This window comes from Limosilactobacillus reuteri (assembly GCF_002254085.1).
In the GTDB taxonomy this organism is placed as follows: domain Bacteria; phylum Bacillota; class Bacilli; order Lactobacillales; family Lactobacillaceae; genus Limosilactobacillus; species Limosilactobacillus reuteri_K.
In genome coordinates, this window is record NZ_NGPY01000077.1 from 1 (window position 1) to 96361 (window position 96361).

General features: G+C 38.5%; 88 protein-coding genes, 1 tRNA gene and 3 pseudogenes. 69 read left to right on the forward strand and 23 right to left on the reverse strand.

What is annotated here, in order from left to right; all coding sequences use genetic code 11:
- Positions 1-265 (reverse strand): annotated as a pseudogene (locus tag CBG10_RS09540) (IS30 family transposase); the annotation flags it as partial.
- Positions 266-491: 226 nt separating this feature from the next.
- Here CBG10_RS09540 and CBG10_RS09545 point away from each other — a divergent pair.
- The 15 genes from CBG10_RS09545 (at position 492) to CBG10_RS09615 (ending at position 11529) form a co-directional block, all read left to right on the forward strand.
- Positions 492-887: a hypothetical protein gene (locus CBG10_RS09545; protein WP_094512446.1), complete on the forward strand. Its 396-nt coding sequence runs from the start codon at positions 492-494 to the stop codon at positions 885-887.
- Positions 888-1168: 281 nt separating this feature from the next.
- Positions 1169-2347, forward strand: coding sequence for an ammonium transporter (locus tag CBG10_RS09550; protein WP_050778841.1), 1179 nt, complete (start codon positions 1169-1171; stop codon positions 2345-2347).
- Between the two features lie 41 nt (positions 2348-2388).
- The gene (locus CBG10_RS09555) at positions 2389-2907 is read left to right on the forward strand and encodes an AmiS/UreI family transporter (RefSeq protein WP_035154111.1); all 519 of its coding nucleotides are present in this window, start codon (positions 2389-2391) and stop codon (positions 2905-2907) included.
- Positions 2908-2937: 30 nt separating this feature from the next.
- Positions 2938-3240 carry an urease subunit gamma gene (locus tag CBG10_RS09560; RefSeq protein ID WP_094501138.1) on the forward strand — a complete coding sequence of 101 codons (303 nt, stop codon included), beginning with the start codon at positions 2938-2940 and terminating at the stop codon, positions 3238-3240.
- 30 nt (positions 3241-3270) lie between these two features.
- Entirely contained in the window at positions 3271-3645 is a 375-nt protein-coding gene (locus CBG10_RS09565; RefSeq protein ID WP_035154118.1) for an urease subunit beta, read from the forward strand.
- 15 nt (positions 3646-3660) lie between these two features.
- Complete coding sequence (gene ureC, locus CBG10_RS09570; RefSeq protein WP_094501140.1) at positions 3661-5382, forward strand: urease subunit alpha; 1722 nt, start codon at positions 3661-3663, stop codon at positions 5380-5382.
- An 83-nt stretch (positions 5383-5465) separates the two neighbouring features.
- A complete protein-coding gene (locus CBG10_RS09575; RefSeq protein WP_035154122.1) occupies positions 5466-5915 on the forward strand; it encodes an urease accessory protein UreE in 450 nt (149 codons plus the stop codon).
- Positions 5916-5927: 12 nt separating this feature from the next.
- The gene (locus CBG10_RS09580) at positions 5928-6638 is read left to right on the forward strand and encodes an urease accessory protein UreF (protein WP_094501142.1); all 711 of its coding nucleotides are present in this window, start codon (positions 5928-5930) and stop codon (positions 6636-6638) included.
- A gap of 26 nt (positions 6639-6664) precedes the next feature.
- Complete coding sequence (gene ureG / locus CBG10_RS09585) at positions 6665-7291, forward strand: urease accessory protein UreG (RefSeq protein ID WP_094504805.1); 627 nt, start codon at positions 6665-6667, stop codon at positions 7289-7291.
- Positions 7281-8135, forward strand: a complete 855-nt coding sequence (locus CBG10_RS09590; RefSeq protein ID WP_094512448.1) for an urease accessory protein UreD — start codon at positions 7281-7283, stop codon at positions 8133-8135. The genes ureG and CBG10_RS09590 overlap by 11 nt, the downstream gene beginning before the upstream one ends.
- A gap of 15 nt (positions 8136-8150) precedes the next feature.
- A complete protein-coding gene (locus CBG10_RS09595; RefSeq protein ID WP_094512449.1) occupies positions 8151-8531 on the forward strand; it encodes a fluoride efflux transporter FluC in 381 nt (126 codons plus the stop codon).
- Positions 8532-8546: 15 nt separating this feature from the next.
- Positions 8547-8957, forward strand: coding sequence for a fluoride efflux transporter CrcB (gene crcB / locus CBG10_RS09600; protein WP_094512451.1), 411 nt, complete (start codon positions 8547-8549; stop codon positions 8955-8957).
- A 19-nt stretch (positions 8958-8976) separates the two neighbouring features.
- Positions 8977-9990 (forward strand): cobalt transporter CbiM, encoded by a 1014-nt coding sequence (cbiM, locus tag CBG10_RS09605; protein WP_094512452.1) that lies wholly within the window; start codon positions 8977-8979, stop codon positions 9988-9990.
- Positions 9959-10807 carry an energy-coupling factor transporter transmembrane component T gene (locus tag CBG10_RS09610; RefSeq protein WP_094512453.1) on the forward strand — a complete coding sequence of 283 codons (849 nt, stop codon included), beginning with the start codon at positions 9959-9961 and terminating at the stop codon, positions 10805-10807. Before cbiM ends, CBG10_RS09610 begins: the two co-directional genes overlap by 32 nt.
- Positions 10804-11529: an energy-coupling factor ABC transporter ATP-binding protein gene (locus CBG10_RS09615; protein WP_094512455.1), complete on the forward strand. Its 726-nt coding sequence runs from the start codon at positions 10804-10806 to the stop codon at positions 11527-11529. Before CBG10_RS09610 ends, CBG10_RS09615 begins: the two co-directional genes overlap by 4 nt.
- Positions 11530-11601: 72 nt before the next feature.
- On the opposite strand, the gene CBG10_RS09620 is transcribed toward CBG10_RS09615, so the two are convergent.
- Positions 11602-12312, reverse strand: a complete 711-nt coding sequence (locus CBG10_RS09620; protein ID WP_094507876.1) for a winged helix-turn-helix domain-containing protein — start codon at positions 12310-12312, stop codon at positions 11602-11604.
- Between the two features lie 125 nt (positions 12313-12437).
- Between CBG10_RS09620 and CBG10_RS09625 the strand changes: the two genes are divergently transcribed.
- From CBG10_RS09625 to CBG10_RS09660, 8 genes are all read left to right on the forward strand, one after another.
- On the forward strand, positions 12438-13310 hold the full coding sequence (locus CBG10_RS09625; RefSeq protein ID WP_225361541.1) for a phosphate ABC transporter substrate-binding protein: 873 nt from the start codon (positions 12438-12440) through the stop codon (positions 13308-13310).
- Positions 13311-13314: 4 nt separating this feature from the next.
- Positions 13315-14214, forward strand: coding sequence for a phosphate ABC transporter permease subunit PstC (gene pstC / locus CBG10_RS09630; RefSeq protein WP_094507880.1), 900 nt, complete (start codon positions 13315-13317; stop codon positions 14212-14214).
- A complete protein-coding gene (gene pstA, locus CBG10_RS09635; protein WP_019251418.1) occupies positions 14214-15095 on the forward strand; it encodes a phosphate ABC transporter permease PstA in 882 nt (293 codons plus the stop codon). Before pstC ends, pstA begins: the two co-directional genes overlap by 1 nt.
- 10 nt (positions 15096-15105) lie before the next feature.
- The gene (gene pstB / locus CBG10_RS09640) at positions 15106-15861 is read left to right on the forward strand and encodes a phosphate ABC transporter ATP-binding protein PstB (protein ID WP_094512458.1); all 756 of its coding nucleotides are present in this window, start codon (positions 15106-15108) and stop codon (positions 15859-15861) included.
- A 10-nt stretch (positions 15862-15871) separates the two neighbouring features.
- Positions 15872-16576: a phosphate signaling complex protein PhoU gene (phoU, locus tag CBG10_RS09645; RefSeq protein WP_029507793.1), complete on the forward strand. Its 705-nt coding sequence runs from the start codon at positions 15872-15874 to the stop codon at positions 16574-16576.
- A 1183-nt stretch (positions 16577-17759) separates the two neighbouring features.
- Positions 17760-18623, forward strand: a complete 864-nt coding sequence (locus CBG10_RS09650) for a hypothetical protein (RefSeq protein ID WP_094512459.1) — start codon at positions 17760-17762, stop codon at positions 18621-18623.
- 142 nt (positions 18624-18765) lie between these two features.
- Positions 18766-20073 (forward strand): glycosyltransferase family 2 protein, encoded by a 1308-nt coding sequence (locus CBG10_RS09655; RefSeq protein ID WP_094502602.1) that lies wholly within the window; start codon positions 18766-18768, stop codon positions 20071-20073.
- Between the two features lie 14 nt (positions 20074-20087).
- Positions 20088-21230, forward strand: a complete 1143-nt coding sequence (locus CBG10_RS09660; RefSeq protein WP_094512460.1) for a glycosyl hydrolase family 8 — start codon at positions 20088-20090, stop codon at positions 21228-21230.
- Here CBG10_RS09660 and CBG10_RS09665 read toward each other — a convergent pair.
- On the reverse strand, positions 21227-21988 hold the full coding sequence (locus tag CBG10_RS09665) for an NADPH-dependent oxidoreductase (protein ID WP_003664708.1): 762 nt from the start codon (positions 21986-21988) through the stop codon (positions 21227-21229). The genes CBG10_RS09660 and CBG10_RS09665 overlap by 4 nt on opposite strands.
- 77 nt (positions 21989-22065) lie before the next feature.
- Complete coding sequence (locus CBG10_RS09670; RefSeq protein WP_094512462.1) at positions 22066-23838, reverse strand: oleate hydratase; 1773 nt, start codon at positions 23836-23838, stop codon at positions 22066-22068.
- Between the two features lie 154 nt (positions 23839-23992).
- Between CBG10_RS09670 and CBG10_RS09675 the strand changes: the two genes are divergently transcribed.
- Genes CBG10_RS09675 through CBG10_RS09685 form a run of 3 tightly spaced genes read left to right on the forward strand, consistent with a single transcriptional unit; the run spans position 23993 to position 26561 of the window.
- Positions 23993-25336 carry a TrkH family potassium uptake protein gene (locus tag CBG10_RS09675; RefSeq protein WP_094502605.1) on the forward strand — a complete coding sequence of 448 codons (1344 nt, stop codon included), beginning with the start codon at positions 23993-23995 and terminating at the stop codon, positions 25334-25336.
- The gene (locus CBG10_RS09680) at positions 25329-25997 is read left to right on the forward strand and encodes a potassium channel family protein (protein WP_019252430.1); all 669 of its coding nucleotides are present in this window, start codon (positions 25329-25331) and stop codon (positions 25995-25997) included. The genes CBG10_RS09675 and CBG10_RS09680 overlap by 8 nt, the downstream gene beginning before the upstream one ends.
- Before the next feature lie 18 nt (positions 25998-26015).
- Positions 26016-26561, forward strand: coding sequence for a class I SAM-dependent methyltransferase (locus CBG10_RS09685; RefSeq protein WP_094512463.1), 546 nt, complete (start codon positions 26016-26018; stop codon positions 26559-26561).
- Positions 26562-26828: 267 nt separating this feature from the next.
- Here the strand turns inward: CBG10_RS09685 and CBG10_RS09690 are convergent, their stop codons facing one another.
- Together CBG10_RS09690 and hemH are read right to left on the reverse strand one after the other, a co-directional pair.
- Complete coding sequence (locus CBG10_RS09690) at positions 26829-28133, reverse strand: Nramp family divalent metal transporter (RefSeq protein WP_094512464.1); 1305 nt, start codon at positions 28131-28133, stop codon at positions 26829-26831.
- A 2-nt stretch (positions 28134-28135) separates the two neighbouring features.
- Complete coding sequence (gene hemH / locus CBG10_RS09695; protein ID WP_003664689.1) at positions 28136-29068, reverse strand: ferrochelatase; 933 nt, start codon at positions 29066-29068, stop codon at positions 28136-28138.
- 458 nt (positions 29069-29526) lie between these two features.
- On the opposite strand from hemH, the gene CBG10_RS09700 reads away from it, so the two are divergent.
- Positions 29527-30441, forward strand: a complete 915-nt coding sequence (locus tag CBG10_RS09700) for a PLP-dependent cysteine synthase family protein (RefSeq protein WP_094512466.1) — start codon at positions 29527-29529, stop codon at positions 30439-30441.
- Between the two features lie 192 nt (positions 30442-30633).
- Positions 30634-31170, forward strand: a pseudogene (locus CBG10_RS09705) (flavodoxin family protein).
- 56 nt (positions 31171-31226) lie between these two features.
- Here the strand turns inward: CBG10_RS09705 and CBG10_RS09710 are convergent.
- The gene (locus CBG10_RS09710; protein ID WP_094502610.1) at positions 31227-32255 is read right to left on the reverse strand and encodes a YeiH family protein; all 1029 of its coding nucleotides are present in this window, start codon (positions 32253-32255) and stop codon (positions 31227-31229) included.
- Positions 32256-32455: 200 nt separating this feature from the next.
- Here CBG10_RS09710 and CBG10_RS09715 point away from each other — a divergent pair, with 200 nt between their 5' ends.
- Positions 32456-33625 (forward strand): RNA-guided endonuclease InsQ/TnpB family protein, encoded by a 1170-nt coding sequence (locus CBG10_RS09715; RefSeq protein ID WP_094508470.1) that lies wholly within the window; start codon positions 32456-32458, stop codon positions 33623-33625.
- A gap of 252 nt (positions 33626-33877) precedes the next feature.
- On the forward strand, positions 33878-34594 hold the full coding sequence (locus tag CBG10_RS09720; protein WP_094512467.1) for an alpha/beta hydrolase: 717 nt from the start codon (positions 33878-33880) through the stop codon (positions 34592-34594).
- A gap of 57 nt (positions 34595-34651) precedes the next feature.
- On the opposite strand, the gene CBG10_RS11620 is transcribed toward CBG10_RS09720, so the two are convergent.
- The 4 genes from CBG10_RS11620 to CBG10_RS09730 all read right to left on the reverse strand — a co-directional run bounded on the left by CBG10_RS11620 (position 34652) and on the right by CBG10_RS09730 (position 37336).
- Positions 34652-35338 (reverse strand): ATP-binding cassette domain-containing protein, encoded by a 687-nt coding sequence (locus tag CBG10_RS11620; protein ID WP_225361500.1) that lies wholly within the window; start codon positions 35336-35338, stop codon positions 34652-34654.
- A gap of 99 nt (positions 35339-35437) precedes the next feature.
- Entirely contained in the window at positions 35438-35746 is a 309-nt protein-coding gene (locus CBG10_RS11625) for a hypothetical protein (RefSeq protein WP_225360045.1), read from the reverse strand.
- Positions 35747-35879: 133 nt separating this feature from the next.
- A complete protein-coding gene (locus CBG10_RS11630; RefSeq protein ID WP_225359497.1) occupies positions 35880-36125 on the reverse strand; it encodes an ATP-binding cassette domain-containing protein in 246 nt (81 codons plus the stop codon).
- 266 nt (positions 36126-36391) lie between these two features.
- The gene (locus tag CBG10_RS09730; protein ID WP_094512468.1) at positions 36392-37336 is read right to left on the reverse strand and encodes a Dyp-type peroxidase; all 945 of its coding nucleotides are present in this window, start codon (positions 37334-37336) and stop codon (positions 36392-36394) included.
- Between the two features lie 136 nt (positions 37337-37472).
- Between CBG10_RS09730 and CBG10_RS09735 the strand changes: the two genes are divergently transcribed.
- The 9 genes from CBG10_RS09735 to gtfA all read left to right on the forward strand — a co-directional run bounded on the left by CBG10_RS09735 (position 37473) and on the right by gtfA (position 48949).
- A complete protein-coding gene (locus CBG10_RS09735) occupies positions 37473-38990 on the forward strand; it encodes a YfcC family protein (protein ID WP_094512470.1) in 1518 nt (505 codons plus the stop codon).
- Between the two features lie 12 nt (positions 38991-39002).
- A complete protein-coding gene (locus CBG10_RS09740) occupies positions 39003-40337 on the forward strand; it encodes a dipeptidase (protein WP_094512471.1) in 1335 nt (444 codons plus the stop codon).
- Positions 40338-40478: 141 nt separating this feature from the next.
- Positions 40479-41258, forward strand: coding sequence for a class I SAM-dependent methyltransferase (locus CBG10_RS09745; protein ID WP_094512473.1), 780 nt, complete (start codon positions 40479-40481; stop codon positions 41256-41258).
- Positions 41259-41261: 3 nt separating this feature from the next.
- On the forward strand, positions 41262-42842 hold the full coding sequence (gene nikA / locus CBG10_RS09750) for a nickel ABC transporter substrate-binding protein (RefSeq protein ID WP_094504395.1): 1581 nt from the start codon (positions 41262-41264) through the stop codon (positions 42840-42842).
- Between the two features lie 20 nt (positions 42843-42862).
- Positions 42863-43780: an ABC transporter permease gene (locus CBG10_RS09755; protein WP_035153741.1), complete on the forward strand. Its 918-nt coding sequence runs from the start codon at positions 42863-42865 to the stop codon at positions 43778-43780.
- A 3-nt stretch (positions 43781-43783) separates the two neighbouring features.
- Positions 43784-44593, forward strand: coding sequence for an ABC transporter permease (locus CBG10_RS09760; RefSeq protein ID WP_019252418.1), 810 nt, complete (start codon positions 43784-43786; stop codon positions 44591-44593).
- Complete coding sequence (locus tag CBG10_RS09765; protein ID WP_094512474.1) at positions 44577-45923, forward strand: ABC transporter ATP-binding protein; 1347 nt, start codon at positions 44577-44579, stop codon at positions 45921-45923. Before CBG10_RS09760 ends, CBG10_RS09765 begins: the two co-directional genes overlap by 17 nt.
- 330 nt (positions 45924-46253) lie before the next feature.
- Positions 46254-47471 carry an MFS transporter gene (locus CBG10_RS09770; RefSeq protein WP_094512476.1) on the forward strand — a complete coding sequence of 406 codons (1218 nt, stop codon included), beginning with the start codon at positions 46254-46256 and terminating at the stop codon, positions 47469-47471.
- A gap of 20 nt (positions 47472-47491) precedes the next feature.
- Entirely contained in the window at positions 47492-48949 is a 1458-nt protein-coding gene (gtfA, locus tag CBG10_RS09775) for a sucrose phosphorylase (RefSeq protein ID WP_003668877.1), read from the forward strand.
- A gap of 150 nt (positions 48950-49099) precedes the next feature.
- Here gtfA and CBG10_RS09780 read toward each other — a convergent pair whose 3' ends face one another.
- Positions 49100-49897, reverse strand: coding sequence for a serine hydrolase (locus CBG10_RS09780; protein ID WP_094512477.1), 798 nt, complete (start codon positions 49895-49897; stop codon positions 49100-49102).
- Positions 49898-50090: 193 nt separating this feature from the next.
- Between CBG10_RS09780 and CBG10_RS09785 the strand changes: the two genes are divergently transcribed.
- The 3 genes from CBG10_RS09785 to ltrA all read left to right on the forward strand — a co-directional run bounded on the left by CBG10_RS09785 (position 50091) and on the right by ltrA (position 53838).
- On the forward strand, positions 50091-51335 hold the full coding sequence (locus CBG10_RS09785; protein WP_094512478.1) for a D-alanyl-D-alanine carboxypeptidase family protein: 1245 nt from the start codon (positions 50091-50093) through the stop codon (positions 51333-51335).
- A 176-nt stretch (positions 51336-51511) separates the two neighbouring features.
- On the forward strand, positions 51512-51952 hold the full coding sequence (locus CBG10_RS09790) for a hypothetical protein (RefSeq protein ID WP_019252659.1): 441 nt from the start codon (positions 51512-51514) through the stop codon (positions 51950-51952).
- A gap of 503 nt (positions 51953-52455) precedes the next feature.
- Entirely contained in the window at positions 52456-53838 is a 1383-nt protein-coding gene (gene ltrA, locus CBG10_RS09795; protein ID WP_094512479.1) for a group II intron reverse transcriptase/maturase, read from the forward strand.
- 100 nt (positions 53839-53938) lie between these two features.
- Here ltrA and CBG10_RS09800 read toward each other — a convergent pair whose 3' ends face one another.
- Positions 53939-54976, reverse strand: a complete 1038-nt coding sequence (locus CBG10_RS09800) for an aldose epimerase family protein (RefSeq protein WP_094509727.1) — start codon at positions 54974-54976, stop codon at positions 53939-53941.
- A 117-nt stretch (positions 54977-55093) separates the two neighbouring features.
- On the opposite strand from CBG10_RS09800, the gene CBG10_RS09805 reads away from it, so the two are divergent.
- The 3 genes from CBG10_RS09805 (at position 55094) to CBG10_RS09815 (ending at position 59149) form a co-directional block, all read left to right on the forward strand.
- The gene (locus CBG10_RS09805) at positions 55094-55309 is read left to right on the forward strand and encodes a hypothetical protein (protein ID WP_094509729.1); all 216 of its coding nucleotides are present in this window, start codon (positions 55094-55096) and stop codon (positions 55307-55309) included.
- A 372-nt stretch (positions 55310-55681) separates the two neighbouring features.
- Positions 55682-58537 carry a KxYKxGKxW signal peptide domain-containing protein gene (locus CBG10_RS09810; RefSeq protein WP_094512481.1) on the forward strand — a complete coding sequence of 952 codons (2856 nt, stop codon included), beginning with the start codon at positions 55682-55684 and terminating at the stop codon, positions 58535-58537.
- Between the two features lie 126 nt (positions 58538-58663).
- Entirely contained in the window at positions 58664-59149 is a 486-nt protein-coding gene (locus tag CBG10_RS09815) for a hypothetical protein (RefSeq protein WP_094509747.1), read from the forward strand.
- Positions 59150-59200: 51 nt separating this feature from the next.
- Here the strand turns inward: CBG10_RS09815 and CBG10_RS09820 are convergent, their stop codons facing one another.
- A complete protein-coding gene (locus tag CBG10_RS09820) occupies positions 59201-60598 on the reverse strand; it encodes a DUF2252 domain-containing protein (RefSeq protein WP_094512482.1) in 1398 nt (465 codons plus the stop codon).
- Between the two features lie 143 nt (positions 60599-60741).
- Between CBG10_RS09820 and CBG10_RS09825 the strand changes: the two genes are divergently transcribed.
- From CBG10_RS09825 to CBG10_RS09835, 3 genes and pseudogenes are all read left to right on the forward strand, one after another.
- Positions 60742-62280 (forward strand): IS1096 element passenger TnpR family protein, encoded by a 1539-nt coding sequence (locus CBG10_RS09825; protein ID WP_094512483.1) that lies wholly within the window; start codon positions 60742-60744, stop codon positions 62278-62280.
- Positions 62281-62328: 48 nt separating this feature from the next.
- Positions 62329-63380 (forward strand): annotated as a pseudogene (locus CBG10_RS09830) (zinc-dependent alcohol dehydrogenase family protein).
- A gap of 72 nt (positions 63381-63452) precedes the next feature.
- Positions 63453-64046: a peptidylprolyl isomerase gene (locus CBG10_RS09835; RefSeq protein WP_003664646.1), complete on the forward strand. Its 594-nt coding sequence runs from the start codon at positions 63453-63455 to the stop codon at positions 64044-64046.
- Positions 64047-64242: 196 nt separating this feature from the next.
- Here the strand turns inward: CBG10_RS09835 and CBG10_RS09840 are convergent, their stop codons facing one another.
- Complete coding sequence (locus CBG10_RS09840) at positions 64243-65124, reverse strand: LysR family transcriptional regulator (RefSeq protein ID WP_094512484.1); 882 nt, start codon at positions 65122-65124, stop codon at positions 64243-64245.
- 136 nt (positions 65125-65260) lie between these two features.
- Between CBG10_RS09840 and CBG10_RS09845 the strand changes: the two genes are divergently transcribed.
- The 10 genes from CBG10_RS09845 (at position 65261) to CBG10_RS09890 (ending at position 77976) form a co-directional block, all read left to right on the forward strand.
- On the forward strand, positions 65261-66889 hold the full coding sequence (locus CBG10_RS09845; RefSeq protein WP_094512486.1) for a malolactic enzyme: 1629 nt from the start codon (positions 65261-65263) through the stop codon (positions 66887-66889).
- A gap of 294 nt (positions 66890-67183) precedes the next feature.
- Positions 67184-68572 (forward strand): class II fumarate hydratase, encoded by a 1389-nt coding sequence (locus CBG10_RS09850; RefSeq protein ID WP_094502630.1) that lies wholly within the window; start codon positions 67184-67186, stop codon positions 68570-68572.
- 120 nt (positions 68573-68692) lie between these two features.
- Positions 68693-70087, forward strand: a complete 1395-nt coding sequence (locus CBG10_RS09855; RefSeq protein ID WP_094512487.1) for a flavocytochrome c — start codon at positions 68693-68695, stop codon at positions 70085-70087.
- A 72-nt stretch (positions 70088-70159) separates the two neighbouring features.
- On the forward strand, positions 70160-71581 hold the full coding sequence (locus CBG10_RS09860; RefSeq protein WP_094512489.1) for an anion permease: 1422 nt from the start codon (positions 70160-70162) through the stop codon (positions 71579-71581).
- Positions 71582-71746: 165 nt separating this feature from the next.
- Complete coding sequence (locus tag CBG10_RS09865) at positions 71747-72634, forward strand: LysR family transcriptional regulator (protein WP_094512490.1); 888 nt, start codon at positions 71747-71749, stop codon at positions 72632-72634.
- Between the two features lie 55 nt (positions 72635-72689).
- Entirely contained in the window at positions 72690-74057 is a 1368-nt protein-coding gene (locus CBG10_RS09870; protein ID WP_094512491.1) for a threonine/serine exporter family protein, read from the forward strand.
- A 12-nt stretch (positions 74058-74069) separates the two neighbouring features.
- Complete coding sequence (locus tag CBG10_RS09875; RefSeq protein ID WP_094504780.1) at positions 74070-74723, forward strand: uracil-DNA glycosylase; 654 nt, start codon at positions 74070-74072, stop codon at positions 74721-74723.
- A 76-nt stretch (positions 74724-74799) separates the two neighbouring features.
- Positions 74800-76359, forward strand: a complete 1560-nt coding sequence (locus CBG10_RS09880; RefSeq protein WP_094512493.1) for an MFS transporter — start codon at positions 74800-74802, stop codon at positions 76357-76359.
- A 48-nt stretch (positions 76360-76407) separates the two neighbouring features.
- Positions 76408-77391 (forward strand): alpha/beta hydrolase fold domain-containing protein, encoded by a 984-nt coding sequence (locus CBG10_RS09885; protein WP_094512494.1) that lies wholly within the window; start codon positions 76408-76410, stop codon positions 77389-77391.
- Positions 77392-77403: 12 nt separating this feature from the next.
- On the forward strand, positions 77404-77976 hold the full coding sequence (locus CBG10_RS09890) for a DJ-1 family glyoxalase III (protein ID WP_094509765.1): 573 nt from the start codon (positions 77404-77406) through the stop codon (positions 77974-77976).
- Between the two features lie 61 nt (positions 77977-78037).
- Here the strand turns inward: CBG10_RS09890 and mprF are convergent, their stop codons facing one another.
- Entirely contained in the window at positions 78038-80623 is a 2586-nt protein-coding gene (mprF, locus tag CBG10_RS09895) for a bifunctional lysylphosphatidylglycerol flippase/synthetase MprF (RefSeq protein ID WP_094502639.1), read from the reverse strand.
- 154 nt (positions 80624-80777) lie between these two features.
- Here mprF and CBG10_RS09900 point away from each other — a divergent pair.
- Positions 80778-80852 (forward strand) — tRNA-Asp (locus CBG10_RS09900).
- Positions 80853-80929: 77 nt separating this feature from the next.
- A complete protein-coding gene (locus CBG10_RS09905) occupies positions 80930-81802 on the forward strand; it encodes an RluA family pseudouridine synthase (protein WP_094512496.1) in 873 nt (290 codons plus the stop codon).
- Between the two features lie 206 nt (positions 81803-82008).
- Here the strand turns inward: CBG10_RS09905 and CBG10_RS09910 are convergent, their stop codons facing one another.
- Positions 82009-82737 (reverse strand): DUF4811 domain-containing protein, encoded by a 729-nt coding sequence (locus CBG10_RS09910; protein WP_094512497.1) that lies wholly within the window; start codon positions 82735-82737, stop codon positions 82009-82011.
- Positions 82737-84245: an MDR family MFS transporter gene (locus CBG10_RS09915; protein WP_094512498.1), complete on the reverse strand. Its 1509-nt coding sequence runs from the start codon at positions 84243-84245 to the stop codon at positions 82737-82739. Before CBG10_RS09915 ends, CBG10_RS09910 begins: the two co-directional genes overlap by 1 nt.
- 132 nt (positions 84246-84377) lie before the next feature.
- On the opposite strand from CBG10_RS09915, the gene CBG10_RS09920 reads away from it, so the two are divergent.
- The 4 genes from CBG10_RS09920 (at position 84378) to CBG10_RS09935 (ending at position 88729) form a co-directional block, all read left to right on the forward strand.
- Positions 84378-84824, forward strand: a complete 447-nt coding sequence (locus tag CBG10_RS09920; protein WP_003664629.1) for a MerR family transcriptional regulator — start codon at positions 84378-84380, stop codon at positions 84822-84824.
- Positions 84825-84902: 78 nt separating this feature from the next.
- Positions 84903-85250 carry a hypothetical protein gene (locus CBG10_RS09925; protein ID WP_094502642.1) on the forward strand — a complete coding sequence of 116 codons (348 nt, stop codon included), beginning with the start codon at positions 84903-84905 and terminating at the stop codon, positions 85248-85250.
- A 287-nt stretch (positions 85251-85537) separates the two neighbouring features.
- Entirely contained in the window at positions 85538-87394 is a 1857-nt protein-coding gene (rnjA, locus tag CBG10_RS09930) for a ribonuclease J1 (protein WP_094502643.1), read from the forward strand.
- Positions 87395-87541: 147 nt separating this feature from the next.
- Entirely contained in the window at positions 87542-88729 is a 1188-nt protein-coding gene (locus CBG10_RS09935; protein WP_094512499.1) for a CPBP family intramembrane glutamic endopeptidase, read from the forward strand.
- A gap of 47 nt (positions 88730-88776) precedes the next feature.
- On the opposite strand, the gene CBG10_RS09940 is transcribed toward CBG10_RS09935, so the two are convergent.
- Genes CBG10_RS09940 through CBG10_RS09955 form a run of 4 tightly spaced genes read right to left on the reverse strand, consistent with a single transcriptional unit; the run spans position 88777 to position 91664 of the window.
- Positions 88777-89430, reverse strand: a complete 654-nt coding sequence (locus tag CBG10_RS09940) for an amino acid ABC transporter permease (protein ID WP_003664620.1) — start codon at positions 89428-89430, stop codon at positions 88777-88779.
- Positions 89431-89442: 12 nt separating this feature from the next.
- Complete coding sequence (locus CBG10_RS09945; protein ID WP_094502646.1) at positions 89443-90081, reverse strand: amino acid ABC transporter permease; 639 nt, start codon at positions 90079-90081, stop codon at positions 89443-89445.
- Positions 90081-90911 carry a transporter substrate-binding domain-containing protein gene (locus CBG10_RS09950; RefSeq protein ID WP_094509775.1) on the reverse strand — a complete coding sequence of 277 codons (831 nt, stop codon included), beginning with the start codon at positions 90909-90911 and terminating at the stop codon, positions 90081-90083. Before CBG10_RS09950 ends, CBG10_RS09945 begins: the two co-directional genes overlap by 1 nt.
- A gap of 12 nt (positions 90912-90923) precedes the next feature.
- Positions 90924-91664: an amino acid ABC transporter ATP-binding protein gene (locus CBG10_RS09955; RefSeq protein WP_003664614.1), complete on the reverse strand. Its 741-nt coding sequence runs from the start codon at positions 91662-91664 to the stop codon at positions 90924-90926.
- A 280-nt stretch (positions 91665-91944) separates the two neighbouring features.
- Here CBG10_RS09955 and CBG10_RS09960 point away from each other — a divergent pair, with 280 nt between their 5' ends.
- The 3 genes from CBG10_RS09960 to CBG10_RS09970 all read left to right on the forward strand — a co-directional run bounded on the left by CBG10_RS09960 (position 91945) and on the right by CBG10_RS09970 (position 94015).
- Entirely contained in the window at positions 91945-92421 is a 477-nt protein-coding gene (locus CBG10_RS09960; protein WP_094512500.1) for a universal stress protein, read from the forward strand.
- 203 nt (positions 92422-92624) lie between these two features.
- Positions 92625-93308 carry a VIT1/CCC1 transporter family protein gene (locus tag CBG10_RS09965; RefSeq protein ID WP_003664611.1) on the forward strand — a complete coding sequence of 228 codons (684 nt, stop codon included), beginning with the start codon at positions 92625-92627 and terminating at the stop codon, positions 93306-93308.
- A 14-nt stretch (positions 93309-93322) separates the two neighbouring features.
- The gene (locus CBG10_RS09970; RefSeq protein WP_003674919.1) at positions 93323-94015 is read left to right on the forward strand and encodes a VIT1/CCC1 transporter family protein; all 693 of its coding nucleotides are present in this window, start codon (positions 93323-93325) and stop codon (positions 94013-94015) included.
- Positions 94016-94078: 63 nt separating this feature from the next.
- Here the strand turns inward: CBG10_RS09970 and CBG10_RS09975 are convergent, their stop codons facing one another.
- The gene (locus CBG10_RS09975) at positions 94079-94999 is read right to left on the reverse strand and encodes a cation diffusion facilitator family transporter (protein WP_003664608.1); all 921 of its coding nucleotides are present in this window, start codon (positions 94997-94999) and stop codon (positions 94079-94081) included.
- Positions 95000-95181: 182 nt separating this feature from the next.
- Here CBG10_RS09975 and CBG10_RS09980 point away from each other — a divergent pair, with 182 nt between their 5' ends.
- Together CBG10_RS09980 and CBG10_RS09985 are read left to right on the forward strand one after the other, a co-directional pair.
- Positions 95182-95856 carry a metal-dependent transcriptional regulator gene (locus CBG10_RS09980; RefSeq protein WP_003664606.1) on the forward strand — a complete coding sequence of 225 codons (675 nt, stop codon included), beginning with the start codon at positions 95182-95184 and terminating at the stop codon, positions 95854-95856.
- Positions 95857-96002: 146 nt separating this feature from the next.
- The gene (locus CBG10_RS09985) at positions 96003-96203 is read left to right on the forward strand and encodes a cold-shock protein (protein WP_003664604.1); all 201 of its coding nucleotides are present in this window, start codon (positions 96003-96005) and stop codon (positions 96201-96203) included.
- Positions 96204-96361: the final 158 nt, after the last annotated feature.

Below are 96361 nucleotides of genomic sequence, written 5' to 3' on the forward strand. Positions count from 1 at the left end.
TCCAACCTGCCTTGATTTGCGCATGGATATAGTTAACTTCGATAGTTGGCAGTTGGGTCTGCTTCCGACCACAACGACGCTTATGTCGCTGATAAGTCTGAAGATATTGGTCGATGGTTTTACCGTCGTTGAGGAAACGATAAACACGATAGATGGTTTCTTGACTACGCTGAAGTAATTTAGCAGCCCGATAAGCTTTAATACCTTGATACCAAAAATCAGCTATGAGAGTTAATTCACGTGTGGTAAGATGTTTATAGGTCATTTGTGATTGCCTTTCTTTTGATTAGGGATATTCAAAAGTCTATCACAAATGGCTTTTTATTTTTTCTAACTTAATTTTACAAACGACGTCCTTAAAATTGACTTTTATTTTTATTATGTTTATTAAACTTATAGAGTGATAAATAAATATTAGTTATTCTTTGAACATGCTTTTTTACCATGTTATAATATGATAAATATATAAATTCTTGTATGAGGTGAAACAAATGATGAATCTGAACACTGACCGAGGTATTACCTATTCATTAAGTATTTTACAGGAAGTTGATTATCCAGAAGTGCTTTTTTGGCTTAGCATAAAGTCGTTAAATTTCGTTGATTTACACGAACTATTAGCAAATATTTCTAATGATCGATTGATAACGATAATAGACGATTTGCAAGAAAAGTATTTGATTAGTCCGATTAAACAAGCTGGATGTTTTGTGTTGACAAAAGTTGGCCAAGAATTAGCTCATTTAATTACTTCTCTAGGAGTATGGGGTCGACAACAGATGAATGAAAACAGAGGAATAGATAGTGTTCAAGTTGTAATGCCAGATTCATTGATGGACCAAAAAGAACTTTTGAAGTACCGTAGTATCGTAAAACAATATATTTAACTTCCTTGCAGTAATAAAATAATCATAACTTAAGTAAAAAACTTCTAAAGAATTTTTCCTTTAGAAGTTTTTTACTATATCAATAATTTTGCGAAAATAATTCGTATTTCTTGTAATAATTTATATAAATAGTATTATAGTAGTATCATAAGGTTGAATATTAATGAAAATGATTTAAACAACGCTTTTAAGCTAATTGTGGATTAAAAAGTTTCATTAATAAATTTTTATTGCTGAGAGGAGGAAACGATTTGCATATTAATAGCGGTGATACGGCCTTTATGATGCTTTGTACGGCAATGGTCTGTTTAATGACACCTGGACTTGCTTTTTTCTATGGTGGATTGGCTCGTAAACGAAGTGTCTTATACATTATGATGCAATCATTTATTTCGATGGGAATTGTTACCTTGATTTGGGTTTATGGAGGCTTTGGTCTTGCATTTGGAAAGGATGAGGGTGGCGTAATCGGTCGTATTTCAGATTACTTTGCTCTTGCACATGTGGGATTAGTACCAAATGCTGTCCACGCGGCATCAATTCCATTCGCGTTATTTTTCTTATTCCAATTGATGTTCTGTGTTATAACTGTGCCATTGATTAGTGGTGCATTTGCGGAACGCCTGAATATGAAGGGATATATTCTGTTATTAATTTTCTGGACATACCTTGTTTATATTCCTGTTTGTCACTGGGTATGGGGCAACGGGTTCTTAGCAAAATGGGGATTCGTTGACTTTGCTGGAGGCACTGTTATTCACACCACGGCCGGATTTGCTGCATTAGCAAGTATTATTGTCCTTGGTAAACGGAAATTAAAGCACGCTGGTATGAAGCCAAGTAACTTAATGGCTGCTGCGATTGGAACTGGTCTTCTTTGGTTTGGTTGGTTCGGTTTCAATTCTGGCGGTGCATTGCGAGCTGGTGCTTTATCAACGAAGGCTTTTACTAACACGGCGATTGGTTTAGCTAGTGGGATGATTGTTTGGATCCTCTATGCAAAATTTGTTCGGGGAAAAGTTGATTTTATTGATGTTTTAACCGGGTCAGTTGCTGGTTTAGCTACAATTACTCCTTGTGCTGGTTATATTAACCCTGCGGCAGCTGTCTTAGTTGGTTTAGCAGCCGGAATCATTTGTAATGTTGCTGTCAGTCTTCAAGAAAAGATTGGCTGGGATGATGCACTTGGTGTTTGGGGAGTTCACGGTATCGGTGGATTTACTGGCACAATTTTGATTGGAATTCTAGCTGATCGAACTGTTAATGGAATTGGGGCAAGCGGTCATCAATTCTTAATTCAAGCTGGCGGCGTTATTCTAGTTGCAGCTTACTCGTTTGCAATTACTTTTATCTTACTTAAGATCTTAGGAGCAATTACTAACATTCGTCCTTCCGATAAGATCATTCAAGAAGGACTTGATCAAACATTGCTAAATGAAACAACGTATGACATTGATTAATAGTTTGCTGAATCGTCTCAATGAAAGGAGGCGAAAATGAATTGTTAGGTTGTATATTGCTTTATGTTGGTATGGTATTGATGAGTAACGGATTCTATACCGTAGAGAACATAAAGGATAAATCGATTGTGGTTATGAACTTCTTTACTGGTGGACTTAGCTTAATTCTTAACATCGTTGCTTTATCGTGGGGAATTATAAATGATAAGCCAGCAAGTTGGTTCTATGCCAGTGCCACTGGGTTGCTATTCGCGTTTACTTATCTTTATGTGGCGTTTAATACTCTCTGTAACTTCGACCAACGCTTGTATGGTTGGTATAGTTTGTTCGTTGCAATTAACTCGATTCCTGCCGGGATCCTCTGTTTCCAAAACTTCGGTGGTAATTGGATCTACGGTATCATCTGGTGGGCCTGGGGAATTCTCTGGTTAACAGGATTCCTAACCAACAATCTAAAAATGAATCTTGGAAAGTTTCCAGGATATTTAGGAATTATTGAAGGAATTTGTACAGCATGGATTCCAGGATTCTTAATGCTCCTGAACTACTGGCCTAACTAACTTAATTTAGGTAGAAAGGAAGGATAGATAATGAGGCTCACAAAGCGTGAACAAGAAAAAATGATGATTGGCTTAGCCGGAATGATCGCAGAAAAGCGTAAGGATCGTGGCTTAAAGCTAAACCAGCCAGAAGCAGTTGCCCTAATTACCAGTCGCCTGTTAGAAGGTGCTCGTGATGGCAAGACTGTTGGTGAGTTAATGAATGAAGGTGCAACTTGGCTAACTAAGGATGATGTTATGGAAGGAATTCCGGAAATGATTCCAATGATTCAAGTTGAAGCAACATTCCCTGATGGTACCAAGCTAATCACTGTTACAGACCCAATTCGCTAATTTTTAGCATCTAAAGAAGGAGGAAACAAAATGGTTCCTGGAGAATATAAGTTACAACCAGACAAAGTACCATACAATGTTGGTTACGATGATATCTCACTCAAAGTAAAAAACGTTGGTGACCGTCCTGTCCAAGTTGGTTCAGAATACCACTTTTACGAAGCAAATGAGCAAGGTCTACAATTTGATCGTAGTCAGGCATGGGGTAAGCACCTTGATATACCAGCCGGAACTGCCATTCGTCTAGAAGCTGGTGAAGAGCGGACCGTTAAACTCATTGACTTCGGTGGAAAACGTCGAGTATTCGGCTTTAACAATAAAGTTAATGGTTGGCTTGATGTTGATAAGAAGGCTGACACATACAATGGGTATCCGCTTGAGAAGAGTTATCCTGAAGAAAAGTAAAGAGGAGGTAAAGTTATGAGTTTTGATATGGATCACGAGCAGTTTGCCTCATTTTACGGACCAACTACTGGCGATAGCGTACGACTAGGCGACACTGATCTGTTTGCCAAAATTGAAAAAGACCTAACAGTTCATGGTCAAGAAAGTCTTTTTGGTGGTGGAAAAGTCCTTCGTGATGGTATGGGTGTTAGTGCTACTGAAACACGTGCCGAAAATCCAATGGTTGCAGATACGATTATTTCTGATGCAATTATTATTGATTGGACTGGTATTTACAAAGCTGATATTGGTATTCGTGACGGTAAGATCTTAGCCATTGGTAAGGGTGGTAACCCAGACGTCATGGATAATGTTGATTTCATCGTTGGTGCAAGTACTGAAGCCATCTCTGGTGAAGGGATGATTGTTACTGCTGGTGGGATTGACTTACACGTTCACTACATTACACCATCAATTGCCCAGGCCGCTTTAGATAACGGTATTACAACCTTATTTGGTGGTGGTACCGGTCCAGCTAATGGTACTCGTTCCGCTACTTGTAACCCTGGAGCATGGTACACTCACCGGATGCTTCAAGCGGTTGATAACGCTCCTATTAACTATGGTTTGATGGCTAAGGGTTCTGGATCACGGCCAGAACTGATCGGTGAACAAATCGAAGCTGGATGTGCTGCCATTAAGACCCACGAAGACTGGGGTGCTACTGCGGCCGGAATTGAAAATTCAATTGCTGCGGCTAATAAGTATGATGTTCAATACGCTGTCCACACTGACTCGCTAAACGAAGGTGGATTCGTCGAAAACACTATCAATGCCTTTAACGGTAATACAGTTCACACATTCCATACTGAAGGTGCCGGTGGTGGACACGCTCCTGACATTATGGTTGTTGCTGGTCAGGATAATGTTTTGCCATCATCAACAACCCCAACTAACCCATATTGTAAGAACACCCTTGATGAATTGTTCTACATGACAATGGTTTGCCACAACCTTAATCCTAAGATTCCTGACGACGTTGCCTTTGCTGAATCACGTATTCGGAAACAGACTGAAGCTGCCGAAGACGTGCTCCAAGATATGGGGGCTCTCAGCATGATGACTTCTGATGCGCAAGCCATGGGACGTGTAGGTGAAGTTGCTATGCGTTGTTGGCAATTAGCAAGTAAGATGAAGAAGGTTCGTGGACCACTAGACGGTGATTCGAAGTACGATGACAACAACCGGATTAAGCGTTACGTTGCTAAATACACAATTAATCCAGCTATCTGTAATGGTATTTCAGATTATGTTGGTTCAATTGAAGTTGGTAAGTATGCTGATTTGAACATTTGGGATCCGAAGTACTTTGGAACTAAGCCAGATATGGTTATCAAGAACGGAATGATCACATACGGTATTGCTGGTGACCCAAGTTCAAGTCTTCCAACACCTGAACCGGTTCTTGAACGGTTCCTTTACGGTGCAGAAGGTCGCGCTGTTAACCATACATGTGTAACTTATGTATCCCAATATGCATATGATCACGGTATCAAGGAACAACTTGGTTTGAACAAGACTATTCTACCTGTTCACAATACACGGAGTCTTACTAAGGCCAACATGAAGCTTAATAACTATACTCCGAAGACAATTGAGATTGATCCACAAACTTATGACGTTAAGATTGATGGTAAGCTTATCACTTGTGATGCTGCACCAACATTACCATTAACTCAACGCTACTACCTATATTAATCTAGTTTAGATTTATCCAGGGGATTGGGAGCTGTGCCCCAATCCCCTTTTATAACAAATATATAAAAAGAGGTTTTATACTTATGGTTTTAACAGAAGTTTATCGTAATGTAGATGATATTCCTAATATTGGTAGTTATCACATTGAAACTGCAATGGTTAAAAGTGATGATTTAATGAAAAATATTTTGCGGGTAAAGACAGATCATGGTAACGAGTACGGTATTCGTCTCGACAATGAAGACCAAATTTTAGAGAATGGGTCTGCCTTTAAGCTTGGAGATAAGCAGTTGCTTGTATTGAGCGTAATTGCGGATGAAATGATTGAGATAACGCCACGTGATATTAATGAAATGGGGCTTGTTGCTCACTTTCTTGGTAATTTACATAAGCCAGTACAAATTAAAGATGGTAAAATCTCGCTTCTCTTAGATAAGGTTGTTATTAAAATGCTTGATAAGCATGATATCAATTATGAATTAAAGAAAGTTCAACTAGACCAACCACTAGAGTACCTCGATTTAACAAAGTAAGTAGGGATAAAGATGGAAAAGGAATTAACAAAGAAACTCAATTATCTTGAGGTTTTCCAAATTTGTGATTCTACCTTCCCAATCGGTACATTTAATCACTCATTCGGAATGGAAAATTATTTGCGAACTAATGTGATTAAAAAAGCTCCTGAATTTCGAATTTGGCTTGAGAACTATTATCGTTCGCAATTTAGGTTTGGTGAAGGACTTCTCGTTAAATTGTGTTATGAGGCAATTGATAAGCATGATTTTGACAAGCTGATTGAATATGATGATCAAATTACGAAATCAACTTTAGCTACTGAAACACGGAACGGAACAAAGCTGATCGCTCACCAAATGATTATTTTAATTGATAAAATTTACGGTGATAAGGTTCCGCACCTAAAAGAATATGCTAAGGCAATTGAAGATGGTAAGGCATACGGAAACCCAGCCATTGTATTCTCAATGTTTGCTCATTATAAAGGTGTTCCATTGATGGATGCTTTCTTGATGTATGGGTATAGTGTTGCCTCTACCCTGGTATTAAATGCGGTTCGGGCAGTGCCACTTGGTCAACGTGAAGGACAGGTTATCTTAAATGATCTAATCAAGCTTTTGAAGCCGTTATATAAACGCGTGATGAAACTTGATGCCACTTATCTTGGTGCTAATGCTCCTGGCCTTGAAATGGCACAGATTAATCACGAAACACAAGAATCACGATTGTTCATGTCTTAATTATTTTGGAAGGGAAGTTAAAATTTATGAAACGTGCAGTACGAATTGGTGTTGGTGGTCCTGTTGGGTCAGGAAAAACGCAATTAATCGAACGGCTTACTCGGCGAATCCATAATGATTATAATGTCGCGGTAATTACTAATGATATTTACACTAAATGGGATGCCGAATATATGGCTAAGAATTCTGTTCTTGATGAAGACCGGATTATTGGGGTTGAAACAGGTGGTTGTCCTCACACTGCTATTCGTGAAGATGCTTCAATGAACATGGCTGCTGTAGAAGAACTAGAGCAACGATTTAATAATGACCTTGACCTGATCTTTATTGAAAGTGGTGGAGATAACTTAGCGGCAACTTTCAGTCCAGAATTAGTTGACTTTTCGATCTACATTATTGATGTCGCTGAAGGTGAAAAGATTCCACGGAAAGCTGGACAAGGAATGATCAAGTCTGACCTCTTTATTATTAATAAGACAGATTTGGCTAAGTACGTTGGTGCTGACCTTGATCGGATGAAGAAGGATTCAGAAAAATTCCGGAATGATGGCAACTTCCTTTTCACTAATTTAAAGAAGGATATTGGTCTTGATGGAGTTGTTGACTGGTTGAAGAAAGATGTATTACTTGAGGACTTGGAAGATGAAAAGTAAAGATTATGATGGCATGATCGACCTCGCATTTACCCATAAGAAGGGGCGCGACTTTGCTAAGCGGACTTTTCGAAAGGGAAATTCATGGTTATCATTTTGCCAACCCAATAAAGATAATATTCCATATTACTTTCTCATAACAACTGGGGGAGGATATGTTGAAGGCGAGAAATATCATCACCAAATTACATTAGATGATAACAGCCATGCTATTGTAACTACCCAATCTCCAACTTATGTTTATAAGTGTGAACATCATCAAACGACAACGCAAGAGGATGAATTTCATCTTGGCAAGAATGCAATCTTAGAATTTTACCAAGATGAAACGATTCCATATAAGGATGCTTGTTATCGTCAAAAGACAACAATCGATATGGAAAAGGGCGCTAAGCTTATTTTGACGGATGGCCTTTCAAAAGGATGGTCGCCAGATGGAGCACCTTTCCAATATGATGAAGTAGGTTTACAAACAAAAATTAACTACGACGGACAGCTGGTTTATAACGACTATTTATTGGTAGATCCAGAATCAGATCCAATGCAGGAAATCGGTTATTTTGAAGGCAAACTAAATTTCAATTCGGTTGTTATTATTGATGAAAACATTACGCAAAAGACGGTTGAAGAATTGCGGAAATACTTGGAACAGTTTGACGTTAATATTCACTATGGTATTTCTCTGCTTGAAAAAGATGGAATGGTGCTGCGGTTATTAAGTGATAGTGCTTTTGAAAATCACAAGTTAATGTGGCGCTTTATCAGTTACTATCGAGAAAAGATTCTTCACTTCTCTGAACTTAATTTACGGAAGAGTGAACACCTTGAACGAGAACAAGCTTAAAGTAGGTATATAAGAATGAATATTATTATTACAGATTTACTTGCAGCTGGAGTTGGTGCATTTTTTGGTGGTGGGTTACGGAGTCTACTATCAGATGTATTAAACATTGACTATGACCATTACCGTTGGGGAACCATTATGGCAAATCTAATTGGTTCGTTATTGATTGGTGTCTTTGCCGGAATGGTCACTAGTGATGAGCTGCGAAATACAATGAATGTTTTGCTAGCAACTGGCTTTTGTGGTGGATTAACTACTTTTTCTACATTTTCACTAGAAACTTTGAAATACTTCAAAAGTGGTAAAAAGCTTTTAGCCTGGACATATTGGGTAGGAAGCGTAATTGCCTGTATTTCCTGTGTTTACTTAGGATTATGGTTTCACTCGTGGTTGTAGAAAGGAGTTAATAAGATGAGCAATGGTTTGAAATTACTAGTAATTGGCTGTGGTTGCTTTTTCGGTGGTGTTCTCCGTTATGCTTGTGAATTGACTTCAGATTTGTGGATCAATCCACCATTTGCTGATCCGTTAGCAGTCTTAATTGTCAATGCTGTCGGTTGTTTCATTATTGGATTATTTACCGGCTGGGCACTGAAAAAGATTGTCCCTAAGGACTGGCACACGATCATCACGACAGGTTTTTGTGGTGGTTTAACAACGTTTTCATCCTTTGCCCAGGGAATAACGGTATTGTTTATGGGCGGTCATATCTGGGTTGGAATTTTCTATATTCTAGCTGATATGATTTTAGGATTATTTGCTGTTTATGCTGGTCTTTTCCTAGTAATGGGAAAGAATTATGGCGAGGAGCTGTTGAAATAGATTAAAAGGAGTGGGATTAGTGCATATTCCAGATAATTATTTGAGTCCAGCAACTTGTGCAGTGATGTTTGCGGTCGCTGCGCCAGTAGTTGCAGTCTCAGCAAAAAAAGTAAAAGTGCAGTTAAAAGAACATCGTGAACTTGCACCAATGCTGGGGATTGCAGCCTCATTATCATTTTTGATGATGATGTTTAATGTTCCAGTACCTGGTGGAACGAGTGCACACGCGGTTGGAGGTACGCTGCTTGCAATCTTAATTGGGCCATACGCGGCTAGTATTGCAGTTACAGTCGCACTGATCTTACAGGCGTTTCTCTTTGGTGACGGTGGAATTCTTGCCTTAGGTGCTAATATTTTTAATATGGCGATTATCATGCCGTTTACCGGTTATTGGATTTATAACTTTTTGCGTAAACACCGCCATGCAAGTTTAGGCGCAATCATTGGTTCATATTGTGGAATTAATCTTGCCGCTCTGATGGCAGGTTTTGAATTAGGAATCCAACCCTTAATTGCGCATACGGCGAGTGGGGCGCCGTTATACAATCCATATCCGTTAGCTGTAACGATTCCAGCAATGTGTTTTGCTCATCTAGCAGTAGCGGGATGGATCGAGGCTTTCTTTACCTATGTTGTTTATACTTTCGTGAAAAAAGTGGCGCCTGCTGAAATTTACAAGAATGATCAGCAAGGAACGCCTAAAAAAGGCTCACTTAAATATCTGGTATATGTCATTATTGGCTTAGTTGTCCTTTCGCCAATTGGGTTGCTTGCTAGTGGAACGGCTTTTGGTGAATGGGATAAGACTGAGCTACTTCACCGCTTAAAATTAGAACATATTTCAAGTTCAGTACCTGCAGGGATGAATCATGGTTTCAACTATACAGCATTGTTTGGCGACTATACGATTCCCGGAACAAGTTTGCCAATTGGCTACATTTTAAGCGCGATCACAGCAATATTAATTTTCTTCTTAATAAGTAAGGTGCTGATGGCAGTCTATGGTTCAACAAACAAAGCCCCAAATAAATAATCAACCTAAAAATAAAACAGTAGGAAAGTTACCAGTCTGGTTAATGAATTCAGAGCGGCATCAAGTTCCCCTAATAAAGGGGCGGTTGGTGCAAGATAACTTGAGTAAATTTGCCGCATTGGTTGCTTTTCTTACGCGAATTACACCAGTTTATTCTGCTAAGAATTCACCATGGGTTCGAATTGTTGAACTGATTGGTTTAACAATTTTGATCGTATTATCATCGCAAGTTATGTTTTTATGGCTAATGCTAATCTTGATGTTAGTGCACCTACTTATCTTGCCTGGATCGGTAATAATTACAATTAGTAAAAAACTTTGTAAATTGTTACTTGTTTCGTTAGTTGTGCTTTTACCAAGTTTATTATTACAGGCAAATAATATTGGGTTATTTCTAGCGCGGATTGCACTAATCATGTTAAATATTTCCATATTCTTAAGTATTACTTCTTGGCCGCAGTTCATTCAAGGATTGAAACAATTACATTTACCAAATGTTATTATTTTAACTCTCGATATTACAATGAAATATGTTTATACATTAGGTGTTTATATCCAGGAATTATTAAGCAGTATTAAATTACGGACATTTGGACAACACGTAAATCGGCGTGTTTTAGGTGTAATTATCGGCCAAGTGTATCTATCAGCAAAAAAACGAACCAGTGATCTTTACCAAGCAATGTTATTACGGGGATATAATAGTAATAATGTCGCAAGTTGGAGACTTAGTTGGAATAAATATGATGTTATTAGTATGGGAGAATTGTTATTAGCAATTGTTGCATACTGCTTAATACGAGGAGTGGTTGCATGATCAAAATAGCTAACGGAGCTTATACTTATGGAACGCAAACGGGTTTTCATGATGTAAATATCAATGTTAATCGTGGAGATGCGGTCTGTATTATGGGTCCAAACGGATCGGGAAAGTCGACACTATTAAAAACAATTGTTGGCCTATTTAGTTTAGAGAACGGCAAATATACATTTAATGACCAGACTATCGATAAGAAGTTTTTAAAAGATTCAACTAAAACTGGTCCATTTTATCAGAAATTTGGCTTTGTCTTTCAAAATAGTGACATTCAATTATTCAATACTAGTGTAACTGATGAGATTGCATTTGGCCCTCAACATTTAGGACTTCCGCAGCATGAAATTGATCAACGGGTAAATGATTGTTTAAAGCTTCTGAAAATTGAACGACTACGTGATCGGGTGCCATATCACCTTTCTGGTGGGGAACAAAAACTTGTAGCCATTGCGAGTGTTCTGGCGATGAATCCTGACATTATAATTCTTGATGAACCCTTTAATGGCTTATCGCCAAAATATCGGGAATTGATAACGCAGATTGTTAACCAACTTCATCATGCGGGAAAAACAATTATTATTTCGAGCCACCATTTTAATCAGATTAGATCATTAGTAGACCGAGTTTATGTTTTTTCTGAAGATCATACTATTACCCGGGAAATAACTGCAGATCAATTGGAAGAAATGCCCCGCTTTATTGATTACTTAGATAATTTATAAAATGAGAGATGTTTGTAACAAAAAATGAACGCTAATGTTGGCTATTAACATTTAGTGTTCATTTTTATTATTTTAAACAAATTTATAGCCAAATCCCCGTACTGTGAGAAGGTGAGTAGGGTGTTGAGAATCATCTTCAAGCTTATCGCGGAGGTGGCTGATATGAATATCAACGATCCGTGAAGTATCAAGAATATCGTACCCCCAGACCCCATTAACGAGTTGGTCTCGATTTAATACCTGTCCTTTATGATCAACTAAGTAGGAAAGTAATTGAAATTCCTTGGGTGTTAAAGCAATTGTTTTATCATTTTTAGTAACAGTATAGGTTTCTTGATTAATTTCCCATGATCCAGTAGTTATTACTGGGTCATTTTTTGTCGTATTATCATCAGCTAAGGAGTGCAGCTGTGGATAGTGGTAAGTCCACAATCGCTGCTGAATTAAGGGACGGAAAACACTGGGAAGAAGGGGAAATTCAATTATGTCATCAACATGTGCTCGATATAGTTTTCGTTGAATGCGTTCCGTAAGGTGGGGGACTAAAACGGTAATTGGTCCTTGAACTTGCGACCTAATAAGGGTCATGGTAGCAATCGTGGTGTCTAGACTTACTTCCGTCATATCCCACCAAATCCCACTAATTTGTTTTTTTTCTAAGGCTACTACTAAGCCCGTCGGAGTAGTTACGAGCTCATAGGTCCAGTGTTCTTTTTTACAAATGGCTTGTAACTGTTGAACGAGATCGTCTTGCTGGCTCATTAGTAAAAATTTCTTGGTCATAATAATTTCTCCAAAATTTACATAACTTTTACATTACAAAGATTAAAAATTTACATCGACTTGTTATTCTCTATTTGTACCATACGAAATATATGAAGACAACTAATAAACAGGTAGGAATAGTCATGAAAAAAACGATTATTGGAGTTATTCTCGTCGCAATAGTTTGCTGGCTAGGCGGGTCATGGGTACTTGCTAAGCAACAACCACCACAAGAAAAAATTACTATTGTCGGCTCAACAGCTCTCCAACCATTAGCGGAAGCAGTTGCAAATGATTACCGGACTAAGTATCCCCAAATCAGCATTATTGTACAGGGTGGTGGTTCAGGAACCGGTCTTAGTCAGGTACAAGCAGGAGCAGTAAATATCGGATCTGCTGATATCTTTGCTGACCAGCAAGATGGGATTAATGCGAATGAATTAGATGATAATATTGTTGCTGTTTCGGGAATAGTCCCAATCGTTAATGAAGAGCTTGGAATTAAGAATTTGACAATGAAACAGCTGCAACAAATTTTTACGGGACAAATTACGAATTGGCAAGAAGTTGGCGGACCTGATTTACCAATTACAGTTATTAATCGTGCTCATGGGAGTGGAACCAGGGTTGCGTTTGAACAGACAGTATTGAAAACGGGGATGCAGGCAGTGAATGCTCAAGAACAAGATTCAAACGGGACCGTAAAAGAAATTATTAGAAATACGCCAGGGGCAATCAGCTATATTGCATTTGCTTATCTTAATGACCAAGTTCAGTCGGTTAAGCTTGATGGAGTAGCACCAACTGCTGATAATGTTACGACTAATAAGTGGCCATTATGGTCATATGAGCATATGTATACGCAAAAACACCCATCCCAATCAACTGCAAATTTCATTAAATATATGCAAAGCGAGAAAGTCCAAAAGACTCTCGTAACAGAAGCTCATTATATTAGTATTCATGATATGAAAGTTGAAAAAACACCAACTGGGAAAGTAACTGAAAGGAAATAATACGATGGAAGACTTACGACAACGTTTGACACAGCCCTCTGTTGAAAGTAAGCAGGAAGCCTCAGGAAAAGTAATTAGTTATCTTGCAATTACTTTAATTGGGGGACTAGTGGCAACGATTTTAATCTTTTTAACTTGGAAAGGAATCGCCCTCTTTACTGGTAATCACTATTCATTGTGGGAATTTCTAAGTGGGATTAACTGGCAGCCAAGTGATCATGTATTCGGCGCGTTGCCGATGATTGCTACTTCTTTTAGCGTTACTCTTTTATCAGGGGTAATTGCCTTGCCGCTTGCCTTAGTAGTTGCTATTGCAATCACAGAGATTTTGCCATCAACCGCATATAAGTTTCTCCAACCGACCATCGAATTATTAGTCGGAATTCCATCCGTGGTATATGGATATGTCGGTTTAACAGTAATCGTTCCCTTTTTACGGCGCTTTTTCGGTGGCACCGGCTTTGGGATTCTCGCTGCTACCTGTGTATTATTTTTGATGATTTTACCAACGATGACCTCAATGACAATTGATAGTTTTAGGGCGGTCCCAAAACAATATCGCAATGCGTCTGCGGGACTAGGAGCAACTCGCTGGCAAACGATTTCGCGGGTGATTATTCCGAGTGCCAAAAGTGGTATTTTAACGGCAATGGTATTTGGGATGGCGCGGGCATTTGGTGAGGCCTTAGCAGTTCAAATGGTGATCGGAAACACGACGGTAATGCCAATGGGATTGATGCATTCAGCGGCAACTTTGACTAGTGTTTTGACTACTGGAATTGGAAATACAGTCATGGGGACGATCTCAAACAATGCACTCTGGTCCTTAGCTTTAATTCTGTTGGTAATGTCTTTGGCCTTCAATCTGTTAATGCGGCTTGTTAGCCGGAAAGGGGTAAAATAATGCGTCCAGAAAAAGTAGATCGGTTGGCAACCGTGATTATTTTAACTTTAACCGGTTTAGTGGGGTTAGTTTTATTTGCCTTATTAGCGTATTTATTACTATCAGGTATTCCTCATATTTCTTGGCATTTCTTAACTTCAAGCGCGGAATCGTTTAGAAGTGGTGGGGGGATTCGCGATCAATTGTTTAATTCTCTTTACCTAGTTGTTTTAACATTAATCGTTTCAATTCCTTTAGCATTATGTGCTGCTATTTACTTAAGTGAATATGCCCCAGATAATCGATGGACAAACTTATTACGGTTGGCAATTGAAGTTTTAAGCTCATTGCCATCAGTGGTAGTGGGCCTATTTGGTTACTTAGTCTTTGTCTTGCAATGGGGATTGGATTTCTCTTTGCTTGCTGGGGCACTAGCATTAACGATTTTGAACCTGCCAATTTTAACGCGGGCATGTGAAGACGCCCTTCGCCAAGTTCCTTATCTTCAACGTCAGGCCGGATTGGGATTAGGAATGTCAAAGTGGCGCGTAACAACTAAAATTGTTTTACCAGCTGCTTTACCGGGGATTATTACGGGAGCGATCTTAAGTGCTGGCCGCATCTTTGGGGAAGCTGCTGCCTTGATCTACACGGCCGGGCAGAGTTCACCAGCAATTAGCTATACCGATTGGAACCCATTTAGTCCCACCAGTTTTTTAAACCCATTACGACCAGCCGAAACTTTAGCCGTTCATATCTGGAAAGTTAACAGTGAAGGGCTGGTTCCAGATGCCCGTGCTGTTTCAAATGGTTCAGTAGCGGTTTTGATTCTAACGATTTTAATCTTTAACCTATTAGCTAGATACATTGGTTATTTAATCAAGCAACGACTTGCAAAGTGAGGATAAAAGAATGGAAAATTCAGTTGCTCTTGAAGTGAAAAATTTACAAGTATTATATGGTGACAAACATGTCGTTCATGATGTTTCAATGAAATTTCCGGCTAACAAGATTACGGCAATGATTGGGGCTTCTGGTTCAGGAAAATCAACATTACTCCGCAGTCTTAACCGGATGAATGATGACTTAGCAACGGTCAAAGGTGAAATTAATTTTCATGACTTGAATATTAACCAGCCTAAAGTTAATGTTTACCGGATTCGTCAACAAATTGGAATGGTCTTCCAACAACCGACACCTTTCCCTTTATCAATCTATGAGAATGTTATTTATGGATTACGGCTTGCGGGAGTAAAGGATCGGCAAATTCTCGATCAACGCGTAGAAGAAAGTTTGCGTCAGGCAGCCTTATGGGAAGAAGTCAAAGATCACTTAAAAGAAAGTGCCCTCGCCTTATCAGGTGGACAGCAACAACGGCTTTGTATTGCGCGGACACTAGCAGTTCAACCAGAAATTATTTTGATGGATGAACCGACAAGTGCCCTCGATCCGGTTTCAACTTCGCAAATTGAAGATACTTTAGTACAATTAAAAGAGAAATTTACGATTATTATGGTTACCCATAATATGCAGCAAGCATCACGTTCAGCAGACTGGACAGCTTTTATGCACCAAGGAAAATTAATTGAATTTAATCAGACGGCAGATATTTTTATGAATCCGCAACGACAACAAACAGCGGATTACCTTAGCGGAAAATTTGGTTAGGAGTGAAAACATGGGAGCAATTTTTGATGATGAATTAAAACGGCTGCGGAGCCACTTCATGGAAATGGGAATCGACGCTAGTGAGCAAATCTATCAAGCAACAAAGGCATTTACAGATCATGATGCGGACTTAGCGGATAAAGTTTTAACAACTGATACAAAGATTAACGATGAAGAAATTCATTTGGAAAAACAGGCGTTGAAGCTAATGGCATTGCAAAACCCGGTCGCAACCGACTTTCGGAAAATTATTAGTATCTTAAAAGCTAGTACTGATATCGAAAGGTTAGGAGACTATTCCACCCATATTGCCCGCGCTGCGATTACCTTAAGTAAGTTTGAACACCATGAAGACATTGAACAGCCAATCGAACAGATGATGATGATTGTTCGCAAGATGCTTGAACGAATCCTCGATGCTTATGTTTATACTGATGAGCAGGTTGCCTATGAGGTTGCTAACGAAGATTTGAAAGTTGATTTACTTTATGTAAAATTACAAAAAGAAATCATGAAAGCACTGGTTAAAGGTGGCGAAGATGTAAAAGCCTATGAAAGTTATTTAGCCGTTCTCCGGAATTTAGAACGTGCTGGAGATCATATTGTTAACTTAGCAGAATGGATTATTTACAGTGGGTCAGGAAAACTGGTCGAATTAAATCCAGGAAAGGCTGATCCAACATTAGTCCGTCGAAAACTAAATGAAAATCAGTAATTAAATTAAAAAGCAATCTCAAGGTCAAAGGATGACAGTGAGGTTGCTTTTTGATTAGAAAGCTTAAATATAGAGATTGCTTTGTAACTGTGTATTAATGAATATTCTATTTTTGGATCAAACAACGGCGCTTCTTAGAATAATAAGAAACGCTAAAGAGAATTACTAGGTTAAAAGTATTAGTGATATAATTCCAAGCGATTTAATCAATTTGATAAAGGAAGAAAAGTAGCTATAAAGTAAATTAAATAACTCAAATGATACCGCTAAACTTAGCTAACAAAGTAAAAACTTTTGCTCCTTTCTATGAAGTTTGATAAATAAAATCCAATGAAATAGTAGCCTGTAAATGGCTATAAAATCATTGCTGCTGACCGTATGGGGTGTGATCAGGAATAATAAATTCATTTCTTTTAAATAAATTTATCAAAATTTATTTATCACCCTTATAATAACCTTTTTTTTTTTTTTTTTTATACATCAATTTAATAAAAATATTTATTTTTCTAAATTATAATATAATGAGGTGGATATAATGAAAATTATTAGATGAAATCAATGATATTGTCTATCAAATGCCGGAAAGAATTTTATTCTGATAAAGACAAGGTAATTTATTATTTCTAGATTTATGTGGGAAACACGTGATATTGTGATGATAATCACTGCTTGTGCATTAGGTGAACGCTAGATAAATAAGAGCTTTTTGCGAAAAACATTTAATCATCCTAAAGATTAGTTAACATTTTCACAACAGGTGTGATATAATACTTACAAACAAGGAACCTACTTGTTTATTTAAGTTAGATAAAAGACTCTTCATTGAAACAAAGCATCCCTTTATCCAATTAACATCAACAACATTATGTTTCATCGATGAGTTTACTAAGTTAAAAGCCTGATTTTTCCTGCACAGTTAAATCAGGCTTTTTTGTTTGCCTTAATTATTGTAGTTTTGCTTATCAACGTACAAAAATAAAACATATCTTATATGAATGTCTATAAATTTAAATATAGCAAAAAGTTATTTTTGGCAGGTAAATTTACCTGTTATAAAATGATAATTGTTTTCACAAATAAAGCGTAATCCCTTGTTTATCAAGCTTTTAAACTAGTGAAATGCTGAAAAAGGTGTGCTAAGATATTAGCTGCTAATTTATAGGAAGAAGGGGAGAAGATTCTTATGATTCGGCGACATGTTGTAGAATCGGGGCTTATTGCGCTTTGTGTAATATTGACTGCAATTGTGTTAATGATGTGGTGGGCATCCCAATACTCACATTTTATTACAACGGCGATGATGACTATGATCATTTTGGGCTTAGTGGTAGGGAGTTTAGTGCCAAATATCATTTTAACCTGGCTGATGATCGGACTAACAATTATTGGTAGTGCCATTTTATTGTTAGGGTATGTGGTAATGGATAATTCGATCAAAATAATGCTACTGTTTGCCTTTCCAATTACCGCAAGTTTGGTTTATTTCAGCCGTTACATTATTGGTGAGTGGGGCTGGATTGACCGAAATCGAGCAGAGATAGAAAGCTATGCGACCCACTATAATCAAATAGTAAAACTTCAGACGGCATATAATGCTAATAAGATTTATGAAAAGGAACTTCAATTCATTATTAAAGAACAAATTGCTGATTTATGGATTGATGTTACAGCGATTCACTGGGTTCATAATCAACAAATATGTCAATTTCATCATGATGACTATAACCATGCTCTTCAGCAAATTGCGAAAGTCTTAAAACGACGACGGTTACCATCTGAAGCCTTGTACTATTTAGAAGATGGTACTTTTTTAATTTTGTCATATCATTTGCCAGATATTACATTTGCTTATCAGAACCAAAGTACGCGTGCAGGACTTGATGAATTGCAAATTAATAATTCAACCCCCCAATTTAAATGGGGACATTTGAAGGTTGGTGATATCAATGTGACTTCATTTAGAAATCTGGAAAGCGTAATGCGGCATATTGAAAGAGACATGGAAACAGACCTTGTTGTTGAGTATTTAAGAGGTGTCCAGAAATAATGGTACGAATTTTCTTTTGGTTGGCGCTCGTGATTACCCTGATCTTTTTTGTTCAGGCATTAATATTTGCTGTTCTTCAGTGGGTGATTTATTTTCGTGTTGAACGGACGACACTAAATGTAAAAAGGGAAAGGAAAAAGCAATGATCGAGTTTGTAATGATTGTGACCCTGATCTCAATTTGGAGTTCGCTGTTAATGTCATCTATTACATTAGGTGGGGCTGTTCACTTTTGGCTTGAACATAGTAGAAAAATTGTGGATATTGTCCCATTGAAACGATATCCATTAATTACGATTGTCGTTCCCGCCCATAACGAAGCAGTAGTTATTGCTCAGACGACCCAAGCGATCCTTGAATTAAACTATCCAGCAGATAAGGTCGAATTATTAATCTTTGCGGATAATTGCAATGATCAAACTGTTCAACGGGCTCGAACGGTGCTACAACTGCCAAAATATGAAAAAAGAAAAGCAAAGGTAATAGAACGTCATGGTAGTGGTGGAAAAGCTGGCGTTTTAAACGATGCTCTTAAACTAGCTCACGGTGAATATATTGGCGTTTACGATGCCGATGCAATGCCGGAAAAAAACGCTCTGTATTTTTTAGTACGAAAAATCCTCGAAAATCCAACACGGTACGTCGCAGCATTTGGTCGGAACAAGACACGTAATGCTGAACAAAACTTTTTGACGAAGTGCATTAATCAAGAAATTATTGTTACCCAACGGATCCAGCACTGTGCAATTTGGCATTTATTTAAAATTGGCCGGATCCCAGGAACTAACTTTATCATTCAAAGTAAATATGTCCGTTCAATTGGGGGCTGGGCAAACGGAGCCTTAACAGAAGATACTGATATTTCATTTAAGATTATGCAAAGTGGCAAATTAATCGCGCTAGCTTATAATTCGGAAGCTTTTCAACAGGAACCAGAACGCCTGCATGATTATTACTATCAGCGTTTACGGTGGGCAAAGGGAAACTACCAAGTTGTCCTTAAAAATTTCAAGTACCTCTTTAGAAGGAGCAATTGGCGAGTAAAGTTAGAAACTTTTTATTATTCCTGTACTTTTTTCTGGTTTAATGCGGCAATCGTCCTTTCTGATGCGATCTTTTTAGCGAATGTAGGCTTTTGGATTGTTCATCTTTTCAATCCACAGGTAATGATTCCCTTTACATTCGGGGAAAGCAACATCCTAATCGCCCAACTTTTGCTTTTTAATTGGTTATTAATGATAATCTTGTATATTTTACAAATCACAACAGCAGCAGCTACGCAATTTGGGCAAGCGACGAATAAGCAAATCTGGTTAGCGCTTGCTTCATACTTTACCTATTCGCAATTATTTGTAATTGTTTCGATTCATGCGGTAATCTCAGTTGCACTTGATCGACTATTACGACGTGACGGGACAAAATGGGTAAAGACTAAGCGGTTTGCTGACTAATAAGGGGATTGGTTATGAAACGTCCAGTATATATTTGGCTTTTTACGCTCGTTGTTGCAGTTATTTATATTGCAACGCTCGCGTTTGTCAGAATAAAGAATCCTGAACATATTCAGTATGAAGATTATCGGCGGTGGCAGGCAGCGTATTTAGTCCGCAAAAATAGTAAGCAAACTTATGTTAATACCAGCAACGATCAAAAGCATCCAGTTGCATTATCGGAAGGACAAGGCTATGGACTGCAAGTAGTATCTCGCGCTGCTGAAAAGGGCTGGGCAAGTGAAAATGACTTTGATAAGTTACTTAACTATTACCTTGCACATCGCAATTATGTTGGTGAACACCATGACCACCTAACTTACTTGATGGCCTGGCGTCAGTCTTATAATAAAAAGGGGCAATGGGTCGATGATCATAATAGTGCGACTGATGGTGATCTTTATATTGCTGCGGCTCTTCACCGGGCTGCAAAAGTTTGGCCGCAAAAGGCACCTTATTATCATAAGCTAGAGCAACAGATTGCCACTGATATCTTGAAATATGAATATAACCCAACCACGCACATGCTAACAGTGGGTGATTGGGTTACAAAGGATTCTAAGTTTTATTATTTATTGCGAACCTCAGATGTAATGCCGACAGTTTTTGATCATTTATACGATTGTACTCACGATTCAAGGTGGCAGATGATCAAAAATAATATGCTTGACCGGCTGGCTGCATTAAGCAAACTGCATCAAACAGGGCTAGTACCTGACTTTGCCTGGGCTCGACCAGGGAGTACCAAACCAGTGGGGCCGAATACGGTTGCTGGAAAATATGATGGAGACTATAGTGCGAATGCTTGTCGAGTTCCAATGATGTTGGCAAAAAGCAATGATCCACGGGCTCAGAAAGTCTTAAATAAAATGATGAGGTTCTTCAGTGAACAGTATTATATTACAGCCGGTTATTCATTAAACGGTCACCGATTGGTTAAATATCAATCAAATAGTTTCAGTGCGCCGATTTTTTATGCGGTTAGCTGCAATCGTAATGAAGGGTATGATAATCTATTTGCTAGTCAAAAACATATCTTTAGCAAACCGTTAACAGAGAAAAATTATTATGACGCAACCTTAACGACATTAGCTGCTCTCGAGGGGATGAACAATTAATCGATTCCTTCATCAGTGCAAAGGCCTTGTTGGTGTAAAACCTTCATGATCTCATCACGTTTAGTATAGTGACGATCGAGTTTAGCCCCGGCAATCTGGTTGGTGAAGGAATCAATTCGCCGGTTAGCATCACGAAGATCATAGTAGGTAGTAACTTCTTGATCATAATCGCTTAAGTCACTGAGCTTGATCTCTTTTGGATAGTCATTATCAAATGCGATAAATTTTAATGGCAGGCGGGGTTTTAGTTGCGGTTCTTGGTCAGGGACACCGATTTGTAAGCCTAAAACTGGGAAAGTCATTTTAGGAAGATTAAGGACTTCGATGATTTTTTGCGGATCATTTTTTATTGAACCGAGGGGAACGACACCGAGGCCCATACTCTCAGCAGCAGTAATCATGTTTTGGGCAGCCATGATTGCATCATCAAGGCCTTGGAAGAAAATATCAGCGGTATGTAAACGGCCATCATCCTTGCCCTTTTGCTGTCGTATTTGTTGGTTACGATAAAGGTCAACTAACAAAATGAACAGGTCACCGTTTGCGCCGACATACGGTTGCTTACTAATTTCTCTGATTGCGGCCCGTTTATCTGGATCAGTAATGTGCATAATTGACATCTGCTGCATAAACATACTAGTTGGCGTATGACTAGCAACAGAGTAAAGAGTATTCAATTGTTCTGTTGAAAGAGTTGTGGGCTTAAAGGCCCGAATTGTACGATGGTTTAATTGGTGCTTAATCGTTTCATTGGTCATAAAAAAGACTCCTTTATATTAAATTGAAGGGAGTGGGACAAAAGTAGAGATACCTAATGCCTCACTCCCTTAGTTTTTTAAAGTAAATGTTGTTCTTCCATTAATTCGCCAATCCAGTTCTTCTTGATTTTCTTGAGCAGTGGTTTCTCAACAATCTTTGGAATTGGAAGATCCATTTCTTCAAGCGGCTTTTTATCGTTCATATAGTACATTGCCCGCATCAATTCGCGAATATCATAGATCGAATTAAAGACTTCTGGTACCCCGCGATCAACGTTGAGGAGACTATAAACAGCTTCCATCGCCGTCCGGACTGAATATTCAGTTGTAAAGACGGTATCTCGAGTTGGCGATTCGGCAAAGTTACCAATGAAGGCCAAGTTAGCTGACCCCTTAGGAACAACATCAGGACGATCACCTTTTACTCGCGGCATGAAGTAGCTAGTAACGAATGGCATATAAACAGGGACAGTATTAACCGACTCTTCTTTTGCTAAATCGTCAATTAAAGCTTCTGGAACACCGAGATGGTAGAGCCATTCTTTAGTAATTTCTTCCCCAGTACAGTCAACAATTCGTTTCTTGATATAATTACCTTCTGTATCAGAATAGAGGCCATAGATCCACACGATGGTTTCATTTGGCTTTTGACTCTTAAAATGAGGTTGCCGGTGGATAGTCCAACTCATCATCCAATTAGAATCAGTGACGGTGATAATTCCGCCAGTGTTTACCTTTCCATCATGAAGGTCACGCTTAGTTAGTCGTTCAATGTACGGTTCAATTTGTGGATTCTTAACGGTCGCAGTTGCAGAAATGAACCAACTGCGGTTAGGAATGTTTTTACAAAAGACATCCGGGTGACCGAATGCTGGCGATTGTTTAGCAATATTTTCCCATAATTTCCAGCTGCCACCAAGGGCACGGGTTGGTTGCGCCACTTGATGGTGACTCCCATAGTTTGAACTTTCCGTGATTGAACCATTGGTAACAAATACCAGGTCATCGTCCGTTAAGTTGATCGTTTTATCTTCGCCACCCTGTTTAAGAATGATCTTTTTAGCGTGTTTTTCGCCATTCTTAGTATCAACCAGGATGTTTTGAACCTGTGTATCATATTCAAACTTAACCCCATGATCTTTGAGGTATGCAAGCAATGGTTTGGTCATTGATTCATACTGGTTGTACTTATTGAATTTAAGAGCAGTAAAGTCAGGCAAACCGTCAATGTGGTGGATAAATCGCATTGCGTACCGCCGCATTTCTGCTAACGAATGCCACTTCTCAAAAGCAAACATGGTTGACCAATAAATCCAGAAGTTACTCTTGAAGAAGTCCTCAGAGAAGTAATCACCGATCGTTAAGTCGCCGAGCTGATCTTCAGGTGTAAGGATCAGTTTCATCAATTCCTTAGTTGACTTTCCAAGAAGGTATTTGCCGTCAGTAGGAACCTCATTGCCCCGTTTATAAGTTAAGCGACAATTTGAACTATTTGGATCATCCTTATCTAGCCAATAATATTCATCAAGATAAGATGCGCCAGGGATTTCCAAGGATGGAATTGAACGATACATATCCCACATACATTCAAAGTGGTTTTCCATTTCGCGACCACCACGAGTGACAAAGCCAACATCGGGGCGGTCTTGACCATCTAAGGAACCACCAGCAATTGGTAACTCTTCAAAAATATGGATGTTTTCGCCTGGCATTTGGGCGTCACGAATTAAGAAGACAGCCGCAGAAAGACCTGCTAAACCGGCACCAACAATGTAAGCATGTTTTTGATCTATTCCCGCTGGTTTACGGGGACGAGCAAATGCTTCATAATTTCCGTTTGAATAGTACATAAAAGGATCTCCTTTCAGGAAAAGCAATCAGGTAATCTACAATTATATTGTAGCGCTTTCTATAGATGATTTCCCGGGAAATAAAATAATAGTTTAGAATTTAACAAAAACGCTTATAATTAGTTGAGTAATATTAATACGAGGAAGGATAAAAGTGATTGAAATAAATAAACATAAATATACATTTCCCAAAATCCTGACATTTGGGTTCTTGATTGTGATTTTTATGGGAACAATATTGCTTTCTTTGCCGTTTGCGACACGACCAGGAGAAACGACAAATTTTATGACTGCTTTCTTCACTTCAACGAGTGCAACCTGTGTAACTGGATTAACTCTTGTTAGTACAGCTCATCATTGGACATTATTTGGTCAGATTGTAATTGCAGTCTTGATGGAAGTAGGTGGATTGGGCTTTATGACATTCGCGGTCATGATGTCACTTTTGGTGCGGCAACGAATGCGAATGTCGACACGATTGCTAACTCAAGAAGCACTTAATCTTGACCACTTATCTCAATTGAACGTGGTTTACCTTATCATTCGGCTTTCATTACTTATCCAATTAGCGGGTGGAATATTTTTATTTTTTGACTTTTATCCGCGTTATGGACTCAGCAAGGGAATATGGTTTAGTATTTTTCACTCAATCTCAGCCTTTTGTAATGCCGGTTTTGACTTGTTTGATAATAGTATGGCAAACTATGCTAATGATCCTTATATGCTATGTGTGCTTGCTGTTTTGATTATTGCCGGCTCACTTGGTTTCTTAGTATGGAAAGACATTTTGAATTATCCTAAATATCACCGGCTATCCTTGCATACGCAGTTGGCGTTACGTACTGGAGCAGTTTTATTCGTTGTTTCTGTGATTGTTTACTTTATTACCGAGAAGAACTTAGCGCAATTAAGTGACAAATTAAGTTTTTCCAACCGGATTCTTAATACTATTTTTATGGCAATCACTCCACGAACTGCTGGCTTAATTACTTTTCCTTATACTGATTTAAGCGCTGCCGGCCTCGCGTTTACTGTTATTTTGATGTTTATCGGAGGAACGCCGGGGTCAACTGCTGGGGGTGTTAAAACCACAACAATCGGTCTATTGACGATTCAGAGTTTTGCAACCCTGCGTGGTCAACGGGATACGACTTTTGCCCATCGCCGTTTTACCCAGGAAAATATTTATCGGGCATTGACATTATTATTTGTTGCTTTGTTTATCTTGCTTGTATCAATTTTAGTCCTTGCTGAAACACAGGATTTGCCAGAACATGATTCGTTAGCGTATGTTACTTTTGAGGCGGTGGCAGCTTTTGGTACTACGGGGATTTCATTAGGGATTACAACTAACCTTAACCTGTTAGGGCAACTGATTATTATGTTTTTGATGTTTGTTGGCCGGGTCGGGATTTATACTGTAATGTTCTCAATCCTAAATGCAAGTACAGCAGCGAAGAATTATCGTTATCCAGAGGAGAGTGTGTTAATTGGCTAAAAAAGAAAGTTATGCTGTTATTGGAATTGGACAATTTGGGGCCTCAATATGTGAAGCCTTAGTTCAGGCTGGTCAAGAAGTATTGGCGATTGATGCGAATGAAGAAGTGGTAAATGAATTTGCAGGGTCAGTTATGAGGGCGGTAATTGCGGACGCGCAAGATGAGGATGCTCTGCGTGACCTTGATATCGGTAGTTTTGATCATGTGTATATTTCAATCGGAAAAAATGTTGAAGCAAGTATCATGGCCACGCTAATTGCCAAAGAACTCGGGGCACCAGATGTAATTTGTCGGGCTGAAAATGTTAATCATGCGCGCGTTTTAGAACGAATTGGCGCAGATATGGTTGTTCGTCCAGAGCATGATTTAGCTAAGCGACTTATTTTCCAACAACTAAATCCAAGCGTCGTCGATTATGTCACCTTGAGTAAGGAAATAACATTGGCGGAAGTAAATATTAATAATCCAAAGTTCTTTAATAAGACCTTAGACGAACTGGATTTTCGTAATCGTTATAATGTCAATGTGATTATCATTGTTAGTAAGGATGATGAAGTTAATCAAATGCCGCAAGCTAATGATGTTATTCAACCGCACGATAAAATCACAGTTGTTGGGCAGTTAAAGGATATTCGGAAGCTAAACGATATTGTTAGTTAAAATAATGGGTGAAGAGAATTGATAGTCGTTATTGGGATCGTAATTGTTATAGTTGTTGGAATTATTGGATGGTTGATCTGGCAAAGGCAACAGGTCTGGAAAAAGATAAGTACTGATTTATCGATACGCGGGGATGTTCAAATCCTTGATATGAGCATTGGCAACGGAAAAACGTTTATTAACCTTGCCAAGCAATTGACTGCTCCCGGCAAAATTATGGGAATAGTTAAAAATGAAAAGCAAGTACAGCAAGTAAAAGAACTGATCAAAGAAGAGGCAGTAGCTGATCGTGCGAAAGTAGAATTGACTGATAACACTAATTTGCCTTTCGCTGATCATCAGTTTGACTATGTTCTGATTAGTAATTTGCAGCAGGTGAAACCAGCAATTACGCAAGGGCGTGTTTTGCAAGAGGCGATAAGGGTTCTCGCTTTTAAGGGAACCATCGTGATTACTGCTACTACTGTGCAACGTTATCGTCAACTACTGGAATATTATCGGTTTAAAGATATTAAAGTTAAACAAATAGGTGGACAGCGCGTGATGATCGCGCGACGAAACTAAAATAAAGAAGCAGGGTTTGAACATAAATACCGTTCAGCCCTGCTTCTTTAATTCAGTTGTAAAATGAGATTGATAAAAGCGTCACACCGAAGATAAAATTTTTTAATATCAAATTACTCTCCCAAAAGTAAATAGTGCCCAGTCTTTTATTGCATCAAAAATTACAACAAAATTTATTATTATCTTACAATATTTGATTGCTTTTTTAAACACTGATAACTGAAAATAAGGGTATCTATCTATTGGGTTTATAATGATAAACAAAAATTATACCAACACCAGCAAGTTCAACCCCGTGACCAAACTAGCTAAAACATAGCCAAGGACGGTTTGCCATGGTGAATTAACGTGTGGTCCCATCAGTTTCTTATTGCCCGTCAAAGCAACAAGGGGATAGAGCGTAAATGGTAAGGCAATACTCAGAACAATCTGGGCATAAATGATGAGTTGCTCAAATTGCTCTTCATTAAAATTGATCATGAAGCCGATAATTAGGATTGGCACTAAGGTAACCGCTCGGGTGAGGAGGCGCCGTTTCCAGAGTGGAAGGCGAATATTGATAAATCCTTCCATGACAATTTGACCGGCCAAGGTGCTAGTGATTGAGGAGATTAAACCAGTTACCAAAAGAGCAAAGGCAAAGAGCCAACTCATTAATGGACTTGCTAGAGTACCAACGATATGGGGATTTTTTAGCCCGAAAAAGACGTCCTCAAGACTACCGAGACTTGCCGCATGAAAGAAGAGGGTTCCACCAAGGATAAGCAGAAGGGCGTTGGCGATGAAGGCCGCAAAAAGATGAATTAATGAATCCCAGTTAGCAAAACGGAGCGTTTCTTTGACTTGCTTTGGATCATGTTCATCGTAGCGTCGACTTTGTGCCAGGGAGGAATGAAGGTAAATATTATGAGGCATAATCGTGGCACCGACAATCCCTAAACTAATTAGCAACTCACTGTGATTAGTAAAAATTGTGGAACGGGGAACAAAACCGTCCATGATTGCGGAAAATTCAGGGTGGGCCCGACAAACTTCAATCGCAAAGATGGCACCGACAACCAGAATGGCAGTTAAAACGATAAATTCAATTCGGCGAATCCCAAAGTGGAGGAAGAAAAGGACTACTAAAACGTCCGCAATTGTTAACAGCACCCCGATAAGCAATGGCAGCTTGAATAACATGTTTAAAGCGACAGCAGTCCCAACAACTCCGGTTAAGTCAGTTGCCATCATCGCTATTTCATTAAATAACCACAGGACAATCCGCAGGGGAGTAGGCAAACGTCGCGCAATCGCCTGAGCGAGGTCGGTTCGGGTGGTAACGCCGAGTTTGATTGATAAAGACTGCATATACATAGCGATTAAAATGGCGGTAAAAAGGACCGCTAATAGTTGGTAACGGTATTGGCTACCACCGGCAAGAGATGTTAACCAGTTTCCTGGGTCCATATAACCAACGGCGACTAAAGCACCCGGACCACTATAGGCGAGAAACTTTTGCCAAAATGCACTTTGATAGACATTTGGAACATCAACACTTCCATTGATTTCGTCTAAACTTTTTCGTTCCATTTTTATCCCTTTCGTTGCACAAGATCAGTAATAAACTGAGCAAATTCTGGTGAGTCATTGAGCGAAGGCACCATTACAAGGTTATTTCCGCCATTTTCACGAAAGACCTGATAGTTTTGCACTTGATCTTCTTCTAATGTTTCTAAACAGTCCGCCACAAATGATGGAGCGACGACTAACACATCACGATGTCCAAGTTGTGCCTCATTAAGCAGCGTGTTCCGGAGGTAAGGTTTTAACCATGGCATTGGGCCAAACTTAGATTGGTAAGCCATCTTAATTTGCTTTTCAGGAATGTCAAGACGTTTAATTAGTTCCGCGGTGGCCGCTTCGGTTTCATCGCGATAAGGATCACCATGATTAACCATAGCTGTCGGAATTCCATGATACGAAATAAGTAATTTATCATATTTTCCTCTATCCCATGCCGTTTGAATTTGCTTAGCCAATAAGTCTAAATAATCTTCTTCGGCCGAGAAACGATCAATTATTTTCGCTTCTGGATCAGCATCCTTTACCTTGTCAATAACCGTTTGGGTTGTACTTTTAGTAAAAAAAGGGAAGAGCGGCAAAACTGTAATATTTTGACATTCCTTTTTCATTTCGGTAATTGTATCGCTAATTTTAGGCTTGCCATAGGTCATTGCCATTTTGACAACCCACTCCGGCATTAATTCCTGAACCTTAGCAACCAACCGTTCTGTGTAGACAATCAATGGAGACCCATCTTTTGTCCAGCAATTACGATAAAAAGTCGCTGATCGCCATGACCGAGTTGGAAGAATAATCCCACGAAGGAGTGGCTGCCATAATGCTGGGGGCATTTCAATAACATTCCGATCGCTCAGAAATTCTTTCAAATAACGTTTAACGTCGGGAGTTGTTGGCGTATCGGGTGAACCGAGATTGACTAATAGTAGTCCATTCTTTTTCATAGGTATCGCTCCTGCTTTATAAAATAATTCTTTTTTATTTTACACCTGTCCATATAAATTTTCTTGACAACTTACTTTTAACTAGTTATTATTACTGTAATTTGAAATACGAGGAAATTACCAATGGAAAACAATTATTTTGTTAACGCAAATACTTGTTGTTGTGAATCGCGTCTTATGCGACTCACTTTTTGGTATACTCATTTTTAATTGAATTACTATCAAGTTGATAACACATAAGGCGAGGCTGAGAAAAAACTTTTGTTTTTTCAACAGCCTCGTTTTTTATAGGTATATTGTTACGATATCGTGGAACTAGCTTCGCGTCGCCACAAGGCTCGAGGCTAAGTTCGAACGATAATCAGCCCGTGTCGTGCTAATCACCGTTCTATCCTTAGCCCACCGCCTTGTCGAGGAGGTTAATTCCCACTTACTTTTCTGAGGAAGAAGGAACTATTATGTTAGTTGAAAATACTTATGATTTGATTGGTCACACCCCCTTGATGCACTTGCCGATGAAGACTCCGAATGACGTTAATATTTATGCTAAGCTCGAAATGTTTAACCCAGGTGGCAGTATCAAGGATCGTTTGGGGATGGCGCTAATCCAGCGAGGAATGGAAGAAGGAAAAATAAAAGATACAACGACAATCATCGAGCCAACTGCCGGAAATACAGGGATTGGAGTCGCTTTAGCAGCACTAAAATACCATTTACTAGTTAAATTAGTGGTACCAGAAAAGTTTAGTTTTGAAAAGCAAACATTAATGCGTGCGTTGGGAGCCGAAGTGATTAATACCCCGAGTGAAAAAGGGATCAAAGGAGCAATTGCGGCTGCAAAAGAATTGGCTGCTGAAATCGGGGATGCGTACGTGCCTTTACAATTCCAGAATCCAGCGAATCCTGATGTTTATCAGCACACCTTAGGACCAGAAATTTTAGCTGACCTTACTAATAAACCGCTGGCGGCCTTTGTAGCTGGTGCAGGAAGTGGTGGCACTTTTGCGGGGATTCAAAAGGCGCTCCAAGATGTTTACTCAGGATTGAAAGGCTATATTGTTGAACCAGCCGGATCGATTTTAAATGGTGGCCCAGCCCATCGTCACCGTACAGAAGGAATTGGAGTGGAGTTTATTCCACCATTTTTCAAGGATTTAGATTATACCGGGGTAAAAACGATCAGTGATGATGATGCCTTTTACTATGTACGGTGGGTTGCTAAACATCTCGGTCTATTCATTGGTAGTTCTAGCGGAGCAGCCTTGGCGGCAAGTTTGGCGGTAGCAAGGGAATTACCAGCAGAGGCTAATTTGGTAACGATCTTCCCTGATTCTAGCGAACGCTACTTGAGTGAACATATATATGAGGTTTAGAACATGAATATTTTTCATTTCATTACAGACCGCTCATATATTAAGAAAGGGCGAAATTCTTACCATTTTGATTGGCTAAAGCTTCTCGTTTGGTGGCGTTAATGCACTTTAACTATGCTTTCATATACAGGTTTTCTATTTTTAATTTAACTTGATTATTACTATAATTAAGTAAGAAAGGATGCGGTAGTAATGAAAATTGTTGTACTAACAGGTAGTCCACACCATCCGGGAACCTCGTAGCAATTAGCGGATGCTTTTGTTAAAGGAGCTTCTGCGGCTGGAAATGAAGTTTATCGATTTGATGCAGGTCGGCGAGTTAATGAATTTTCGATGATTAAGTTAGCGGATAACCATCTAGGACAAGAGATGGCGATTGAACCAAGCGATATAATTACTAAAGAAGTGATGCCGAAGCTACTAGACGCCGATATGGTTGTCCTCGTTAGTTCGCTTTATTATTATGGGATTAACGTAGCACTAAAGGCAGTAATCGATCGTTTTTACAACTATAACCACAAACTTCATGGTAATAAAAAAGCAGTTACTCTAGTAAGCGGATATGGTTAAGAAGACGCATTTGCTTCCCTTAATCTCTATTTTGACCAATTATTAAACTATATGCGGTGGGATAAAGTAGGCAGTGTTTTGGCAGCCGATTCATGGAATGAACAAAAATTGGCTAAACACGTTGAAGAAGCGTATGACTTAGGCAAATCAATTAGATAATGAAAAAACGTTAAATCTGGGGAATAATAATCCTTGATTTAACGTTTTGTTAGTTTTTAGAAGAATAACTTACTCATTACAATCATAAATACTAATAAGCAAACTGAACTAATTGCGGCAGCTCCGAAAACAGCACCGCCACGCTTAAAGATAACCTTAAAGTTAACGGAAACACCAAGAGCAGCCATGGCCATTCCCAAGAAAATATAAGCAGCTTGTACAAGCGCGTCGAGAAAGGCAGGAGAGAAAGGAAGAAATGTTCCTAATACACTCGTTAGGATAAAACCGCCTAAGAACCATGGAATAGGAAGTTTCTTTGGTTCTTTAGTGTGTTCTTCTTCACTTTCTTTGACTAGACGATGTTGATACCAGTAACCGACAATTAATGCAACCGGTGCAAGTAAAAGGACCCGTGAAAGCTTCATAATTAAAGCATTATCGAGACTTGCTTCGCCAAATGCACCACCGGCAGCAACAGCATGAGCAATTTCGTGTAATGATCCCCCGGCAACAATTCCAAATTGCGGATCACTTAGTCCAAGCAGTGGTTTTATTCCAATTTCGATTAGGGTAAAAACTGTTCCCATTACACAAACAACGGCAACTGCAAGAACTTCATTTTCGCGTTTTCGTTCTTCATCAGTTGCTTCAATTTGTGGTGAAACTCCCATTACGGCAGCAGCACCACAGATTCCGCAACCACATGCTGATAAGATAGCCAATTCATCTTCAGCCCCAAACTTACGGCTTAACCAGTAAGTAAGGATAATGGTTCCAGTAACGCCGACAGCTGCAACTAAAATCGTTTTAACACCTGCAGCGGCGAGCTTTTCAAGGTTCAAACGGAAACCAAGTAAGATAATTCCCAGTCGTAAGAACTTATTTGAGATAAACCCAATTCCACCTGCAGCTTCAGTCCTAATACTCGATGGTACTACTTGCATTGCAATACCTAGGAGCAAGGCGATAACCAAGGCCCCAATAAGATTAACGTAGGGGAGCTTAGCTAAAAGTACTCCCGCAACGGAACAGATTAAAGTCATTACAGCAGCTAGCCAAAATGACCTAGTCTTCATGATACTCATAAGATTCTCTAACCTCCATAAAATAATATCCTTTATAACTTTAACAAAAGTGACTTAATAAACAAGGGGAAAACAAAGAGAAAGCCTTCTCATTACAAATAAAATTTACTGATATAAATTAGGCAGAAAGCCCGTGACTTTAGTCATGGGATGAAAGCCTTTATTTTGCTATAATTTGATTACGGAAAGGGGGTGAAAAGATGCTAAAAGGCATTAAGATTCGTTTATATCCAAACGAAAATCAAAAAGATAAACTATGGCAAATGTTTGGTAATAACCGCTTTGTTTGGAATCAAATGTTAGGAATGGCTAAGCAACGCTATCAAAACAATCCAAGTAGCCAATTTATAAATGGCTATCAAATGGATGCTTTGTTAAAACGATTAAAACAAGAATATCCGTTCTTGAAGGATAGCGATTCATCAAGCTTACAAATTGTTAATCATAATCTTGATCAAGCATTTAAAATGCTATTTAAGCATCGTGGTGGTTATCCGCAGTTTAAGAGTAGACGGACAGCTAAACAAGCATATACGGGAAAATCTACGATTTCTGTGGTTGCTAAGCGTTACTTAAAATTGCCAAAGTTAGGCGTTATCAAGTCTAGCAAAACTAATCAATTAACTAACTGTAAAATTAAACGTTATACTGTTAGCCATGATGCTACTGGTCGGTATTATCTATCGTTACAGTTAGAAGCACCAAAACCACTCTCACTACCTAAAACAGGTAAAAAAGTTGGCATTGATGTTGGAATAGCTGATTTAGCAATTAGTTCTGATGGAGAAAAGTTTGGTACTTTTAATGCTAAATGGTTAGAAAGACAAGCGCTCGTTTGGCAAAGCAAATATGCCAAGCGTAAATATTTAGCAACGATTGCCCAAAGGCAATGGAATCATAACCATAAAACGGTTAAAGAAGAACTGGATGACTATCAAAACTGGCAACGGGCACGAAAACAAAAGGCTCGCTATCAGCAACGGATAGCAAATAAGCGAAAAGACTACTTGCATAAGCTAACAACTAATTTGGTGAAAAAGTATGACGTGATTGTCATTGAAGATTTGAAAGCCAAGAACCTTCAAAAGAATCATCATCTAGCTAAATCAATTGCTAATGCAAGTTGGTACCAATTCCGAGCGATGCTTGAATACAAATGTGCTTGGTATGGTAAGAAGCTAGTAACTGTTAAGCCAAATCTTACAACACAAACCTGCCACCAATGTGGCTTTGTGATGGGGAAACATGGTAGTTCCAAGATTGTTCTTGGCGAAGAAGAATGGACCTGTCCTAAGTGTGGGATTCATCATGATAGAGATATTAATGCGGCAGTTAATATCTTAAACAAGGGAATAGACGCTATTGGCTAGGAACTAGCCATGGTAAAAGAGTGAAGTTCCGTAAGTTAGGTATTGTGAATACACATGTAAAAACCTAAATACTACTTCATGTTCCCAGAAACCACCGACTTTAGTCGGTGTGTAGTTCATTGGTAGATTGTTAATATAGTTAAATTATTTTTTAGCAATGTGTTTTACTAATCTTTATCGATTTTATGTTTATACTATAAGGTATAGCATTGCTTTGTGCTTAAAATAGTAGAAATAAACAGAGGTGTAAAAATGGATTTTCAAAATATAAAATTAACACAACCACACTCTTCTCTTGATATTTACCACAGTAAAACGGACCGTGCATTACCAGCAATCGTGATTTTGCCTGGCGGGAGCTATAACCAGATTATGGAACGTGACTCTGAACGTGTTGCGTTAACTTTTGCAACTCACGCATGGCAAACATTTGTCGTTCGCTATCCAGTACTTGAACATAAAAATTATGAACAAGCAAAGATTGCTGTTGCTCAAGCGTTTGATTATATTACAACTCATGCGGAAGAATTAGATGTTAACACTCAGCAACTGGGGATCATCGGTTTCTCGGCTGGTGGGCAGGTTGCTGCAGCTTACAGTAATGCGTCAGCTTCAAAAGCAAAATTTGCTGCATTAGGGTATCCGGTTATCCAACCTACAATTGATGAACGAATGGGGGTAACAACAGAGAATGTTGCAAACCTAGTTACGGCCCAAACACCGCCAACATTTATGTGGGGATCAATTAAGGACAAGGTGACACCATTTGTGGATCATTTACACGTTTACGTCGATGCCTTGGTTAAGCATGATGTGCCATTTGAACTTCACGAATTTAGTACGGGCGGACACGGAATTGCCCTGGCTAATGAGTATACGGGAATCGTCAATGATGACCGTGTTGATGAACACATGGGTAAATGGTTCCCGCTGTTTTTAGAGTGGTTTACAGAATTACATTTAGGATAAGGAAAAGAGATTAGGATAATAAGCGCTATTCTAATCTCTTTATTATTTCCCGGGAAATTAAATTTGAATTTTTCGTGTTGCAACATGATCAATAATGTTTTTGTCGTGCTCGATGATTAACATTGGTGGACGAATTTCTTGAATCAATTTTATAATTTGTTCTTGATTATAAGTATCAAGGTAGTTTAGTGGTTCGTCCCGTAAGTATAGGTGGACGGGTTGCGCCAAAGAACGGGCGAGTTCAACTTTCTTTTGCTGCCCCATACTCATTTGCTCAATCGGAACATTAAATGTTGATCGCACCATTCCGAGTTTACGGAGAAGGTTAAGAAAGGTATCATAATCAATTTTGCTATTTTTGGCAAAATCTTGAAGGCTGCCATGGTTATATATATAATTTTGCCGAACAACACTAATTTTAATATTACTGCCAATTGTGATTTGTCCATCCTGCGTACCGTTAAAATCACCAAGAATAGCATGAAATAAGCTTGATTTCCCATTTCCATTGTTACCGCAAAGGATGACTTGTTCATGATTGCCGACTTTTAATGAAAGGTTGCTACAAAGAGGATGTCCAGGAAAATTTAGGGAAAGTTTGTCGATACTAAGTAAAGTCTGATGATGGGTAGGCTGAAGGTTGATTGTAAGCGGGACGACCTTTTCAACCTCTTGCAAAAGGCCTTGCCGATCTTCAATTGCCTTATCAAGGCGGCCCTTCATAATTGTTGACTTTTTCATCATCTTAGCAGCTTTTGCACTAATGAACCCCTTATCTGCGTGTGAATTATTTTTCTTCTCGTTTTCGGCTTGTTGTGCCCATTGCTGTTTTGTTTGGCGGACCTATTTAAGATGGTGGATATCTTTTAAAAGCTGTTCATTAGTACTAATTGCTGTATTATCCCGCCGTTGTTTTTGAGCAAAGTGATTACTGTAATTTCCCTTGTCGAGAACTAGTTGATGCTGCTCAATCACTAATGTATGATCAATAATTTCATCGAGAAATGTTTGATCATGACTAGTAATAATGAATCCGCCCTTCTTTTGTTTAAGGTACTGAGCAATCAATGACCGTCCTGCTTGATCAAGGTGATTTGTCGGTTCATCAAGCAAGGGGAAGATCCCTTCTTGAGCAAATAAGCAAGCGAGCATTACTCGTGTTTGTTCACCGCCACTAAGGGTGTTAAATGGGCTGCCATAATAAACTAGAATCGGTGTGCATCAAATTAAGCTCTCGTTCGACTTGCCATTGTTCAAGCTGGGGAACCATGTTGCTTAGGTTATTTCAAACAAAATCATCAGGATCTGCAACGTCAAATGGATAATAACCGAATTTTAAATTTGTTTGAACCTGACCTCGATAGTCAAGGCAGTTTTGTAATATCTTGAAAAAGGTTGTTTTGCCGCGCCCATTTCGTCCTAATAGCCCTAGCTTCCAGTCACTGCTGAGATTTAAACTGCAATCCTTAAAGAGCGGTGCTTGTCCGGGATAGGCAAAAGTTAAGTTGTTAATCGTAATTGGTTCTATCAAAAAAATCACCCTTTCATGTATACGGGGAGAAAGGGTGGGTAGTAAAAAAAGCCCACCACTCTGGGCAGACTTTTAAACTAATGGTAATTAATATCGCACTAGGTTCATTACGATCAGTCATTGAATACAATTCTACCCAGAGTATCTCCCCGTGTTAATCCACAGTAAGCGATACGTTAAATTGTGTAGAATTAAAATTTCAATGGATGATCCCTCCTAAAATTCAATGCACTAAATATAGCAAGTTAAAAATAAATTATCAATAATTAATTTATTTCACCATCAGCAATTTGATCCAACATTGGACGCGAAGGAATAAAGAAGAGTTGACCACCTAAAATATCAGAGAAAGTTAGGAGATAGTCATTTTGCTCAAGCATATTTTCAAGCATCTTCTTAGTGACTGTCCAATGACGTGAATAGCCGATAAAGAATGTTCCGGTGTTGCCGGATGCAGGGTCTGAATATGGAACATTCATACGTACAATCTTCTGTTCAACACCATTAATTTCAGCTTGGGAAGCGACATTGTGGGCGTTCTTAAACTTTTCCTGTTCACTTAGTTCTAGGTCAGAAAACTTCTTTCGCCCGACAGCCTTTTCTTGATCTTCAGTAGTTAGCTTATTCCAAATATTCATATTATGTCGCCATTTTTGGGCAAAAGCATATGAGCCATTTTCAAAAGCAGGATCCTCATCACCGATAATGGCATATTCAGCAGCATCTTGTGGTTCAGGATTTTCGGTCCCATCAATAAAGCCAATAATAGCCCGGCCTTCAAAATAGCGGAATCCCTTTGTTTCATCAACAACGTTAGTAATGTCCTTAATAAAAAGCATAATTTGTGCCATAAACTCATAAACAACTGCTTCATCATTAGCACGAATGTGGAGGAAGATATCTCCTTCAGCAGCCGGCATTTTATATTTCGGACCAGTAAGTGTTTGATAGGCTTCTAGTTCTTTAGGCTTAGGGGCATTAGGGAAGAGGTAGTCCCATGCATCGCTGCTAAAACCAAGTGCGACCTTTAAATTACCTTTATTGTCACGAATTCGAAGAGAACGGGTAATAGCCTGGAAACGCTCGACAAATTCCTTAATTGCTTCCTGTTCTTTTGCCCGATCCTGGCGTTTTAATTCTAGTACAGTAAATTGGACGTGTTCACCAGAGTCTTTCCAAACGTCTTGAGCTTTACTGGGATTCATTACCATTAGCTTCATCCTCCTTAAAATTACTACAAGGTAATTATAGCATTCTTTAAGGATAATATTCTTAGATTAAGTTGAAGCCGTTTTCAAACTGAATTAAAATAAAATTGATATTAATTTTACAAAAGAGGCGGTTATTGTGCAAGAAACACAGACAAAGAAAAAACATCACTTTCATATGCCCTCTGCGTTTACAATTTTATTTTTAATTATTATTTTAATTGCAATTTTAACGTGGATTATACCAGCAGGAACATATGAGACGGATAAAGCAGGGAATATTATTTCTGGTACATATAAGGCAGTTATAAACAAGCCTCAAGGAATTTGGGACATCTTTATGGCACCGGTGATCGGGATGGTCGGCGATAAAAAGACAGATGGAGCTATCTCAGTATCACTATTTATTCTTGTTATCGGTGGATTTCTGGGGGTAGTCAATAAGACGAATGCCTTAAATGAAGGAATTGGCTCGATTGTTCGCCGGTATAGAGGACGGGAAAAACAACTGATTCCAATTTTAATGCTTCTGTTTGCTCTTGGTGGATCAACATATGGAATGGGAGAAGAAACAATTGCTTTCTATCCTTTATTGATCCCTGTGATGATGGGGGTTGGCTTTGACTCAATTGTGGCGGTTGCTATTGCCTTAGTGGGAAGCCAAGTTGGTTGTCTGGCTTCAACCGTTAATCCCTTTGCCACCGGAGTAGCTTCTCAAACATTAAATATTTCTCCCGGTGATGGTTTAGTTTCCCGGGTAATACTTTTAATCATTACTATAACGATTAGTATCATTTACGTTTATCACTACGCATCAGTAATTAAAAAGGACCCCACTAAATCATTGGTTTACAATCAACGAGCAGAAGACGAAAAACACTTTTTAGTCAAGGCTGATCCTAATGATGACCATAAGATGAGCGGCCGACAAAAGACAGTTATTTGGCTATTTGGGATTACTTTTGTGGTGATGATTCTGGGGCTGATTCCATGGTCAAACCTTAATAGTCATTGGACATTTTTCGATAAATTTACAAAGTGGTTAGTTAATATTCCGTTTTTAGGCGATTTATTAGGTCATGATATGGCACCCCTTGGAACCTGGTACTTCAACGAGATTACTATGCTCTTCCTTTTCATGTCAGTCTTGATTATGGCTGTTTACCATATGAAAGAAAGCGAATTCATCGATGCCTTCATGTCTGGAATGAGAGATTTCTTGAGTGTTGCAATTATTGTGGCAGTTGCACGGGGGATTCAAGTAATAATGAATAATGGGATGATTACTGGTACAGTTCTTCATTGGGGAGAATTGGGGCTTCATGGATTATCACAAACGATCTTTATCATTTTGACTTATATTTTCTATATCCCAATGTCATTCTTAATCCCATCAACATCCGGTTTAGCCGCGGCGACAATGGGAATTATCGGACCGATGGGGCATTTCGCGCATGTTTCAGGTAGCCTTGTTATTACTGCCTATCAAGCAGCTTCAGGTTGGGTTAACCTTATTACCCCAACTTCAGGAGTTGTTATGGGGGCATTAGCGATTGCTCATATTAATGTCGGCATTTGGTGGAAATGGATGCTGAAATTAATGATTTATCTCTTTATTGCTACGTGCTTATTCTTAGGAATTGCTGCCTTGCTCTAGGAGGAGATTTGAATGGATAAAATTATTACAGAAGATGAACAAAAAGCTGCGGTTAAAACTTTAGAACGACTAATTTCTGTTCCATCATATAATCAACCAACAGAAGAAGGCGCACCATTTGGCAGAGGAATTCGTAACGCTCTCGATGAAATGATGAAAATTTGTGATGAGTTAGGACTTAAGACCTATGAAGATCCAGATGGGTATTATGGCTATGCGGAAGTTGGTAGCGGGGACAAAATTTTTGGTGTAATTTGTCATCTTGATACGGTTCCGGCAGGTGATTTAGGTAAATGGAAACATGATCCATTTAAGGGCACAGTAATCAATGATGCAGTTTATGGACGAGGATCACAAGATGATAAAGGTCCAGGGATTGCAGCTTTATATGCTGTTAAAGCATTAATGGATCAAGGATATCAATTTAATCAACGAATTCGTTTTATTTATGGAACGGATGAAGAAATCCTATGGCGCGGAATTGCTGAATACAATAAAAAGGAAGCACCAATTGATAGTGGGATTTCTCCGGATGCTGAATTTCCATTAATTTATGCTGAAAAGGGGTTGCAACAATCTTATCTCGTTGGCCCAGGAACAGATAAATTAAAGCTCAACTTGAAAAATGCGTTTAATGCTGTCCCAGATAGTGCAGTGTATGATGGCCCAAAGCAGGACGAAGTGAAGGCTGCTTTAGATAAGCATGGCTTTGAATATACGACTGATGGCAATTCAATTACTGTTATTGGCAAGTCTGTTCATGCGATGATGGCACCAGAAGGAACGAATGCTGTTTTGCGGTTAGCGATTGCGCTTGATGATGTTTTTGATTTTAAGCCCCTCGATTTTATTGGTAAGTTATTTAAAGAAGATGCGACAGGAAGCAATGTTCTTGGTGATATTCACGACGAGTCTGGACAATTAACTTTCAATATTTCTAGTCTTGAGATTAATGAAAATGAAACGAGGATGCAAATTGATTTACGAATTCCCGTAACGATCGATCGCGATAATTTGCTAGCAAAACTAAGTGAGCAGGTAGCAGCTTACGATCTGAAGTATGTTCATTTTGATTATTTAGCACCACTGTATGTTCCAAAAGACAGTAAATTAGTGCAAACTTTGATGAAAGTTTATAAAGAACAAACTGGGGATGTTGATGCTGAACCGCAAATTTCTGGTGGAGCAACCTTTGCCCGAACGATGAATAATTGTGTTGCCTTTGGGGGAATGTTACCAACAACACCAGATTATATGCATCAAGCCAATGAACAGTGGCCATTGCCAGATATGTATAAAGCAATGGAAATTTATGCTCAGGCAATCAAGAAACTTTGTGTGGATTAAGTTATTAATAATCTATATAGAAGCACTTTTTGCAAAATTGTGAAGGGTGTTTTTATATTGGAAAAAACTATTTTAGATTGATTATAAAAAACTTGTAAATAATATTATTTTTATTATACTGATTAATGGGAAGATAACTAAGTGGCTAGAAAGATTGGAGAAATGAAGATGAGTCTTTCTGTGCTAAATACTCAATATTGGACTGAGCGTGCTGCTAGTTATGGTCAGCAACATTTATCAGAATTACGAAATCCTAATACTGAAAATTGGAAATCATATTTTCGAGATAATTTATTTAACCCGAGATCAGAAACAACTGTACTAGACATAGGAACAGGTCCTGGTTTTTTAGCAATACTTTTAGCAGAATTGGGATATCGTGTAACAGCGATTGATATCAATAGGACCATGTTAAAGCATGCTAAACATAATGCTCAAATGTTAGGTGTGAAAATTAATACGCAGGTAATGGATGCTACTGAGTTAAATTATGAGGATTGTAGTGTTGATTTAATTGTAAGCCGTAACTTAACTTGGAATTTAGAAAAGCCAGAATTAGCTTTGTATGAGTGGTATCGTGTATTAAGACCTAATGGGATATTAATGAACTTTGATGCTAATTGGTATCACTACCTCTATTCAAACGTCGGAAAAAAGGCATATAACTTTGACCGTCGCCAAGCGAAAATTGCTCATGTGAATGACTATTATCAGGGTACCGATATTTCTACTATGGAAAAGATTGCAAAACAATTACCATTAAGTAAAGTGGATCGTCCTAAGTGGGATAAACAGGTATTTACATCATTTGGTGCTACAAAAGTTGAAATTGATACTAATATTAATCCAAAACTTTTGAGTTATAGTCAACAGATTAACTTTCGTTCTACTCCAAATTTCTGTATTAAAGTGAGGAAGTAATTAATGAAAGAATTAAAGTATTTAACGGTTTTATTAAGTTTGTTTATTTTTGGATTGGTTGTGAGCGGATGTTCAAGACATATTGATAAAAACAAACTCGAATATGGAAGTACGAAGGATATTCGCGATATAAACCCGCATCTTTATAACGGTGAAATGGGTGCGCAAAATATGGTATTTGAAGGGTTAGTAAAAGATACAAAAGGAAAGATTGAACCCGCTTTAGCCACTAAATGGACCTTAAGCAACGATAAAACAGTCTATACTTTTACCATTCGCAAAAATGTTCGATTTTCGAATGGTGAAAAGTTAACGGCACAAGTAATAAAAGAAAATTTTGATGCTATTTTAGCAAATAAAGAACGGCATGAGTGGATGGGATTACCAGATGAAATTGCAAGTACAAGTGCACCAAGCAAGTATCAATTTGTGTTGACCTTAAGGGAACCATACTATCCAACTTTAACTGAACTTAGCCTAACAAGACCATTTAGAATTATTGCTCCAAGTTGCTTTAAAAATAATGGAACAAAAGATGGCGTTAAAGGATATGTTGGTACTGGTCCTTATGTTTTAGCGGACCACAAAAAGAATAAAGAAGCAGTTTTTAAGGAAAATAAATATTATTGGGGTACTAAACCGCATATTGCGACTGTTAATTGGCATGTGATTTCTAACACTCAGTCACTGTATATGGCACTGAAGAAGGGTGATATTCAGTTAATTTATGGTAGTGACGGTGATCAAATTAGTGCGGACACTTTAAAATCATTAGAGAAAAACGGTAGATTTAAGGTTTATATGAGTAAGCCTAATGCATCACGCTCAATTTTATTGAATACAAATCGAGGTGCGTTACGTTCACTAGAAGTTCGTAAAGCAGTATCGTATGCAATTAATAAAAAAGAAATCGTATCAGGAGTTTTAGATAATTCCGAAAGTATGGCAAATACTCTTCTCCCCCCCAATGCCCCATACATGAAAGATCTTAAACTGAAAAAGCAGCATTATGATCTAGAAAAAGCTAATCAATTACTTGAAAAAGCTGGTTGGAAGAAAGAGAAAGGGAGCGAATATCGTGAAAAGAATGGTACGCCATTAACCCTCACTTTCTCATGTAATTCACAAAATGCCCAAGAGGAACCAATCGCACAAGTTGTTCAAGCTAATCTAAAAAAAGCGGGTATAAAGGTTAAGATTATTTCTGAGGATAAGCAAGCATACCTTAATAGACAAAAAGATGGTGACTTTGATATGCAATATTCATTATCATGGGGAGCACCATATGATCCACAAACCTATCTTGCTTCATGGAGAATGGCAGCGCATGGTGACTATCAAGCTCAGTTAGGATTACCCAAAAAGCAATGGTTAGATAATGAAATTACCGAAGTGTTATTAGCATCTAATAAGCAAGAACGTCAAGAAAAGTATCAACAAATTATGTCATATGTTACTGATGAGTATGTTTATGTACCGGTTTCATTCTCAAAAACAAAAGCTGTTGCCGTAAAACAATTAAAAGGTATCTATTTTCCAACATCGCAATATGAAATACCTTTTAGTAGTATGTATTTTAATTAGTAAAATGAGGAGGACAGTTAATGAACTTTGGCAAACGTATTGTTAAAGATATCATTATATGGTTGGGGATTGTTGCATTAGCGCATTTTATTTTCATTAAGACTAATCCTCATCTTGCTGAGGCATCCCTTCACGCTAATAATGAAGCCGTAACTAAAAACTCAATAATAGCTGAAAAAGCACGGTTAGGTTTAAATGATCCTTGGCCAAAGCAATTTAGTACATGGTTAGGGAATGCGATTCATGGTAATTTTGGACAGAGTTACGTGCAACATGAGGATGTTATGCGGCTGATAGGGCACGCACTTCCCAATACAATTGTTTTAGCATTGGCAACTATAGCTTTAATAGGATTAGTTATTTATGGATATGCAATTTATGCTATCAAAAATCCAAATACTCACGGCGAAAAAGGAATTCGATTATTTCTATTAAGCGGAAGTGCAATTCCTTCATTTTGGCTTGGGTTAATCCTTTTAACAATTTTTGCAATGGATTTAGCGATTTTTCCAATTAGTTCAGATCATTTTTCGTTTCTCGGACTTGTCCTTCCTACAATAACCTTGGCAGCTGCTTATATTGGTTCATATATTCGATTGATGAGACGGGAGCTTTTACAATTAAGAAGAAAAGAATACATCCGTTATTATCGTTACCAAGGCTTATCAGAACAACGCCTATCACATATAATGATTCGAAATGCAATGAGTTCTCTTCTTGTTTCTTTAAGTGTTAGTATTCCCAAAATTTTAGCTGGAAGTGCAGTTGTAGAGACATTATTTAGCTGGCCTGGAATGGGATATATGTGTATTACAGCGATAAACGATCGAGATTTTCCAGTAATACAAGGCTATATTGCAGTAATGGCAGTTGTTTTCTTAGTGTTTAATGAGTTATGTTGGTTTTTAAATCAGCGTTTCATACTAGCAAGGAGATAATCAATGAAGCAAAATGATTGGTTAGCCATTAGTGGGGTAGGGATTTTATTAATTTTAATTTTGGCAGGAATTTTTGCCCCGTTAATAACATCATATGACCCAAATCAAATCGACCTTACTGATAAATTAAGTAATCCTAGTTTTACGCATTTATTGGGAACCGATTATTTAGGCCGAGATCTATTTTCACGGATTTTATATGGAAGTCGCGCAACTCTATTATTAGGAACTGTATTAACAATTATTATTTTAGTATTAGGGGTTGTAATAGGATGTATTGCCGCAATTAATAATGGTAAGATTGCTGCAGTTATTGATGGATTTTGTACCCTGTTTTTAACTTTGCCAAGTGAAATGTTAGGATTAGTAATTATTGCAGTAGTTGGTCCGAGTTTAGAGGGACTAATTTTAGCGATTGTATTACCACGTTGGCCATGGTATGTACGTATGATCAAAAATGATGTTAAAAAAATTTTGAGTACTAACTATGTTCAATACGCTAAATTATCTGGTAATTCAATGTTTGTTATATTACGAAAACATGTTTTTCCAAACATAGGTTCTCAGATTATGGTTTATACAACTTTAGATATGGGGGCATTAATCACGAGTATTGCGGCATTATCGTTCTTAGGAATAGGTATTCAAGCTCCAACAGCAGAATGGGGAAGAATGTTAAATGAAGCACGTGAGGTAGCAAACGTTTATCCATGGCAAATGATTCCTGCAGGAGTTGTAATTTTTTTAGTAACATTAATTTTAAATTATCTTGGTGATAGTTTGGAAGGAAAAAATAATGCGTTTAGTGATTAAGAAACTAAAGATTGCAGATAGAAATAAAATACTGCTTGATATTCCGGAATTGATGGTAAATTTTTCTTCGTTAGCGTTAATGGGTCCTAGTGGAAGTGGGAAATCTACCTTAATTAAAGCAATCGTAAAAGATAATGATATAGATCTAAATCAAACTGGCAAAATTCAGTTATATGGCAAATCGCCACAATTAAGATTAGGAAAGGAAATTAGAGTAATACCGCAGTCTCCGCAAAATGCATTAGATCCATTTCGAAAAATTCGTTATCAGATTTTAGAAACATTTAAAATTACTGAAGTTTCTAAAAATTATTCTTTAGCTGATTTTGCAAAATTATGTGGTATCTCAGAGAAAACTTTTGATTTATATCCAATGCAATTATCTGGTGGGCAGGCACAACGGATAATTTGTGGTTTAGCGTTAATCGGAAAGCCACAAATTATCATTGCAGATGAGCCAACAAGTGCTCTTGATATTGAAGGTCGTGAGAGTTTTATCGAATTGATGAACTATGCTTTAAAAAAAAATACTAGCCTATTGCTTGCAACGCATGATTTACGGGTAGCAAAAAAACTATGCTTAAAAAGTATTGAGTTAAGTTCTGGGCAGGTTGAAGAAAATAAACTAATAGCTTCAAATGGAGATATTTTCTGCCAAGCTGATAAAAGTTCCGAAAAAACTATTGAGAAGTCAAAAAAAGTAATAGTTGTCAAAAAACTTGTGAAAAAGTTTTATCAACATAAATTTTTTCATTCAACCACTACCAATCTTTTCGAAAATGTTAATTTTACTATTAAGCAAGGAGATAATGTTGGAATTATTGGTAAAAATGGGACCGGAAAAACTACATTAATTTATATTTTGTTAGGATTAATCAAACCTAGTGGGGGAAGTATTGAAGTTACTGATAAATTAGACATTGTATTTCAAAATTCTCGAACAGCAGTTGATCCCCGATACACGGTTGCGCAAGTATTACGAGAAGCGAATCCAACAATTTCTGAAAATGAGTTAACAGTAATTTTGGAGAAGGTTGGTTTAGAGGGGGTAAATTTGAAGCAACGTGCCTTAAATTTGAGCGGTGGTCAATTACAACGAATATGTATTGCAAGATCTATTTTGCAAAAAGCTAAGGTTATTTGTTTTGATGAAGCTTTTAGCGGTTTAGATAACATAAATAAACGAATTATTTGGAATCTATTACTAAGATTAAAAAAAGAGTATGGATTAACATACCTTTTTATTACACATGATCAAGATTTAATTAATAAAATGGATTTTATATTAGAACTTACTAATCAAACTGTTGTAGCAAAGAAACCAAATTGATTTTTTATCAAGGGTTACTTTTGAAAATCTGAATAAGTTTTTTTCAATAAAAAGAGACGAGTTAAAGAATTATTCTCGCCTCTTTTTATATTAAAGTTCAAACAGAAAATACAAATGTGCTTTTATTCACAATTAGGTATATGATAACGTTTTACTTATATTAATCTGTATTTTCTTTTAAGCGCTATTATAATAACAATGTAATGGATTACAATTTTTATAAGAAATCTTTGTTAAGCGTTTGACATTTCAAAAAGTTCATTGTATATTATTGATGTACAGTAATGATAAACGTTTATCAAATACCTATAGAAAGAGTACCTACTAATTATGAATAACAAAAATTCTCTTGTTACCAAATTGGCGTTCCTGTCAGTCTCATTCATGGTTACGAGTGCTTATGCCATTCAAGGTTCTTTACCGCAATTAAAGGCGGCACTCGGAATCTCACAGACACAGTCAGAATATTTAGTTACGACTCCATCATTTGCTGTAATGATTTTTGTTGTCCTTTCACCATTACTTCAACAATGGTTCAATATTTCTGATAAAAAGATTATTATGGCCGGGGTTACAATTGTTGGTCTTGCCGGAATTGTTCCAATGTTTGCTAATGACTATACTGTGATTTTAATTTCCCGGTTAGTTTTAGGAGCAGGGTTTGGTTTATATAACTCTCAAGCAATTTCGATGATTTCAGTTTGGTATGAAGGTACAACCCGAGCTCAAATGCTTGGTTGGCGTGCTGCGGCTGAACAAATTGGTCAAGCTTGTACCCTTGCAATTGCTGGATTGATCCTTAGCTATGCAGGTTGGCATGCATCATTTGCCATTTACCTTCTTGCTTTCGTTGTTCTTTTCTTCTTTGCCGTTCGTGTTCCTGACGATAGCAAAGCACAAGATAATAACGTTACCGAAGATGATCTTGCTGAAGAATTAACTGAAGTGGAAGAACCAATTAAAAAGATTAGTCCAGTAGTTTACCTACTTGTTCTCTTTGCTTTCCTCTTGGTTGTGGACTATGTTGGAATGGAAAACCGGTTCCCTGGTCTAGCCGTTGCAATTAAGGGCAGTAGCTATACCGGTTCATCGATGTTCCTTTCCTTGATGTTAATTGGGGCAACGCTTGGTGGTTTATTCTACGGATCGATTAATAAAGTATTAGGTTTTAACACTGTTTACCTTGGTCTTGGGTTAATGGCCATTTCGAACTTCTTATTTGCCTTCGCAAACGGCAACTTTGTAATGTTAGTAATTGGTTTGCTTTTAATCGGTTTCCCACTACAATTAGTTTCTCCGTTGATTTTTAACTTGTTGCCAGATTTGGCTCCTGCTAAGCGTCAACCATTAGTAACTTCAATGGTACTGATTGGTTTTAACTTTGGAGCTTTCTTCTCACCAACAATTGCTGAATGGATGAACCGGTTAGTCGGTCGCCCGATGAGTGGCCTTGATCTTGCCGCACCATTCCCAATCTATGGGGTAATGCTAATAGTTATTGCCTTAATTATTTTCTTTGCAACTCGTCATTCTAAACAAGCTAACTAAAATTATTGGAGGATATCATTATGCCAATCAAAAACGAAGCAATGTTAATTACTTACTCTGACTCAATGGGTAAAAATATTAAAGAAACTCATGAAGTATTAAAGAACTATATCGGTGATGCAATCGGTGGTGTTCACTTACTTCCATTCTTCCCATCAACCGGTGACCGTGGTTTCGCACCATACCGTTACGATGTTGTTGATTCTGCTTTTGGTAACTGGGACGATGTTGAAGCATTGGGTGAAGACTACTACTTAATGTTTGACTTCATGATTAACCATATTTCCAAGAAGTCTGAAATGTACCAAGACTTCAAGAAGAAGCATGATGATTCTAAGTACAACGACTTCTTTATCCGTTGGGAAAAGTTCTGGGAAAAAGCTGGTAAGAACCGTCCAACTCAAGAAGATGTTGATTTGATTTACAAGCGGAAAGATAAGGCTCCTAAGCAAGAAATTACCTTTGATGATGGTACTACTGAAAACTTATGGAACACTTTCGGTGAAGAACAAATTGATATTAATGTTAAGAGTAAGGTAGCTAACGAATTCTTCAAGGAAACATTAATTGACATGGTTAAGCACGGTGCTGATATGATTCGTCTTGATGCCTTTGCTTACGCTATCAAGAAGGTTGGTACTAATGATTTCTTTGTTGAACCTGAAATCTGGGATCTTTTAAATGAAGTTCAAGATATTTTGGCTCCATACAAGGCCATCATCCTTCCTGAAATTCACGAACACTACACCATTCCACAAAAGATTTCACAACATGACTTCTTCATCTATGATTTTACCTTACCAATGACTACTCTTTATACCCTTTACTCTGGTAAGACTAACCGCCTTGCCAAGTGGTTAAAGATGTCACCAATGAAGCAATTTACTACTCTTGATACTCATGATGGTATTGGAGTTGTCGATGCTAAGGATATCTTAACTGATGATGAAATCGAATATGCATCCAACGAATTATACAAGGTTGGTGCTAACGTTAAGCGGAAATACTCAAGTGCTGAATACAACAACTTGGATATTTACCAAATTAACTCTACTTACTACTCTGCATTAGGTGACGATGACAAAGCTTACTTGCTTTCTCGTGCTTTCCAAGTATTTGCACCTGGTATTCCAATGGTTTACTATGTTGGATTACTTGCTGGTTCAAATGACCTTGAATTGCTTGAAAAGACTAAGGAAGGTCGTAACATTAACCGTCACTACTACACTAAAGAAGAAGTGGCACAAGAAGTTCAACGTCCAGTAGTTAAGAACCTCTTAGACTTACTTGCATGGCGGAACAAGTTTGCAGCCTTTGATCTTGATGGTTCAATTGAAGTGGAAACACCAACTGAAACAACTATCAAGGTTACTCGGAAAGATAAGGATGGCAAGAATGTGGCTGTTCTTGATGCCGATGCTGCTAACAAGACTTTCACTATTACAGCTAATGGTGAAAAAGTGATGGAACAAAAATAGCCATCAAATTAATTAGTAATCTCTCTCAAAATAAAGTAGGTAGTATTCCTTTCCAAAACGCTTTATCTCTCTCAATAAACTACCTATAAAAATGGGGCTGGAAGAAAATTTGAAGTTTTCTTCCAGCCCTATTTTGTTTATCATTTCATTTTAGTTCAATATTGGCTTTGTTACACGAGCAAGTTGTTCAATTACTTGTTGTCCCGCTGCCATTGATTGATTTTTATCCGTATAAACCGCAATCGTGTAATCTGTTCCGTTACTATTTTTTACATAACCAATACTATTGACGATCCATTCATCTTTACCGTAATTTAGCCAACCGTTTTTTAATGCAAAATTATCGCTACTTGCTGAGATCCCCCAGGCTTGGTCATTTTCGACATTACCCATTAAATCACGAATTTCGCTTCTTTCTTCGTCAGATAAAACCTTAGATTTATAGAAAATATTATTCAAGAGTTTCACTTGGTCTTTCGGGGTAGTAACAGTTAACCCCCAACTGCTATTAGCCCGCGATTGGGTCATACCAAATTTTTCAAAAGTTTGTTGGAGACCGTTTTTGCCGCCTAAATAATCTTCAAATAATTCACTAGTTGAATCATTGTCACTCTGCTCAATCATTTTGGTGGCAAGTGATTTTTGATGGCTTGTAAGGGGACTTTGTTGTTTGGCAAGAATCCCTGCTAAAATACTAACTTTTACTGTACTAGCAGTTCGAAACTTATGCTGGGGTGCATTACTAGAAGTATAAATTTGGTGGGTCTTTGGTGAATATACCGCAATGCTGACATTATTATTGGAAGTGAAAATGATCTTATTCCATGCGGATTTTAGGCGGCCACTTGTCGAGCTGAAGTGCCGAACACCCATAATAATAAGCAGAATAGCAATAATAATTAAGATAAGCCTGCGCGGTTTACGACGATGACGTTGCGATCTTTGCATTTTTAACCGACCCTTTCTGATTAAAATTAGCATACTTAATTAATAATACAGATAATTTTTGGAAGTTAAAAGATGCAACTTCTTAATTTAATGAAAAATAAGGATTTCATTTGAATTGTTACCAAATCGTTACACCTTTTTTAGACAGAATAGGATATGATAGTTAAATGTGTAAAGGAGAGAAATAGTTATAATGAAAAAGGTTAAATCTTTTTTTGCCAAATTATTATTGATAACGGCAATAATTAGCATCTGTTTAAATGGCTTGGGGATGTTCGCCAAAGTTCATGCTGATACTACAGCTTTTCAGATGGATGCACGAGCAGCTTATGCGATTGATGCAGAAAGTGGTCAGGTGCTATACCAAAAAAATGCAACTAAACGCTACCCAATTGCATCTGTAATTAAAATCTTAACTTTAGGAGTAATTTTGCAAGACATTCGAAACCATCATTTAAAATGGGATCAAAAGATTAAGATTACACCAGCAGTTGCAAAAATGGCGGATGATTGGCACTTTTCTAATGTTCCATTAGTAAATGGGGAAGAATACACTGTCCGTCAGTTAGTCGATTCAATGATGCTAGTATCTGCTGATGGGAGTACCGAAGCATTAGCATTAGCTGACGCGGGCAGTACGGCAGCCTTTAATAAAAAGATGATGGCATTTGCGAAAAAAGCAGGAGTTACAGATATAAAAATCTACAATATGATTGGGTTGCCTAACGGGGACTTAGGAAAGCATAAACTGAAGGGCGTAGATAAAGACGCCGAGAACTTATTATCCGCTAAAGATGTTGCTCTTATCTCAAAGTATCTTGTTGAAAATTATCCTGAAACTCTTGACATTACAAAGCAAAAATTTACTAACTTTGATGTAACAAAAGACCAACAATATTTAATGACAAATGTGAATGCTCTTTTACCGCAAAACGGTTTTGCTCCTAAGAATGGAGAAATTGACGGCTTAAAGACTGGAAATACTGATCGTGCAGGTAAGTGTATTGTGTCAACAGGAACCTTTGCTGGACGTCGGATTATTTTAGTTGCCTTACACACAAAAGGTGAATGGAATGATCAGTCAAAGATGCAGCAAGACTTTTATAATAAATTGGTCGATGAGTATCAACCAGTTGAAATCAAAAAAGTAAGTGATCTTTCAGCTAAACTCACCAGTGTAAAAGTAAAGAATGGTAAAAATAAGAATAAGGCTAATATTAAGCTAACAAAGAAGACTACCGTTTGGCTTCCAAAAAATATGAAATTACAAGCAACTAAACCAACATTACGAGTGCAGGGAAATGACCCAAAACAGCTAACTGCACCGGTAAAGAAGAATCAACAAGTTGGCTCGATTAAGTTGCATATTCCTGGATTGCCTGATTTTAATATTCCAGTAAGTGCAAGTCAAAGTGTTGCTAAAAAGTCGATGTTCTAGTAAATAGATGATTGATAGTAAAATTCCTATTGATCATCTATTTGTTTAAACGATGGAATTACTAAAAAATAAAATTAACTATAATTTTAAGTCATATTATTTGTATAATTTAAATTATACAAATATAATAAAGATGAATTAGGAATTATAGCTATTATTTTAGGAGGTAATTATTTATGGCTGATTACGCAAAACGTCAACTTAAGGCTTTAGACCGTATTGCAAAGAAAATTGCAGATGCAGAAGGACACTTAACAAAGATTGAAGATAGTATTGACAATAAGAAGCACCGTACTGCTCAACACGAAACGATCAAGGATATTAAGTCAATCCTTAAGCATGCTTGGAAAGTAGATAAGGACTCAGTAAAGCTTGAAGAACGTGCTGGTGAAGGTCGGAAAGACCCTGCTGAAAATCATTATGTCTACATGGAAGATGAAGAGGGTGTTATCAAGGATCTTAACAAAGAATTTAAGGAACTTGATGAAAAGCTGGCAGCTCTTCCTGACGATGAAGGTGGTAAGATTAAGGCATTCCGTGCAGAACACCACTACCTTGAAAAGGCAAAGGAAATTCTTCAAAAGGCGGGGAAGTATAACCCTGATGACAAAGACTAATTTATAATTCCTAACACAAAAAAAGAGACCGGCGAATTGTCGGTCTCTTTTTTGTGCATTGTGCGCCCGGCATGGGTATTAGCTAGGCGGTGAAAGTCCGCTATGGGCCGTAGTAGTCGGAACCATGAGTTGAGGACAAGGGTGTCCGTCGTGAGACGGAATTTGAAGGAAGTCTAAGGCAAAATACTGCACCGATGAACAAGAAGTAGCTATAAGGCTGAGGGTAACTGGATAAGGTTGCAAACCAAACTGAAGTCCAATACTACTCGAAGTTACTCTTAGTAAAGCTAACGGTGACATGGTATGAAAGTTAATATCCTTACTCGGGGAGATCTGGCCTACACGTTTCCGACAAGAGGAATAAGTTTAATTTCCACAGAAACAAGCGGTGCAGTGATGCAGTGTTGAGTAAGCCAGAAGTCAGCCGAGGTCATAGTAGTTTGAATAATCAGATGAAGGACTGAACGACAATAACTTGTAACTTATATCGGAGGTGTAATCAGGTGCGACAATCGCAGAAAACAGAACAACAAGCTGACCGCTTGTCGAGGATAGGTTTGGAAAACCGAAAGTACACAAGGGCGCGTAGTACCGGTTATGGTGAAGGTAAAGGTATAAGTGTCACTATCCAAGACTCAGTCTTGAATCGCAATAACCTTAATCAGGCTTATTTACGAGTTAAGAGAAATAAAGGAGCAGCAGGCGTTGACGATATGACAGTTAATGACCTTCTGCCATATCTTAGAGAAAATAAGGCGGAACTGATCGCTAATTTGCGCGAGGGCAAGTATAAACCAGCCCCAGTCAAACGGGTAGAAATTCCGAAGCCTAATGGTGGAGTAAGAAGACTTGGAATACCAACGGTGGTGGACCGAATGGTCCAACAGGCTGTAGCCCAAATTCTTACGCCTATCTTTGAGCATTTTTTCTCTGATAATAGTTTTGGCTTCCGTCCCCACCGTGGGGCCCATGACGCTATTGAAAAAGTAGTAGATCTTTATAATCAAGGTTATCGAAGAGTTGTTGACTTAGACCTAAAAGCCTATTTTGATAATGTTAATCATGTCTTGATGATTAAGTATCTCCAACAATATATTGATGACCCATGGACACTAAGACTCATTCGTAAGTTTCTAACTAGCGGAGTCTTAGACCATGGGTTTTTCGCTAAGAGTGAAAAAGGAACCCCACAAGGAGGGCCATTGTCACCACTACTGGCGAACATCTATCTAAATGAGTTGGACAAAGAGTTGACTAGACATGGTCATCACTTTGTGCGCTATGCGGATGATTGTAACATCTATGTTAAAAGTCAACGAGCCGGAGAACGAGTAATGCGAAGCATTACCCAGTTTCTAGAAAAGCGCTTGAAAGTTAAAGTGAACCCAGATAAAACCAAAGTCGGTAGCTCGCTACGGTTGAAGTTTCTTGGCTTTTCGTTGGGTGTAGACCACAATGGGGCCTACGCCCGTCCAGCTAAACAATCGCAACAACGAGTAAAGAAAGCACTGAAGTTATTAACTAAACGTAATCGTGGAATATCTTTGATAAGAATGTTTGAAGAAATTCATCGAAAAATGCGTGGGTGGCTTCAGTACTACTCAATTGGGAAACTAACTAACTTTATTCAACGCCTTGACAAGTGGTTGAGAGTCCGAATAAGGCAGTATATCTGGAAGCAATGGAAAAAGTTTAAAACTAAGGTAACTAACTTACAGAAGTTGGGGCTGTCCCAGCGTGATGCATATGTCTTCGCTAGTACCCGAAAGGGCTACTGGCGAACTGCACACAGTAAGACCTTGAGCTATTCTCTAACTAATAGAAAACTGGAACAACTTGGACTTATTAATATGTCCAAGACGCTCCAGTCAATTCAATGTGATTAAGTTGTCGAACCGCCGTATACGGAACCGTACGTACGGTGGTGTGAGAGGTCGATAATTGAACTAATCAATTATCTCCTACTCGATTCACTTAGTAATTTAATTAGTATTCAACGTGCCACTTAATGGTGTATGACTTTTCTTCACCTGGATGTAAAGTGATATCACCAAATTCTGGATGGTGAGGAGCGTCTGAAAGATTCTGTGCTTCCATTGCTAACCCAAGATGGGGATGAACTTGTCCATGATTGTAAACTGCTGCATCATCTGAGTTCATCGTATACATAACTAAGCCATTACGATCAGAGTAAAGACTCATCTTCCGGCCGCTTTCTGGATCTTCAAGTGTGGCAACTGGTTTTGTGAGACTAGGAGTAACTTCCCAAATATCGTCAAAGCCGTTTTCTTTAGTTGAACTCATTTTTTCTAATGCATCGCTCATTGTAGTTGGGGTACTAAAGTCAAATGGAGTTCCCTCGTTAGCGATCTTTTCACCAGTTGGAATCTTGCCGTCGTCAACGGCTAAGTGATTTTCGGAGTTGACATAAAGCTTTAATTGATCAACCGTTGGAACATTTGCTGCTGCCATATTCCAGTAAGTGTGGTTGGTAGGATTGAACAACGTATCTGCATCAGTAGTAGCCGCCATCTTAAGTGAAAGGAAGTCGTCATTATTTAAAGTGTAAGTTGCAGTGATATGCATCTTACCGGGGTATGTATCAACTTCAGGACTTAAGGTTAAACTAAGAGTGATTGAAACAGAATCATCGGTTGCTTTCGTCTCATCAACATGCCAAATATGACTGTAAAAGCCATTAGTTCCACCATGAAGAGCATTCTTACCTTCATTTTGTTCGATTTGGTAATCTTTACCATCAATACTGAACTTACCATCTGCAATTCGTCCAGCAACCCGGCCGATTAAACGGTTGGTACAAAAACCGTTATTAGTAAATTCATCGAGGTTTTCAGAGGTCAAAATCATATCGGCCTTACCACCATCTTTTGTTGGAACCTTAAAAGATTGGAGCAACCCGGCAAAATCAAGGATTCCTACCTGCACACCATTATCGTTCGTTAAAATGTATTTTGTTACTGGTTCGCCTTTGTAGGTTCCAAATGGTACTTTAGAAATTTCCATAAAATATTTCCTCCTTTAAGTAAGCGCTTTTACAACTTCTATTTTACCACAATTTTATTTTAAAATTACGCAATCGTTTGCATTAAAATAGATATGCTAGAATAAATAAGAGTAAAAATGAATCACATTTATGGGGTATATAAAATGACCAAAAATAAGTGGAATAAATTTAAACGTAATTTTAGTAAAAATTTTATCGACTTTTTAATGATTTTTGCTGCTGAACAGGATTTTATTAATAAGCATCGCCATAAAAGCAGTGTAATCAAGGAACAAGACCGTTATGGAAGTGATCAGCGAAAAAATCTGAAAAATAGTATCATAAACTTTTAGAAGCGAATTTGTGCTAAAAAATAAACTTAATATCGAAATTTGCTAATCAAGTGATCTTGTGCAATTGGCTTATAAATATTGCTGATTTTAAAATATAAACATTAGTGGTATTTATATTTTTTACATTTATCATTATCTTTCGATAGACGATTTTAATATATTGATCTAACGAAAAATAGAAATTTAAAATTTTTGTAATTAAAATTTATAGAATGAACGTTGATATATCAGAAACAAGAGCGTTTTTTTTTTTTTTATTTTATCAATCGAAAGATAAGTGAAAATGGCTTGAAATAGAAAGAGCGATTACATAAAATGATGGTGTTGTAAGACAACAATTATTTTGAAGTTTTTATTTTGGGAGGATTATTTATGAAAAATAATCAAGTACACTATAAAATGTACAAAGCAAAGAAAAATATTGTATATGCTGGTTTAATGACTACCGCCACTTTGGCAGGTCTTACATTAGCAAATGTTAACAACGCCGAAGTTCACGCTGATGTTGCTAACCAACCTGCTGTTACTGCAACAACTAGTTCTGCTAATGACGTAAGTACATCAAGTGCTGCTTCAAACGTTTCATCTGATGTAGTTTCACAAGCTCAAGAAAAGGTTAATGCTGCTAGTGATGCAGTTACTGTAGCTTCTAGCGCTGTTGTAACTACTAGTGCAGCTAACAGTACTGCTCAAGAAAATGTAGCAGCTGCTAAGAGTGCAGCAACTTCTACAGCTCAAAGTAACGCTAACTCTACTTCTGCTGTTGCAAGTTCAGCCTTTAACGATTACAGTGCAGCTAAGTCAACTGCCAGTGCTGCTACTGATGCATCAACAAACATTGCAGCTGCTTACAATCAATTTAAGGATGGCAAGACTGACAATGCTTTGAATGCTGCACAAGCTGCCGTTAATGAAGCTCAAAAGCTTTACGGTAACAACAGTTCACAAGCACAAGCAGCTGAAAACGTAATTAATGCAATTAACGAATATAACCAAAACCCAACTGTTTCTAACAAGGGTAAGGCTGTTGATGCTCTTAATGCATATGAAAAGTATGCTAATGAACAAATTGTTTCTGCTCAAAAGGCTCTTGACGAAGCAAATGCTAACCAAGCTAACCTTCAAAAGCAATTAGATGCAGCTCTTAGTGCACAAGCTCAAGCAAAGACTGCGCTTGATAACGCTAAGTTGGCTGTTAACCTTGATGCTTTAAAGAAGGCCTATGAAGAAGCTTCAGCTAATGCAGAAAAGGCAACTACTGCTTTGAACAATGCTAACAACACATTAAACGCAGCTCAAAAGGCCCTTGACGAAGCCCGTAATGCTCAAACTGCTGCTGCTGACAAGTTAGGTACTACTAACCCTGACATGGCTGCATTACAAAAGGCTGCTAACGATGCTCAAACTAAGGTTAACGAAACTGGTAACGCCTTAGAAGAAGCCAACGCTGATCTTAAGACTGCTCAAGGTAACTACGATGCAGCTGCCAACCGTCAAACAGTTGCCAGCGGTGCTTATACTAAGGCAGAAGCAGAATTAAATGCTGCTAAGGATGCTGAACGTAAGGCAAAGGATGCTTTTGATGAAGCTGAAGAAGCTTACATTAACGAACCAAATGAATGGAACGATGAAAAACAGCAACAAGCTAAGGATGCTTGGGACACCGCTTCTGCTGCTGTAACTAAGGCTCAAAAAGCATTTGATGAAGCTAACACTGCATTGAATGGTGCTCAAACAGAAGTAAATGCCGCTGGTGAAACTCTTGAAAATGCCAAGACTCGTCAAAAGGCTGCCCAAGATGCTCATGATGCTGCTGTAAATGCTCAAACTGCTGCTGCAGATAAGTTAGCTGCTGCTAAGGCTTATGCAACTGCTAGTGCTAACGTAAACAAGGCTAGCGAAGACTTTGGCAACGCTCAAGCTGCTCAACAAAAGACTCAAGCTGCTTATGATGAAGCTATGAATGCTCAAACTGCCGCTGCTGACAAGTTAGGTACTACTAACCCTGACGTAGCTGCTCTTCAAAAGGCATATGATGATGCTTCAACTGCTGCTAACCAAGCAGGTGCAAAGCTTGAAGATGCTAAGGATGCTCTTGCAAAACAAAGCCAAAAAGTTGCTGATGCTCAAAAGGCATACGATGACGCAACTGCTAAGGTTAATGATGCGACTAAGTCATTAGAAGATGCTAAGGCTGCTACTAAGAAAGCCCAAAGCACTCTTATGCAAAACAATGAATTCGCTACTGATGCTGCTGCAGCATATAACGAATTAAAGGCTGACCATGCAGAAAACGCATTGAATGCTGCTCAAGCTATGCTTAACAAGGTTCAAAAGGTTTACGGTTACAATGCACCACAAACTGATGCAGCCGAAGCATTAGTAAATGCTCTTAAGGATTACTACCTTAACCCAACTACACCAGCTGACAAGACTGCTACCTTGAACAAGATTCAAGCAGCTCAAGATGTCTTTAACAACCTTGTTAAGGATGCGAATGCTGCTATGGATGCCGCAGAAGTTAAGTACCAAGATGCTCAAAAGAATGCTGATGCTGCTAAGGCAGTTCTTGATCGTGTAAACAACGGTGACTTTAGTGACTTCCCAGCTGTTAAGGACGCCGAAGAAGCTCAAAAGCTTGCTCAAACTAACTATGATAATGCATTAGCTAACTTGAAGAATGCGCAAGCTAACTTAGACTTAGCAAAGACTAACCTTGAAGCTGCTAAGAAGGCTGCTAGTGAAAAGCCAGCCGACAAGCCATCAACTGATGATCAAGGCAACAAGAGTGACGACACCAACAAGGGCGACGACACCAACAAGGGCGACGACACCAACAAGGGTGACGACACCAACAAGGGCGACGACACCAACAAGGGTGAAGACACCAACAAGGGTGACGACACCAACAAGGGCGACGACACCAACAAGGGTGAAGACACCAACAAAGGTGAAGACACCAACAAGGCCAACGACACTGCTAAGGATAACGGCGCAGTTGTAAATGACACTAAGAAGAGTGAAGCTACTGTTGCTACATCAGCTGACAAGAAAGCTGCAACTACTAACGTAACTCGTGCTGAATACAAGGCTGCCAACAACCAAAACAGTACTAAGGCTGAAACATTACCACAAACTGGTAACGAAAATGGCGTTGCTGCAATCGCATTAGGTGCTGCAGCTGCTATGTTTGGCCTTGGCTTAGCTGGTAAGAAACGCGAATACTAATAATTATATTTTGAAATTATTAGCTTGGATTTAATTTTATAATTTGTTCGGACATACTAGAGGGTTGTGACGAAGGTTTGCTTTGCCACAGCCTTTTAGTTTATATCCAAAAAGTGAGGGGAAAATATGGCTGATGTAAACAAGGCGTTAAAGCAGGCGAAAGCGACTTATGAGCAAGCTCAGCAATCCTATGAAAAGTTTAACCAAAAGTACCATGAAGCAAAACAAGCAGTACTTTCTGCTCAAAGTACATTTGCCGGTGTTCAAACGATTGGTGATCGGACGACAATTGAAACAAGCAGTCAATTGTTGAGAAATGTTCAAAATAATTTAGACAGGATTTCCGCTAATCTCTTGGTAGCAAAGGAAAATGTAAAAGCAGCACGTAGTAATTTAGAAAATGCTAAAAAAGCAGCTGAATTAGAAGAGAAAAATCATCAACCTCTAAAACAACCGCTTTATACTACTATTTCAACAAGTTATGGTGAGATCAAAATTACCAAGAAAAACAAGCCTAAGTCATCACAGGAAAGAGTTGCAAAAGAGCAAAAGGATGCTCCCGTTAAAATGACGAGAGCGGAATATCGCCAAAAATTAAACGAACATAAATAATTTTAAAGAAGGACTTGCAAAACGATGAATGCAAGTCCTTTTTTAATAAAGTTAATTTATTAGTTTCCCTTTAGCGATTGCCAATTTGAATTGTCCATAGTCTGCTGTAACCTGGTCTACATACTTTAAAGCCCAATTTGGTAAAACGGTATCTAGTTTCTTTTGATGTTTTAAATAGCCACGGATCATCGGTGCAGTGGGACTTTGGAAATGAGCCATCGCTAGCAAGTAAGCACACGTCTGGCAGTAGAATTGAAAACTTTCAAAGTCAAGTTTATTAACATTAATTGATTCTTTCATATCCCGGAACTGTCGAATGTAATAACTGCGACCACCAAAAGTTGTACTTCCTAAAAAGCGATCGGATGAGGATTGGAGAACCCGTTGCGCTGTTACAATTCTTTGACCAGCAATTTCTCCATTTCTAATTGCTTGTTGGACAGGAAGTGAAAGTAAGTTATAACGCAATGGCATCGCTTCTTTGACTTGTAACACGATGTGACTATTATCATTGCCAGTAAGCATGATTAAGTAACATCGTGTCCCGAAGCTGCCAACACCGACACTGTAGCGAATAATATCAGAAATGTGAAAGTTTGCTAAAAGAACCCGAACATCTTGCCGAACATTTTCGCGATATTTGTTATATCCTTTAACAATCTGTTGATAACGCAGAGCACTAAGATGACGTGCACGTGGTGGGTTATCGCGAAAGACGAGGTGCCCTTGGTTATTGATAGTCGCCATTTTTTGAATTATTTCTTCTGAATTACTGCGCTGACTCTTTTTAAGAACCTTATTAAGGACTGTTTGCATTTGCGTTGAAATATCACCAAAAGACTCAATCGCTTTCCCCATGTCTTCATAGGCAAATGAAAAATAAAACAATTGGGAAAGGCTCATCTTATTGGCACTTTTGATAGTATGGCGGTAGGTCTTAGTCGTTAATTGAAGAAGATGGTAAAGGTCATTGCGATCAAAACCGTTTTCTTCACCCGCTAGTTCAGCACTAACTAATAACCGTTTCAAATCACTTTCCCAATTTCCGATCCGCGCTTCATCAAAGTCATTAAGACCAAAGAGAAGTTTACGTTCAGGAGAGGCATAAAAGCCAAAATTATTTACGTGAGCATCACCGCAGATAATTATGGGAAGATTACTTTGGGCCTGCCGCTTAAGGTCATGTTCCATTAATTCAGCCGTTCCGCGGAAAAATGAAAAGCGACTGGCAAGCATTCTTTGGTGGCGCAATGGAAGCAACTCGGGGATCATGTTGGCTTCAGTGATTTGAATTATTTTAACGGGGTCCCGATCAACTGGCGTGAAGGTTCCTAACATGTCACTAGAGATTACTTTTTGCTGCCGTTTACCATTATTTTCCAATTCAGCTTTAGTTTTATTGATTTGAATTTTTCGTAAGTCAAAGATATCGAGATTTTGATTAATCAAAAGTTGCGCATCCTTTCAGAGACAATACTTATGTCTTATTTTAAGGCTTCTAATTTATTTGTAAATATGGTTTGATTAAGTTGATAAATAATGCTTTTCAAAATAAAATTAATATAAGCGAAATTATAGAAGGGGTTGATAGGGTGATTATTGCAGTGGAAAATTCACTTGCCCAACATTTGCATGTTAATTCACAGGTTATTGCACCTTCTGAGCTATTAGAGACAAATGTTTGGACTATTCGTGTTACTGGTGAATTCATGATTATTATGAATAACTTAATGTCGTTGCCAATTATTGTACGCTATCCTCAACGCTTTAATGATTCACGATCTTTTATAGCAGCATTTAAGCGTGAATTTTTAAGAGTATTAGAAGTTTCGCCAATTCCTCATGCAAAAATTAGGATGATTCGTGACGCTCAGTTTAGCAAAGTCGTATTTACACGCCAAATTCAGCCAGAAACTCAACAGCAATTGCAGATGTATCAGAATCTCATGATGGGCCCTAATTCAATTATTGATTGGGAAAAAGACCCGACCAATGCTGAAATTGCACTTCAATTAGCGGAACAGACACGGATTACCAATAAGACAACGGACGAAGAATATGTTGTAATGGATATTTTTGAAGATTATTCAGTTACGGACTTTAAGGTAGCAACACATCCTAAACTTAATGAACATAACCGTCGCTATCTTTACCGCTCACTTTCAATAAATGATATTATGAATGCAACAGCGGTGGGAGAAAAGATTTTAGATGATTATCAAGGTTATTTAGAAAGTCGTGGAAAAAGCGAGAGTATCGTTGATCGGGATTTAGATTGTGCTGCAGATTATATCGGCTACTGTGAGGCCCTCGGTGAATCTGTTCTTGATGATATTACCTTGGTCTATCACTATTTAATTAACTATGAAAAACTACATAATGATCGTCCGACTGATACCGGCTTCCATTCTAAAAGTGATGCCTTTCGCGAATTTGGGAAGTTTTTACGGGCAGAAGATCTTTTCTCTAGTGAAGACTACGATTTGTTTGTCCAAGCAATTAGTCAGGGAATAAAAGATCTCGGTTCTAAACAGCGGATGTACCACTTGCAACGTATAATTCGTGATATGCAACGGCAAGTAAGAAATCAACGCGAGCATGCAATCCAATATGTTAATAAACAATATACTATTTATGTTGAGCTTAGTGATTATCATCCTAAAATGTGGCGGCGATTTACCGTCAGCGGTGATACGCGACTGGACATGTTGTGCTTTGCAATTTTAGCGGCATTTAATGCAGACGGGCACCACTTATTTGAACTGCATCAGGGAAATACTCATTATCAGTTGCCGATTCTTGATAGTGGCTTTGGTCAATCAAAAGATATTACCCAAAGTTGGGTAGGTGATTGTAATCTTACCCAAGAATATAACCTAATATATGACTTTGGTGATATGTGGAACTTTAAAATTAAATTTGAGGAAGTAAAACCTAAACGACTTCCTACTCATACCAGTCCCAAAATTATTAGTGGTTTTGGAAATGGAATCTTGGATGATATTGGAGGAGTAAAAGGGCTGACTCAAGCGGCAAAAGATGATCCGGATATTAATGCTCCGTTAAACATTCCGAAATTTAAGAATCAATGGTCCCGTCAGATTGAAAAAATACGTCGCTCTTATGAATAAAAAGCACTACTATAGATAATGAAATATACATAATCGAGGTCTTTAAGGATGGAAAAACGCGAAAATGTTATTCCAAAAACAATGAAGGCTTGGGCGGTCACGACTCCTGGGCCGATTGATGGTCAAAAATCACCAATTGAATTTACTGAAAAGCCTGTACCAACTCCCAAGCGAGGTGAAGTCCTTGTTAAGGTATTGACGTGTGGAGTATGTCATACAGACTTACACGTGACAGAAGGAGATTTGCCAATCCACTCCACCATGAACACGTTACTCCTGGTCATGAGATTGTTGGTAAAGTTGTTGGTTTTGGACCAGAAACACAACGATTTAAGCTCGGTGAACGAATTGGGATTCCGTGGTTTAGGCATGCTTGTGGTGTATGCAAATTTTGTCGATCGGGTCATGAAAACCTCTGCCCCCATTCACTTTATACTGGTTGGGATTATGATGGGGGTTATGCAGAATACGTCACGGTTCCAGAAGGATTTGCATACCGACTTCCGGAAAAGTTTGATTCTCTAGAGGCAGCTCCATTATTATGTGCAGGGATTATTGGTTATCGAGCTTTTGAGCGTGCCAATGTTCCGGCTGGCGGTCGCCTAGGATTATATGGCTTCGGTGGTTCAGCTCATATTACAGCTCAGATTGCACTTGCTCAGGGAATCGAAGTGCATGTCTTTACGCGTGGTGAGGATGCCAAGAAATTCGCCCTAGAATTAGGTTGTGCTTCTGTTCAGGGCTCCTATGACCCAGCGCCAGTTCCTTTGGATTCATCAATCATTTTTGCGCCGGTTGGTGATATGGTCTTGCCGGCTTTAGCTAGTTTAGTTCCAGGGGGGACATTAGCATTAGCCGGTATTCATATGACTGATATTCCAACAATGAATTACCAAAAAGAAATATTCCACGAAAAGACATTAACAAGCGTTGAGAGTAATACTCGTCGTGATGGGGAAGAATTCTTAACATTAGCTGATCGTCTTAATATCCATCCTGAAGTCCACGAATATCCCCTAGCAAAGGCCGATGAAGCGTTACGCTATGTTAAGCATGGCGATATTAAGGGAGCTTGTGTATTACGTGTTAGCGAGGACTAATAATTGTCTTTTCCTTCTCATTCCTGCTAAGATAGTTAGAGAGGTTTAGAAGAGAAAAAAGGAGGCTTTTTTATGAAATATCCCCAATTATCATTGGATGAAGTTAAAGGACCCAAAGCAGTGATTGAAACTACAATGGGGACAATTACTGCTCAGCTTTTTCCAAAATACGCACCTAAAACGGTTGAGAACTTTGTTAAGTTAGCGGAGAAAAATTATTATGATAATGTAATTTTCCACCGGGTTATTCCCGACTTTATGATTCAAGGTGGTGACCCAACTGGAACTGGACGTGGCGGCGAAAGTATTTATGGTCACCCATTTGAAGACGAATTTTCTGAAGAATTATTTAACTTCACTGGTGCTCTTTCAATGGCTAATGCTGGCCCGAACACAAATGGCAGCCAATTCTTTATTGTCACTAATGAACATGTTCCGGAAAATATGATTGAGCAAATGAAAGCCGTTGGGTACCCACAAGAGATTATTGATTATTATGAAAAACATGGTGGTACACCGTGGCTTGACTTCCATCACACCGTATTTGGTCAAGTGTTATCTGGGATGGATGTTGTCGAAAAGATCAGTAAAGTTAAGCGGGATGCGATGGATAAGCCTGAAAAAGACGTTATTATTAAAACAATTAAAATTGAAAAAGAGAAGTAATAAAAGGGATGAGGCTGGAAGAAAACTTTTGTTTTCTCCCAGCCTCAACTGCTTTTATGAACAATTAAGATAACGTGAAACTAGCTTCGCGTCGCCACAAGGCTCGAGGCTAAGCTAGAACGCTAATCAGCCCGTGCCGTGCTAATCATCGTTCTAGCTTAGCCCACCGTCTTGTCGAGGAGGTTATTTTCCACTCTCATTCCTTTTTTGTAGTTAAGAGATCCCATAATTTCTGCTTGGGGGCTGTTAACAGTTCAGTTGAACGAGTAACAGCTGACAGGCGAAATGATTGTTTTAACGGGCTAGTAACATTTAATGAATGAATATTATCTTCTGGGGTAATCGCCAAACTTGTTAAATAGGCAATTCCAAGATTTTCCGCAACCATGGTTTTGATAACGTGAATGTCAGCGGTGCGGTAGATGACTTGGGGACGAAAATGAGCCAAATGAGAGATTTGCTTAAAGGCTTGCTCATGAAAAAATTCAGTATCAGGAACAATAAAGCGTTCATTTTTAAGGGTAACAAAATCAATCTCCTTTTTAGTTACGAGGGGATGATGCTTACTAACGATAATCTTAAAGGGATACTCAGCTAGTTCGGTAGTTTTTAAGCCCACTTCTTTTAGGGGATTAAGCGATCCAAGTAATGCCATATCAATGTTGCCGTGCTTAAGCATCTTGAGAATTTCCTTAGAACCGTGCTCAGAGGTTTCCAAGTGACTTAAAAGTCCTTCTCGCATTAATAGCGGGGTTAATGGCGGAAAGTAATAATTGCCGATGATAGGTGGTAGCCCAAAACGAATACTAGATGATTCGGCTTGATTGATTTCTTGGTGAGCAATCTTTAATTCGTTTAAGATCACATCAACGTGGACAGCAAATTGCTTCCCGGTTGGCGTGATATGCAATTGCTTATGGACATGGTCACGGACAAAAAATGAAGTGTCAAAATCTTTTTCTAGTCGTTGGATAGCCATTGTAATAGTTGGTTGACTGACATTGAATTTTGCTGCAACTTGCGAAAAATTTTTATATTTTACTAGTGCTTGATAATATTTTAGATCGTTTAATTTCATAATAGATGCCTCTCTGCCAGTGATTATAATGGGTATTATCAATTTTATTTATATCATAGCATATATTTGACTATAAACTAACGCTGGAATTACTCTAAGAATGTTGAAACAGATAAAAGGTAAAGGATAGGCGATAATGTTGCGCAAAGGAATGCAAATGTTAAATGATCCCTTTAAGAATAAGGGAACTGCTTTTACAATTGAAGAGCGAAAAAAGTATGGTTTATTAGGTTTGTTACCATCTTGTGTAAGAACGATTGAGGAACAGGCAGACGAAATCTATCGGTTGTATCAATCTAAGAACTCACGGATTGAACAGCGCCACCTATTGATGGAAGTATTCAATACTAACCGCACTCTTTTCTTTTACTTAATGGAAAAACATATTGCGGAATTTATGCCGGTTGTGTATGACCCCGTAATTGCTGAGGCGATTGAGCAATATAATGAACGTTACATTAAGCCGCAAGATGCTGCATATTTGAGTATTGAGCATCCTGACTTAATTAAAGAAGAACTTGCTGATGCCGCCGATGGTCGTGATATTCGCCTTATCGTTGTTACAGATGCTGAAGGAATCCTTGGTATTGGTGACTGGGGTGTAAACGGGGTTGATATTTCTGTTGGGAAATTAATGGTTTACACAGCAGCGGCTGGGATTGATCCATCCCAAGTTCTCCCAGTTTCTATTGATGCGGGGACTAATAATGAAAAATTATTGAAATCCGCTAATTACTTAGGAAATCGAATTAAGCGGGTTGAAGGTCAAGAATACTTTGACTTTATCGATAAGTTTGTTGATGCGGTTGAAGAATTGTTCCCTAAGAGTTTACTACACTTTGAAGATTTTGGTCGGGGAACGGCTGCGCAGATTCTTGATAAGTACCAGGATAAGATTTTAACCTTTAATGATGATATTCAAGGAACCGGGATTATTGCCTTAGCTGGTGTGCTAGGAGCCATGAATATATCAAAAGAAAAGTTAACGGACCAAACATTCTTAACATTCGGTGCAGGGACCGCTGGAATGGGAATCGCTAAGATGCTTTATGACGAATTGATCCTTCAAGGCCTGACCCCCGAAGAAGCAAAGAAGCACTTCTACCTTGTTGACAAGCAAGGATTATTATTTGACGATACGCCAGGCTTAACACCAAAGCAAAAGCCATTTACCCGTCAACGGAGCGAGTTTGCTAATGCTGATGAATTAACCAATTTACTTGCTGTTGTTAAGGCTGTGCACCCAACAGTAATGATTGGTACATCCACTCAACCAGGCAGTTTTGATGAAGCGGTTGTAAAGGAAATGGCAGCTCATACTTCACGGCCAGTCATTTTTCCACTCTCTAACCCAACTAAGTTAGCAGAAGCAAAAGCAGCTGACCTCCTCAAGTGGACTGATGGAAAGGCATTAATTGCGACTGGAATCCCGGTTAAAGATATTGAATATAACGGAACTGTTTACCAAATCGGACAAGCTAACAATGCGTTAATTTATCCTGGAGTTGGTTTTGGGGCCTTGGCTGCTGAAGCTAAAGTGCTAAATGATAATATGTTAGCAGCAGCTGCTCATGCTTTAAGTGGCTTAGTTGATCCGGAAAAGCCAGGCGCAGCGGTGTTACCTCCTGTTTCTAAGTTAACAGAATTTTCTAAGCGAGTGGCTGAACGAGTAGCCGAATCTGCTATCGATCAAGGCCTAGCCGGCGACGGAATTACCGATGCAAAGAAGGCAGTAGCAGAAAAAATTTGGAAACCACGATATTAATCAGTCAGCTTGCATCTTTGTGAATAATAAAACCAGATTATTAGACAAAAATAGAAAAGCATCTAAGGAATTAAAAAATCTTAGGTGTTTTTTTGTGTAGAAGTTTGTGAAATTTTTGCAAACACGATTGAAAAAAGCTATTATAACAGTTGGTAAGGCAATAGCTATAAGTGAAATTTATTGAAAATTAAAGATTTGACTATAGCTTTACTTACAAGGTAGGATATACGTGTAAATGATGTGTAACATTTCACAAGATAAAATTGCTCAATTAATATATTGGAGGTTTTTGAGATGTCAGAATACCGTACTGAAGAAGATACGTTAGGTCCTGTTAAAATCCCTGCTGAAGCATTATGGGGACCACAAACAGAACGGAGCCGGAATAACTTCCCAACCGGTCAATACATGCCATTAGCAATCATCCGTGCTTTATTGAACATTAAAAAGGCAGCGGCCCAAGCTAATATGGAAACTAAAGCTATCTCTGAAGAAAAGGGTAATTTAATCGTTAAAGCGATTGATGAATTACTCGCATTAAGTGATGAAGACTTGCGGAAGGACTTTCCATTAAAGGTTTACCAAACTGGTTCTGGTACCCAAACTAACATGAACACTAATGAAGTTGTTGCGCACAAGGCTCATGAAATTAACCCTGACATTGAAATTTTACCAAATGATGATGTTAACAAGGGTCAAAGTTCAAACGATACATTCCCAACTGCTATGAATGTAGTTGCTTTAGAAGCGCTTGATAAGTTGAAACCAGCTGTTCAACACTTAATTGATGAATTAAAGGTTAAGGAAGAGAAGTACATGAAGACTGTTAAAGTTGGACGTACTCACTTGCAAGATGCTGTTCCATTGACATTTGGGCAAGAACTTTCTGGTTACATTGCTTCCTTAGAACATGACCTTGATTACATTAAGACTTTGGAACCAACATTAGATGAATTGGCAATTGGTGGTACTGCTGTTGGTACTGGTTTGAATGCTGCAGAAGGAATGCCTGAAAAGATTGCTGAAAAGCTTAGTGAAGTTTACGGCTTAAACTTGACTGCTGATTCAAACAAGTTCTACGGTTTAGCTAACCACTCTGGTTTGGATGTTGTTCACGGTGCTTTGAAGACGTTAGCAGCCGACATGTTCAAGCTTGCTCAAGATATTCGTTTCTTGGCTTCTGGTCCTCGTGCAGGTTACGGTGAATTAAATATCCCAGCTAACGAACCAGGTTCATCAATCATGCCAGGTAAGGTTAACCCAACTCAAGCAGAAGCTGTAACAATGGCTGCTTTACGGGTATTCGGTAACGATACAGTAGTAACAATGGCTTCATCACAAGGTAACTTCGAAATGAATGTTTACAAGCCAGTATTGATCGATGCATTCCTCGAATCAGCTGACTTATTAACTGGAACAATTACTGGATTTGCTGACAAGATGATCCACGGAATGACAGTTAATGAAAAGCGGATGGAAGAATTAGTTGATAATTCATTAATGACTGTTACTGCTTTGTCACCAAACATTGGTTACCATGACAGTGCTAAGATTGCTCAAGCTGCTGATAAAGCTGGTAGCACATTAAAAGAAGCTGCTTTGAAGTCCGGTAAGCTTACTGAAGAACAATACGATGAATGGATGGACATGCTTAAGATGACCAACGTTGATCGGGATAAGTAAGAATTTAGTTAAAAGTAATGCCGATTATGGTAAGAGTGGAAATAAGCAATAAAAAGAACTTGTTCCACTCTTTTTGACTGTAATGTATTTAAAATTAAGAATTAAAAGGAGAGCAATATCATGGCTGAAAAATTCCAACCATTATCTGTAAGTAAATTAGATAATGATTACGATGTTATTGTAATTGGTTCTGGTGGAACAGGTCTTTCCGCAGCAATTCAAGCAAACGAATTGGGAATGAAGACGGTTGTTCTTGAAAAGGAAGAGGAACTTGGGGGAAATACCAACCGAGCTTCTTCAGGAATGAACGCCGCTGAAACCAACGTGCAATTACAACATGGAGTAATTGATAACGTTGCCGATTTCTACCACGAAACATACAAAGATGGTGGACGTTTAAATGACAAAGATATGCTAGGTTACTTTGTATATCACACAGCCCCAGCAATCGACTGGTTAGCTGATCATGGGATTAAGCTTGATGACATTACAATTACTGGTGGAATGTCTCGTAAACGTACTCACCGTCCAGCAAGTATGGCGCCAATTGGTGGTTTCTTAGTAAAGAGTTTATTGGAAGTTGTTCAAAAGGAAAATATTCCAGTATTTAATAAGGTTAAAGTTAAGAAGCTCTTACAAGATGATGAAGGCAAGGTAATTGGTGTTGAAGCTAATGCTGATGGCCTGATTAAAACTATTCACGCAAAGGCTGTTATTTTAGCTACTGGTGGATTTGGTGCTTCTAAGGAATACATGAAGCGGTTCCGCCCTGACCTTGCTGATTACAAGACTACCAACCAACCAGGAGCAACTGGTGATGGTTTGAAGCTTGCTGAAGGCGTTGGCGGTGAATTAATGCAAATGGACCTTGTGCAAGTTCACCCAACTGTTCAACAAGATAATCCTCATGTTTACCTTATTGGTGAAGCTGTCCGTGGTGAAGGTGCAATCTTAGTTAATGCTGAAGGTAATCGGTTTGTTAACGAATTAAACACTCGAAAGATTGTTTCTAATGCGATTACGGCCCTTCCAGAACACAGTGCTTACTTAATTTTTGACCAAGGTATTCGTGACCATGCTAAGGCAATTGAATTTTACGATAAAGTTGGTCTTGTTGTTCATGGCGATACGATTGAGGATCTTGCAAAGAACCTCAACATGGATCCTGAGAACTTAAAGAAGACAGTCGCAACATGGAATGAAGCTGTTGAAAATCATGACGATAAAGAATTCCATCGGACAACAGGGATGGATCGCGGAATTACTAAGCCAGGATTCTTCGCAATCCATATTGCACCTGCAATTCACTACACTATGGGTGGTATTCATATTAATACAAAGACTCAAGTGCTTGATGGTAATGGGGATGTAATCAAGGGATTATATGCTGCAGGTGAAGTTGCTGGTGGTTTGCATGGTAATAACCGTGTTGGTGGTAACTCAATTGCAGAAACGATTGTCTTTGGACGTCAAGCAGGTCAACAAGTAACTGTTTACGCCCGTGGCTTAAAGTAAAAAATAATGGGCAGTGAGAAACTGCCTAGAGCAATTATCAATTAATTACTTAACTATATAAGGGATAAGGAAATGAAAAAATTAGAAAGTGTAAATTATAAGGGGTTCATTTGGCCTGTTATTATTGGTTTGATTTTATGGTTTATGACTCCTATTAAACCGGCTGCCGTTCCAGTTGCTGGTTGGCATATGTTTGCTTTGTTTGTTGCTACAATCATTGCATGTATTACCCGTCCACTTCCAATTGGTGGTGTTTCAATTATTGCTTTTGCTTTAACTGTTTTAACAAAAACAGTTCCAATGGAAAAAGCAATTGTTGGTTTTGGGAATGCATCGATTTGGATGATCGCAATGGCTTTCTTCATTGCCCGGGGATTCATTAAGACCGGACTTGGTCGGCGGATTGCATTGAACTTTGTTAAGGCATTTGGTAAGCGGACTTTAGGACTTGCTTACTCCTTGATCGGTGTTGATTTGATTTTAGCACCAGCTACACCAAGTAACACTGCGCGTGCTGGTGGTGTTTTATACCCAATCATTGAATCATTGTCTCAATCGTTTGGTTCAGATCCTAAAAAAGGAACAGAACGTAAAATTGGTTCTTTCTTGATCTTTGCTGAATATCATGGTGATATGATTACTGCGGCAATGTTTATGACAGCCATGGCCGCTAACCCATTGGTTCAAACACTTGCCAAGAGTAATGGTGTAAACATTACTTGGGTTGGTTGGTTCTTAGCTGCCTTGGTACCAGGGATTATTTCCTTAATCATTGTTCCATGGTTGATCTACAAAATGTATCCACCTAAAATTAAGGAAACTCCTAATGCTAAGCAATGGGCAGAAGACGAACTCTCTAAAATGGGGGCAATGACTTTACCAGAAAAATTAATGGCTGTTATCTTTGTTATTGCCTTAGTTCTCTGGATTGTCGGAAGTTTTATCGGGATCGATGCAACACTTGCTGCATTTATCGCATTAGGGTTGTTACTCTTATGTGGTGTGTTAAGTTGGCAAGATGTTCTTCATGAAACGGGAGCTTGGAACACTTTGACATGGTTCTCTGTTCTTGTTATGATGGCCGGTCAATTGACGACTTTAGGATTTATTCCATGGTTGAGTAAGACTGTTGGTAACTCGCTTCACGGTATGAACTGGATTTTGGTATTAGTGATCTTAATTATTGCTTACTTCTACTCACATTACCTATTTGCTAGTTCTACTGCTCACGTAACTGCAATGTATAGTGCATTCTTGGCTGTTGCTATTTCAGCTCATGTTCCACCAATGCTTGCAGCTTTGATGCTTGGTTTCTTCGGTAACTTAATGGCATCTACTACTCACTACGCTTCTGGTCCAGCTCCTGTTCTCTTTGGTTCAGGTTATGTTCCACAATCGAAGTGGTGGTCATTAAACTTTGTCCTTGGTATTTTCTACCTTGTCGTATGGATCGGTATTGGTAGTCTTTGGATGAAAGTTATTGGAATGTGGTAAAAATTTATCTTAAAAGAAAACTACTTGGTGAAATTTGCCAAGTAGTTTTTTGTTAGGCCAAAGATGAATACAAGCATTATAAGAATATTCAGAATCTTAATTGCAAATGGATACTTAATTGACGTAAGATAAAGATATTATTTCGACATAGAAAGGGTTAAGACGATGAATACTCGTGATTTACAATACTTTGCCATGTTAGTTAAATTAAAAAATTATACGCAAGTAGCAAAGTATTTTAATGTTTCTCAACCTAGTATTACTCAGGCAATTCGTCGCCTTGAGCAAGAATTTGACACAAAGTTAGTGCGCAAAGATCGTGTTCATCGGGATGAAATGATTACGCGCAGTGGGCAGTTACTATATGAAAAAGCGTTGGCGATAAACAAAAAAATAGACATTGCTCATCAAGAAATAGCACGGTCTGATCAACGACAAATAAAATTCGGTCTTCCACCAATCATTGGAAAAATGTATATTTCACATATTATCGGCAATCTTTCTAAACGGCTTCTTCAACGAATAAAAATTGTTTCTGTAGGATCTCATGAATTGCTAAGTGAATTACAAGCTGGCAAAATCGATATTGCTATGCTGGGTTCAATCGCACCAATTGATCAAGCCGGTATTTTTGCGGAATTAATAACTACTCGACCATTTAGTATTATCGTAAGTACTGATCATCCACTTGCAAAGAAAAAGGCGGTCAGTTTTCAAGACTTAACTAATGAAATCTTTATTAATTATGATCAGCAATATGTGCATAAAGCTGCTTTCCAAGCTTATTCTACCTATGCCCAAATCAATCCACAAACGGCAATCTATAAGGTACCAAATGTTTCCTGGATTAAAGAATTAGTACGACAAAATAAGGGAATTAGTTTGATGGTTAAAGATGCGGTAAAGGATGAACCAGGAATTGTTGCCCTCAATATTGAAGACCCAATTCCCGAAAAATTTTTTATTTCGCTTGCTACGCGAGAGGATTACATTTTAAGCGATGATGAACAGCGATTGATCACTAAATTAAAGGAAATTACTCCCATAGCTTGACAGCCGCCGTATAATTAAATAGTTAAAAGAATTGATAAGAGGAGCTTGATGGGTTTTGAGTAAGGATAAAGAGATCTCAGCGAATGATTTTGAGCCAACTGAACATTTGTCTGATAAGCATCATATGGCGATTCCATGGCATGACTTTTTTACAAATGATAATTTCACCCCTGCTTATGAGGCTAATTTAGTGGAACGAGCAGCGATTGTCGGACGAATTGGATTAATGATGCTTTCTTATGGAACGGGGGCATGGCGAGTCCGTGATTCAATGAATACGGTTGCTCGGACGTTAAAAATGACTTGTTCAGTCGATATTGGGTTAGTTTCTCTCGAATATACTTGTATGGATGCTCACCATAGTTACACGCAGGCAATATCTTTACCAAGCACAAGTGTAAATACGACGAAACTTTCGCAGATGGAACGATTTATTAAAGAATTTGACCAGCATGGGAGTGAGATGACAATTGGGGAAATTCACTCCCGTCTGGAGAAAATTGCTCACTCAAAAGGGAATTATGCTCCTTACCAAGTAGGATTAGCAGCCGCTCTGGCATGTAGCGCCTTCGTATTTTTACTTGGGGGTGGACCAGTTGAAATGTTTTGTAGTTTTATCGGGGCTGGCCTTGGAAACTATGCCCGCCGTAAGATGATTGACCGTCATATTACCTTATTTGCGGGAGTCGCGGTTGCGGTTGCCGTTGCGTGCCTTTCTTACCTGCTGGCCTTAAGTTTGATGCAATTAACATTTAATGTGAGTTCGCGTCATGAAGCAGGGTATATCGGTGCAATGCTGTTTATTATTCCAGGATTTCCTTTTATTACTAGTGGACTTGATATTTCGAAACTTGATATGCGGTCCGGCCTTGAACGGATGACCTATGCAATTGCAATTATTACAGTTGCTACCTTGGTTGGGTGGATCGTAGCATTAATGGTTAATCTACGTCCTGAGAATTTTCAAGCATTACCATTATCGGCATTAATGCTCCTTTTACTTCGGCTGCCTGCCAGCTTCTGTGGGGTGTTTGGCTTCTCAATAATGTTTAACAGTACGCCTAAAATGGCAGCTACTGCCGGTTGTATTGGTGCGATTGCTAATACATTACGGTTGGAATTAACAGACTTAACTGGAATTCCAGCAGGAGCAGCTGCATTTTTAGGAGCGTTAGTTGCCGGGTTATTGGCATCAATTGTTAAACGTAAAATTCAATATCCGCAAATTTCAATCACGGTTCCATCGATTGTTATTATGGTCCCAGGACTTTACATGTATCGGGCAATGTATAATATCGGTTTAACTTCGATTAGTGTAGGAACGCTTTGGATGACCAAGGCGCTTATGATTGTTGTATTCTTGCCAATGGGATTGATCGCTGCTCGTATTCTTACAGATTCTAAGTGGCGACATAATGGATAGGAGAGTGAGAACATGATTGCAGAATATCCGCCAACACTCCTGGCAGAGGTAAAAGAAAAAACAAAGGATCGTCAATTAACAGGTTTTACTCCAGGACAAGGACCGCTTAATCCAGACTTAATGTTAGTAGGGGAGGCTCCTGGTCGTCACGAAGAAGAAGTGAATATTCCTTTTTCTGGTGCTTCGGGTCAAGAACTAATGAAATTGATTGAATCTATTGGATATTCACGTTCAACTGTTTATATTACCAGTGTCGTTCGTCAACGGCCTTATAGTATTAAAAAGGTAGTTGATAAGAAGACGGGTGAAGTAATTGAAAAAAAGCCTAACCGTACTCCCACTAAAAAAGAAGTCTTAGCATTTGCTCCTTTATTTGATTGGGAATTAGCACAAGTTAAGCCGAAAATTATTGTTACGCTTGGTAATACGGCTTTACAACGGCTGCTTGGTAGTCAGGCTAATATTGGTAAGCTTCATGGGCAACTTCTCCACGAAAAAATTCAACGGACTAATGATGCGCATGATGGTTATGAGTTGACGACTGCCAAGCATTGGATTATGCCGATGTATCATCCGGCCGCAGTACTCTATGCCCGCCGATTGGAGCCTACTATTAAAGCAGATTGGCAACAGTTAGGGCAGGATATTAAGAAAATGAAAAAATAACCATTATACTTTTTATGCCTAAGGTCGTATAATGGAAAACAGTTTGTAATTCAAGAGGATGGGACAACGCACTTAGATGCTCTGTTCCATCCTCTTTAGTACGGAGAGAATTAAAGGGGATGAAAAAGTGGAATTACAACAACGACGAACAATTGTTACTGGGGCGTTGTTACTATCTAACATTATGGCGGGAATGGATGGTACGATTGTAAATACGGCCTTGCCAGCTATTACCAGTGACCTTCATGGGTTGCAATATATGGGGTGGATCATCGCAACTTTTCTTTTGGGAATGGCTGTTGCAACCCCATTATGGAGTAAGTTTGGTGAGCATAAGGGAAATAAGCAAGCCTATATTACTGCTACCTCCATGTTTTTAGTTGGAGCAATCTTTCAAGGATTAGCCCCTAATATTTTATGGTTTATTATCGCGCGAACTGTAATGGGAATTGGTGCTGGAGGGATGAATACAATTCCGTTTATTGTTTTTGCTGAATTGTACGACAACCTAAAAAAACGAGCTCAAGTATTAGGAATTGCCAGTGCTTGTTTTGGAACTGCTTCGATTATTGGTCCCCTACTCGGTGGATGGATTGTTGATGCGTTGAGTTGGCACTGGGTTTTCTATGTTAATGTGCCGATTGCCTTAATTGCGATTACCATTATTAGTCTGTTCTATAAGAATGTGAAAAAGCAAGCTGCTGGTAAGCCGGTTGATTATCTTGGAGCGACTTTATTGGTAGTCAGTTTAGTAATGATTTTAGTAGCTGTTCAATTAATTGGTTCAGCATCTGGATTAGTAGTGGGCTGTTTATTTGTTGTTGGTCTCTTGCTGCTTGGTGGAATGATAAAAGTTGACAGTAAGGCGGTAGACCCAATTGTTCCTAGCCGGCTGTTTAAAAATCGCGAACTGGTAATTGATTTTACTTTATTCGTTATAATTTGGGGTTCCTTTATTGCATTTGTCACTTATATTCCAATGTGGGCTCAGGGAATTTTAGGTTTAAGTGCGCTGCTTGGCGGAATGACGCAAATTCCAGGGGCAGTTACTAACTTTATTGGTTCAGAATTAGTGCCAGTATTACAGGAACGATGGGGAAAATACTGGATTGTTACCTGCGGGGCGGCCTCAATTTTTATTGCCTATTTAGGAATAATGATTGGGGGACAAAAAACACCATTCTGGCTCATTTTATTCATGGGGGCTTTTGAAGGATTTGGTGTTGGCCTTGTCTTTAATATTTTACAGATTAATGTTCAAACAGATGCTGAATTACGGGATGTGCCAATTGCTACTTCGCTAGGATACTTATTGCGAATTTTGAGTCAGACCCTTATGTCCGCGGTGTATGGAGTTATTCTTAACCAAGAGCTATTCCAGGGTGTTCAAACGCACCACGGAATTACCTTAAGAATGCTAAATAAATTATCAAATGCCCAAACTGCTAGTAGTCTTCCAGATAAGCTTTTACCAACCCTGCGTACGATTCTTTATAATGGGTATCGCGACATTATCATTGCGGCAGTGATTTTAATCGTTATTGCTTTAGTTTTGGTTGTGGTTTTAGGCTGGCAAAATCATTGTCATCAACGCGAGCTAATGGCTTTAGGTAATCTTAAAGACACAAAATCTTAAATCATGATAGGATAATAGTAAGATTTTAAATGAGGAGCGATTGTTTCAGTGGAGAAAATAAAGAAATTTAATACTCAAATTGCTAGTCATCTGGCTAACAATCTTGAGAATAGTTTGCGAGAATTACGGCGGTGTGGGGCTCATCGTTCTAGTAAAGCAACCTTTACTGAAATGGGAATTCAATTAAGCGGGTTTAAAAATGATCTTGCGGAAAATAACAAGTTTAATGCCTTAGTGGGGAACGCATGGATTGACAATGAAGCTGATTACTACCTACCTGCTGCTGTAATGACAGTTGATGTTCAACGGCAAGAACAAGAATTAACAACATATGTCTTAAATGATCATGGAAATAATCAACGGGTAATCATGTATCTAACCGGGGGAGCCTATATTCAGCGTCCCGATAAGACTCATTGGCAATATTTAAATCAGTTGGCAATCGCCACGGATGCGAAGATTTATGTTCCAATTTATTCGTTGGTTCCGCATGCTACTTACCGTACTGCCTACCAAGAAATTGCTAGTCTTTATAGTAAAATTTATACCCTTATGCCTGCTAGTAAAGTAACTATTATGGGCGACTCAGCTGGTGGAGGATTGGCAGCTGGCTTTTGTGAATATCTTGGTAAAAAGGGGCTTCCACAGCCTGGTCACCTCATCTTATTTTCTCCTTGGCTCGATCTTAACCTTACAAATCCTCTCATTAGCAAATATGAGGATAAAGATGTTACACTAGCAGTGAACGGTTTGCAAAAAATTGGTACGATGTGGGCCGGTGATACAGATCATCAAGACTATCGCTTAAGTCCCTTGTATGGGAATCTTGATCAGTTGCGCGATGTGACTGTTTTTGTAGGGACAAGGGAAATAATGTATCCTGATGTGACCTTGTTTGTTCAAAAATTGCGTGACGCTGGGATCGCTGTAAACTCATATACGGGTCGTGGACTGTTTCATATTTACCCGCTTTATCAAATTCCAGAAGCAAAGGGTGTAATGAAACGGGTAGTTGCAACAATTAATAATTGATGGGGTGATATTTTGGCTAAAGTTGCTGTAGTGTTTGCACCAGGTTGTGAAGAAGTAGAAGGACTTACAATTGTGGACGTTCTCCGGCGAATGGGGATTGACACCACAATGGTCGGATTAGAGGATCTACATGTTCCTGGCGCTCATGGAATTGAATTAACTTGTGATGAGGTAATGAGTGATCGGCTCCTCGATTATGATGTGGTGGCCTTTCCTGGTGGTCGCGGAGGTGCCCAAAAGCTTCGTGATAATGATAAGTTGATGAAATTGATGCAAAAACGCAATGCAGAAAATAAGTGGGATGCCGCAATGTGTGCTGCTCCGATTGCCTTGGCCCGGTATGGTTTGCTTGATAATCATAACTATACTTGTTTTCCAGAAATTAACGAGGAAATTACTAAGGTAGCTCCAACAGCAAACTTTAAAGAGAATATTACTGTTGTTGATAATGATGGAAAAATCATTACCAGTCGTGGGCCTGCAACTGCCTTAGCCTTTGCTTACCAAATTGCAGAGGTATTAGGATACAATACTGATAAGATTAAGCATGAGATGCTATACGACTACTTAATGGATCAAAAATAATAGATAACAGTAAAAGAGGGTGAGGAAAAATGAAAAAGTTTTTCCTCACCCTTAATTATTATTATTTAATTAACCACCAGAAGATTGAACGGTGGGGTTGCTGATCAACACGTTGGTTAACAACGCTAACTAAAATCATCATTGTAGCAATAATTGAATTCTTCTTGCGGAAGGCAGTATAACGTGAATACCAAACTGTCGCATATTTATCTTTGTATCGTCGTAACCCTTGAAAGCCATACAAATGATATCCATATTCATAGATGAAGTGTGCAGCTTTTTCTTCAATAAAGCTAAATTGATATTCCCCGACATTCGAAAGAGGTGCCATTCCGAGATCAAAGTAGGTATAACCGTTTTCCTGCCCATACTGGAACATACTGATGAAAATTTTATCCATTATTCCAGAAGGTGCATCTTTACTATGACGCATGAGGTCAATTGTTAAAATCTTTTTACCCCCTGTCGGCATAAACGTTGCAAAGGCGACCATTTTGCCGTCTTTATCACGAATAATGCCAACTGGTGCTTGATTAATATAGTAAGAGTCAAAGAAACCAAGAGAGAATCCCTTTTCGGTTTCGTTCCCTAACCAACTATCGGAAACTTGTTTCATCTCCTGCATTAATTCTTTGCTAAATGGTGGCTTTTCAACAGAGAAAGTATAGCCTTCACGATCAAATTTATGCATCAATGCTCGTTGTGAGCGTTGGCGCTTACCAGCAAGTGTAAAGTCCGCTAACTTAACGAGACCAGTTTCACCAGTTTTAATAAAGTCGAAGCCAAATTCATGAAGAAGCATTGTCATATCGCTGGAGACTTCATAAAAGACGAGCTGATAGCCATACTTATCAGCTTCTAAGACAAATTGTCGAAGAGCTGGTCGCCAACTATCCTTATCTCCAACTGGATCGCCCATTACGACCAGGCGATCATATTTACGGCGATACATGAAAAAGAGCTTATCATGATCGTCAACACTGTAATAGTAGATACTTTTATCTTTTAAGAAAGCGAGGTGACTAGTTTCATTTCCCCCATATTCCTTAATAACATTACGGATCCGTTCAGCATCAAATACGTTTGGAATATTGAAAGGATCAGTTCCGGCCATAAAGTAGCGCAGAATGAAGAAAATTAATAAGAGACCGAGGATTAAGCCAAAGAATCCTGAAATCCAAATCTTTTCACCAGGGAAAAATAGGAAATCAGGGATGTGATGCTTGCTGGAATATTGAGGAGCATTTATAACGCCGACAATTACATAGAGAATACAAGCTCCAGCAAAGATAAGACTATCAATTGCGAATTTCTCAATTGAGTATTCCAATTTCTTCCGATACAACACATGGCGAGAGAGTAAAACAAGGATCAAAACAATGACGAGGTAAATTGTTAAGCTCAAAGTCCCCAGATTCCAAATGGTATTAGCAATTCCAATTACCAATAATATTAAAGTAGGAAGATAGGCCTTTTTCACCTTTGATTGAAGACCACGGGCGCAGGCAAGCATAGCAAGTGCAAATAAGATGGTTGTCAATTGGTGAAGGAAAAAGAAGGTATAGGGATAAAGGTGCGCGATAATCTTATTTTGTGCTGTGATGTCTGGAATTGAGGCAGTGATAAGCATTAAAATTCCAGAAACATACATAAATGTTGTAATTAAATAGTAAGCAAGTTTACGGACCATTAGTAATGGCAACCCGTCAAAGAACTGGTTAACTTGTGATGCCAGCGAATGCAAGAACATGAATCCAGCAATAATTAATGGAACGATGTAGTAAAAAATTCGGAATAATAATAGCCAGATAACAGAGGTGGTTTGGGAAACGCCAAGTAGTGACAGTTCTAACATCATTAAAAGGTCAAACGAACCAAGCGCCCCCGGAATCATTGAGAGAACCCCGAGAACCTGGGCAACAACGTATAACGGCAGAACGCTAATAAGGTTATGTCGAACGCCTAGGCACCAACCGACTAATAAGAAGAAAAGTGCGACAAATAGCCATTCGCAAGTTGAACTAGTAACTAAAAAGGTTCCTACTTTTGGCGTAATATCCTTAAATATTTTACTATTATGAATAACAGTAAAATAAAAAACGATTGGGAAATATAATCCGCCCCCCACAAGCCAAAGTGCGTATTGGTTGAAGTGACCGCCATCGTGAAACACAAACATGATGATCAAAGCTACCCAACAAAGAACAGATAAACCAGAGAGTAAGAAAACAGCGATTTTAGAGATAGCAAGCAGAATCTCTTTCTTAGTTGCGTTCTTTCGATAGAAGTATGCTCGTAAAGTAGAACCAAGAATTCCGCCAAATCCGGCAATATTTGTTAAAGTGTTAGTAATCCATCCACAGCGAATAATATATGATTTCTTAAATTTCCCGGGTAATAAATGGGTGATTGCAAAATCATACCCCAACATGGGGATGACTGCGATGCATCCGGTAATTAGGAGTAGGATGATGCTTTCCCAAGACAGGTTTGCTAAGCCAACTCCTACTTCATGCCATTTAACTGTTTTAAAAAAGTTACCTAAAGCGAGAATAACAAAGATTAGGACTGAAGTTACAAACACTACTTTTATGACTTTTGAATACTTAGACCACCAGTTTAATAGGCGCTTGCCCAACTGCTGCATTAAAAACTCCTCCTTAATAATAGCTAGTACTTTCATTATAAACTATTGGGAATTTTTGCGGTATAGATAGGAAAAACGAAGAATCAAAAATAAATTGCAAATTTTTGTTGACTAATTTTGAGAAATCTCGTATACTTTTATTTGTTGTTAAGTTGGTCCGTTGGTCTAGTTGGTTTAGGACGCATCCCTGTCACGGATGAGATCACGAGTTCGAGTCTCGTACGGACCGTTCTATATTAAAGAGCTGTGATTTAGGTCATCAGCTCTTTTTTTGTATCTTTTGTAATGTCGATGGAGGAAATTAAGATGGAAAATACGTGGATATACCAAGGGACCGAACCGATTAAAATAAAGAAGTATCTTCAGTCATTGGGGATGGGACATCGTTTATTTAACGATCTTAAAAACGGTGAAGGAGAATTTCTTGTTGATCATCGGAAAGTACGGCCAACAACTCAGATTCTTCCTAATCAGCCCTTAACCATTAAGGCTCAGCCAGAATTAGCTGATGATACTGTTGAAATTAGTAATGAGCCCTTAAATGTTGTTTATGAAGATGATAATTGGTTGGTAGTAGATAAGCCAGCAGGGGTGACTTCTATCCCAGGACCAACAGTTCAAAATGATACAGTTTTAAATCGGGTAAAGGGATACTTAATCGCAAATAATTCTGCAGATCTCCGCCCTCATTTAATTACACGACTGGATCGCTTTACGGGGGGATTACTTCTTATCGCTAAGCATCATATCGCCTCCAGTATGATCAGTCAGCAAGTGCAGCAACATCAAATGCTGAAGGAATATACCGCTTTAGTAGAAGGACAGGTTATGGACGAGCATGGCGAGATTAACAAGCCGATTGGAAGAAAGGATGGGCAGGCTGCACGGGTAATTGACGAGAATGGGCAACGTGCTTTGACCGAGTATTGGGTTGAAGAACGAGGCGCAAAGTGGACACGAGTGCGGGTAAGGCTCCACACTGGACGCACACACCAGATTAGGGTTCATTTTGCCGCTATTGGTCATCCCCTAATTGGTGATCATCTTTATGGCGGCGATACTAGTAAATATGATCATCAGTTGCTTCATGCAAGTAAAATTAGCTTTAACGATCCCTTCACCCTTAAACAAATGACATTTACCTCAGAATTGTCCGCAACATTTTTTGAATTAGTTTAAATACAAAATAGAGAGGCTGAAAAAACTTCGCTTTTTAACAGTCTCTCTATTTATGTGAAGATTATTTAAGATATCGTGGGACTAGCTTCGCGTCGCCACAAGGCTCGAGGCTAAGTCCAAACGATAATCAGCCCGTGCCGTGCTAATCACCGTTCTATCCTTAGCCCACCGCCTTGTCGAGAAGGTTAATTTCCCACTCACTATTTTTACTTAATTTGTTTCAAAATTTGTTTAACGCTTTGAGCCTGAAATTCTTGTTCTGCTTGTGCTGATATTTCCTGGATTTGCTTAGCAGTCATGTTAGGATTTTTGGCCATTGCTGTTTGAACTTTTGACGTAACAAAAGCGCGCCCATGTTCTGCTGCTTGCGCTTGTAATTGGGCTCCTGTAGCAGATTTAGCAACTCTAGTAAGTTTCGCAGCTTGATCCGTTGTGAGTTTAACATACATTCGTGGATATTCTAATATGTTAGTGCGCTTAACCAATGTATTGTCCATTCCCGACCATGCATATAGGACTTTATAAAGATTATTACGATATTGCCAACGCGTCTCAGTTGTTACGAGCTGAGGAGTAGTGTCATTAGTCCACTTAATTCGGCTAGTCGTATATTCATTTGCTTGGGTATGATTAGGCGTTTTTTGTTTAACCTTGGTGTTATAAATATAAACATCGTCGCGCCCGCTTTTACCGACCGGTTGATAAATTGCTAGGGGCATTGAGGAATTTGAAGCAGAGTAAATCCGCTTAGTGGTTGTTGTCGTAACTTTTTGCATTCCAAAATGGTGACTGTAATTTAGTGTCATCAAGAGAGTAGAGCCGACAAAGATGATTCCTGTAAGTGTAGCTAAAATAATTCGTAGGTTTTTTTGCCGAATAAACATCATACAAGCAAAAAAGGCAAGTGCTCCCATAAAAGTTAAAATAATAACCATTACTTCATCCCTCCTTTACCAGTTGGTTCTGCAATGTCTTCGCTATCAAGGCGAAGGTGAATTCCATTACCACTTGTAACAAAGAATGTAAGGAATAAACCAATGAGTGAGAAGGCGATTGCAAACCAGAATGCTGCATGGTACCCCATCAAAGTAGCATCAAACATCTTTGCTTTATATTGCAATGGGGATTGTGTCAGCAGTGAATGAGCAGGTCGATTGCTATTGGTAATATTTGTCAAAACAGAGATCATGATCGCTGTTCCCACAGAAGTAGCGACTTGACGAATGGTATTGTTAACAGCTGTACCGTGCGAGATTAAATTGTAAGGAAGAGAATTCATTCCCGCCGTAGTAACTGGCATCATTACCATTGAAATACCAAACATTCGGACTGCATATAAGAAGACAATATAAATAGTTGGGGTATCACGAGTAATAAAGGCAAAAGGAATTGTTCCAACAGTTAAGATAAACATTCCCGTAAAGGCTAAGCGTTTAGCACCATGACGGTCAAATAAATTCCCAGTGATTGGACTCATGATTCCCATGAAAAGGGCCCCAAATAAAAGGGTAAGACCTGAATGGAAAGCGGACATTCCATGAATGATTTGAAGGTAAAGAGGGATGACGAATTCTACCCCAACCATTGCCATCATTACAATTGAACTAAGAATGGTCGCAAGGGAGAATTCTTTGCTTTCAAAGACCTTGAATTCAAGGAACGGATCGTCTAGCTTGTTTTGACGCATGATTAGAATTCCAACTAAAATCACCCCAATGATAATGGTTGAAAGGACAACTGGATCGGTCCACCCCTTATCACCGACACTTGAGAATCCGTAAAGCATGCTCCCAAATCCTAATGTTGAAATAACAACAGAAAGCCAGTCAAGATGCGGCTTTTTATTAGGAATAACATTTTTAACTGCAAAAAAACTAACAATGATAACTAAAGCAGTAATGGGGGCGATCATTCCGAAAAGCCACCGCCAGCTATAACTATCGATAACCCATCCAGATAGAGCGGGCCCGATTGCTGGGGCTAATCCAATAACTAAGCCGTTTACTCCCATCGCGGCGCCACGTTTCTCAGGAGGATAAACAGTCAGCATAATATTTTGCATTAGGGGCATGTTAATTCCTACTCCGACCGCTTGGATAAGACGACCGGCTAATAAAACGGCAAACGATGGAGCAATCCATGCTAAGATTGTCCCAACTTCAAAGGTTGACATAGCAATGATAAAAAGACTTTTAGTATTAAAACGACTGGTTAAATAGGCACTTACGGGGATCATAATCCCATTAACCATTAAGAAACCAGTAGTTAACCACTGAACGGTGGCAGTACTAATATTAAAAGCATCCATTAATGCAGGAAAGGCTGTTGAAAGAATAGTTTGGTTTAAAATGGTACAAAAAGCTCCAATTAATAGGACGAAGATCATTAAGGAACGATTATAAGTTTGACCATTAATATCAACAGGTTGTTGCTCTTGATTCACTAGTAGAATCCCCCTTTACGTTTTTTACAATGTGAAAAATATAATACTATTCGATATCTTTGTCAAATTATTTGACAAAGATATCGAATTTTTGGTAATCTATGATTGAAATATACACTTTGGAGGAAAATAATGGATCCGCTTTCTGAAAAAATTAGAAAAATGATCGCTAGTAAACAATTAAAGATTAGTATGAGTGAAGTAGCACGTGTAACTGGTGTCTCTACTAGTCAACTAAGATACTGGGAGAAAAAGGGTTATATTAAATCGGAACAAGATGAGCAGAATAAAAATCACTATTTTAGTTTTCCAACAATTTTTCAGGTATTAACGATTAAAGTATTTTTGGATCAAGGTTTTACTTTAGCGATGGCTGTAAAAAAGGAACGAAAACGGCGCGAGCTTCATAAGATTTTTACTCGTTTTATTACTGATGGCATCAAAGAAGTAGAACAAACCGGGGAAGATAGTGGAGAAGTTAAGCTGGGCCCATTAGCTGAAGATTCCACAAAAGAAGTATATGCAGTGATTGATAGTGATAAGACTAGTCTTCGTATTCGGGATCATAAAGAAAATTAACGGATAATAAACTTTGTGTTAAGGTTAGAATGTAGAGGATAACCAAAGTAAATTAATTTGAGAAAGGAAGAATAACAATTGGCTGCATCAGGTTTGAGCTATAGTGAATTAAGTACAGATGCTAAGGAAGTGGCACTTAATTCCTTTATTAATTTTTATGTTGATCAATATTGCAAAGGTAGTTTAGAGATTCTCAGTTCACAAGTATCTAATGAACTAATGGCTACGATTAATCAAATTTTGCGTGATAATGATTTTATGGGGCATCAAGAATTAGTTAATGTAAGTACGCGGCTAAGTAAGCCAGCTTATCAAAAAATTTTAACCGCGCTGCCCAATGTTAAATTTCAAGAAGACGGGAAACCAGTTATTGACTGGATGAAGGCCTGGAAACAAAAAGAGGAACGGTTACCAGAAGAAGATTAGTCAAGTAATCAATGGGAAATAACCTTATTATTAAATTAAGAAGGTGGAGTAAAGATAAATACTTTCTCCCACCTTCTTTTTTAATCAAAGAATTAGGCAATTACTACCTTCAATTTTGTAGATGTGGTAAAATAATAGTTAGTTTTACGTACGGATTAAATAATTAAGATTAAGTGCCAATAATAAAATTAATATCAATAACCGACCTTGTCAGAACAAAGCGGTTCTTTTGGCTTACTTAAATTCCGTTAATTAACATGATAAAAATCTATAAAAGGAAAGGTATTATGACAAAATTAAAGATTAAAAACAATGAAGTTGCCTTTTACGCCATGGGTGGTCTTGGTGAAATTGGTAAAAATATGTATTGTGTACAATTCCAAGATGAAATTATTGTTATTGACTGTGGGGTTTTATTCCCGGAAGATGAATTGCTAGGGGTAGATTACGTAATTCAAAATTATGATTACCTCATTGAAAATAAAGATAAGATTAAGGGAATCTTTATTACTCACGGTCATGAAGACCACATTGGAGGATTACCATTCTTCTTACAAAAGGTCAATGCGCCTATTTATGCAGGGCCTTTTGCAATGTCATTAATTAAGGGCAAGTTAGAAGAAAAACACTTGCTAAGAAATGCAGAATTGCATGAAATTAATGAATTCGATGAAGTTCATTTTAAGAAGTTGTGGGTGAGCTTCTTCAGAACGACCCACTCAATCCCTGATACATTAGGGGTGGCCGTTCATACTCCTCAAGGAACAATTGTCCAGACTGGGGACTTTAAGTTTGATTTAACACCAGTTGGTAATTTACCAGGTCCTAATCTTCAACAGATGGCTAAGTTAGGGGATGATGGGGTTCTCCTCCTAACGTCAGATAGTACAAACGCTGAACGACCAGAATTTACAAAGTCTGAACGCTGGGTTGATATCCATATTCGCCGGATCTTTGAACGAATTAAGGGACGCATTATCTTTGCTTCATTTGCATCTAATGTTTATCGGTTGCGTGAAGCATCTGATGCCGCGATTGCGCAAGGCCGAAAGATTGCGGTTTTTGGTCGCAGTATGGAAAATGCAATCACTGCTGGTCAAGAGTTAGGTTACCTTAACATTCCGAAAGATTCCCTTATTGACCAAAATGAAATTAACAATTATCCACCAGAGAAAGTATTGATCATGTGTACTGGATCGCAGGGTGAACCAATGGCAGCCCTTAGTCGAATTGCTAATGGTACTCACCGCCAAATTACTATTCAGCCAGAAGATACAGTTGTCTTTTCTAGTAACCCAATTCCAGGAAATACCACTAGCGTTAATGCCCTTATCAATAAGCTTGAAGAAAGCGGGGCTAACGTAATTCATGGATATGTTAATAATATCCACACATCAGGACACGGTGGTCAAGTCGATGAAGAATTTATGCTACGGTTAATGAAGCCTAAGTTCTTCGCTCCAGTTCACGGTGAATACCGAATGCAAAAAATCCACACCAAGTTAGCTGAGATGACTGGTGTGCCAGAGGAAAATAGCTTTGTCCTTGCAAATGGGGATGTTTTAGCTCTTACGAAAGACTCTTGTCGAGTGGCGGACCATATTGATAGTGTTAGTGATGTTTATATTGATGGTCGTGATGCGGGAGATACGGTTGGAAATCCAGAAATTCGCGAACGACGCTTGCTTTCAGAAGAAGGTGTCGTAACAGCGATTGCGGTTGTCGACTTAAAGGATTATCAAATTGTTGCGGGGCCTGATATTGTTTCTCGTGGCTTTGTTTATATGCATGAATCACAAGAGCTGATTAAGGCAGCCAATCATGAAGTATTTTGGGCAATCCTTAATACATTTAAGAATCACAAGCACATTGATCAACGGGTATTAAACCGGACAATTATCAGTCGTTTGCAAAAATTGCTTTATGATCGCACTGGTCGTCGTCCTGTGATTATTCCGATGGTGACAATCTTGAATGGCAATAATCGTTCAGAAAATCAACACTATCGTCGACCAAACAATAAAAATAATCAAGCACATAAAAGCGAACGACAAAATAATCATTCCCACCGGAAATCTCAGCAACATTCTAAAAAGAAGAATGGTAAAGAGAAACAACCGGTTGCAACTGGAAACACAAAATAAACAATAAAGGAACTTGCGGTTTTTTTGCCTGCAAGTTCTTTTGTGGTTTAAACTAAAAAAAGAAGATTTGTTCTTAAAACTAGGGAGATTGTTTGGTATGATCATACTTAGCAATTATTTTAGATTTCCCAGAGAGGATGAGGAAAAATGACCGGAAACGATTATTTAAGGATCTGGTACCGGGTTCAAATTGGGGCGACCCTGGTCATTTTAGCGATGATGATGATTCGTAATTATGAATTTAATCGTCAGACCGTTGCATTAGCATTATTGATCATGGTTATTATTTTAGGAATTGGTTTAGTCTTTGAACTCTTGCCTAATGTGTCCTTGCTAGTTATGAAGTTGAATGCATGGCTACAAGTAATTGCCCAGCCGATAATTTTAGTATTTGCTTGGGATGTAATGGTGCGCGAAATTATTGTTTTATTACATTTACCATCCCGAGGCGTTGTAACAATGATGATTTTTTATTACTTTATTATGTTTGCGCCATTCGCAAGCGTAATTGGTGAACTCATGCATTGGAGCATTGAACGACTAATCTTTATCGCTTGGTTAGCTCAGGTGGTCTTTACGCCATTGATTGCCTTGCCAACAGACCTGGTTGATAATCACTTCTTATTATTAGCATTATCTACTGGGGCAGTTGGTGCAGTTGCCTTCTTTATTCTTACGACAACAGTAATGCGGACATGGCACTTATCATGGCCAGGATTAAAGCCACATTGGAGTGGTGATTTTAATTGGTTGATATTTGCAGGATTAGTTGTTGTTGATGTCATCTTTACAGTTTTAAATACGGGAGAAATGCCAGGCCTTCATCGTGCTAATTGGGATTTTACCCTTTCAGCATTTGAGGCTGCGGTAATGGAAGAGACCTTGTTCCGTTTCGCTATCCTTGGTATTTTGTTCTATGCTTGGCGCAATGTTAAACAACGACTTCCGTTAGCGCTAGCAACTAGCTCAATTTTATTTGGAGTTGTTCATCTTACTAACTATGGGCCTCAAGAATGGTCGATGACTGTTTTACAAGCAGTTAGTGCAGCAGGAATTGGACTATTTTTTGCAACCGTTTATGTTTATACTGGTCAATTATGGCTAGCAATGTTAATGCACTTCTTATTAGATTGGACGGCATTTATTGCTTCTGATTCAACGTTGATGACTGGCAAAGTAACAGTTCAGGATTGGATTGGGACGGTAATTGAATTAGTAGTATTTATTGGAATTGCCGTTTGGATGATGTTTGGACAACGACGTCAAGTGATGGAACGACATGTTAATCGCTTAACGGGAGAGCATCAACGGTTTGATTTTATGATTCAGTATTAAAAAATGGCGAGATTAGAAAAGTTTTCTAGTCTCGCCATTTTTAATGCTTAGGCAATGTGTTTATGCAAATAACGTGCAACCAATGATAATGAGTAGCAGACAATAAAGTAGAGGACTGCTAACGCAACGAACATCGGAATAATATAATTTGTGTTTTGACCATAGATAATCTGGGCGTGATACATTAACTCTGGCAAGACGATGATTGTTGCTAGTGATGTATCCTTAACTAATGAAATGAACTGACTAACGAGGGCCGGCATCATATTCTTGATCGCCTGTGGTAAGACAATAATTCGTAATGCTTGCCACTTAGTTAATCCATTAGCTAATGCCCCTTCCGTTTGTCCGTAATCAATCGAATTTATCCCTGAGCGAACGATTTCAGCAACCATTGCCGATTCGAAAATTGAAAGCGCCATAATTGCGGCAGGAATAATTTCTGGTTTAATTCCGATATTGGGGAGGCCAAAGTAGGTGAAGAAAATTATTAGCAGGAGAGGAAGATTACGGATAATATCGATAATGAATCCTACAATTGCTGACAAGTATTTGATGTTAGCGTAACGAATAATTCCGAGAAAAGTTCCCAAGATAAAGCTGATTATAATTGAAATTACGGAAACTTCAATTGTAATCCAAAGTCCTTCTAGGAGGAAACGGATATTAATCCATGAATACGCGTCAATAAAGTTTTGCATTGATCATCCCTCCTAGGCTAATTTCTTTTCAAGGTGTCGCATATAATAACTCAACGGAAGCGTGATGATGAGGTACATAATACCGACAATGAAATACGTGGGCATAGTTGCTAAGGTATCGTTTGCAATTAGATTTCCCTGGTACATAAGATCAAAGCCAGCGACAAAGGCAAGGACCGATGAGTTTTTAACCAAATTGATAAATTGATTGCCAAGTGGTGGAATAACAACGCGAAATGCTTGTGGTAAAACAATGTAGCGCATCGCTTGTCCATAAGTAAGTCCATTGGCAAGGGCTCCTTCCATTTGGCCAGGATCAATTGAATTAATTCCAGCACGTACGGTCTCAGCAATAAAGGCGGACGTATAAAGTGTTAAGCCAATTGTTCCCGCAGTAAATCCATTAATTTTAACAATATACATTGGAATAATCAGGAAAAAAGCCATTGTAATTACCAATAATGGAATATTACGAAAGACTTCCACATAGACATGACCAATTATTTTAACAGCACGGTGTTGCGAAATCTCGAGAAGAGCAAAAAAGGTTCCGATAATGAGGCTCCCAATTAATGCGATAAGGCTACACAGAATAGTATTCCAGAGGCCGGTTAAAAGGGGATGCCACTCATTTATAATTAAATTTAACATTAGCGTTTCATCTCCTGATAATTAAATCCTTTAACATTCCCAAACCATTTAAGAAGAAGACGATTGTAAGTACCATCCTTTTCAACTTCTCTTAACGCCCAGTTTAATTTATTACGGAAGCGCGCTTGATTTTTGTTAACGGCGATTCCATAAGGTTCTTTAGTGAAGTTACCACCGACAACTTCATAGCCTGGATTTTCAGCTGCCATCCCATAGAGGATCCCATTATCAGTGGTAAGGGCATCTCCCTGCTTGGATTTAAGGGCAGTCATTGCTTGAGCGTAGTCAGATAATTGAAGGACGCGTGCTTTAGGAGCAAACTTCGCAACGTTTTTAACTGAATTTGATCCAGAAACACCAAGAATTACAGCGCCTCGGCGGTTTAAATCGCTGATGTTTTTGATCGGACTTCCCTTTTTAACTAGGAGAGATTGACCAGCATCAAAGTAAGAATGGGTAAAATCAACTTGCTTTTCTCGCTCAGGAGTGATCGTCATGGTTGCCATAATCGCATCAATATTACCGTTTTTTAGGAGTGGTACCCGGGTTCCGCTAGTTACAGGAACAAAAATTGGTTTTCCCTGTGGGCCGAGGATCTTTTTTGTAATAGCTGTTGCGAGGTCAATTTCAAATCCTTCTAGCTTCCCTGTCCGGATATTTTCTAGTCCAAAGAGACGAGTATCTGCTTTTACTCCCCAGGTAATTCGTTGACTACGCATATCTTCAGTCAGGACATCTTTTTTTGCAATTGAGGTACCACAGGCAGAAAGGGTAAGGAGGGTGATAAAGAGGAGGGCGCTAAGACTAATTAATCGCCAATACTTTTTCATTGTTATGCCTCCTTAGTGCCCACTGATTTTACTCATGAATTCACGAGCACGCTCTGTAGAAGGCTGATCGCCAAAGAATTTTTCGGTTGAATCGTCTTCTAAGATCCGTCCATCTGCCATAAAAATAACCCGGTCAGCAACTGCCCGTGCAAAGCCCATTTCGTGGGTCACTACTAACATTGTCATGTTGGAGTTTTTAGCGATATCTTTCATAACGTCTAAAACATCATCAATCATTTCCGGATCGAGCGCACTTGTTGGTTCATCGAACAGGAGACATTTAGGCTTCATGGCCAGACTGCGGGCAATCGCAATTCGTTGTTTTTGCCCTCCAGATAGCTGAGCAGGCATACTTTCAGCTTTATTTGCAAGGCCAACTTTATCAAGCAGTTTCATTGCTAACTCACGGTTCTCGTCTTCTGGGCGTTTTAATACGATTCGTGGTGCGAGCATGATGTTTTCGATAACACTCTTATTGTTATATAAGTTAAAGTGTTGAAAGACCATCCCGACATCTTTTCTGATTAGATTAACATTAGTCTTCTTATCAGCAAGGTCAAAACCATTAACAATTAACTGACCATCTCTAATTGGATCTAATCCATTGATTGTTCGAATCAGGCTACTTTTCCCCGAACCAGATGGCCCGATTAAAACAACCGTTTCGCCAGCATCAATTGTTAAATTAATATCTTTTAATGCATGGAATTTACCATAGTATTTTTGCACATTATGAAATTCAATCATTGACATGTGTAGTTAACCCCCATTTCATTTGTATTTATAATAAGCAGTAAACATCCTTAATTATATATTTTGTTCTATACTCCGTCAAAATCTGCATTGTGTAATTATTAATTTACTAAAACAATTATAAAATTCTTTAATAAATCACTTTTATTTTAGGAAGGCCAAAATAATTATTTACAAAATCGAGATAAGTAGTAACATAAGTAGTGAAGAATATGACTTAACGAAGAGGAGCGAGTAATGCTTCACCGTTAAAGTGTAGAACATAGGGAGGAGAATACTAATGTTCGAAATAAAGCCAAAGAAGTTCAAGAAGATCCTCGTTGGTGTTGACGATGCACCAGATGCCCGTGCCGCTTTCTCATACGCGGTTGATAAGGCGAAACGTGATGATTCGGAGTTAGGGATTGTATCAATTCTTGAAACTGACCGGGTAAATGTATATCAAATCTTAGATAAGGATTATGTTCATAGTAGTGAAGACGAATTACGGCAGCGGGTAAATGAATATGTCCAAGCAGCAATTGATTACGGTGTTGATCCAGAAAAGATTACGGCGATTGTTGATCGTGGTGAACGGCCAGCTGAGCGGATTTGTAATCACGTTATCCCTGCCTTCCAACCGGATTTATTAGTTGTTGGTTCAATTGGTAAGAAGGGTAACCGTAAGGCGGTTGGTTCCCAGGCATCATATATGGCTCGTCATGCTGGAACATCAGTATTTGTTATTCGGACCAATACTGTTCAGGCTTATGAATAAATAATTTAATTTTTTGAGCTGCTGCGTTTTGGCAGTTTACAATTTAAAATAGTAAAGAGGTTGGATTATTTTCCCAGCTTCTTTTTACATAACAATATATTTTTTAATGATTCTAATATAGAATGTTATTTGAAGATTATTTGGTTGTTTTTACTTGCCTCTATGTTATAATGATTCTAAACTAAAAGAGGGAAGGGATAAATGTGTCCAAGAAAAAAATGTCACTAGCACAAAAGGTAAACGTTCTGCGTGCGAGTGTGATGGGGGCTAATGATGGGATTATTTCAATTGCCGGAATTGTTATCGGGGTGGCAGCGGCAACGAGTAATGCCCGTTCCATCTTAATCGCGGGCTTGTCCGGAACACTTGCCGGTATGATTTCAATGTGTATGGGGGAGTACGTTTCAGTTTCGACCCAAAAGGACTCACAAAAAATGGCTTTGATTAGTGAAAAGCAGCGGCTTCAGAATCAATACCAGCATGAATTTGACTATGTTCAAAAGAAATATGAAGCTCAAGACATCGATCCACAACTAGCTAAGCAAGCGACGAAAGAATTAATGGAAAAAGATGCTTTAGGGACGGCTGTTCAAGAGCGCTATGGCTTTAATCCTAATGAGTTTACAAGCCCATATGCTGCAGCAATTGCTTCCTTTATATCTTTTCCAACCGGTTCAATTTTACCGATGGTGGCGGTTACCGTTTCCCCCGCAAATGTTCGAATTTTAGCAACCGCAATTGCAGTTCTGATTGCCTTATTAATTACTGGTTATTTTGCGGCGGTTTTAGGAAAATCTAACCGGATTAAATCCATGATCAGGAATGCAGCTGCTGGATTATTAACAATGGGAGTTACATACCTGATTGGCCAATTATTTGCGCGGTAGGGAGATGAGATTAAATGAGTATTAAGGTGAAAAAACATCAGAAGCAAACAATGGAAGAAAAACTGAATACGTTACGAGCGGGGGTACTAGGTTCAAATGATGGCATTCTGACTGTTGTCGGTGTTTTGGTATCGGTAGCAGCAGCGACAAGTGACCGATTTACCATCTTCATTGCTGGCTTATCTGATTTGCTTGCCTGTGCATTTTCAATGGCTTCTGGCGAATATGCCTCTGTATCTACTCAAAAGGATACAGAAAAAGCGGCCGTTGCTAAAGAAGAGCAGCTCTTAAAAAACGATTATGAAGGGGAGCTTGCGGCAGTAAAAGAATATTATGTAAATAAAGGAGTTACCCCTGAAACATCAATCAAAATTGCTAAAGACCTCCTTAATAAAAAGCCCCTTGAGACAGTTGTTCGGATTAAGTATGATATTGAGCTTGGTCACTATCTTAACCCTTGGGATGCAGCATTTTCTTCTCTTTTTTCAGCAGCTGCCGGAGGATTAATTCCGTTGATGGCGATGACTTTTGCTCCCGAAGCATATAAGTGGTATGCCGTGATTTTAGCGGTTGCCTTTACGAGTGCCCTAACCGGTTATATCAGTTCTAAGCTTGGTAACGGGCTTGTAAAAGTTGCAGTTATTCGAAATATTATTATTGGTTTGATTACGATTACGATTCACTACGGAGTCGGAAAATTGTTTTAATCGATGTAAAAAAATAGGAAGCAAGAGGCTGAGTTTTCGCTCAACTTTTTGCTTCCTTTAATTTTAGTCCTGTTTGAAGTCGTTACTAATAACATTTTTTTCATCAACGGGAGTATTGAATAGTTCTTCATCTTTCCCACGGTGATATTCTGCTTGAATAGTAACATGGCAAATTCCGTATTTTTCATGCAAGATCTTTTCTACTTGACTATAGATCCGCTCAACCTGGCTTAGTGGCAAGTCATCACAATTCAGATGGGCAGAAAAAATAATTCGGTGTTCATCCATCATCCATGCATGAACGTGATGAACAGCCGTAACGCCATCAATCTGTTTTAAATCATTTTCGATGGAATCATAATCAAGGTCAGGCGAGGATTGCATGAGAATTTTAATGGTTTGATTAATAATTGGCCAAGCTTCATAAGCAATATAGAGGGCAACCCCGATTGTCAAGGCAGGGTCAAGCCATGGCACATTGACAAAGGTAAGAATGATTCCTCCAATGATAACGGCAACTGAAGAAAGTGCATCACTTAGAATGTGGAGATAAGTTGCTTTGACGTTTAAGCTGTCTTCGCTTCCGGCATGTAAGAGAGCTGCCGAAATAAAGTTTGCAAGAAGACCGATTACAGCTACGGTTAACATAATGCCTCCGTTAATATGCTGAGGATGCTCTAACCGTTTAATAGCTTCAATAATTAAAAAGACAGAGATAACAATTAGAAAGATACTATTAGTTAATGCTGAGAGGATTTCAGCTCGCCGGTAGCCATAGGTTCGCTGCCGATTCTCTGGCTGTCCCCCAATATGCTGGGCAAAATAGCCTAGTACAATGGAAAGCGAATCTCCCAAGTTATGAAAAGCATCTGATAGTAAGGCTAAACTTCCAGAGAGAATACCTCCAAGAATTTCAACAATTGTAATTAATACATTTAGGAGGGTAACTGCTAAAAAGCGTTTCCCTGTTACTTTTTCGTCCATGATTTACTTACTCCTCCGTAAAGATCGATTGCGGGTTTATAAAAAGCTTATAACAAAAAAGTTAGGCTTTCCAAACTACACTTTTAATAATATGCTATAATCAATTTGGGTTCAATGTTAATATATAAAAACACACAATGACCGATCGTAGGCCAAATTTTAATACCCAGAGGTGAAACAATTTGACTCCAATGAAGGAAGACTATCTAAAAATTATTTTTGAATTAGGTGGTAGTCATAAAAAAGTTTCTAATAAAGAGATTTCCCTTGGACTAGGAATTGCCGCTGGATCAGTAACCGAGATGATTTCTAAGTTGGCTGACGAAGGGCTAGTTGTTCATGAACCATATGCCGGTATTTCTTTAACGGAAAAAGGACAAAAGTATGCTGCGGAATTAGTTCGGAAGCATCGTTTATGGGAAACATTTTTAGTGGATAAGCTTCACTATAATTTTGCGGATGTTCATTCAGAAGCAGAAATTCTTGAACATCAGACAAGTGATCGACTAGCAACGGCCTTAGATGCTTTTCTTCAACACCCTGATCATTGTCCGCATGGTGGAGTAATTCCATCAGCTAATGGCAAGTTTCCAGATGTAACGCATCGTTTATTGGCAGATGCTGATGATGGGGAAAAAGTTGAATTAGAACGATTCCTGGATAATCACGAGCTTTTAACTTACTTAGAAGAGTTAGGGTTACGTCCTCAAGAACAAGTTACTGTAATTCGCCATGAACCTTTTGAAGGACCAATTGTGATTCAAAAAGAAAATAACGACCAAGAAATAAATGTTTCATATAAGGCCTCACATAATATTTTTATTGAACCGGACATCGCTCAAGAAAATAAAGATTAATTATGTAAATGATTGCTTATGTGATACAATGGTTTTTGTAGTTTTTTTAAGTGCGGTTGGTTCGATTGTTTCATTGCAAATGGATCTCTTCACCTGAGACGAATTACAAATTATATTAGTGCTTAATGCACAGGAGGATTTCCAATATGGAACAAGGAACTGTTAAATGGTTTAATGACGATAAGGGCTATGGCTTCATTACGCGTGAAAGTGGCGATGATGTATTTGTTCATTTTTCTGCTATTCAAGGGGATGGCTTTAAGTCATTAAGTGAAGGTCAACATGTTACATTTGATGTTGAGGAAGGTGAACGTGGCCTTCAAGCAGCAAATGTCGTTAAAGACTAAATACTAAACTAAAAAGCGACTGGATTTTTCCCGTACAATACCCTTTAGGGTTGACACTTTAAATAATAAAAGTGCCAATTCTAGGGGGTGTTTTTCGTTTCTAGTTATTCCACAACAGAAAAATTAAGATTACTAAGTAATTATCAGGATTCAGATTC

Coding starts and splice junctions, on each gene's coding strand:
- CBG10_RS09545 (WP_094512446.1), top strand. CDS start 492: ATGATGAATCTGAACACTGACCGAGGTATTACCTATTCATTAAGTATT.
- CBG10_RS09550 (WP_050778841.1), top strand. CDS start 1,169: ATGATGCTTTGTACGGCAATGGTCTGTTTAATGACACCTGGACTTGCT.
- CBG10_RS09560 (WP_094501138.1), top strand. CDS start 2,938: ATGAGGCTCACAAAGCGTGAACAAGAAAAAATGATGATTGGCTTAGCC.
- CBG10_RS09565 (WP_035154118.1), top strand. CDS start 3,271: ATGGTTCCTGGAGAATATAAGTTACAACCAGACAAAGTACCATACAAT.
- ureC (WP_094501140.1), top strand. CDS start 3,661: ATGAGTTTTGATATGGATCACGAGCAGTTTGCCTCATTTTACGGACCA.
- CBG10_RS09575 (WP_035154122.1), top strand. CDS start 5,466: ATGGTTTTAACAGAAGTTTATCGTAATGTAGATGATATTCCTAATATT.
- CBG10_RS09580 (WP_094501142.1), top strand. CDS start 5,928: ATGGAAAAGGAATTAACAAAGAAACTCAATTATCTTGAGGTTTTCCAA.
- ureG (WP_094504805.1), top strand. CDS start 6,665: ATGAAACGTGCAGTACGAATTGGTGTTGGTGGTCCTGTTGGGTCAGGA.
- CBG10_RS09590 (WP_094512448.1), top strand. CDS start 7,281: ATGAAAAGTAAAGATTATGATGGCATGATCGACCTCGCATTTACCCAT.
- CBG10_RS09595 (WP_094512449.1), top strand. CDS start 8,151: ATGAATATTATTATTACAGATTTACTTGCAGCTGGAGTTGGTGCATTT.
- crcB (WP_094512451.1), top strand. CDS start 8,547: ATGAGCAATGGTTTGAAATTACTAGTAATTGGCTGTGGTTGCTTTTTC.
- CBG10_RS09610 (WP_094512453.1), top strand. CDS start 9,959: ATGGTTCAACAAACAAAGCCCCAAATAAATAATCAACCTAAAAATAAA.
- CBG10_RS09615 (WP_094512455.1), top strand. CDS start 10,804: ATGATCAAAATAGCTAACGGAGCTTATACTTATGGAACGCAAACGGGT.
- CBG10_RS09620 (WP_094507876.1), bottom strand. CDS start 12,312: ATGACCAAGAAATTTTTACTAATGAGCCAGCAAGACGATCTCGTTCAA.
- CBG10_RS09625 (WP_225361541.1), top strand. CDS start 12,438: ATGAAAAAAACGATTATTGGAGTTATTCTCGTCGCAATAGTTTGCTGG.
- pstC (WP_094507880.1), top strand. CDS start 13,315: ATGGAAGACTTACGACAACGTTTGACACAGCCCTCTGTTGAAAGTAAG.
- pstA (WP_019251418.1), top strand. CDS start 14,214: ATGCGTCCAGAAAAAGTAGATCGGTTGGCAACCGTGATTATTTTAACT.
- pstB (WP_094512458.1), top strand. CDS start 15,106: ATGGAAAATTCAGTTGCTCTTGAAGTGAAAAATTTACAAGTATTATAT.
- phoU (WP_029507793.1), top strand. CDS start 15,872: ATGGGAGCAATTTTTGATGATGAATTAAAACGGCTGCGGAGCCACTTC.
- CBG10_RS09650 (WP_094512459.1), top strand. CDS start 17,760: ATGATTCGGCGACATGTTGTAGAATCGGGGCTTATTGCGCTTTGTGTA.
- CBG10_RS09655 (WP_094502602.1), top strand. CDS start 18,766: ATGATCGAGTTTGTAATGATTGTGACCCTGATCTCAATTTGGAGTTCG.
- CBG10_RS09660 (WP_094512460.1), top strand. CDS start 20,088: ATGAAACGTCCAGTATATATTTGGCTTTTTACGCTCGTTGTTGCAGTT.
- CBG10_RS09665 (WP_003664708.1), bottom strand. CDS start 21,988: ATGACCAATGAAACGATTAAGCACCAATTAAACCATCGTACAATTCGG.
- CBG10_RS09670 (WP_094512462.1), bottom strand. CDS start 23,838: ATGTACTATTCAAACGGAAATTATGAAGCATTTGCTCGTCCCCGTAAA.
- CBG10_RS09690 (WP_094512464.1), bottom strand. CDS start 28,133: ATGGAACGAAAAAGTTTAGACGAAATCAATGGAAGTGTTGATGTTCCA.
- hemH (WP_003664689.1), bottom strand. CDS start 29,068: ATGAAAAAGAATGGACTACTATTAGTCAATCTCGGTTCACCCGATACG.
- CBG10_RS09700 (WP_094512466.1), top strand. CDS start 29,527: ATGTTAGTTGAAAATACTTATGATTTGATTGGTCACACCCCCTTGATG.
- CBG10_RS09710 (WP_094502610.1), bottom strand. CDS start 32,255: ATGAGTATCATGAAGACTAGGTCATTTTGGCTAGCTGCTGTAATGACT.
- CBG10_RS09715 (WP_094508470.1), top strand. CDS start 32,456: ATGCTAAAAGGCATTAAGATTCGTTTATATCCAAACGAAAATCAAAAA.
- CBG10_RS09720 (WP_094512467.1), top strand. CDS start 33,878: ATGGATTTTCAAAATATAAAATTAACACAACCACACTCTTCTCTTGAT.
- CBG10_RS11620 (WP_225361500.1), bottom strand. CDS start 35,338: ATGATGAAAAAGTCAACAATTATGAAGGGCCGCCTTGATAAGGCAATT.
- CBG10_RS11625 (WP_225360045.1), bottom strand. CDS start 35,746: ATGCTCGCTTGCTTATTTGCTCAAGAAGGGATCTTCCCCTTGCTTGAT.
- CBG10_RS09730 (WP_094512468.1), bottom strand. CDS start 37,336: ATGGTAATGAATCCCAGTAAAGCTCAAGACGTTTGGAAAGACTCTGGT.
- CBG10_RS09740 (WP_094512471.1), top strand. CDS start 39,003: ATGGATAAAATTATTACAGAAGATGAACAAAAAGCTGCGGTTAAAACT.
- nikA (WP_094504395.1), top strand. CDS start 41,262: ATGAAAGAATTAAAGTATTTAACGGTTTTATTAAGTTTGTTTATTTTT.
- CBG10_RS09755 (WP_035153741.1), top strand. CDS start 42,863: ATGAACTTTGGCAAACGTATTGTTAAAGATATCATTATATGGTTGGGG.
- CBG10_RS09760 (WP_019252418.1), top strand. CDS start 43,784: ATGAAGCAAAATGATTGGTTAGCCATTAGTGGGGTAGGGATTTTATTA.
- CBG10_RS09765 (WP_094512474.1), top strand. CDS start 44,577: ATGCGTTTAGTGATTAAGAAACTAAAGATTGCAGATAGAAATAAAATA.
- CBG10_RS09770 (WP_094512476.1), top strand. CDS start 46,254: ATGAATAACAAAAATTCTCTTGTTACCAAATTGGCGTTCCTGTCAGTC.
- gtfA (WP_003668877.1), top strand. CDS start 47,492: ATGCCAATCAAAAACGAAGCAATGTTAATTACTTACTCTGACTCAATG.
- CBG10_RS09780 (WP_094512477.1), bottom strand. CDS start 49,897: ATGCAAAGATCGCAACGTCATCGTCGTAAACCGCGCAGGCTTATCTTA.
- CBG10_RS09785 (WP_094512478.1), top strand. CDS start 50,091: ATGAAAAAGGTTAAATCTTTTTTTGCCAAATTATTATTGATAACGGCA.
- CBG10_RS09790 (WP_019252659.1), top strand. CDS start 51,512: ATGGCTGATTACGCAAAACGTCAACTTAAGGCTTTAGACCGTATTGCA.
- CBG10_RS09800 (WP_094509727.1), bottom strand. CDS start 54,976: ATGGAAATTTCTAAAGTACCATTTGGAACCTACAAAGGCGAACCAGTA.
- CBG10_RS09805 (WP_094509729.1), top strand. CDS start 55,094: ATGAATCACATTTATGGGGTATATAAAATGACCAAAAATAAGTGGAAT.
- CBG10_RS09810 (WP_094512481.1), top strand. CDS start 55,682: ATGAAAAATAATCAAGTACACTATAAAATGTACAAAGCAAAGAAAAAT.
- CBG10_RS09815 (WP_094509747.1), top strand. CDS start 58,664: ATGGCTGATGTAAACAAGGCGTTAAAGCAGGCGAAAGCGACTTATGAG.
- CBG10_RS09835 (WP_003664646.1), top strand. CDS start 63,453: ATGAAATATCCCCAATTATCATTGGATGAAGTTAAAGGACCCAAAGCA.
- CBG10_RS09840 (WP_094512484.1), bottom strand. CDS start 65,124: ATGAAATTAAACGATCTAAAATATTATCAAGCACTAGTAAAATATAAA.
- CBG10_RS09845 (WP_094512486.1), top strand. CDS start 65,261: ATGTTGCGCAAAGGAATGCAAATGTTAAATGATCCCTTTAAGAATAAG.
- CBG10_RS09850 (WP_094502630.1), top strand. CDS start 67,184: ATGTCAGAATACCGTACTGAAGAAGATACGTTAGGTCCTGTTAAAATC.
- CBG10_RS09855 (WP_094512487.1), top strand. CDS start 68,693: ATGGCTGAAAAATTCCAACCATTATCTGTAAGTAAATTAGATAATGAT.
- CBG10_RS09860 (WP_094512489.1), top strand. CDS start 70,160: ATGAAAAAATTAGAAAGTGTAAATTATAAGGGGTTCATTTGGCCTGTT.
- CBG10_RS09865 (WP_094512490.1), top strand. CDS start 71,747: ATGAATACTCGTGATTTACAATACTTTGCCATGTTAGTTAAATTAAAA.
- CBG10_RS09875 (WP_094504780.1), top strand. CDS start 74,070: ATGATTGCAGAATATCCGCCAACACTCCTGGCAGAGGTAAAAGAAAAA.
- CBG10_RS09880 (WP_094512493.1), top strand. CDS start 74,800: ATGCTCTGTTCCATCCTCTTTAGTACGGAGAGAATTAAAGGGGATGAA.
- mprF (WP_094502639.1), bottom strand. CDS start 80,623: ATGCAGCAGTTGGGCAAGCGCCTATTAAACTGGTGGTCTAAGTATTCA.
- CBG10_RS09905 (WP_094512496.1), top strand. CDS start 80,930: ATGGAAAATACGTGGATATACCAAGGGACCGAACCGATTAAAATAAAG.
- CBG10_RS09910 (WP_094512497.1), bottom strand. CDS start 82,737: ATGGTTATTATTTTAACTTTTATGGGAGCACTTGCCTTTTTTGCTTGT.
- CBG10_RS09920 (WP_003664629.1), top strand. CDS start 84,378: ATGGATCCGCTTTCTGAAAAAATTAGAAAAATGATCGCTAGTAAACAA.
- rnjA (WP_094502643.1), top strand. CDS start 85,538: ATGACAAAATTAAAGATTAAAAACAATGAAGTTGCCTTTTACGCCATG.
- CBG10_RS09935 (WP_094512499.1), top strand. CDS start 87,542: ATGACCGGAAACGATTATTTAAGGATCTGGTACCGGGTTCAAATTGGG.
- CBG10_RS09940 (WP_003664620.1), bottom strand. CDS start 89,430: ATGCAAAACTTTATTGACGCGTATTCATGGATTAATATCCGTTTCCTC.
- CBG10_RS09945 (WP_094502646.1), bottom strand. CDS start 90,081: ATGTTAAATTTAATTATAAATGAGTGGCATCCCCTTTTAACCGGCCTC.
- CBG10_RS09950 (WP_094509775.1), bottom strand. CDS start 90,911: ATGAAAAAGTATTGGCGATTAATTAGTCTTAGCGCCCTCCTCTTTATC.
- CBG10_RS09955 (WP_003664614.1), bottom strand. CDS start 91,664: ATGTCAATGATTGAATTTCATAATGTGCAAAAATACTATGGTAAATTC.
- CBG10_RS09960 (WP_094512500.1), top strand. CDS start 91,945: ATGTTCGAAATAAAGCCAAAGAAGTTCAAGAAGATCCTCGTTGGTGTT.
- CBG10_RS09970 (WP_003674919.1), top strand. CDS start 93,323: ATGAGTATTAAGGTGAAAAAACATCAGAAGCAAACAATGGAAGAAAAA.
- CBG10_RS09975 (WP_003664608.1), bottom strand. CDS start 94,999: ATGGACGAAAAAGTAACAGGGAAACGCTTTTTAGCAGTTACCCTCCTA.
- CBG10_RS09985 (WP_003664604.1), top strand. CDS start 96,003: ATGGAACAAGGAACTGTTAAATGGTTTAATGACGATAAGGGCTATGGC.